At 59.0% G+C, this 115,343-nt stretch carries 104 protein-coding genes (2 of these 104 running past the window's edge); 44 read left to right on the forward strand and 60 right to left on the reverse strand.

All coding sequences use genetic code 11. From position 1 onward, the window contains the following. The 21 genes from MPZ60_RS12855 to MPZ60_RS12955 all read right to left on the reverse strand — a co-directional run. Positions 1–243 carry the 5' portion of a hypothetical protein gene (locus tag MPZ60_RS12855; protein WP_230629851.1) on the reverse strand. The gene continues 54 nt to the left of window position 1, outside the view, so only the first 243 of its 297 coding nucleotides appear in the window; it begins with the start codon at positions 241–243; the stop codon falls past the left edge of the window. A gap of 845 nt (positions 244–1,088) precedes the next feature. After that, positions 1,089–2,216 (reverse strand): DUF6094 domain-containing protein, encoded by a 1,128-nt coding sequence (locus MPZ60_RS12860; protein WP_019042159.1) that lies wholly within the window; start codon positions 2,214–2,216, stop codon positions 1,089–1,091. A gap of 77 nt (positions 2,217–2,293) precedes the next feature. Further along, positions 2,294–2,854: a hypothetical protein gene (locus tag MPZ60_RS12865; RefSeq protein WP_019042160.1), complete on the reverse strand. Its 561-nt coding sequence runs from the start codon at positions 2,852–2,854 to the stop codon at positions 2,294–2,296. Positions 2,855–2,955: 101 nt separating this feature from the next. Beyond that, on the reverse strand, positions 2,956–3,189 hold the full coding sequence (locus tag MPZ60_RS12870) for a hypothetical protein (RefSeq protein WP_034359692.1): 234 nt from the start codon (positions 3,187–3,189) through the stop codon (positions 2,956–2,958). A gap of 214 nt (positions 3,190–3,403) precedes the next feature. Next, positions 3,404–3,688 (reverse strand): hypothetical protein, encoded by a 285-nt coding sequence (locus tag MPZ60_RS12875; RefSeq protein ID WP_003054979.1) that lies wholly within the window; start codon positions 3,686–3,688, stop codon positions 3,404–3,406. Positions 3,689–4,141: 453 nt separating this feature from the next. Beyond that, positions 4,142–4,816 (reverse strand): DUF3275 family protein, encoded by a 675-nt coding sequence (locus tag MPZ60_RS12880; protein ID WP_034359694.1) that lies wholly within the window; start codon positions 4,814–4,816, stop codon positions 4,142–4,144. Between the two features lie 383 nt (positions 4,817–5,199). Then, on the reverse strand, positions 5,200–5,931 hold the full coding sequence (locus MPZ60_RS12885; protein WP_080731525.1) for a DUF3577 domain-containing protein: 732 nt from the start codon (positions 5,929–5,931) through the stop codon (positions 5,200–5,202). Between the two features lie 537 nt (positions 5,932–6,468). Further along, positions 6,469–7,533, reverse strand: coding sequence for an NAD(P)-binding domain-containing protein (locus MPZ60_RS12890; RefSeq protein WP_197565159.1), 1,065 nt, complete (start codon positions 7,531–7,533; stop codon positions 6,469–6,471). Positions 7,534–7,566: 33 nt separating this feature from the next. Continuing rightward, a complete protein-coding gene (locus MPZ60_RS12895; protein ID WP_034359702.1) occupies positions 7,567–7,917 on the reverse strand; it encodes a helix-turn-helix transcriptional regulator in 351 nt (116 codons plus the stop codon). Between the two features lie 86 nt (positions 7,918–8,003). Beyond that, positions 8,004–9,053, reverse strand: coding sequence for an ArsO family NAD(P)H-dependent flavin-containing monooxygenase (locus MPZ60_RS12900; RefSeq protein ID WP_019042281.1), 1,050 nt, complete (start codon positions 9,051–9,053; stop codon positions 8,004–8,006). Positions 9,054–9,072: 19 nt separating this feature from the next. Beyond that, the gene (locus MPZ60_RS12905; RefSeq protein WP_019042280.1) at positions 9,073–10,257 is read right to left on the reverse strand and encodes an MFS transporter; all 1,185 of its coding nucleotides are present in this window, start codon (positions 10,255–10,257) and stop codon (positions 9,073–9,075) included. A gap of 9 nt (positions 10,258–10,266) precedes the next feature. Continuing rightward, positions 10,267–10,983, reverse strand: coding sequence for an arsenical resistance protein ArsH (gene arsH, locus MPZ60_RS12910; RefSeq protein ID WP_019042279.1), 717 nt, complete (start codon positions 10,981–10,983; stop codon positions 10,267–10,269). Beyond that, positions 10,970–11,401, reverse strand: coding sequence for an arsenate reductase (glutaredoxin) (gene arsC / locus MPZ60_RS12915; protein ID WP_019042278.1), 432 nt, complete (start codon positions 11,399–11,401; stop codon positions 10,970–10,972). The genes arsH and arsC overlap by 14 nt, the downstream gene beginning before the upstream one ends. Positions 11,402–11,426: 25 nt before the next feature. After that, on the reverse strand, positions 11,427–12,716 hold the full coding sequence (locus MPZ60_RS12920; protein WP_019042277.1) for an arsenic transporter: 1,290 nt from the start codon (positions 12,714–12,716) through the stop codon (positions 11,427–11,429). Positions 12,717–12,837: 121 nt separating this feature from the next. Beyond that, positions 12,838–13,344: an arsenate reductase ArsC gene (locus tag MPZ60_RS12925; RefSeq protein ID WP_019042276.1), complete on the reverse strand. Its 507-nt coding sequence runs from the start codon at positions 13,342–13,344 to the stop codon at positions 12,838–12,840. A gap of 46 nt (positions 13,345–13,390) precedes the next feature. Next, positions 13,391–13,714: a helix-turn-helix transcriptional regulator gene (locus tag MPZ60_RS12930; RefSeq protein ID WP_029158336.1), complete on the reverse strand. Its 324-nt coding sequence runs from the start codon at positions 13,712–13,714 to the stop codon at positions 13,391–13,393. Between the two features lie 123 nt (positions 13,715–13,837). Further along, the gene (locus MPZ60_RS12935; RefSeq protein WP_019042274.1) at positions 13,838–16,303 is read right to left on the reverse strand and encodes a heavy metal translocating P-type ATPase; all 2,466 of its coding nucleotides are present in this window, start codon (positions 16,301–16,303) and stop codon (positions 13,838–13,840) included. Positions 16,304–16,654: 351 nt separating this feature from the next. Then, positions 16,655–17,581, reverse strand: coding sequence for a copper homeostasis membrane protein CopD (gene copD / locus MPZ60_RS12940; protein WP_019042273.1), 927 nt, complete (start codon positions 17,579–17,581; stop codon positions 16,655–16,657). Positions 17,582–17,585: 4 nt separating this feature from the next. Then, positions 17,586–17,972, reverse strand: coding sequence for a copper homeostasis periplasmic binding protein CopC (gene copC, locus MPZ60_RS12945; RefSeq protein ID WP_019042272.1), 387 nt, complete (start codon positions 17,970–17,972; stop codon positions 17,586–17,588). A 108-nt stretch (positions 17,973–18,080) separates the two neighbouring features. Beyond that, a complete protein-coding gene (locus tag MPZ60_RS12950) occupies positions 18,081–19,052 on the reverse strand; it encodes a copper resistance protein B (RefSeq protein WP_187771880.1) in 972 nt (323 codons plus the stop codon). 25 nt (positions 19,053–19,077) lie between these two features. Continuing rightward, the gene (locus MPZ60_RS12955; protein ID WP_003055077.1) at positions 19,078–20,985 is read right to left on the reverse strand and encodes a copper resistance system multicopper oxidase; all 1,908 of its coding nucleotides are present in this window, start codon (positions 20,983–20,985) and stop codon (positions 19,078–19,080) included. A gap of 365 nt (positions 20,986–21,350) precedes the next feature. Here MPZ60_RS12955 and MPZ60_RS12960 point away from each other — a divergent pair, with 365 nt between their 5' ends. Together MPZ60_RS12960 and MPZ60_RS12965 are read left to right on the forward strand one after the other, a co-directional pair. Beyond that, positions 21,351–22,034: a heavy metal response regulator transcription factor gene (locus MPZ60_RS12960; protein ID WP_003062229.1), complete on the forward strand. Its 684-nt coding sequence runs from the start codon at positions 21,351–21,353 to the stop codon at positions 22,032–22,034. Next, positions 22,035–23,438: a heavy metal sensor histidine kinase gene (locus MPZ60_RS12965; protein WP_003081341.1), complete on the forward strand. Its 1,404-nt coding sequence runs from the start codon at positions 22,035–22,037 to the stop codon at positions 23,436–23,438. 40 nt (positions 23,439–23,478) lie between these two features. On the opposite strand, the gene MPZ60_RS12970 is transcribed toward MPZ60_RS12965, so the two are convergent. Further along, on the reverse strand, positions 23,479–23,763 hold the full coding sequence (locus MPZ60_RS12970; protein WP_003055071.1) for a heavy-metal-associated domain-containing protein: 285 nt from the start codon (positions 23,761–23,763) through the stop codon (positions 23,479–23,481). Positions 23,764–24,060: 297 nt separating this feature from the next. Here MPZ60_RS12970 and MPZ60_RS12975 point away from each other — a divergent pair, with 297 nt between their 5' ends. The 5 genes from MPZ60_RS12975 to MPZ60_RS12995 all read left to right on the forward strand — a co-directional run bounded on the left by MPZ60_RS12975 (position 24,061) and on the right by MPZ60_RS12995 (position 31,604). Then, positions 24,061–24,405 carry a DUF4148 domain-containing protein gene (locus tag MPZ60_RS12975; protein ID WP_012838519.1) on the forward strand — a complete coding sequence of 115 codons (345 nt, stop codon included), beginning with the start codon at positions 24,061–24,063 and terminating at the stop codon, positions 24,403–24,405. Positions 24,406–25,325: 920 nt separating this feature from the next. Then, entirely contained in the window at positions 25,326–26,558 is a 1,233-nt protein-coding gene (locus tag MPZ60_RS12980; RefSeq protein ID WP_003080381.1) for a TolC family protein, read from the forward strand. Beyond that, on the forward strand, positions 26,555–28,075 hold the full coding sequence (locus MPZ60_RS12985; protein WP_003080380.1) for an efflux RND transporter periplasmic adaptor subunit: 1,521 nt from the start codon (positions 26,555–26,557) through the stop codon (positions 28,073–28,075). Before MPZ60_RS12980 ends, MPZ60_RS12985 begins: the two co-directional genes overlap by 4 nt. Continuing rightward, positions 28,072–31,254, forward strand: a complete 3,183-nt coding sequence (locus MPZ60_RS12990) for an efflux RND transporter permease subunit (protein ID WP_034359533.1) — start codon at positions 28,072–28,074, stop codon at positions 31,252–31,254. The genes MPZ60_RS12985 and MPZ60_RS12990 overlap by 4 nt, the downstream gene beginning before the upstream one ends. An 11-nt stretch (positions 31,255–31,265) precedes the next feature. Next, positions 31,266–31,604 (forward strand): copper-binding protein, encoded by a 339-nt coding sequence (locus MPZ60_RS12995; RefSeq protein WP_003075106.1) that lies wholly within the window; start codon positions 31,266–31,268, stop codon positions 31,602–31,604. Between the two features lie 231 nt (positions 31,605–31,835). On the opposite strand, the gene MPZ60_RS13000 is transcribed toward MPZ60_RS12995, so the two are convergent. Next, entirely contained in the window at positions 31,836–32,807 is a 972-nt protein-coding gene (locus MPZ60_RS13000) for a tyrosine-type recombinase/integrase (RefSeq protein ID WP_255777546.1), read from the reverse strand. Between MPZ60_RS13000 and MPZ60_RS13005 the strand changes: the two genes are divergently transcribed. Further along, positions 32,802–34,322 carry an IS3 family transposase gene (locus tag MPZ60_RS13005; protein WP_034402022.1) on the forward strand — a complete coding sequence of 507 codons (1,521 nt, stop codon included), beginning with the start codon at positions 32,802–32,804 and terminating at the stop codon, positions 34,320–34,322. The two genes, MPZ60_RS13000 and MPZ60_RS13005, sit on opposite strands and share 6 nt — an antisense overlap. Before the next feature lie 52 nt (positions 34,323–34,374). Next, a complete protein-coding gene (locus tag MPZ60_RS13010; RefSeq protein WP_370688512.1) occupies positions 34,375–34,611 on the forward strand; it encodes a LysR substrate-binding domain-containing protein in 237 nt (78 codons plus the stop codon). Positions 34,612–34,721: 110 nt separating this feature from the next. Here MPZ60_RS13010 and MPZ60_RS25235 read toward each other — a convergent pair whose 3' ends face one another. Together MPZ60_RS25235 and MPZ60_RS13020 are read right to left on the reverse strand one after the other, a co-directional pair. Next, complete coding sequence (locus MPZ60_RS25235; RefSeq protein ID WP_131392893.1) at positions 34,722–34,991, reverse strand: hypothetical protein; 270 nt, start codon at positions 34,989–34,991, stop codon at positions 34,722–34,724. Positions 34,992–35,081: 90 nt separating this feature from the next. After that, positions 35,082–36,065, reverse strand: coding sequence for a DNA-binding protein (locus MPZ60_RS13020; protein ID WP_034355402.1), 984 nt, complete (start codon positions 36,063–36,065; stop codon positions 35,082–35,084). A gap of 395 nt (positions 36,066–36,460) precedes the next feature. Here MPZ60_RS13020 and MPZ60_RS13025 point away from each other — a divergent pair, with 395 nt between their 5' ends. Next, positions 36,461–37,567, forward strand: coding sequence for a site-specific integrase (locus tag MPZ60_RS13025; protein ID WP_034355405.1), 1,107 nt, complete (start codon positions 36,461–36,463; stop codon positions 37,565–37,567). Here the strand turns inward: MPZ60_RS13025 and MPZ60_RS13030 are convergent. Next, positions 37,537–38,457, reverse strand: coding sequence for an alpha/beta hydrolase (locus MPZ60_RS13030; RefSeq protein WP_034355408.1), 921 nt, complete (start codon positions 38,455–38,457; stop codon positions 37,537–37,539). The genes MPZ60_RS13025 and MPZ60_RS13030 overlap by 31 nt on opposite strands. A gap of 187 nt (positions 38,458–38,644) precedes the next feature. Here MPZ60_RS13030 and MPZ60_RS13035 point away from each other — a divergent pair, with 187 nt between their 5' ends. Continuing rightward, the gene (locus MPZ60_RS13035) at positions 38,645–39,745 is read left to right on the forward strand and encodes an OmpP1/FadL family transporter (RefSeq protein ID WP_242881679.1); all 1,101 of its coding nucleotides are present in this window, start codon (positions 38,645–38,647) and stop codon (positions 39,743–39,745) included. A 53-nt stretch (positions 39,746–39,798) separates the two neighbouring features. Here the strand turns inward: MPZ60_RS13035 and MPZ60_RS13040 are convergent, their stop codons facing one another. The 6 genes from MPZ60_RS13040 to scpA all read right to left on the reverse strand — a co-directional run bounded on the left by MPZ60_RS13040 (position 39,799) and on the right by scpA (position 48,205). Beyond that, positions 39,799–40,263, reverse strand: a complete 465-nt coding sequence (locus MPZ60_RS13040) for a VOC family protein (protein WP_034355415.1) — start codon at positions 40,261–40,263, stop codon at positions 39,799–39,801. 69 nt (positions 40,264–40,332) lie between these two features. After that, complete coding sequence (locus tag MPZ60_RS13045; protein WP_034355418.1) at positions 40,333–41,145, reverse strand: YdcF family protein; 813 nt, start codon at positions 41,143–41,145, stop codon at positions 40,333–40,335. 151 nt (positions 41,146–41,296) lie between these two features. Next, positions 41,297–43,345 (reverse strand): acetyl/propionyl/methylcrotonyl-CoA carboxylase subunit alpha, encoded by a 2,049-nt coding sequence (locus MPZ60_RS13050; RefSeq protein ID WP_034355421.1) that lies wholly within the window; start codon positions 43,343–43,345, stop codon positions 41,297–41,299. A gap of 27 nt (positions 43,346–43,372) precedes the next feature. After that, a complete protein-coding gene (locus MPZ60_RS13055) occupies positions 43,373–44,908 on the reverse strand; it encodes an acyl-CoA carboxylase subunit beta (RefSeq protein ID WP_003065036.1) in 1,536 nt (511 codons plus the stop codon). Positions 44,909–44,988: 80 nt separating this feature from the next. Continuing rightward, positions 44,989–45,993: a methylmalonyl Co-A mutase-associated GTPase MeaB gene (gene meaB, locus MPZ60_RS13060; RefSeq protein ID WP_172415174.1), complete on the reverse strand. Its 1,005-nt coding sequence runs from the start codon at positions 45,991–45,993 to the stop codon at positions 44,989–44,991. A gap of 37 nt (positions 45,994–46,030) precedes the next feature. Then, entirely contained in the window at positions 46,031–48,205 is a 2,175-nt protein-coding gene (gene scpA, locus MPZ60_RS13065) for a methylmalonyl-CoA mutase (RefSeq protein ID WP_034355427.1), read from the reverse strand. A 122-nt stretch (positions 48,206–48,327) separates the two neighbouring features. Here scpA and MPZ60_RS13070 point away from each other — a divergent pair, with 122 nt between their 5' ends. The 3 genes from MPZ60_RS13070 to MPZ60_RS13080 all read left to right on the forward strand — a co-directional run bounded on the left by MPZ60_RS13070 (position 48,328) and on the right by MPZ60_RS13080 (position 52,651). Beyond that, entirely contained in the window at positions 48,328–48,963 is a 636-nt protein-coding gene (locus MPZ60_RS13070) for a GntR family transcriptional regulator (protein WP_003065031.1), read from the forward strand. Positions 48,964–49,083: 120 nt separating this feature from the next. After that, entirely contained in the window at positions 49,084–50,628 is a 1,545-nt protein-coding gene (locus MPZ60_RS13075; RefSeq protein WP_034355430.1) for an MHYT domain-containing protein, read from the forward strand. 76 nt (positions 50,629–50,704) lie between these two features. Then, entirely contained in the window at positions 50,705–52,651 is a 1,947-nt protein-coding gene (locus tag MPZ60_RS13080; RefSeq protein ID WP_242881677.1) for a long-chain fatty acid--CoA ligase, read from the forward strand. Positions 52,652–52,780: 129 nt separating this feature from the next. On the opposite strand, the gene MPZ60_RS13085 is transcribed toward MPZ60_RS13080, so the two are convergent. Further along, positions 52,781–53,455, reverse strand: a complete 675-nt coding sequence (locus MPZ60_RS13085) for an alpha/beta hydrolase (RefSeq protein ID WP_034355583.1) — start codon at positions 53,453–53,455, stop codon at positions 52,781–52,783. A 378-nt stretch (positions 53,456–53,833) separates the two neighbouring features. Next, positions 53,834–54,181 (reverse strand): hypothetical protein, encoded by a 348-nt coding sequence (locus MPZ60_RS13090; RefSeq protein ID WP_034385054.1) that lies wholly within the window; start codon positions 54,179–54,181, stop codon positions 53,834–53,836. A 113-nt stretch (positions 54,182–54,294) separates the two neighbouring features. Between MPZ60_RS13090 and dusA the strand changes: the two genes are divergently transcribed. The 3 genes from dusA to rsxB all read left to right on the forward strand — a co-directional run bounded on the left by dusA (position 54,295) and on the right by rsxB (position 57,626). Next, on the forward strand, positions 54,295–55,329 hold the full coding sequence (dusA, locus tag MPZ60_RS13095) for a tRNA dihydrouridine(20/20a) synthase DusA (protein ID WP_080746099.1): 1,035 nt from the start codon (positions 54,295–54,297) through the stop codon (positions 55,327–55,329). Positions 55,330–55,499: 170 nt separating this feature from the next. After that, positions 55,500–56,888 (forward strand): polyhydroxyalkanoate depolymerase, encoded by a 1,389-nt coding sequence (locus tag MPZ60_RS13100; protein ID WP_080746100.1) that lies wholly within the window; start codon positions 55,500–55,502, stop codon positions 56,886–56,888. Positions 56,889–56,963: 75 nt separating this feature from the next. Then, positions 56,964–57,626 (forward strand): electron transport complex subunit RsxB, encoded by a 663-nt coding sequence (gene rsxB, locus MPZ60_RS13105; RefSeq protein ID WP_172415267.1) that lies wholly within the window; start codon positions 56,964–56,966, stop codon positions 57,624–57,626. A gap of 88 nt (positions 57,627–57,714) precedes the next feature. Here the strand turns inward: rsxB and MPZ60_RS13110 are convergent, their stop codons facing one another. Continuing rightward, positions 57,715–59,208 carry a methyl-accepting chemotaxis protein gene (locus MPZ60_RS13110; RefSeq protein WP_034355441.1) on the reverse strand — a complete coding sequence of 498 codons (1,494 nt, stop codon included), beginning with the start codon at positions 59,206–59,208 and terminating at the stop codon, positions 57,715–57,717. Between the two features lie 189 nt (positions 59,209–59,397). On the opposite strand from MPZ60_RS13110, the gene dapC reads away from it, so the two are divergent. The 5 genes from dapC (at position 59,398) to prmB (ending at position 65,080) form a co-directional block, all read left to right on the forward strand. Next, positions 59,398–60,603, forward strand: a complete 1,206-nt coding sequence (gene dapC, locus MPZ60_RS13115; RefSeq protein ID WP_034355444.1) for a succinyldiaminopimelate transaminase — start codon at positions 59,398–59,400, stop codon at positions 60,601–60,603. Between the two features lie 81 nt (positions 60,604–60,684). Further along, positions 60,685–61,518: a 2,3,4,5-tetrahydropyridine-2,6-dicarboxylate N-succinyltransferase gene (gene dapD, locus MPZ60_RS13120; RefSeq protein ID WP_003065004.1), complete on the forward strand. Its 834-nt coding sequence runs from the start codon at positions 60,685–60,687 to the stop codon at positions 61,516–61,518. Positions 61,519–61,716: 198 nt separating this feature from the next. Next, positions 61,717–62,886 (forward strand): PilT/PilU family type 4a pilus ATPase, encoded by a 1,170-nt coding sequence (locus tag MPZ60_RS13125; protein WP_034355447.1) that lies wholly within the window; start codon positions 61,717–61,719, stop codon positions 62,884–62,886. Positions 62,887–62,936: 50 nt separating this feature from the next. After that, the gene (gene dapE / locus MPZ60_RS13130) at positions 62,937–64,136 is read left to right on the forward strand and encodes a succinyl-diaminopimelate desuccinylase (RefSeq protein ID WP_034355450.1); all 1,200 of its coding nucleotides are present in this window, start codon (positions 62,937–62,939) and stop codon (positions 64,134–64,136) included. Continuing rightward, on the forward strand, positions 64,133–65,080 hold the full coding sequence (prmB, locus tag MPZ60_RS13135; protein WP_034355453.1) for a 50S ribosomal protein L3 N(5)-glutamine methyltransferase: 948 nt from the start codon (positions 64,133–64,135) through the stop codon (positions 65,078–65,080). Before dapE ends, prmB begins: the two co-directional genes overlap by 4 nt. Positions 65,081–65,476: 396 nt before the next feature. On the opposite strand, the gene MPZ60_RS13140 is transcribed toward prmB, so the two are convergent. Then, positions 65,477–66,337, reverse strand: coding sequence for a ferritin-like domain-containing protein (locus tag MPZ60_RS13140; protein WP_034355459.1), 861 nt, complete (start codon positions 66,335–66,337; stop codon positions 65,477–65,479). Between the two features lie 407 nt (positions 66,338–66,744). On the opposite strand from MPZ60_RS13140, the gene MPZ60_RS13145 reads away from it, so the two are divergent. After that, complete coding sequence (locus MPZ60_RS13145; protein WP_034355461.1) at positions 66,745–68,793, forward strand: ABC-F family ATP-binding cassette domain-containing protein; 2,049 nt, start codon at positions 66,745–66,747, stop codon at positions 68,791–68,793. A 178-nt stretch (positions 68,794–68,971) separates the two neighbouring features. Next, complete coding sequence (locus MPZ60_RS25175) at positions 68,972–69,094, forward strand: hypothetical protein (RefSeq protein ID WP_003064982.1); 123 nt, start codon at positions 68,972–68,974, stop codon at positions 69,092–69,094. A gap of 435 nt (positions 69,095–69,529) precedes the next feature. Here MPZ60_RS25175 and phbB read toward each other — a convergent pair whose 3' ends face one another. The 3 genes from phbB to MPZ60_RS13160 form a co-directional block, all read right to left on the reverse strand. Continuing rightward, on the reverse strand, positions 69,530–70,267 hold the full coding sequence (gene phbB / locus MPZ60_RS13150; RefSeq protein ID WP_003064980.1) for an acetoacetyl-CoA reductase: 738 nt from the start codon (positions 70,265–70,267) through the stop codon (positions 69,530–69,532). 260 nt (positions 70,268–70,527) lie between these two features. Next, positions 70,528–71,709, reverse strand: coding sequence for an acetyl-CoA C-acetyltransferase (locus MPZ60_RS13155; protein WP_003064978.1), 1,182 nt, complete (start codon positions 71,707–71,709; stop codon positions 70,528–70,530). Positions 71,710–71,854: 145 nt separating this feature from the next. Next, positions 71,855–73,747 (reverse strand): alpha/beta hydrolase, encoded by a 1,893-nt coding sequence (locus tag MPZ60_RS13160; RefSeq protein WP_034355463.1) that lies wholly within the window; start codon positions 73,745–73,747, stop codon positions 71,855–71,857. A gap of 204 nt (positions 73,748–73,951) precedes the next feature. On the opposite strand from MPZ60_RS13160, the gene MPZ60_RS13165 reads away from it, so the two are divergent. Beyond that, positions 73,952–74,266, forward strand: a complete 315-nt coding sequence (locus MPZ60_RS13165; protein WP_034385059.1) for a hypothetical protein — start codon at positions 73,952–73,954, stop codon at positions 74,264–74,266. On the opposite strand, the gene MPZ60_RS13170 is transcribed toward MPZ60_RS13165, so the two are convergent. Further along, positions 74,183–75,100, reverse strand: a complete 918-nt coding sequence (locus tag MPZ60_RS13170) for a polyphenol oxidase family protein (protein WP_034355590.1) — start codon at positions 75,098–75,100, stop codon at positions 74,183–74,185. The genes MPZ60_RS13165 and MPZ60_RS13170 overlap by 84 nt on opposite strands. A gap of 10 nt (positions 75,101–75,110) precedes the next feature. Then, positions 75,111–75,776 carry a maleylacetoacetate isomerase gene (gene maiA / locus MPZ60_RS13175; RefSeq protein WP_034355595.1) on the reverse strand — a complete coding sequence of 222 codons (666 nt, stop codon included), beginning with the start codon at positions 75,774–75,776 and terminating at the stop codon, positions 75,111–75,113. 162 nt (positions 75,777–75,938) lie between these two features. Between maiA and MPZ60_RS13180 the strand changes: the two genes are divergently transcribed. From MPZ60_RS13180 to MPZ60_RS13190, 3 genes are all read left to right on the forward strand, one after another. After that, complete coding sequence (locus MPZ60_RS13180; RefSeq protein ID WP_034355597.1) at positions 75,939–76,634, forward strand: fumarylacetoacetate hydrolase family protein; 696 nt, start codon at positions 75,939–75,941, stop codon at positions 76,632–76,634. Positions 76,635–76,768: 134 nt separating this feature from the next. Further along, positions 76,769–77,329, forward strand: coding sequence for an NUDIX hydrolase (locus MPZ60_RS13185; RefSeq protein ID WP_003064965.1), 561 nt, complete (start codon positions 76,769–76,771; stop codon positions 77,327–77,329). A gap of 297 nt (positions 77,330–77,626) precedes the next feature. After that, the gene (locus tag MPZ60_RS13190; protein WP_034355468.1) at positions 77,627–80,101 is read left to right on the forward strand and encodes a bifunctional diguanylate cyclase/phosphodiesterase; all 2,475 of its coding nucleotides are present in this window, start codon (positions 77,627–77,629) and stop codon (positions 80,099–80,101) included. Between the two features lie 77 nt (positions 80,102–80,178). Here the strand turns inward: MPZ60_RS13190 and MPZ60_RS13195 are convergent, their stop codons facing one another. From MPZ60_RS13195 to MPZ60_RS13220, 6 genes are all read right to left on the reverse strand, one after another. Beyond that, positions 80,179–82,665 (reverse strand): YgiQ family radical SAM protein, encoded by a 2,487-nt coding sequence (locus MPZ60_RS13195; RefSeq protein ID WP_034355472.1) that lies wholly within the window; start codon positions 82,663–82,665, stop codon positions 80,179–80,181. 236 nt (positions 82,666–82,901) lie between these two features. After that, positions 82,902–83,441, reverse strand: a complete 540-nt coding sequence (locus tag MPZ60_RS13200; protein ID WP_034355475.1) for a PepSY domain-containing protein — start codon at positions 83,439–83,441, stop codon at positions 82,902–82,904. A gap of 215 nt (positions 83,442–83,656) precedes the next feature. Then, positions 83,657–83,845: a DUF2783 domain-containing protein gene (locus tag MPZ60_RS13205; RefSeq protein WP_034355478.1), complete on the reverse strand. Its 189-nt coding sequence runs from the start codon at positions 83,843–83,845 to the stop codon at positions 83,657–83,659. Between the two features lie 12 nt (positions 83,846–83,857). Next, complete coding sequence (locus MPZ60_RS13210; RefSeq protein WP_034355481.1) at positions 83,858–85,555, reverse strand: FAD-dependent monooxygenase; 1,698 nt, start codon at positions 85,553–85,555, stop codon at positions 83,858–83,860. Positions 85,556–85,742: 187 nt separating this feature from the next. Further along, positions 85,743–86,627, reverse strand: a complete 885-nt coding sequence (locus MPZ60_RS13215) for a helix-turn-helix transcriptional regulator (RefSeq protein WP_034355483.1) — start codon at positions 86,625–86,627, stop codon at positions 85,743–85,745. Between the two features lie 101 nt (positions 86,628–86,728). Next, entirely contained in the window at positions 86,729–86,896 is a 168-nt protein-coding gene (locus MPZ60_RS13220; protein ID WP_003064951.1) for a hypothetical protein, read from the reverse strand. Between the two features lie 187 nt (positions 86,897–87,083). Here MPZ60_RS13220 and MPZ60_RS13225 point away from each other — a divergent pair, with 187 nt between their 5' ends. Beyond that, on the forward strand, positions 87,084–87,680 hold the full coding sequence (locus MPZ60_RS13225) for a YigZ family protein (protein ID WP_003064949.1): 597 nt from the start codon (positions 87,084–87,086) through the stop codon (positions 87,678–87,680). Between the two features lie 46 nt (positions 87,681–87,726). Here the strand turns inward: MPZ60_RS13225 and MPZ60_RS13230 are convergent, their stop codons facing one another. Next, a complete protein-coding gene (locus tag MPZ60_RS13230) occupies positions 87,727–87,876 on the reverse strand; it encodes a hypothetical protein (RefSeq protein WP_003064948.1) in 150 nt (49 codons plus the stop codon). A gap of 81 nt (positions 87,877–87,957) precedes the next feature. Next, on the reverse strand, positions 87,958–88,449 hold the full coding sequence (locus MPZ60_RS13235) for a DUF6882 domain-containing protein (protein ID WP_034355485.1): 492 nt from the start codon (positions 88,447–88,449) through the stop codon (positions 87,958–87,960). Positions 88,450–88,611: 162 nt separating this feature from the next. Here MPZ60_RS13235 and MPZ60_RS13240 point away from each other — a divergent pair, with 162 nt between their 5' ends. Then, a complete protein-coding gene (locus MPZ60_RS13240) occupies positions 88,612–89,856 on the forward strand; it encodes an alpha/beta fold hydrolase (RefSeq protein WP_052087169.1) in 1,245 nt (414 codons plus the stop codon). A 24-nt stretch (positions 89,857–89,880) separates the two neighbouring features. Here the strand turns inward: MPZ60_RS13240 and MPZ60_RS13245 are convergent, their stop codons facing one another. Further along, positions 89,881–90,780 carry a LysR substrate-binding domain-containing protein gene (locus MPZ60_RS13245; RefSeq protein ID WP_034355488.1) on the reverse strand — a complete coding sequence of 300 codons (900 nt, stop codon included), beginning with the start codon at positions 90,778–90,780 and terminating at the stop codon, positions 89,881–89,883. 175 nt (positions 90,781–90,955) lie between these two features. On the opposite strand from MPZ60_RS13245, the gene MPZ60_RS13250 reads away from it, so the two are divergent. The 5 genes from MPZ60_RS13250 to MPZ60_RS13270 all read left to right on the forward strand — a co-directional run bounded on the left by MPZ60_RS13250 (position 90,956) and on the right by MPZ60_RS13270 (position 94,337). After that, positions 90,956–91,639 (forward strand): LysE family translocator, encoded by a 684-nt coding sequence (locus MPZ60_RS13250; protein ID WP_034355491.1) that lies wholly within the window; start codon positions 90,956–90,958, stop codon positions 91,637–91,639. Between the two features lie 133 nt (positions 91,640–91,772). Continuing rightward, complete coding sequence (locus tag MPZ60_RS13255; protein WP_034355494.1) at positions 91,773–92,354, forward strand: peroxidase-related enzyme; 582 nt, start codon at positions 91,773–91,775, stop codon at positions 92,352–92,354. 116 nt (positions 92,355–92,470) lie between these two features. Continuing rightward, positions 92,471–93,034, forward strand: a complete 564-nt coding sequence (locus MPZ60_RS13260) for a YceI family protein (protein ID WP_012838419.1) — start codon at positions 92,471–92,473, stop codon at positions 93,032–93,034. Further along, positions 93,031–93,753: a YceI family protein gene (locus MPZ60_RS13265; protein WP_034355497.1), complete on the forward strand. Its 723-nt coding sequence runs from the start codon at positions 93,031–93,033 to the stop codon at positions 93,751–93,753. The genes MPZ60_RS13260 and MPZ60_RS13265 overlap by 4 nt, the downstream gene beginning before the upstream one ends. Then, positions 93,750–94,337, forward strand: coding sequence for an SRPBCC family protein (locus MPZ60_RS13270; RefSeq protein WP_034355499.1), 588 nt, complete (start codon positions 93,750–93,752; stop codon positions 94,335–94,337). The genes MPZ60_RS13265 and MPZ60_RS13270 overlap by 4 nt, the downstream gene beginning before the upstream one ends. 104 nt (positions 94,338–94,441) lie before the next feature. Here the strand turns inward: MPZ60_RS13270 and MPZ60_RS13275 are convergent, their stop codons facing one another. Together MPZ60_RS13275 and MPZ60_RS13280 are read right to left on the reverse strand one after the other, a co-directional pair. After that, positions 94,442–94,978, reverse strand: a complete 537-nt coding sequence (locus tag MPZ60_RS13275) for a YcxB family protein (protein ID WP_034355502.1) — start codon at positions 94,976–94,978, stop codon at positions 94,442–94,444. A 381-nt stretch (positions 94,979–95,359) separates the two neighbouring features. Continuing rightward, entirely contained in the window at positions 95,360–96,838 is a 1,479-nt protein-coding gene (locus tag MPZ60_RS13280; RefSeq protein ID WP_034355505.1) for an RtcB family protein, read from the reverse strand. A gap of 75 nt (positions 96,839–96,913) precedes the next feature. Between MPZ60_RS13280 and MPZ60_RS13285 the strand changes: the two genes are divergently transcribed. Continuing rightward, positions 96,914–97,486: a hypothetical protein gene (locus MPZ60_RS13285; protein ID WP_034355507.1), complete on the forward strand. Its 573-nt coding sequence runs from the start codon at positions 96,914–96,916 to the stop codon at positions 97,484–97,486. Positions 97,487–97,550: 64 nt separating this feature from the next. On the opposite strand, the gene MPZ60_RS13290 is transcribed toward MPZ60_RS13285, so the two are convergent. From MPZ60_RS13290 to MPZ60_RS13320, 7 genes are all read right to left on the reverse strand, one after another. Next, a complete protein-coding gene (locus MPZ60_RS13290; protein WP_034355509.1) occupies positions 97,551–97,940 on the reverse strand; it encodes a thiol-disulfide oxidoreductase DCC family protein in 390 nt (129 codons plus the stop codon). Further along, entirely contained in the window at positions 97,937–98,482 is a 546-nt protein-coding gene (locus tag MPZ60_RS13295; protein WP_034355512.1) for a DUF4166 domain-containing protein, read from the reverse strand. The genes MPZ60_RS13290 and MPZ60_RS13295 overlap by 4 nt, the downstream gene beginning before the upstream one ends. Continuing rightward, the gene (locus MPZ60_RS13300; RefSeq protein ID WP_034355514.1) at positions 98,482–99,594 is read right to left on the reverse strand and encodes a saccharopine dehydrogenase family protein; all 1,113 of its coding nucleotides are present in this window, start codon (positions 99,592–99,594) and stop codon (positions 98,482–98,484) included. The genes MPZ60_RS13295 and MPZ60_RS13300 overlap by 1 nt, the downstream gene beginning before the upstream one ends. Before the next feature lie 93 nt (positions 99,595–99,687). Then, positions 99,688–101,010 (reverse strand): sigma-54 dependent transcriptional regulator, encoded by a 1,323-nt coding sequence (locus MPZ60_RS13305; RefSeq protein ID WP_034355517.1) that lies wholly within the window; start codon positions 101,008–101,010, stop codon positions 99,688–99,690. Positions 101,011–101,023: 13 nt separating this feature from the next. Beyond that, positions 101,024–102,886, reverse strand: a complete 1,863-nt coding sequence (locus MPZ60_RS13310; RefSeq protein WP_242607041.1) for an ATP-binding protein — start codon at positions 102,884–102,886, stop codon at positions 101,024–101,026. Positions 102,887–102,947: 61 nt separating this feature from the next. After that, positions 102,948–104,243, reverse strand: coding sequence for a dicarboxylate/amino acid:cation symporter (locus MPZ60_RS13315; RefSeq protein WP_012838430.1), 1,296 nt, complete (start codon positions 104,241–104,243; stop codon positions 102,948–102,950). Positions 104,244–104,552: 309 nt separating this feature from the next. Then, positions 104,553–104,975: a thioesterase family protein gene (locus tag MPZ60_RS13320; RefSeq protein ID WP_012838431.1), complete on the reverse strand. Its 423-nt coding sequence runs from the start codon at positions 104,973–104,975 to the stop codon at positions 104,553–104,555. A gap of 257 nt (positions 104,976–105,232) precedes the next feature. Between MPZ60_RS13320 and MPZ60_RS13325 the strand changes: the two genes are divergently transcribed. Beyond that, positions 105,233–106,936, forward strand: coding sequence for an electron transfer flavoprotein-ubiquinone oxidoreductase (locus MPZ60_RS13325; protein ID WP_034355525.1), 1,704 nt, complete (start codon positions 105,233–105,235; stop codon positions 106,934–106,936). Here MPZ60_RS13325 and MPZ60_RS13330 read toward each other — a convergent pair. Then, positions 106,925–107,083 carry a hypothetical protein gene (locus tag MPZ60_RS13330; RefSeq protein WP_156367901.1) on the reverse strand — a complete coding sequence of 53 codons (159 nt, stop codon included), beginning with the start codon at positions 107,081–107,083 and terminating at the stop codon, positions 106,925–106,927. The genes MPZ60_RS13325 and MPZ60_RS13330 overlap by 12 nt on opposite strands. A 395-nt stretch (positions 107,084–107,478) precedes the next feature. Here MPZ60_RS13330 and MPZ60_RS13335 point away from each other — a divergent pair, with 395 nt between their 5' ends. The 7 genes from MPZ60_RS13335 to MPZ60_RS13365 form a co-directional block, all read left to right on the forward strand. Next, a complete protein-coding gene (locus MPZ60_RS13335; RefSeq protein WP_034355528.1) occupies positions 107,479–108,447 on the forward strand; it encodes an ABC transporter substrate-binding protein in 969 nt (322 codons plus the stop codon). Positions 108,448–108,563: 116 nt separating this feature from the next. Continuing rightward, positions 108,564–109,448, forward strand: a complete 885-nt coding sequence (locus MPZ60_RS13340) for an ABC transporter permease (RefSeq protein WP_003054767.1) — start codon at positions 108,564–108,566, stop codon at positions 109,446–109,448. Positions 109,449–109,471: 23 nt separating this feature from the next. Then, a complete protein-coding gene (locus tag MPZ60_RS13345) occupies positions 109,472–110,266 on the forward strand; it encodes an ABC transporter ATP-binding protein (RefSeq protein ID WP_003064901.1) in 795 nt (264 codons plus the stop codon). Positions 110,267–110,802: 536 nt separating this feature from the next. Further along, a complete protein-coding gene (locus MPZ60_RS13350; protein ID WP_034355532.1) occupies positions 110,803–112,278 on the forward strand; it encodes an amino acid permease in 1,476 nt (491 codons plus the stop codon). A gap of 185 nt (positions 112,279–112,463) precedes the next feature. After that, complete coding sequence (locus tag MPZ60_RS13355) at positions 112,464–113,840, forward strand: DUF1329 domain-containing protein (protein ID WP_242881674.1); 1,377 nt, start codon at positions 112,464–112,466, stop codon at positions 113,838–113,840. Between the two features lie 58 nt (positions 113,841–113,898). Beyond that, positions 113,899–114,279, forward strand: coding sequence for a hypothetical protein (locus MPZ60_RS13360; RefSeq protein ID WP_131324662.1), 381 nt, complete (start codon positions 113,899–113,901; stop codon positions 114,277–114,279). Between the two features lie 38 nt (positions 114,280–114,317). Continuing rightward, positions 114,318–115,343, forward strand: partial view of a SulP family inorganic anion transporter gene (locus MPZ60_RS13365; RefSeq protein ID WP_034355603.1) — the 5' portion only. The gene runs 690 nt beyond the window's last position; 1,026 of the gene's 1,716 nt are visible here — the first part of the coding sequence; its start codon is at positions 114,318–114,320; its stop codon lies off the right edge, out of view.

Raw genomic sequence — 115,343 nt, forward strand, 5'->3', positions numbered from 1 at the left:
CAGTGACAGATCGAGGGCAACCAGGTTGCGAAACGTCCGGTCCGATTCCGTCATGCGCTCCCCGAGATGAAGCATGACGTTCTCAAGACTGGCTGATGCATCACATGCCTTGTTGAGCGCATCCAGGATGTGGGGGATCTTGGAGGGCAACTCTGCAAGCGCTTCGAGCATGAGCTCGTCCTGCGTCGTCAGCCCCTGCAGATGGAGGCTGAGGATGTGTTCAAGCAGCTGGAAGGTATTCATCGAGCTCGCCATCAATATTCCGAGGGCAGCAAAATGGTCGTGACCGCCCAATCTGCGTCGGTTATGACCCATACCTTCTTATCGCCTACCGAGTAGGAAGACATGAGACGGCTTCTGTCTAAAAGCGCCCGTCGATTCAATGACTTATCTGACTCGTCTAAGTCCCCCCAATCCCCGCGCACATGCCTAGAGAGCAAGTCGTACGGATTGAGGGCGAGACGACGAAGTAGATCGTCGGCTCCAACTGTGGCCACACAGCGGCCCAACTGAAAAAGTGGAGCTGCCGCCGTAGTAGGTGGTTGTTTTTGCATGATGGTCCTCGTTAAAAAAATCGGGGACCACCGGCCCTAGAGGCTAGTGCCCCCAAGGGTGGTTAGATTTACAGCGTGCTTCCAGTAAGGAACTACGCTGCGCGTGCTTCAGCGCTCCATTCGCATGAAAGCATCAGCTTTGTCACCGACCAGTCAGCACTTGTCACGACCCATACATACTCGCTGTTGACAAGAAATGCAGATAGTCGCTGGCCACGCGCCGCTTCCAAGTCACGCGCAAACATGACCAACTTCGTGTTGGCCAGCTCGCCTGGATCGCCACAGATGTGCCGCTGCAGGAGCTCGTGGGGATTGATGGTCCCCTGGCAAATTAGGTTGTCTAGGCCCAGCGTTGCTACGCATCGGCCCGGTCGAAACAGCGGTGTGTCATAGCGCTGCGATGGTTGTGCTGGCTTCACAGCATTTCTCAAGGTCATCTCCAATCAAGTGAATGAACGAGGACAACCTTCCCTGGGAAAGTGTCCCCAGGGGGTTGCGGTTCGCCGGCCGAGGCCAGCAGTGGTTAAAGAAAAGCTATGCGATGGCGACGATCCGACCCAGCCGGTGGTCGGGGGTGAACTCGATGGCATTGATGACGGGGACGAACCGGTCCAGCATCACCGTGGTCTGCGATGCTTGACCTTTCTCGTCAAAGTCAACGGACACCTTGCGCTCCTTGCGTTTGTAGGTATCCCCCTTTATCAGGAGAGTTCTGCCGCCGGCGCCGTGGATCATTCCGACCACCTGGCCAGCCGCAAGGGCAAGCGCAAGGTGCCATGGCGTCAGATCGCGCAACGGCGGTCGACAAGCGCCGCCGACCTGGCTGAACTGCGATGAAAGCCCGCTCCAAAGCAGACTCGATTCATACTTGTCCAGCTCGTCGCCGAGCTGCTCGGCATCGATCTGCACAGCGTGGAAGTCGAACTCCTGATCGACCTGCAGCGCAGGAATGACATATGGCTCCAACTCCCAGGAGTCTGGAATGACAGGGGCGCCCTCTTCCGAGGCTTGGGCCTCAGTCAGTGGCTGCAGGGCCGCCTTGGTGGCATGGGTTGCCCGGCAGCGCTTGCCAATCACTATGCATTGTCGAAACTGCTGCACTGGCGCCATGAAGATCCGCAGATCCTCAAAGTTGCGCACCAGGTAGCTGCGTATTTCGTCGTCGAGCGCGTAGTGCGGAATGATGTAGACAAGCACTCCGCCGTAGGCGAGATATGGCACAGTTTTGCGAAGAAAGGTTCGCTCCAGGCGCTCGGCCTTATCAGCCTCCGCTAACAGCGAGCGCTGGGCTGATTGATCGGCTACGCCGAAGCCATAAGGCGGATTTAGAAACAGCAGGCCCATGCTTCTCGGCTTGAGCACGACATCGTGCACGTCCGAATGAATCACACGGTCGAGGATTCCCTTTGCATGACGCGCTCTGTCACGGTCGAGCTCGATGCCGAAGGCCTCGGCACCGCCGATTCGCCCTCGATCGACGGTCAGTAGCTGCCGTAAATCGGCGAGCGCGCTGCCCTCGCCGCAGCAAGGGTCAAACATGCGTATGCCCCCCTTCTCGGGCATCTGCAGCAGGTTTGAGATCCGGCGTATGGATTCCTCGTCCGTGGGGTAGTAGCCGTTTTTGACATAGTTGTGCGCCAGGCGCGAGAACATTAAGGCCATGGGCGGCTCCAGAAATGGAAAAGCCAGTCTCCTTGTGGAGAGCTGGCTTGGTTAAAGAGGTGGTACTTCAGTACCGCTTAGAACGGGATCTCGTCTGGATCAAGGCCAACGCCGGTAAGCTCTTGAACCTTTCCGTAAATGTCGAGGCGCGGCAACGCGCGCTTCAAGGCTTCTCGGTAGAGAGGGTTAGAGCGTGCATGCACCGCGATGACGGACGCTGCAGACTGCTGAGCGGGTAAGTCTTGAATGCGGCGAAATGCCACGGTATCGGCAAGCGCCATCACTTCTTCTACGTCTGGCGACTGCAGCTCGTCAATCTCAGCACGCATCTCTAGGCGACGCATGATATGAAAGAGCGCCTCATGATCGAACAGCCTCTGCACGGTCGACAGCATGCTGCCGCCTTCATGCATCCATATGCCATTGACATACCGGATCTGCTCCACGGTGCGGTCCATGAGACGACACTGGAAGGCTGTCGAGCTCAACTCAGTTGCCTTCGCAATAGCGTCCTTCGCGATATAGAGCCGGTAGGTGACCTCCATACGCGTGTCGTAGATCTCATAGCGATGCGCGGGCTCATTCTGAGTCCACAGGAGAAGCTCTTTGAACGCAGCTTCATTTGCACTAATGGACATAGAGTCCTCCAAACTAGGCTCAGGGAACTCCAGCCCATAGGGGCCAAAGCCCCATAGGGAAAGAAAATGCCAGCCCTGATTTCTCAGGGACTGGCACGGGTTTAAAGGTGGTCCTTCTGGCACCAGTGACCCTTCGCCCAGGCCTTTTCAGCCTTGGCTTGGGTATTCCAAGTCTCCAGAGATTCACGAGTGAACGGGCCACGCTCGGTACAAGTACCGAGGTAGAAGCCGCCTCCACTACGCAGAACCTGCATCGGCAGAACCTCGCCACATTGAGCAGCGAGAACGCCGAAAGTCACACCAGTAGTTGCTTGCGATTGAACGATTTGCGTCATGTCTTTTCTCCTGTTGATGGGGGAAAAGGACGAGCGCGCCCGAATGGGACACGGCCCATCCGGGGTTGAGAGAGGTTGAAAACGTGAGACACTTTCCAGATGACTGAAAAGCGTCCCCAGTTGAGAGTAATAACAGGGACTCCTCGTCATGAGGAGCCTCTGGACCTAGTGCATCTTTTCGAGGAAATGGATGCGCGTGATGCGCTACCTATTCTTAGAAAGAGGATGCGTCAGCAGACGGCGGCGGCAAATTCCGCTCTTTCAATAGTTGAACCAAGCTCGACGGCATGCCGTCAAGCAGCTCCGGCTTTTGATAGCACGAACTGATCAGCGTCACGATCGAACAAACCTGCCCTGGTGCAACCTGCTCGCGCAGTCGCATCAGTGCTTCGTAGTCCTGCTCGGTACACATCGCCACGAACTTGCGATAGGCGTCATGCATTTGCATGCGCTGGTCCTCAGACCAGGCAATGAGCTTAAGGCTGGAAGGTGTGCCCATGGAGACTCCTCCCGATAAGGAGCGGGCACGCCGGCCCTTGCGGACAGTTGTGCCCGCGAGGGTTATAGAAAAATGATGCCCAGGGCATTGCTGCCAGCACTTTTCAAGGGCTCAAAGTGCGCGAAACCATATTGATGGTCAGATGGTTTCCCAGAAGATCCGCAATTGCTGCAGACACTCTGGGAACCCATCGGGCTCCCGGCATTGCCAGATTACAGTACCCAGGCCGCCTATAGGCTGGCCGGCTGTCACAACGGGCTCAGACAGCCAAGGAACGGCGCGGTCACGAGGCCGGCTTGGCTTTCACCGGACACGCACTATCGCAAAGCCGCTGCGCATCAGGTCGCAGCCACCCTATTTCCACCTTCCCGCTGCCTGGCTACCAGGCAGTAGGCTGATCCATATACGCGCGTTCACGCATATGGATCAGCCCGCTGATGCGGGCGATGGGCTTTACTTTGGATGCCAAGTTTGATCTTGGAACACAAATTTATAGGAGCCCAGTTGGCCGATGGCCTTGGTCTGCTCTCGCAACATCGAGCGATCGACAGTGGGATCGAGCTTCACTGGTTGAAGACCGCGGATCTGATCCAAGTATTCTCGGAGCACTTCAGGAAGATCGGGCGTATCGACCTGACCTACATCTTCGACTGAGGACGCTTGTGCAATTGCTTGGGTTGGTTGCCCAGGGTTACGCTTTATTCTCTCAATGCGCTCTCGCATCTGTTCGCCCAACCGCGTGGACCCCTCGGTCTTCGACTCGGTACTCGGCGCGGGCAGCGGAGCGGACCACACAGGCGTTTGAGACGTCAGGGATGGCGATTCAAGCAGTGGGTCGGGCTCGGCCAATTCGGTCTCGACAGGAGCGTCAGAGGCGCTATCGAGCTGCATGTCATGCAGCGTTGCTCTCATCTCAGTGACGGCTTTTCCAAACGCAATGTACTGATGCAGGAAGATTCGGCTGATCCACACAGTACCGTGATACTCGCCTTCTTCAAACTGATCCAGGAGTGAATCCTTGACCTTGAGTTCGCAGCACTCGTGGAATAGCTCCCCGACGCAGAAATCGCCGTAGCGGCCCCCTCGAATTTGTTTGACACGCAACGTCACGTTTTCGAGCTTTATCAAGCTTTTGCTCCATCAGATTGCGGAGCACCAGTCCAACGCGGGGCCAGGCCCGCGTGGGTGAAAGAAAAACACTCCACACGCATATGCCTGTGGAGTGCTGTTTGGAATTGCCAAAGGACTTCCGATCCTTTGGGAATGAGACAGAACACACCGGTTCGAGGTGTGCGTCAACGAGTGAAGTGTGTACGGTCTATAAGTGCCTCGGCCCGTAGGGCGCGCAAGTTTCAGAGGCTCACCTGCTTCGCTAGTTGCCTAGCATCCGGTTTGAGTGATACCGGCAAACACTTGGAAAGGCTGAGAGCATAGCGCAATTCCAGGGTATTCGGGCCACAAATCACGCCCTGAATTGCTTTCGCAATTCAGGGGTGGGTGGCTACTGCTGATTACGCGTAATCATGTTCGCGTCGATCAGCATATCCGCCTTGCCTTTGATGGCCAGGCGTAATGCCGTACCCGCCTGAGCGAGCTGGCTGGCGCGCAGGCGCCGAAGGTGTACGGCCCTGCGGAACAGGAGCACGATACTGAGGTTGCTGACGTGGAGCTTGAGCCGGTGCACGTTCCTGCGCTGCAGGTCCATGCGCTTGCTCATTTTGGCCACCCTGTTCAGAGTTGCCAGCACGTTCATCGTGAAACGCCTCATCGCCATGCGGTTGACTGCCCGACTGAGCAGCATCCGCATTCGACTCGGCACGTTGATACACGAGCTGACCGTCGACCTTAACGGAGTTAACCAGAATAAGACGGCCCTTGATGAGACCGGCCAGTTCCTTCTGCCCGGTGGGGCGTCCGCCTTGATCTCGCGCATCTCGCTCGTAAGAGTGAGCGTAGAGGTCAGCAATACGGAAAGAGATCAGCACCTTGCGGCGCTCATCAACTTCCTTTTGCAGACTATCGATCAGGTCAATGGCCTCGGCAGAGGACACGCGCAGATCGAAGTATGTGTAGTCGGGAGAATCCGTTGCCCCACGCAGCGCACTGATGGCGCAAGCGAGAAACGGTTCAGCCTTACGACCACGACCAGCGGGCGTTACCCAACGAACACGGTGCAAATACCCAATGCCGTTAGCGTGCAGGTTGAAAAACTCACGTTGAGCAGGTGCTTGTTGTTGCTGCATGATGACTCCAAATTTCCAATGTTTGGACGGAGCACAGCCACACCTGACCGCAAGGTCTGGATGGGGCGATGATCCCCATCCGGGTTGCGAGGTAATGCTTTGACCGATCCTTGGGGGATCGGTTGACGACTCTCAAAAGCTCAGTCGTCTATGTGTGCCCAAGGGCGTTCACGTGCAGGAGAATAAACGGTAGATTTCTGCCCGTCAAACAGTGTTGACAGTTGGCGCGGCGAGTTTGCGGGCGCTGGCCTTAATTGACCATCATTCCGAGACGTGATGACCGGCCTGCTTGTACTGACCACCGGCAGCAATCGACCCGCAGCGGTCGTTCATACGTATGAAAAGCGGACGCTCAACTGAGGATTCACATTTTTAGTCGATTGCACATTGCTCATAAGTTGGCGGCGAACCACCGGCCACAGCCATTCACATGTCGTTGGAGAACTTGGCACCTAGACGTACAAGTGATGATCGCTCTTTGAGCATTGCTGGGACGACTCTACATAGGGTCGGTGTTTGGTAGAGCCCGATGGTGCCTTAGATATTGAGATACTTGTGTAGGGAGTCCATGATTTGCTCAGAATCAGGACCAACACCGCGGAGCGTTGCTGAAGCGAAGTTTCGCTGCTTCGGCAAGCCCACGAAGAAGATGCCTGGGTTCGAAGTAGAAACCCCTTGATGTTGCTTGACGCCTTGCTGTGAATCCAGGATGTCCAGTGGCTCAAACGGTTTGAGATTTGGACGAAAACCTGTTGCGAAGATGATGCCGTCAATTTGATCTTCTGCTCCACCTGGCCAGACTACGCCGCTGGACGTTACTCGCTCAAACATAGATGTGTGAGCAAACAGACCAGACTTAAGTGCATTTCGGTAAGTGCCGTCATCGAGCACCGGTGTACTTTGATCATTGAGCCAGCGTGTTCTTTCTAGGCCCGTCCATTTGAGCCAAGAATGAAAGTCGACTCCCAAAATCCGTTGTGGAAAGAACCGAACGCTTTCGCGTGTGGCCAGTGTTACTTTGGCTACTTGCGCAAGTTCGTAGGCGATTTGTAGTGCAGAGTTTGCGGCTCCAACGACTACCACCCTCTGCCCTAGAAAAGGCTTCACATTTCGATAGGACGAACTGTGAATCTTCGTTCCCTCAAAGTTGTGGAGACCGGCAATGTTGGGAATGAAGGGGCGACTAAATGCCCCAGTCGCCACAACAATTGCTCTCGAAGAAAACTCCGTTCCATTTTCCGAGAGAAGTCGAAATCCACCGCTGTCCCGGTACACACGCACGATGCGAATGTTCGGCTGCACAGGCAGTTCGAAATGCTTGCTGTATTGCTCCAAGTACTTCACTACTTCGTCGCGTCGAGGGTACGCTGAGGGTGCCCCAGGAAAAGGCATTCCAGGAAGAGACGAGTACGAAGCAGGGGAAAACAGTGTGAGACTGTCGTAGTAGTGGCGCCAGTTCCCCCCAGGTTTATCCTGCTCGTCCAGTATTGTGAAGTCCAAGCCCCGCTGCTTCACGTGCCAGCCGCAGGCCAGTCCTGCTTGGCCTCCACCAACGACGATTACATCGTGCCTCTTACTCAAACTGTTCATTTGTGCGCACATATACACATTTCATTGAAAAAAAATGGACACGGTCTACAGTGAGGTGGCGGGACAGCAGTGTGCCGCTATGCCTTGAGTATGTTTAAGAATGCCTTCTAGGCGCGCAATGATGGCTGGACCATCCACCTCATAGAACATTTGGCGACCAACTTTGGTGGCTCGCACGATCCGTGCATCCAGCAAGACTTGCAGGTGGCGAGACACAACGGATCGCTCTTGAGGAAGGTCAGCTGCAATCGCGGTCACATCCGCTCTGCCCAATTGCATGACACGCTTGAGCACAGCGACTCGTGCAGGTTCACACAACGCACGAAAAAAGTTGCTGTCTAGCGAGGCAATTGCGGCCTCAATCGCCTGAGTACGAATTGAAACTACGGAGGACATAGTGGCAATCATATGTGTATAGGTTTGCACATGTAAAGGTTGCCCCCACCCGAGTATGTCCCCAGAGAGCATGGACAAACAACCCTCTACGAGAGGTACTGCTCAACTTCCTCGGCGGTGCTACGTGCTGTACGCATGACACCAATGAGCGTGGCCGACGCCGGCCCGGTCCACTCTCCGTAGCCCACCAGCCATAAACCTGAGACGCCACGCACCTGGGTGCCGTCTACCGCGACTCTGGATTCGTTGACAACGCCAAGAGTCTCCAGAGGCTGCAACGCAGGCCTGAAGCCGGTACACCAGATGATCGCGTCGAAGGGCTTGGTACTTCCGTCGCCCCATTGAGCCCCGTCCGCCGTGAGCTTCTCAAATGAGCCGACAGAATGCAGCACGCCGCGCTGGCGTGCTTCAAGGACAGGGGGAACCATCACGATATCGCCAAAGCCACCTGGCAGGTTCTCTGGATCTTTACCCTCCTGCAGGGCCTGCCAGCGCGCAGTGGCCCTCTCGAAGAGTACGCGCCCATCGACCTCGTCCGGTAAAAAGGCTGGAGGCTCCAGCGTGACCCAGGTCGTGGACTGCGCAACAAGCGAGACCTCCGCCAGGATCTGTGCGCCGGAGTTTCCTCCGCCGACCACCATCACCCTCTTGCCTGTGAACGGCTCAGGAGATGCGTACTGAGCTGAGTGCAACTGTTGCCCCTTGAAGGACATCAAACCCTCAACGTTGGGGACAAATGGATTTCGCCATGTTCCCGTGGCAAATACAACGGCACGCGAATGCCAGCTTCTCACTCCGGCATTGACCTGGAAGCCTTGCTCAGTAGGTTCAATGCCTGTGACGCATACCGGCCTCTCGATCTTGAGTTCGTAGCGTGCTTCGTACTTGCGAAGATAGTCAACCACATGGTCACGACTTGGATATTGCTCACCCGAAGCAGACATTGGCCATCCCGCGATGGAACTCCAGGAAGCGGGAGAAAAAAGCCTCAGCGAGTCCCATCCATGCTGCCAGGCCCCGCCTCCGGCTTCCTCGGCATCCAGCAGCAGCACCGACAGATTGGAGCGACGCAGGAAGTACGCCACCGATAGGCCTGCTTGACCAGCTCCGACGATGATCACATCGTGAAATGACATTGTTGACCTCCTTTTGCCTTTATTGCTGTGGACTCACACGCATGGACCACAGAGCCGCAAATGCACTGATCGCCAGCAGAGAAGACAGCCACAGAGCCTGGCTGCCCCAGTTTGCGACAGCCAGTCCGAAAAGAAACGGTGACCCGGCTTGCACGATGCGTGCAGGCACCATGAGCCAGCCTTGACGCTGGCCATATCCTTGAGAGCCAAACACCTTGAGTGGCAGCGTGCCTATGGCAATCGTCAAGATGCCGTTACCCAGACCATGCAGGATGGCAAAAATGCTGGCTGCAGGTGCACCGGCAAGGCCCAGACAGACAGCGGCCAGCGGATGGGCAAGGATGGCCAAGCGAGCAGAAAGCAGTGGGTGTGCCTTCTTGAGAAAGCTGTACTCCAACACCCTACCCGCCACCTGGGCAGGCCCGACCAATGCAGCAGCAGCAATCGAAGCAGCCAAAGTTGCACCGCTGGCCTGAAGAATCTGAGGCAGGTGGGAAGCCATGGCAGTGCTGATGAACCAGGATGCCGCGAAAACGTAGGCCATCAGATAGGCCGTGCGCTTAAGACTGATGCCCACGTTGTTTCCGCCCTGGGACACAGCTCCAAGCGGCTTTTGCTCTTCGATCACTTCCCTCGGGGTGGGCTTGGCACGCGACAACAAGGCATTGAGTGGAAGGCCCAGCAGCAGGTGCAAGGCGGCCCAGAACATGCATACGACGCGCCAGTCGTACAGGCCTTCCAGATAGCTGGAAAGCGGCCAGCCTACGGTGCTGGCAAAGCCAGCAAAAAGCGTGATTCCGGTAATGGCTGGGCGTGCATCCTGACCATACAGGTGCACCACACTGGCAAACGCGGCTTCGTAGAGGCCGCTACCCATTGCCACGCCCATGAACGCCCACGCCACGAAGATATGCAGTGTCTGCGTGGCCTGGCTCAACATCAGCAAGCCACAGGCAAAAACCAGATTGCTGGCGAGAAGCACCGACCTTCCGCCAAAGCGATCAATCAACCGGCCCGCGATGGGTCCTACCGCTGCAGCCACAAGCAAGGCTGCCGAGAACGCGCCGAACACCAGAGAGTACGAGGTGCTTGTCGACTGACTGATTGGCGTGGCCAGCACCGCAAGCAAGTAGTACGACGAGGCCCAGGACAGGGTCTGGGCAATCCCGAGCATGACTGTGACTTGCGTGCGGTTCAGTGCCATCTGTATTGTTTAAATGCTGCGTTGATTGACCCGTTTAGACAGTTCTTCAGCGCTTTCACGGCGCTCGCTGTAGCGATCCACCAGGTAGTCCGAACAGTCTCGCGTCAACAGCGTGAACTTGACCAGCTCTTCCATCACGTCCACCACCCGTTCGTAATACGAAGAGGGCTTCATCCGGCCAGCCTCATCGAACTCCGCGAATGCCTTGGCAACGGACGACTGATTCGGGATGGTGATCATGCGCATCCAGCGACCCAGCACACGCATCTGGTTGACCGCATTGAAGGACTGCGAGCCCCCCGAGACTTGCATCACCGCCAGTGTCTTGCCTTGCGTCGGTCGCACGGCACCAGCGGACAAAGGAATCCAGTCTATCTGCGCCTTGAGGATGCTGGTCATCGCACCATGACGCTCAGGAGACGTCCAGACCATACCCTCGGACCATACAGCCAGCTCACGCAGTTCCTTGACCTTCGGGTGATCGTCAGGGGCACCATCGGGCTGCGGCAGGCCACGCGGATCGAAGATCCTGGTCTCGGCACCCATCTTGCGCAGCAGGCGCGCCGCCTCTTCGGTCAACAGTCGGCTATAGGAGCGGTCACGAACCGAGCCATACAGAAGCAGAATGCGCGGCGCGTGCTCAGCACGCTGTGCGGGCAACAGGCCTTCCAGGCTGGGCTTTTCAAAAACTTGTTCGTCGAGGTTCGGTAGATCAGAGCTTGCCAATTCGATTTCCTTTCGAGTCAATGACGGCTTCCCCGTCTTCTTTGGAGAATGCGGCCTGTTGAGGCTGCGGCAGGATGTCCAGCACGGCCTCCGAGGGACGGCACAGGCGGGTTCCCAGAGGGGTGACCACTATCGGACGATTGATCAGGATGGGGTGCTGGAGCATGAAATCAATCAATTGCTCATCCGTCCATTTGGGCTCGCCCAGGCCCAGCTCGTCATACGGCGTACCTTTTTGGCGCAACACATCGCGCACGGGCATGCCCATGGCTTGGATCAGGCCCACCAGGGTGGCGCGATCAGGGGGTGTCTTGAGGTACTCAATGACCTTGGGCTCTTCCCCGCTGTTGCGGATCAGGGCCAGAACATTGCGGGAGGTACCGCAAGCAGGGTTGTGGTAGATCGTGATGTCGCTCATAGCGCTAGATTCCCGTTGCAAAGGTTCATGACGCCACGCTGAGCCGCAAAGCCAGCGCTGCGAGGGTAATGAGCAGCACGGGCATGGTCAGCACCGCACCGACTTTGAAGTAGTAGCCCCAGCCAATCGTTGTGCCTTTCTTGGCGAGCACATGCAGCCAAAGGAGCGTGGCCAGGCTGCCAATCGGCGTGATCTTGGGACCCAGATCGCAGCCAATCACATTGGCGTACACCATGGCTTCCTTGACTGCCCCTGTGGCCGTGGATGCATCGATGGACAAGGCTCCGATCAGGACCGTGGGCATGTTGTTCATGATGGAAGACAGCACCGCAGACAGCACGCCTGTGCCCAGTGAAGCGGTCCACACGCCACCGGCTGCAAACTGGTTCAGCAACATGGCGATGTAATCCGTAAGGCCCGCGTTGCGCAGCCCATAGACCACCAGATACATCCCCAGCGAGAACACCACGATCTGCCACGGAGCACCATGAAGTACTTTCCTGGTGCTGATGACATGACCACGCGCAGCCACCGCCAGCAAGATCGCAGCCCCCACGGCGGCCACGGCGCTGACAGGGACGCCCAGGGGCTCCAGCGCGAAGAAGCCGACCAGCAGCAAGACCAACACGACCCAGCCAGCCTGGAAGGTGGCCAGATCCTTGATTGCAGCCGATGGCGACTTGAGCTGGGCCACGTCGTAAGTGGCAGGAATATCGCGTCGGAAAAACAGCAGCAATACACCCAAGCTCGCCAGGACCGAGGCAATATTGACGGGAACCATCACCGATGCGTAGTCATTGAAGCCGATCTTGAAAAAATCGGCGGAGACAATATTCACCAGATTGGAGACGATCAGCGGCAAGCTCGCAGTGTCGGCAATAAACCCGGCGGCCATTACGAACGCTAGCGTTGCCGCCGTAGAGAAGCCCAGTGCCACCAGCATGGCCATCACGATGGGCGTGAGAATCAAGGCGGCTCCGTCATTGGCGAACAGGGCCGAAACGGCAGCACCCAGCAGCACGATGAAGGCAAACAGTTTGACTCCGCTGCCGCCACCCCAGCGGGCAAAGTGCAATGCAGCCCACTCGAAGAAACCGGCCTCATCGAGCAGAAGGCTGATGATGATGACGGCGACAAAGGTAGCCGTGGCATTCCAGACGATATGCCAGACCACTGGAATATCAGCTAAGTGCACGACTCCCAGCAACAGTGCGATACCTGCCCCAATAGAGGCGCTCCAGCCAATGCCAAGGCCGCGCGGCTGCCAGATGACCAGCGTCAAGGTGAAAATGAAAATCAGGATGGCCGTCAACATGACGTATAGGTCCTAGAAAAAGCTATAAGTCGGCATCAGTCGCCCACCGCGTGCGGGCGTCAGTGAAGCCTGGTGCTGCAATCCAGACTCTGGATCTGGATCGCAATTGCAGTAACGGGATTTAGTGCGAAGAGAGTTCACGCGCCGTGGACTGGAGTACTGCCTGCTCCAGCTTTTGCGCTGGCAGGTTCACCAATAGCTCCAGGCGACGACGAATCATGTGCATCGTCTGCCGGAAGGCTTCCAGCTTTGCTTCGTCAGAGGCCTCGCCTTCCGAGGGGTCCGGGTAGCCCCAATGCGCTGTGGCGGGATGACCAGGCCAAAACGGACACACTTCACCAGCCGCGTTGTCGCATACGGTGATGATCAGATCCATATGCGGCGCACCAGGCACAGCAAATTCGTCCCAGCTCTTGCTGCGCAAGCCCTCGACCGAGACACCGGCCTTTTGCAGCACCTGCAGCCCAAGCGGATTGGGTTGCTGATTCTCGCGGGGGCTGCTGCCCGCCGAATAGGCTTTAAAACGGCCTTGGCCCATATCGTTGAGCAAGGCCTCAGCCAAGATGCTGCGTGCCGAATTGTGGGTGCACAGGAACAGGACGTTCAGGGGAGCTTTGTTGTCAGACATGGTTTTAGCAGCGGGACTTAGGGATGGGAAAAGGTTGCAGCGACGCTTAGCACTCGCACGACGCAACGGCGTCATCGGTACAAACCGCGCCCTGGCAGCAGTTCTCGGTGAGATATGCCAACAGATCGTTCATCACGGGAAAGGCCGCGCGATAGAGCACGTTTCGGCCCTGCCGCTCCTGGGTGACCAGGTCGGCATGAAACAGCTCTTTCAAATGAAAGGACAGCGCGTTCGGCGCGATGCCGAGCCGCTCAGCTAAGGCACTAGGTGTCAGGCCTTCAGGTCCAGCCACAACAAGGGCGCGAAATACGCGCAATCGGGCCTCATGGGCCAGAGCGGAGAGTGAGCGAATGACTTTTGCTTCTTGCATGAGTTGATAATACATCAATTATTGAATTGATGTATAGAGCTATGAGCAAAGTCGACCCCTCCATAAATGCAGCTTATGGCGAAAGGGGCCGAATCAGTGATTTCGTAGACACTGGCCGCTAATTCAGTTGAGGCGATTCGACTTACTCAACCGCAGCGCGTTGAAGATCACAGATGCTGAACTTAAGCTCATTGCTAACGCTGCGATCATTGGCGAAAGAAGCCACCCAGTGAACGGGTACAGAACTCCCGCAGCAATCGGCACACCAATTCCGTTGTATATAAAGGCAAATAGTAAGTTCTGCCGCATGTTGCGCACTGTGTCAGTTGAGATTTCACGCGACTGGGCAATGCCACGCAAATCACCCTTGACCAGCGTGATCTGACCGCTGTTCATTGCTACGTCGGTCCCTGTTCCCATGGCTACACCTACATCAGCTTTTGCCAAGGCCGGCGCATCGTTGATACCGTCACCAGCCATGGCAATCACATGGCCTTCACTTTGCAATCGCTCCACGAGAGCAAGCTTGTCAGCGGGCTTCACTTCGCCATGTACTTCATCAATACCAAGCTTGGCACCGACAGCCCTAGCTGTAGTCAAGCCATCTCCGGTCGCCATGACAATTCGCAAGCCGCTTGCATGAAGCGTTTGGATGGCATCCAGAGTGCTAGCTTTGATAGGGTCTGTTACCGCCAGAATGCCCGCGAACTTCCCATCAGCCGCTAAATGCATGATGCTTGCGCCCTCTCCTCGCAGGCGTTCTCCGTCCGCTTGCAAGGAAGATACAGAAACGCCTTCTTGAGCCATCAATGTGGTGTTGCCTAATGCCAAGCGCCGCCCCTCAACGGTTCCACGTACACCAATACCGCTGGCGGAATCGAAGTCCACTGGTTTAGCGAGTTGCAAGCCTTGTTCACGTGCAGCTCGGACGATGGCATCCGCAAGCGGATGCTCGCTACCCTGATCCAAGCTAGCGGCAAGCCTCAAAACTTCGTCAGCGGTGAAATCTGCAGTAGGAATCGCTTTATCGAACGCAGGCCGACCTTCTGTAAGGGTGCCCGTTTTATCTACGATGAGCGTATCCACTTCACGCATTTTTTCTATGGCGCCCGCGTCACGGAACAAAACGCCTTGCTCTGCAGCGCGCCCTGTGGCCACCATTACTGACATGGGTGTGGCCAAACCTAGCGCACATGGGCAGGCGATGATGAGTACCGCGACGGCATTGATCAACCCAAACACCCAACTGGGCTCTGGGCCAAAAATTCCCCAGACGAAGAAGGTCACTACAGCAACTAGCACGACAACCAGAACGAACTTTCCAGCCACTACGTCGGCCATTCGCTGCATCGGTGCCTTAGACCGTTGGGCCGATGCAACCATCTGAACTATCTGGGAGAGCATGGTGGCAGTGCCCACCTTTTCTGACCTCATGACCAGAGCTCCACTCGTATTGAGTGTGGCGCCGATCAGTTTGTCGTCAACGCGCTTTGTCACAGGTATTGGCTCGCCCGTGAGCATCGATTCATCAACGGCGCTTTGACCTTCCGTGACAATGCCATCCACGGGTACTTTCTCGCCTGGACGTACGCGCAGCAGGTCTCCGACATGCACGTGGCTGAGGGGAACATCTTCCTCACTGCCATCTGCATTGATACGCCTTGCCGTCTTAGGAGCTAGGCTAAGCAATGATTTGATAGCGGCCGAGGTCTGAGAGCGAGCCTTCAGCTCAATGATCTGCCCCAACATGGTCAAAGAAATGATGACCACCGCTGCCTCGAAATAAACAGCTACACGGCCCATGGATACGAACGAGTCGGGAAACACACCAGGTGCCAGCGTCGCTACGAGGCTGTAGACAAAGGCGGCTCCCGATCCCAAGCTGATCAACGTCCACATGTTCGGACTGCGGTGGATGATTGACTGCCAGCCTCGAACAAAAAAGGGCCAGCCCGTCCATAGCACCACGGGCAGGGAAAGAGTCAACTCGACCCATGTTTGGGTCTGCATAGTGAACCAGCCGAACTTGTGTCCGAACATGGCCAGAGTGGTAACAATCAGGGTGAGTGGTAGCGTCCACCAGAATCGCCGTTGAAAGTCTTGCAACTCGCTGTTGTCCTCTTCTCCAACCGGGATCAGTGGCTCCAGAGTCATTCCGCATTTAGGGCAGTTTCCGGGATGATCTTGCCGGACCTCCGGATGCATCGGGCAGGTATAGATCGCTCCGGCGGGAACCACGCCCGAGTCATCAAACGATTTCTGATCTGAATGACTTGCAGCCACATGAGCATGTTCGTGCGAGCTGAGCAACTGGGCCTCAGGCACTAAATGCATTTGGCATTTAGGACAACGCCCCGGATGATCTTGATGGACTTCAGGATGCATTGGGCATACATAGACTGAGCCCTCTACTGCGTGATCCGCCTGCCCGCTACTCGATATGAATTGCGCAGGGGCATGAGCAAATTTTTGCTGGCAATCGGCACTACAGAAGCGATAGGTCCGTCCCTCGTGAACTATCTGATGAGGCGACTGTAGAGAGACAGTCATGCCGCAAACAGGATCCTTCAAAGGCTCAGCCTCAGTCATGGTGTTTTCCAACTCAACTGACTCTGAAGAAGATCGATGCTGATGATGATGCATGCCGATGGCCCTTCACGATGTTGGATCGATTCTTGGCCCTTACACCATGTGAATGTCAAGCCAGAATCTGCTCGAAAAACAACTCTATCCACCTATTCTGAGATAGCGCAATCAGAGTTCGCTGCTTGTGGCCATCTCAATTTAAGAAATAGTTCTTTGTTGAGATGGCCTTTGTCTGACTACATGACGCGGACGCCATCCAAGCATGAATCGACGGAAGCGTTTTACCCTTCCTATCAGTGTCTACGTCTGCTTAGAGCAGCTCCGCTTCTGCTGTCGGTGGTTGATCTCGGAGGATCAAATTCCTTTTGGGGAAAGAATCCCTAGCCAAGCCACACTCGCCAAAACCAGAACTGCAAGTGTTGTCTCCATGAACAGGCTCTGGCGTAGCTTAGCGACTGCTTGCGCGCGATTCCCTGAGCCCAATGATGCCTCCAGACTTGGACTAAGCCGGAACCGATTTGCAGCTGCCAAAGCAAGCATTCCGAGAACCAGCACTAGCTTGCCTAGCAGCAACTGACCATAGAGTGTCGAAACAAGCGGATCAAGCGAAGGCCCTGCGATCAATACATAGTTGACTACACCACTGGCCGCAAGAACGAAAACGATCAGCGTTCCGACATGGGCAAAGCCGTTTGATGTGCGGCTCAATATGGCGACAGTGTCCTGTGTCGCATTTGCCCTACTTGTGGCTAAGATCAAAAAAGCAAGCAACGCGCCGACCCATGCACCTGCTGCCCAGAGGTGGGAGATGTCTGAAGCAAGGTGGATGTATCCACGCATTCCGTCGTCCATCGCTCCATGACCAGCCCAGGCCAGTGTCGCCAGCGCTACACCGCTAGATACGGACATGGCAACGAAGCGAAACGTTGGATTGAACTTCACTAGGGCAATCAAGATGCAAAGCGCTAGCGCAAGAATACGAATGCACCAAGCAAGGCCCATGTGAGTGCCGGTGATGAGCATCTCGAAGATATGCGTTGACAACTCGGAGTAAGTTTGCGCACCGGACATGGCCTTGGCAAGGACTGTCATGCCAATCACTGACAGTCCAATCCCGATTACTGCACATACACCAACGCAAACGCGATAGCGACGCGCAATTGCCAAGGATCGCTCGTCATGGCCAAGGGCATAGACGCCGAACACGGCGACGCCAAAAGCTGCAGCCATGTCCAGATAAAGCGCGAGGCGCAAAACGATGGTGAACCAATCCTCGGCCATTTGGTTACTTCACCTGAAATGTGACATTGCCATTGATCGGGTGTGTGTCCGAAGACACGGCACGCCAATCCACGCGATAGGCACCGGGTTGAAGTGCTTGCGCAGGAGTAATGACCATGGTTTTGCCATCGCTAGCGCCAGAGACGCTTGCGCTGACCTTCATTGCACCGTGGTTCGGCATCCCGGGCATGCCCGTCATGATCAAGTTCGCAGCCGAGAACTGAGGAACCAGCGTTTCCGAGAACTTCAGCTCAATCGTTGCAGGTGCAGCAACCTGCGACTTATCCGCAGGAGAGGAGGAAACTAACGAAGGATGTGCAAATGCTGCGGAAGCGAACAGTGTTGCGGCAATTGGCGCGATGAACTTAGCGACCAGGGTTGAGCGGTTCATGAGGACTCCTATCTAAGTGTGATGGTGGTTTGAAAGGGATGTCGAATCTAGGTCGGAGGAGTTGGCACCCCCAAGGACGTGCCAACTAGGAAGGAGACATTGGTCAGGCTAGAACCAGAAACGGACACCGGCCACCCAGCGTGTTTGCCGAGCACGGCCACCTTCTGCGCGAACGAGATCTGCGGTACGCCCGAAACTTCCCGCACGTTCCACTCCGATATATGGAGCGAACTGACGGCTGAACTCGTAGCGCAGTCGCAGGCCAGCAGATGCTTCGGCTAGGCCCTTGCCGATATGGCGCTCTGGATCATCCTTGCCGTAAAACTGCATTTCAGCCCTAGGCTCAAGGATCAGGCGCTGAGTCAGCAATAGTTCGTAGCTTGCATTTATGCGAAGCGCAGTTCTGCCGCCACTGCCAACATAGGCTGTAGCCTCCAGCTCGAACCAGTAAGGGGCTAGGCCCTGTACACCAAATGCCAGCCATTGACGGCTAGGTCCCACGCCGTTGTCTAAGCGCAGACCAAGCTGTGTATCCCAATAGGTTGTGGCAGCACGGCTCCATAGCAGTTCGGTGCGAGACTCTTCGAGCTTTCCTTTGGCGACGTCACCTTCTGCCTTCAAGACAGCTTTGTTGTATGAGGTCCCATACCATGCTTGCAAGTCATAGGCCGTTGAATCATCACCTCTGCGTGAAAAACGGCGTTCCAGGGTCTCACCACGCAGCGAGGCAAAGGTATGCTCGTCCGCAAGCATCAAGCGCGGGACGCCAGGCACCGCGTAATCGCCCGATCCCAAGGTCAACCCATTGGAATACCCATGTGGGTCGCGAGCATCTGGAGGTGCGGATCCCCCTTGCATCTGCATGCTGCCGTGATCCATCGCAGGGCCGCTTGCAGCGCTGCCAGTCATAGCACCATGACCTGCATGTGGATCAGCTGCAGTTGTGGCAGGGCTTGCCGGTGCTTCCATTTGCATATTCGCTTGGCCATGCGATGAATGGTCGCTTTGCGCCTGGGCCGCAATACTCACCAGAGCGAGGAGCGCAGTGGACAATGCACGAATAGGGAGTGCTTTGGACATTTTTGATCTTCCTTGTGAGGTTTGTTCAAGACACTACGACTTCGCGGAACATGCCTGCATCCATGTGGAACATCAGGTGGCAATGCCATGCCCAGCGCCCCAGAGCATCTGCCGTCACCAAGAAGCTGATGCGTTGTGCAGGCTGTACTGGCAAGGTGTGTCGACGGGCGAGGAATCGACCATCAGGGCTCTCCAGTTCACTCCACATCCCATGCAAGTGCATAGGGTGAGTCATCATCGTGTCGTTGTGCAGGATGACTCGCAAACGCTCGCCGTGACGGAAGTGAACAGGCGTTGATTGCCCGAACTCCAATCCATCAAGAGACCAGGAATATCGCTCCATATTCCCCGTCAGGTGCAACTCCACCTCTCGTCCAGGACCGCGCGAGTCCATCGGACCTGAAGGTGTATGCAGATCTGCCAAGGTCAGCACCCGTCTGCCGTTATTGCGCAGACCGATACCGGGATCGTCAAGATTGGTGCGGGCCATATCGACTCGCATATCTGTTCTTGCGCCATATTCAGTGCGAGCATGGCGTGCGGTGGTGCTGGGCACTGCCAAGCTCCCAGCAGGCTTGACATGCTGACTATGGTCCATCGCCATACCACCGTGATTCATGCCGGCCATCGCACCATGATCCATGCCGGCCATTGCCCCCGACATACCAGCCATCCCGGCCATACCCGTCATCCCAGACATGCCGGTCATCCCAGACATGCCGGTCATCCCAGACATGCCGGTCATGTCCATGTCGGCTCCAGAACTGCCATGGCTCATGGCGCCCATCATGTCGCTCATACCCAGCCATTCGACGGGATCGAGTGCGGGGACTGGAGCCTGCAGGCCTTCGCGCACTGCTAACGTAGCGCGTGCGTAGCCTGTTCGGTCCATCGACTGGGCAAAAATCGTATAGGCGTCATCACGTGGCTCGACAATCACGTCTATGGTTTCGCCAGGGCCGAATCGGAATTCATCGACAGTCACAGGCTCTACGTCGACACCGTCAACATGAACCACCGTGAGCTTCAGGCCCGGTATACGTACGTCATAGAAGGTATTGCCCGCGCCGTTGACCATGCGCAGCCGGACACGCTCGCCCGGACGGAAAAGAGCAGTCCAATTGCCTGCAGGTGTGACGCCATTTGCGAGGTAGGTCAGGGTCGCAGAAGAGAGGTCGGCTAAATCCGTTGGATTCATGCGCATCTCGTTCCACATCTTGCGCTTGTCTAATGCCGCTGACACGCCATCACGCGATGCATCACGGAAGAAATCAAAGACCGTGGGCTGGTTGTAATTGTAGTAGTCGCCCTGAACCTTGAGCTTTGCGAAAACGCGCATGGGGTCTTCGTCAGTCCAGTCAGAGAAGAGCACGACATGATCACGATCTGCACGGATAGTCTCAGGTCCTGCGGGATCAATGATGATCGCTCCATACATGCCGGTGAGTTCCTGCATGCCTGAATGTGAGTGATACCAGTAGGAACCGCTTTGCTGAACCTTGAAACGGTAGGTAAACGTCTCTCCAGGAGGAATGCCCGCAAAGCTGATGCCTGGAACTCCGTCCATCTGGTAGGGCAAGATAATGCCGTGCCAATGAATAGAAGTGGCCTCGCGCAGCTTGTTCGTGACGCGAATCGTCACCGTCTCCCCCTCTCGCCAGCGCAGGGTTGGTGCAGGAAGCGATCCATTGATCGTTGTCGCCATCCCTGGCTTGCCCGTAAAGTTCACGGCGGACTCGGCGATCACCAAATCGAACTCGTTACCCTTCAGCACCGGAGCGGCCCCGCGGACTGTGGAGCTCTGCTGTGCGAATGCCATGAGCGACTGCGTTGACAGGCCCGCCAGAACGCCTCCTGCGGCCAGCCCCTGAACGAAGCGCCGACGAGAGAACCCTTGAGTGGGAGTGACAAAAAATGGCGAATGACGCGGCATAAGGTGAAATCCTCCAGAGCTTCCAAGAAATTCGTTTTCGGCGACGCTTGCCTGATGCAATGAGCGCTCGATATGTTCAGTATGCTAGGGCGTGCTGAATTTCGGAGGAGTGACTCATTCATTACATTCATGTAATGCTCGCGTCATGTTTGGTGCGACGGAGGGCTTCTATCCAGAAATGCCTTCGATGCAGTCAAAAGGTTCACTCTGCTAGCCACGCTTGATGACTTCCCAGGAAGGAACAACGAGGCAGTGTTGGCCTTTCTATCGCCAGGATTTCAGGAACATTACATTTTTCTTATCTTCATGTCAGAGGGCTTCAAACTCGGCACACTCTTGATCGTCCACTGCAGCGGAGCGAGTACATGAGGATTTTGATTGTTGAAGATGAGCCTAAAACAGGTGAGTACCTGCGCCAGGGATTGACCGAGGCTGGCTACATTGCTGACCTCGTCCCAAATGGCTCAGACGGCTTACATCTGGCTTTGCAAGGGGAGTACTCCTTGGTGATCTTGGATGTTATGCTGCCGGGCCTCAATGGTTGGCAGGTGCTCCAGTCTTTGCGTGATCGAGGACTACATATGCCGGTCCTGTTTCTTACTGCACGGGACCATGTCGAGGACCGTGTCAAAGGACTAGAGCTCGGCGCTGATGATTACCTGGTAAAGCCGTTTTCTTTCGCAGAACTACTCGCCAGAGTTCGCATCATTCTTAGACGTGGACATCCGGCCAACGAAGGTACTACTCTGACTGTTGCAGATCTCGAGCTAGACCTGCTGCGTCGTCGCGTATCTCGCAATGGCAAACGTGTTGACCTCACAGCCAAAGAGTTCGGACTCTTAGAGTTGCTGATGCGCCGACATGGTGAAGTGCTGCCACGTTCATTGATCGCATCGCAGGTATGGGACATGAATTTCGACAGCGACACCAACGTCATTGAGGTGGCCATGCGCCGTCTGCGAGCCAAAATTGACGAAGGCCACTCGATCAAACTGATCCAGACCGTACGGGGAATGGGCTATGTGCTTGATGTCCCCGAGGAGGAATAGGTGCAGCGTCTCACTCGCAAGGTAAAGCTTTCTTTAACGAGTCGCTTGGCCCTCTGTTTCACGGTTGTTGCGGCAGCCGTAGTGCTAGGTTTAGGCGGCCTATTCCTAGTCGTTACAGAAGAGCATTTCGTGGAATTGGACCGAATGACGCTTCAGGACAAGCGCCATTTGATCGAGAAAATTCTCCAGAACACGAAGTCGGTCGATGATGCTCGTTGGCGTTTAAATGAGGCACTGAACTATCACGAGGATCTTCAAGTCCAGGTGAAAGATGCCCAAGGAGAAACCGTATTTCAATCGCCCGCATCCGGCTTTGCAGTGCCGGATCGCAACTCGGCTTCTATCGACAAGGAAGGATCGTTTGGGGTGTGGCGGCATGCAGACGCAGAATTCCACATCTTGAGCTTTGAGACGCTACCGGCCTACGCACCGTCACCATTAAAGGTACTGATCGCAGCAGACACCAAGCATCACATTCAATTCCTCAACGGAATTCGCACAAGCTTTGCCATTTATGTGATCGCAGCAATTTTGCTGTGCTCACTTCTGTCTTGGCTCGCCGCTCGACAAGGGCTGGCACCGCTGCGAGAGATGAAATCACGTGCGGCCGTTGTGACGGGACAGAAGATGAGTGAACGCATGCCGGTCCAGGCTGTACCCGTAGAAATGGCCGATTTGGCGCATGAGCTCAATCGCATGCTGGATCGGTTGCAGGACGATTTTCAGCGACTGACAGATTTCGCGTCTGATCTGGCCCATGAACTACGCACGCCCATCAGCAACCTGTTGACGCAGACTCAGGTTGTGCTGGCATCCAAGCGTGACGCCGCGACATACCGAGACATTCTTGCCTCTAATGCCGAAGAGTTTCAGCGTTTGGCTCGTATGGTGTCAGACATGCTTTTTCTGGCCAAAACTGAACGGGGCGTAAGCCTGCCGCGCAAGGAGCAATTTTCGGCACAGCAAGAATCGTATGCATTGCTGGAGTTCTACGAGGCTGTCGCTGAAGAAAAGCAAATTCATTTGAAGTTAAAAGGCGATGGACTCGTTGATGGTGATCGACTGATGTTCCATCGTGCTGTGAGTAATTTGCTATCTAATGCTTTGCGCTACACGCCGCATGCAGGCATGGTCACCATCGACATTGAGACCGCAGCTTCCTGGACACTTGTCACTGTGGAAAATACAGGGCAGGACATTGATCCCAAAGTCCTGCCCAGGTTATTTGACCGCTTCTACCGAGCTGACCCTTCCAGGGCTCATCCGGACTCAGACGGTAGCGGATTGGGTTTGGCCATCACCCGAGCAATTGCCGAAGCTCATGGAGGCTCCATTACCGCCACTTCAGCCGATGGACGAACTCGCTTCACCTTGAAATTCCCCACTCCGCAGCCGACTTCCTAAGCAGATCAGAAAACAGGCTTTTCTTGAAAGCAAGAAGACACTATCCGCAGCAAGATGTCTTTGCTGAAGTTGAGCCGCAGCATTTCGTCTGCGGCTTCTCAGCATTTGCCTGCTCGGCTTCGGCTAACGCCAATAATTCTGGAGTGTATCCAGCGGTCTGGATGGCCAACATGTAGTCGGCGTCGCTCAGATCGCCAGAGACTTGCACCGTTTTATCTCGCGCATTCACTCCGATCTTTGCTTCATCATCGATCGCCAAAATGGAGCGCTGAATCCGCGCGGCACAGGCACCACATTTCATGTCATTGATGCGAAAAATAGCCATTACGTACTCCTTTAAAGCTTGTGGCTAAAGTTTCATCCTTCACATGATGTGAATGTCAAGTATCTGTCTGCACATGCACTGGAGCACGCTGTGTACGTCAACTACGTTGGTCTTCGCTTTTCGCTTTGGGTTTATTGGTATGCAGATTTGGGGTAAGAGCTGCCGCGAAAAAGCTGACAACAATGTCACCGGACAGACCTGATTTTGTTGGGCTCCGACTCCTAAGATCAACCCATCTTCTCCTCACCTTGATCAAGGTCCAGGAGATGTGTTCATCAACTGTCTTAGGAGCCAACCATGTCTCAAAACCGCATCTCCATTTCCTCCGTACTCGCAAGCGTTGCTGCCGTTGTCACCCTGGCTCTTCCTGGAATGGCCTCTGCAGCCTACGAGCATCCAGCCAACAATGAACAAGGCGTGATCGTGCATCCGCAGCACTTTGAAAGCCAGAAAACCCGAGCTCAAGTCAAGGCAGAGACTGAAGCCGCCATGAAGCAGGGCCGCCTTTCTTACGGTGAAAGCAATTTCCCACGTGGAACTCCCGAGACAGGATCGAGCAAAACCCGCGAGCAAGTGATCAACGAAACGCGTAATGAATCGCCAGCTGCGCGAGATGCTCGCCTCCAATCATTTGCAGGCTGATCTCCATCAAAGACGCATGCATCGCGGATGCAGCTCTTTCCTGCATTTTTGTTCCGATCTACCGCAGAGGCCTCAAGCAACAGAGGCCTCTGCATGTAGAACATCAGCTTGAGCGAACTACAAATTTCCCGGAAGAATTTCGGCCCAGATGATCGCAATCATCACTTAGGCGGGCGACACTGGGTTCAACGATGCGCGGACTCACCGAGGCGGATATCGCTACCGAGCATCACATTGCATGTTTCCTCATCCATTAACTTGAGGATGGGACAGGACACCGCCTTCTTCAGAACTGAGTTGTGCATACGGTGTCGCGCTTCCTTCAGACACAGCTGTAGCGTTTGCTCCTAGGATGCGAGTTAACCACTGGCTTGCCGAAGATCTGTAGCATTTAAAGATCGGTAGCAACGTATGGCCTTCACCGCGTACCCCTGGTAGATTGACTACACTAACTGCTGCCATGCTACGAAGTCGCATTCACCGCCTATCCACCGCAGTCCTTGTGGTGCTTTCGCTGCTGTTCGCACAGCTGGCGTTGGCGGGTTACGTCTGCCCACAGGAGGAAGGCGTTGATGCAATGACGGCCAGGATGGAGGCCGGCATACCATGCGAAGGTATGGACCAACAGCAACCGGTTCTGTGTCATCAGTACACCAATGCCCCGGATGTGACCTTCGAAGCAGTCAAACTGCCCGTGGCGTCATTACCTGCCATCGTGCAGGTGTTGGAGCTGCCGCTAGTGCTCGAATTTGATGCTGCACTTGCAGTGTCCTGGCCCATCACCTTGGAGGTTCGACCGCCTCCGGACCCTCTTTTTCTCTCTACTCTCAGACTCAGAGTCTGATCACTCCGTCGACTGACTGGTGCTGGCGTGGCTTGTCCATACGCCGGCAATGCCCTCGTTCGTCCACGGAGTTTCCATGTCCCCTATTTTTTTGCGAGCAGCCTCCTTGGCTGCCGTATTTCTGCCGGCCGTTGCTGCTGCAGAATCGATTTCATTCGACCAGGCAATAAGCTTGGCCGTCCAACGCTCCGAAGCAGCCCGCGCAGCCCAGGCGGCGATGCAAGGCTCTGTCCATTCCATCCAGGCTGCGGGTCAGTTGCCAGATCCCATGCTGCGGGCCGGCATCGACAATTTGCCGGTTACCGGCTCAGACCGCTTCAGCGGTACCCGTGAGTCCATGACGATGAAGCGCATCGGTATCAGCCAAGAGTGGCTCTCCGCCGATAAACGAGCCGCACGCGAAGGTGCGGCTCGTGCACGGGCCGACCGCGATGCCGTACAAAAAGACATTGCCGAAGCCGAGGCTCGCCTGCAGGTCAGCATGGCGTATGTCGATGCTTGGTTCGCCACTGAAGCACTCAAGCTAACCACACAAACCGAGCATCACTTGCACGAGGAGCTGAATGCGGCAAAAAGCCGCATAGCAGCTGCCACAGGCAACAGCGCAGAAGCGTTGCAGCTCCTATCCGCCAAAGGGATTGCAGAGGATGAAAGCGAAGAGGTTCGCCAACAACAGTCTGCAGCCATGGTCAGTCTGCAACGCTGGATCGGCATTCTTCCCGATGCCCTCAACAAGCCACCTGCCTTCCCTGCTCCCGAGGAATGGGACTACGTGGCGAGATATCCAGCCGTCGCAGGCTTAAAAAGCGACGTCGAAATTGCTCGCCAGAGTGCAAACGTCGCAGCCAAGGAGCGCTCTCCCAACTGGACCTGGGAAGTGTCCTACGGCCAGCGCACTGGCTATTCCGATTTGGTTTCAGTCGGCGTCAGCATCCCGCTCCAAATCGCACCAAGCCAGCGCCAAGACCGCGAAACCTCGGCCAAGCTGGCCATGGTCGACAAAGCAGAGGCTGACCTGACGGAGGGAATGCGCGCAGCCATGGCCGATTACCGCACCTTGACTAGCGACGCCGCGCGCCTGCAGCAGCGTATCGAGAGATACCAAGGCTCCGTAGTGACTCCGGCCAGACAGCGCACTTCCGCCGCCCTGGCCGCCTACCGCTCAAATCAATTGGCCCTGACCGCCGTGTTTGAGGCACGACATGCCGAGGTCGAAGCTCAGAGAAAACTCCTCGCACTGCAGCGTGATTTGGTACGTACGCAGGCCCAACTAAACCTCAAACCCATCGCTCAGGGAGGTGCCCAATGAAGCGCACAGCACTGGTCACTTCATTGGTTACGGCAGGCGTACTGCTGGCAGCCGGTGGCTTCTTTATTGGCCGCTTGACCTCCGAAGGCGCTGCCCCCCAGGCCGTAGCCGCCTCGGAATCCAAGGCTCCCACAGGCGAGCGCAAGGTCCTCTACTGGCATGACCCCATGGTGCCGGGACCACGCTTTGACAAACCGGGCAAGTCGCCATTCATGGACATGCAATTGGTGCCCGTCTATGCGGACGATGCCAATGACACAGGTGTCAAAGTCAGTCCAACGGTGCAGCAGAACCTCGGCATTCGGACCGCGACGGTCAAGCGAGCCGACATCGGCGCGTCGTTCGACGCCGTTGGAACGGTGCAGTTCGATGAGCGTCTGAGTGTCGCCGTTCAGACCCGTGTTGCCGGTTATGTCGAGCATTTGGCTGTGCGCGCTCCCATGGAGCAGGTTCGCAAAGGTCAGGCTTTGGCCACCATTTTTGCGCCCGAGTGGCTGGGGCCACAAAACGAACTGCTCGCACTCAAGCGTTCAGGTGTACCTCAGGAGCTTATTACGGCAACCCGTGAGCGCATGCGCGCCATGTCCATCCCCGCAGAACTGGTACGCAAGAGTGAGGAAACCGGGGTCGCCCAAGCTCGCTATACCTTGCAGGCTCCGGTAAATGGCGTGGTGACGGAACTTGGTGTGCGAGATGGAGCCCAGGTGTCACCTGGCCTTACGTTGTTCCGTATCTCCGGCCTAGAGAAGGTCTGGGCCGTGGCTGAAGTGCCGGAAGCACAAGCCGTACGTCTGACGCGTGGCCAGAAGGTCAAGGCCGTTCTGCAAGCCGATGCATCCCAAACCTTCGAAGGCGAGTTGAAGGAAATCCTGCCACAGGTCAACGCCAGCACACGCACCCTGCAAGCGCGATTCGAGGTCGTTAACCGCAGCGGCAAACTGATACCCGGGTTGCTGCTGCGCCTGCAGGTCGGCGACGCTCCAGCCTCGCGCCTAGTCCTGCCTTCCGAAGCCGTCATCCGTACCGGCACCCGTGCATTGGTCATCGTCCGCAAGGAGTCTGGCAACTTCGAGCCTCGGGAAATCAAACTTGGCGAGGACTTGGGTGATCAATTGGAGGTGCTGCAAGGCTTGCGCGAAGGCGAAGAGGTGATTGCCAGCGGCCAATTCCTAGTGGACTCGGAAGCGCGGCTCAAGTCAGCTCTGGGAGCCATGGAGGCCGGGCAATCCCAGCCTGTGCCCGCTACGGCCACCGAAGCCCCCGACATCTTCCGCGCCGAGGGCAAGGTGGAAAGCATGGATGACGACGGGATCACGATCTCGCATGGCCCTGTGCCGGCTCTCAAGTGGCCCGCCATGACAATGAGCTTTGGCAAGGCCGACTCGATGACGCTCACGGGCTTGAAGCCAGGAGATCTGGTGCGCTTCGAGTTCCGAAAAGGCGGGCCCATGGATTGGGAAGTCATCTCCGTGCAGAAAAGCGGCAGCGCCGCTGGAACCACCGGAGGCGCCAAGTGATTGCTGCTCTGATCCGTTGGTCCATCACCAACCGCTTTCTAGTGCTGATTGCCACCGCGTTCCTCGTGGCGGTAGGCATCTGGTCGGCATCTCGCACCCCGGTCGATGCATTGCCGGACCTCAGCGACGTACAGGTGATCGTTCGCACCACCTACCCAGGCAAGCCGCCCCAGGTGGTGGAGGACCTCGTGACCTACCCGCTGACCACAACCATGCTGAGCGTACCTGGGGCTAAAACCGTCCGAGGCTATTCGTTCTTTGGCGACTCCTTCGTCTATATCCTGTTTGACGACAAGACCGATCCATACTGGGCACGGTCACGGGTGGTGGAGTATCTGAACCAGGTGCAAAGCCGCTTACCAGTAGGTGCGACAGCCGCGCTAGGCCCGGATGCCACTGGTGTGGGCTGGGTCTACGAGTACGCGCTGGTCGACCGCAGCGGCCATAACGATATTGGACAGCTGAGAGCCCTCAACGACTGGTTTCTGAAATTCGAGCTGAAAACCGTTCCGGATGTGGCGGAAGTCGCCAGCATCGGCGGCATGGTCCGCCAATACCAGGTGGTGCTCGACCCGGACCGCATGCGAACGCTCGCCATCACACAGTCCATGGTCGTGCAGGCCCTGCAGAAGGCCAATCAGTCGTCTGGCGGCTCGGTAGTGGAAATGGCCGAGACCGAGTACATGGTGCGCTCGCGCGGATTCCTTCAATCACTGGAGGACTTCCGTACCATCCCGATCACCCTCAGCGGAGCGACACCCGTGCTGCTGAGAGATGTGGCCATAGTCCAGATAGGCCCGGAAATGCGACGGGGCATCGCCGAACTAGATGGTGAGGGTGAAGTCACGGGAGGGGTAGTAGTCATGCGCTCCGGCAAGAATGCCCGAGCCACTATCGAAGCCGTCAAAGCCAGGCTGGAGACGCTCAAACCCAGTCTGCCCAAAGGCGTTGAGGTGGTGGAAACCTATGACCGCTCCAAACTCATTGATCGTGCAGTCGACAACCTGCGTGTCAAGCTTCTGGAGGAGTTCGCCGTCGTCGCCGTCGTCTGTGCCATCTTCCTATTCCACCTGCGCTCCGCGCTGGTGGCAGTTGTAACACTGCCTATTGGGGTGCTAGCGGCTTTTGGCGTGATGCACTGGCAAGGCGTGAGCGCGAACATTCTCTCGTTGGGCGGTGTGGCCATTGCTCTAGGGGCTATGGTCGATGCCTCGGTGGTCCTGGTCGAAGCTGCGCACAAGCATCTGGAGCACTTTGAAGAACGACATGGACGCCCATCGTCCGTGGCCGAGCGCTGGGAACTGATCGCGCAATCAGCCGTGGAGGTCGGTCCTGCGCTGTTCTTCTCGCTGCTGGTCATCACGCTGTCGTTCCTGCCCGTGTTCACCCTGGAGGCCCAGGAAGGACGGCTGTTCTCGCCACTGGCCTTCACCAAGACCTATGCGATGGCGGCTGCTGCTGGCTTGTCGGTGACTCTGGTTCCAGTGCTGATGGGATACCTCATTCGAGGACGCATTCCAAAGGAAACTGCGAACCCTATCAACAGAAGCCTTATCGCCATTTACCGGCCTGCTTTGGAGTTGGTTTTGCGTTTTCCTAAGTTCACGCTGCTGGCAGCGACATTGGCCCTGGCCATCACCGCAATTCCGGTCATGCGGCTGGGCGGTGAGTTCATGCCGCCGCTGGACGAAGGCGATCTGTTGTACATGCCCTCGGCGTTACCTGGTATTTCGGTCTCAAAGGCCGCAGAGTTGTTGCAACAGACAGACCGGCTTATCAAAACAGTGCCCGAGGTTCAGCGTGTGTTCGGCAAGGCGGGACGGGCAGATACTGCGACCGATCCTGCGCCGCTGGAGATGTTCGAGACCACGATCCAGTTCAAGCCACGTGAGCAATGGCGTCCTGGCATGACCCCGGAGAAGCTGGTTGAAGAACTGGACCGGGTGGTCAAGGTTCCGGGTCTATCAAACGTGTGGGTGCCCCCGATCCGCAACCGCATCGACATGCTGGCCACCGGCATCAAGAGCCCCGTCGGCATCAAGGTCGCCGGACCAGACCTCGCCACCATCGACAAGCTCGCGGCACAGATTGAATCCGCCGTGCGCGGAGTGCCTGGTGTTTCTTCCGCGTTAGCCGAACGCTTGACAGGGGGCCGGTACATTGACGTGGATGTGGACCGACAAGCCGCTGCGCGGTTCGGACTTTCTGTGGCAGACGTGCAGGCGGTCATATCCACAGCCATCGGTGGTGAGAATGTCGGAGAAGTCATTCAGGGTCGAGAGCGTTTTCCAGTGAACGTCCGCTACCCGCGCGAAATCCGCGATTCGCTGGAACGCCTGCGCAAGCTGCCTTTCGTGACAGACAAGGGTGCCACTGTGCTCCTGCAGGACGTTGCCAAGATCGTCATCGCAGAAGGCCCACCCATGATCCGCAGCGAAAACGCAAGGCTCTCGGGCTGGGTCTATGTCGATGTACGTGGCCGGGACTTGCGCTCCGTCGTCCATGACATGCAAGCCATTGTTGCCAAGCAGGTGGCCATGCCTGCCGGCTATGCCTTGTCGTGGTCTGGCCAGTTCGAGTACTTGGAGCGGGCTACGGAACGCCTGAAAGTCGTCGTACCACTCACTCTGGCTGTCATCTTCATGCTGCTCTACGTCCTGTTTCGCAGTGCAGGCGATGCCGCATTGGTCATGGCAGCAGTTCCATTCTCGCTTGTCGGTGGATTCTGGTTCATCTGGGCGCTCGGTCACGCGGTGTCGGTGGCCTCTGCCGTGGGGTTCATTGCCCTGGCCGGCGTTGCCGCCGAGTTTGGCGTCGTGATGCTGGTCTACCTGCAGAACGCCTGGAGACAGCATCTAGCCTCAGGCGAGCCGGACAATGAAGAAACGTTGCTGGCTGCCATTCGCGAGGGAGCCGTCATGCGCGTGCGGCCAAAGGCCATGACCGTGGCTGTAGTCATGGCGGGTCTGCTTCCTATTCTGGTCGGACATGGCACGGGCTCGGAAGTCATGACCCGCATCGCCGCACCGATGGTCGGCGGTATGGTCACGGCCCCCCTCCTAAGCATGCTGGTCATCCCAGCTGCCTGGTACTTGATCCATCGCAGGCGTCCATCAACTGGGCGCCACGCTCCAAACCAGACCCCTCCCGCAATCGAAGCTTCCAAACCGCATTTTTGAAAGACAGACTCATGAAGGCAAACCACATTCTTGCCACAGTTCTCGCTCTGGTCGCGTTCGCGGTAGTCCACGCCCAGGACTTGAAAATGCAGATGGCGCCTGGAACTGGAGCCTCTGCAGCCACCATGCCCCTCGTTGATGGCGAAGTCCGCAAGATCGACGTCCAAAAGAACCTTATCGTCTTGCGTCATGGAGATATCCCGAACCTGGCTATGCCCGCCATGACCATGGGGTTTGAGGTGGCCGACAAAAAGATGCTCGACGGCCTGCAGGTCGGTGACAAGGTGAAGTTCCAGGCCAAGGTCATCAAGGGTAAGGCCATAGTTACGGAATTGAAACCGAGCCGCTAATAAAAAATAGACTGCCCTACCCATGACAGTCTATTTTCTGAAAAGCCTCGTTTATACCGCAAGACACAGCAGATACGCTGCATTGCCACAAATTGGAAGAATGGCGCTACACATGCTGATTTGCTGACAGTGCAGCGGGTAGTGCTTTGAGACAATGGCTCTGCGATATTCAAAAGCTCAGGCGCGTAGAAAACGCGGAAATGCTACCGATTCAGCCTCAACGGGACAAGACTACCAACGCACATAGCGCTCGAAATTCGCGCCACGTGGATGGTGCTGATCCGCCATGGCACGAATATCCTCATGCAAGATAGAGACATAGTGTGCAGTCGTCTCTTGACGCTCATGACCCAGCAGTAACTGGATAGTGTGAAGAGACGCTTTTCCCTGGTGCAGATGCGACGCAAAGGCGTGTCGCAATGCATGGGGTGTCAAGCGAAGGCCGCATTCGCGGCCGTAACGGCTGACCATTCTGCGCAACTGGTAGTAACGGTAGTCTGGATAGCGTCCGCTACTAACAAACAGTTTGGATGTGGATCTTTTGCCATGGCCTCCGGCTGCAAGGATCGCTTGTCGCGCCGCTTTGTATTGAGCAAGCCAATACCTAGCATGTTCTCCAACGACAACCAAACGCTCTTTGCTCCCCTTTCCCCATATCTGCATGGGCTTGCCGCTGGCGGGGACCTGATCGAGCGTGATGTTCAGCAGCTCTCCTGCACGTAGTCCAGATCCATAAAGCAGCTCCAAAGCTGCGCGATCTCGCATGCCGTTGGCAGTTTTCGTGTCCGGTAGCTCCATCAGCTTAGCGATCGCGTTACTCGATGGTGGGCGACGTGGGCGGCGCAAGCCTCCGCGCAGTGGTAGCAGCGCGCGGTGAACGCCAAGGTCCACGATGCCGGACTCTTTCGCCCAACGGTACAGCCGCTGCAGCATCCATTGTTTGAGTCGTAGCGCCGACACTGATCTGGTGTCTTTCCAGCTAAGTAGGAATACCTGCAAGTCGTCGACCGTAGCATGTTCCCAAGAGCGGCCGGTCGCTTCAAACAGCCATGCGTTGAAAGCTCGCAACTGGATCTGGAGCACCTGAAGAGTGCTATCTGCCAGGCCCTCTTGAAAAAATAGATCGGTTGTTAATTTCCACGCAAAACTGACCCGCGGGGGATGCGGATGAAATCTTGGACTACTGAGAGGTAGTTCATGTATTCATACGAAGATCGAATCCGCGCGGTGACGCTCTACATCCAGCTAGGCAAACGAGTCGCGGCAACCATTCAGCAGTTGGGCTATCCCACCAAGAATTCGCTCAAGAGCTGGCACCGCGAGTACGAGCAGGGTCGAGCCTTGAAGACAGCGGTTGTTCGCCCACCGAAGTTCACCGCTGAGCAAAAGGCTCGGGCCGTCGAACACTATCTGACGCACGGGCGCTGCGTGGCTTTCACAATCAAGGCTCTTGGCTATCCCGGGAGGGCCTCACTTCACGCTTGGGTTCAAGAGCTCAATCCCCGGGCTCGGCCACGCCTGCTTGGAGCATCGTCGAACGAGCAGAAGCACGCTGCGGTGCTTGCACTGTGCACACGTCAAGGACGCGTCCAAGCCATTGCTGACGACGTTGGCGTGTGTCGAGAGACGCTGTACAACTGGCGCAATCAACTATTGGGGCCAGAGGCTCTCGCATCGATGAAGCGCTTCAATGATTCTTCAACGGGTTCGGAGCTGTCCCAGTTGGAGCAGCAACTCCAGACGCTACGTCGTCAAGTGAGGCGGTTGCAGTTGGAACAGGAGTTATTGAAGAAGGCGAACGAGCTCCTAAAAAAGGACCAAGGCATCGACCTTCATCTCCTGAGCAATCGTGAGAAGACACTTCTGGTTGATGCCCTGCGCCATGAATACTCACTTGCCGAGTTGCTCGCCTCGCTAGTTCTGGCTCGCAGCTCGTACTTCTACCATCGAGCTCGGCTCAACGCTGACGAAAAGTATGTCGCGGTGCGCCGAACGATCACGGACATCTTCGAGCGCAACCATGGCTGCTATGGCTACCGTCGCATCCAGGCCTCACTGGTCAGGCAATGCGTGTGGATCTCGGAGAAGGTGGTCCGGCGCCTGATGAAGCAGGAAGGGCTGGTGGCCGCTGCGCCCAAACGACGCCGCTACGGCTCCTACTTGGGAGAGATTAGCCCTGCACCTGAGAACTTGCTGAATCGCGACTTCAATGCCACTGCGCCTAACCAGAAGTGGCTGACCGACATCTCGGAGTTCCAACTACCCGCCGGCAAAGTCTACCTGTCGCCCATGATCGATTGCTTCGATGGAATGGTGGTGAGCTGGTCTATCGGAACACGCCCCGACGCTGAACTGGTCAACACGATGCTGGATGCCGCGATCGCCAAGCTCAATGACAGCGAAGTGCAACCTGTGGTTCACTCAGACCGTGGTGCCCACTATCGCTGGCCAGGATGGTTGTCACGAATCGCTGATGCCAAGTTAGTGCGCTCGATGTCACGTAAGGGGTACTCACCGGACAATGCGGCCTGTGAAGGCTTCTTCGGGCGGCTCAAAAACGAATTGTTTTATGCCCGCGACTGGCAAACCACGAGCATTGAGCAGTTCACGCAAGCTCTGGACGCGTACATCCGTTGGTACAACGAGCAACGGATCAAGATCTCGTTAGGGGCACGGAGCCCTGTTGAGTACCGCAGGGCCCTCGGGATTGCTGCATAACCGTCCAAGATTTATGCCGCATCCCCACCGGGGGCTAGTGGGTCACTTCTGGGTGGAAATCAACAAATTGGCCACCGTGATGGGACTGGTGCAAGCCGGACTAGGCATCACCGTAGCTCCCGCGCTGAGCCTATTTCACTTTGATAAGCCTGGGCTGGTGGCGCGGCACCTGCTGCTGCCGGGTATGGACCGGCAGATCTATATGGTCCGGAAGCGAGAGCGCAGCCTTTCATTGGTGGCTGAAGCACTTTATCGATTGATGCAGGACATGGCTCCTTCAAACGCTTGACTTGGAGACCGCCGTGAACAGTCACTCAGCAGCTTTGTGCTTGTATACGCTGGCCCCTTAGCAAGCCACTCTCGTTTGCGCGCCGCAGACATGCATTATCAGCCAATAGATCAGATCGCCCTCACCCCAATCAAGGTGTAGTAATCGACCGCATTTTCATCTCTTTGCGGAGGTGTTCCCAACTCACGATACAGCGTTGTTTCACGACGTCGTATCAGTTGCTTGAGCGTGTGCTTGTACTCGTCTGCTTCATCCATCAGCGCAAACAACTCCACGGACTCGCCCGGCATGGAATCGCCGGCCATTTCGCGGATGATGTTGCCGATTATTCTTTTCAAAATACTCAGGGCTCTACAGTTAGGCTTGGCATTGACCGCCAATATTGACAAGCCGCCAGCAGAAGCCGGCGGTCAAGTCTGTGGCGCCGAGACTGAGCTGAGCTCAGCTGCAGCCTAAGTTGCCGGATCCGGTTAGCGCAAGGTTCGCCGGTTAATGGAGCGCCGGGTTGCCGCCAGATTGCTTCGACGCGCCAGGGGTTGGGCCACATTTGGATCCGCTACATTGGCTGTAGCCGCCAGTCTTTGCTGCGCCTCCAGCAAGCTCTTGAGATCGGCAGCACGCTCCTGTGCCAATGCTGCCGTGTTCTGTGCGGTCTGCAACTGGGCATGCAGATTCAGGATCTCCTGCTCAGACTGTTCAACGCGAGTTTGCAGCTCTTGATAGCGAGAGTCCGCCTTGCGCTCCTGGTCCTGCAGGCTTTTTCTCGCTGCCGTGAGTTCCTGCCGCGCACGATCAACCTCGTTGAGCATATGGCGCTCGTTGCCCGCGTACTGTTCGGCCATGCGCTGGCGCTCGGCGGCGGCCGACTGAATTTCCTCGCTGTGCTTTTGCTGCTGCAACTCGCGCTGGCGTATGGCATTGCTCAGCTCATCACGTAGTTCTTCCAGGCGCTGATCGCGTTCCTGTAGCGTTTGCTGCATTTCGTCAAGACGCCGGGCCAAGTCTTGGGCGTGATTTTGAGCTGCCTGCAGGGCTTGATTCAGCGCATCTTTTTGCGCTTCCATGGTGGCCTGGCGCTGCGCGAGTTGCTCCTGTTGCGCCACAAATGCCTGCTCTGCAGCTTTCAAAGCCTGTTCACGAAGATCCAAAGCCTTGCTGGCTGCGGCTTTCGCCTCTTCCTGTGCCGTATTCCAGAGCTCTTCCGCTAGACGCTGCACAGGGTCCGGCACCGATTGCAACACGGAGGGGTCCTGCTCTCCCGCCACGCCCAGACGACGGCCCAGCGTTGCAAACCAGGTCTCCAGCATGGGACTGACCGTATTGGGAGAGCCTCGCCCTATCTGCTGACGCACCCGCTCTATGGTCGGACGCAGCCCCTGGGCAATCAAAGCATCCGCTGCAGCCCAGACATCGGACTCCTGAACACCTCTTGACGTAGTTTTGCTTGTATTCATATCTATTTTTCAAATAACTAACGATAAGTGATTGTTATCGCGACCTATACTTTTCATACGTAATACACAATACATTTTATGTATTAAATATTACGTATGAAATTTTCATACAGATGACAACATACATTACCGCGTTTTCAGCATCTGAATTTGTAGATAGAGGGAGTTTTCCATTGAGCGAGAGAGATTTCTTTGATTCGTCTACATACTCGCCGCCGTATCGCTGGCGCAGTTGCTTGCGAGGCTCCTGCGTTTCACCTTCGGCATGCCGTGCCAGGTCTTGCTAATCGCTTCTGGAAATTGCCGCTCAAAGCCGCCCAGCTTCTACAGACTTCTTGACAGGCTGGCGCCAATCAACAGCGTCTGGCAGAGGAAGTCCGGGCGAAAATAGCGCCATGGATTCAAGCAAGCCCTCGCCCTTCCCTGCTCCTGTGACTTTTGATGCCAACCGCCTGCAGATACAGGATGTGCTGGAGTCCGCTCTTCCCCCCAAAGCGCATGAAGCCATCAAGGAACTGATGCATGAAGGCGAATCCAGCAATACGCGCAGCAGCTATCAAAGCGCCATGCGTTATTGGGCAGCCTGGCACCTGCTGCGCCTTGGCCAGCCCATGCAACTGCCGCTGCAGGTTTCCACGGTGCTGCAATTCATCATCGACCATGCCCAGAGGCAGAGCGGTGCCGGCCTGCTTCATGAGATGCCGCCCGAAATCGATGAAGCCCTGGTTGCAGCCGGCTACAAGGGCAAAAAAGGGGCGCCTTCACACAGCACGATGGTGCATCGCATGGCCGTGATGTCCAAGGCGCATCAGGTGCATGCCATGCCCAATCCCTGTCAGGACGGGGCAGTCAAGGAGCTGATGTCGCGCACGCGCAAGGCCTATGCAAGGCGTGGCGAGTTGCCGCAGAAGAAAGAGGCGCTGACGCGCGATGTGCTGGAGGAGTTGCTGGCAAGCTGCGATGACAGCTTGCGCGGCCTGCGCGATCGGGCGCTACTGCTGTTTGCCTGGGCAAGTGGCGGGCGTCGCCGTTCCGAAGTGGCTGGCGCCGATATGCGTTTCCTGCGCACTGTGGCTAATGGGGAGTTCATCTACACCCTGAGTCATAGCAAGACCAACCAGAGCGGCACCGATGCCCCCGAGAATCACAAGCCCGTTACCGGCCGTGCCGCCATTGCCTTGAAAGCATGGCTTGATGGCGCACGGATTACCGAAGGACCTATCTTCAGGCGCATCCGCAAAGGAGGCCATGTGGCAGAGCCACTGACTCCCGCTGCTGTACGAAACATCGTCAAAGAACGCTGTGCGCTGGCTGGTGTGGAAGGAGACTTTTCGGCACACTCGCTGCGCTCAGGATTTGTGACCGAGGCCGGCAGACGCAATCTGCCGCTGGCTGACACCATGGCATTGACCGGGCACCATAGTGTGAACACCGTACTCGGTTACTTCCGCGCAGACTCGGCACTCAACAATCAGGCCGCGCGCATGCTGGATGAGGACTGATCAAGCCCCATCAACTGCAGTGCAGTTTGATGAACGGCGGATTGCGGATTGGCCAGTTGCAGCGGCAAATCAAAGTGGTTGGTCGCCGGCGCCTCCACCCATTGCCCCGGCAGACAACGCGCCTGCCATGCAGCCAGATATTCGCGCGACTGGCGCTTGAATTCATGGCTTTCAAACTCGCCACAGCTCACGCGCAGCTGACACTGAGCATGCGTACTAGCATCAGGCAGCAGAAAGCGCGGGCTGTTGCGTATCGCGGCAGCATCGTCGAGCTGCATCCAACCGTTGATATGGGTTGTCAGCAGCGGCTGCAGGTCGAACAGACCGCTCAAGGTCAATACCGATCGAGGCACGGCCTGCACCGGCAAGTCATAGTCTTGCTGCCACCCCCTGGCCAGCAACATGGCTGCCAGATGTCCACCGGCCGAGCTGCCGCAGACACAGATATTGCTGGCATCGCCGCCGTAGATGGCAATATTTCGCACCACCCAGGCATAGGCCTGGCGCATCTGATCGACGATATGGTCCAGCGTGACAGCCGGAGCCAGATCGTAGTCAGGCACCACGACGATAGCACCCTCCCGCGTCAACGCGGGTGCCATGAATGCCGAATCATCCTTGCTCAAGGCCTTCCAGTAGCCGCCGTGAATGAAGATGAGAACAGGCGCAGCTTGTGCTTTCGCTGCCTGAGTTGTGGGCAGATAGATATCCAGAACATCCATAGCCCTGGGGCTGTAGCGCTGGTTGCGAACTGTGCCAGGCAATGCAAACGCGGCCTGGCTTTCCTGCGTGTAGCGCACCAGATACGCAAGCGGATCCTGCACGCTGGCGCGGGCGTTGAATTGGCGGTCGTAGTAAGCAGTCGTGAGGACGGTCGAGATGGAGGTCATTTTTCTGCGCGGCTTTGGGCGTCGGGCGGCGATCACTCGCAGCGCACAGCATAAGCCACGCTGGTAGCTCTCTGGAGCCTCGAAAGCGTCAACCGAACGAGCCTGCATCCTCCAATTAGACCTATGCGCCTGTCACTTAGACACATTAAATTACATTCATGCAACTGGAATCAGAGCGTTGGAGCAGGTGTTGAGAAAAGCAAAAGCGGGGGCTGGCTGTGCAGCCATGATGTGGGGGCTCTGCGCCCAGGCCGGCGGCCTTGATAGAACAGGCCAGGATCTCGGACCTCTATTTGAGAACGGCAGCTATCTTTCCGTAGAGACCTATACGGTTCGGCCCCGGATCCAGGGCACGGATGCTTTGGGCAAGTCCACTGGGCAAGTCGCCGACGATTACACCCAATGGGGCTTTGCATACAAGCAGGATGTGAATCCACGCACCTCGGTGCTGCTCATGCTGAGCAAGCCTTTTGGCCTCGACATCGCTTACAGCCCTCTGCAATCGCCTCTTTTTGGCGGCACGCAGGCCCGTGTGAGCAGCCACGAGCTCATGGGAGCCCTGCGCTACCGCTGGGATGAGCACTGGGCTGTACATGGCGGGCTGCGTCTGCAGCGCACCGAAGGGCATGTCGCTCTGGGGGGGATGGTGTTTGGAGCACTCAATGGATACCGGGTGGACTTCAGACCCAGTACTGAGCCTGGCTACTTACTAGGCATGAGCTATGAGCGCCCGGATATGGCTTTGCGCGTCGCTGCAACCTATTACTCTGCCATCAAGCACAAGATCGCTACCCGTGAAAACCTATGGCCGGGCGAAACAAGGACGGCATCGACTGCCCCGCAAAGCTTGAACCTGGATATCCAGACAGGCATCACGCCAGGCACTATGCTCTTTGGACAGATCCGCTGGACCAACTGGTCACAATTCAGGCTGTATCCGCAGACCTTGGCGGCGGTACTGCCAGGCCACAGCCTGGCAGACATGGAGGACACCACCACCTACACGCTGGGTCTTGGGCAGAGGCTGGCTGCGAACTGGTCCGGCTTTGTCGCCGTAGCTTATGACAAGCGCAGCGACAAGGCCGCGCTGTCGCCATTGCGCCCCACCGACGGCCGCCTTGGCTACACCGTAGGGGTGAGCTATCAGCAAGGCCAGTTCAAGCTCACGCCCTGGCTGAGCTACCAACGTCTGGGCTCGATAGATATTTCCAGCGGCGGCACGACCCTGGCGACCTTCGATGCCGAGTCCGCCACGGCGTTCGGGATCAAGCTCGGCTATCAGTTCTGAGAGCAGTCGCAGCGTTCACGCTGCTGCAATCTGACAGCCGATGCCCGAAGCGCTCAACCCAGCGCCGCAATCACGTCGGCCGGAGCCTGCACCAGCTCGATCAGCACGCCCTCGCCGGCAATCGGAAACTCGTCATTGCTCTTGGGGTGCAGGAAAGTGATGTCATAGCCTGCCGCTCCCTTGCGGATACCGCCAGGAGCAAATCGCACGCCATTGGCCGTCAGCCATTCCACGGCCTTGGGCAGGTCGTCGATCCACAGGCCGATGTGGTTCAGCGGCGTGGCGTGCACAGCGGGCTTTTTCTCGATGTCCATGGGCTGCATGATGTCCACTTCCACCTTCATCGCGCCCCGTCCCATGGACAGTATGTCCTCGTCCACGTTTTCGCGCTCGCTCTGAAAGGTGCCGGTCTGCTCCAGACCCAGCATGTCCACCCACAGCTTTTTCATGCGCTGTTTATCGGTACCACCGATGGCGACTTGCTGAATGCCCAGAACCTTGAAAGGACGATTGCTCATGAATGACTCCTTGATTGATAGCTTAAATCGCAATACTGGTATGCGCTAGAGCCGTTATTTAATAAAATATCAGACCTCGCCCAGCAACCAGCTGCTGGCCATGGCAAAGTATTCGCGCAGCCAGGCATTGAAACGTGTGGCCAAGGGCGTGGGCGCCGCCACAGGATAGACCTCGGGCAGATCCTGGCGCTTTGCAATGTCCATGGCGCGCATCAGATGAAAGTCGCTGCTGACCATGGCCATGGGCGCATCCGCAGCCACGCCGCGCTCGGCCAGCAAGGGCCGGCTGAGCTTCAGATTCAGCTCGGTACTGGTGCTGAGCTTTTCCAGCACCAGCCGCTGTGCAGCAATACCGTGACGCTGCTGTAGATAGCGAGCCATGATCTCGGCCTCCGACTCTTTTTCACCCCAGTCCACACCGCCGCAAACGGCGATCAAGGCCTGGGGCTGCAGCTTGGCCAGTTCCGCGGCCGTATCCAGCCGCGCGGCCAGCACCGGCCTGGGATAACCATCGAGCGTACCGCTGCCCAGCACTACGATGGATTGAACGGGCGGCACTTGCTGCGGCGAAAGGCCCAGGCCGGACAGGCGGCTCCAGAACCAGAACAGGCTGATCAACCACAGCGCCAGAACAACCCAGCCCAGCGACCACAGCCTTTGACTCAAGGGTCTGGACGCACGCCAATGCTGCACTGAGCGCCATTTCCAGCTCAGCCAAAAGGCCCCGGCACCCAGCATGGCGGGCAGCACCACGCCCACATTGAAATGCCCCATGCCCATCAGTACCAGTGCATCGGCCAATAGCAGCGCTCCCAGCAAAGCCAGCAGTGCGCGCGCGCATCTGGCTGGGCGGGAGATCGAGGTATCTGCTTTCAATGTCATAGCTGCTGGCTCATATTGGATAAGGGGTAGAGCCGATATTATTGAAAACTGCAAAGCCCGCAGAGCCCAAGCCCTGCGGGCTTTTGCTTCGGGGCCTGATCTGCAGCCCGGCCGCATGCCAGTGCCGGACCCAGGCCCCGAAAAGCGCTCATCACTCAAATTCCAGAATGATGTCGTCCACCGCCAGCGAATCTCCCTTGGCGGCGCTGATCTTGCTGACCACACCGTCCTGGGCTGCGAACAGAATGTTCTCCATCTTCATGGCTTCGATGACGGCCAGCTTCTCGCCGGCCTGCACCTTCTGGCCGGGCTGCACGGCCACATCGACCAGCAGGCCTGGCATGGGCGAGAGCAGAAACTTGGACAGATCGGGCGGTGCCTTGTAAGGCATGAGCTTGTGCATCTCGGCACCCTTGGGCGAGAGCACCAGCACATCGGCTTGCGTGCCGTTGTGGATGACGCGCAGAGCCAGCGGGTTCTTGCCGTTGCCGCGCTCGATCTGGCAGGTGAACGCCTTGCCGTTGCAGACGCCGCGCACCACCAGATCGCGAATATCGGCATTGCTGCGGAATTCGTAGGCCTTGTCGTCGATCACCACCTTGCAGACGCGGGCCTGGGCATCAAAGTCGGTCACCTCGCCAGTCACATACTGGTTCTTGCCTTCAGCCCCCAGAACCACGGCGGTGTACTTCTCGCCCACCTGCACCTGGTGGCCTTGCATCTGGCCGGTGATGGTCGATGCACGCGCACGGTAGCGGCGATTGCGGAACAGGGCCAGAGCCACCAGGAAGTCGGGATCATCGTGGGGCACGTCCTCGGCATGGAAGCCGTCGGCATAGTGCTGGGCGATGAAACCGGTGTTGAACTTGCCCGAGACAAAGTCCGGGTGCGCCAGCAGGGCCGCCTGGAACGGGATGTTTGAGCTGATGCCGCGGATGGCAAAACCGTTGAGTGCTTCGCGGGCCTTGGCGATGGCATCGTTGCGATCCTTGCCATGCACGATGAGCTTGGCAATCATCGAATCGTAGTACATGGGGATCTCGCCACCGTCATAGACGCCGGTATCCACACGCACGCCGTTCAGGTGCTCGGTGTCGGACTGCCACATGGTCTGCTCGGGCGGCGCAAATCGCACCAGGCGGCCGGTCGAAGGCAGGAAATTGCGGAACGGGTCTTCGGCGTTGATACGGCACTCGATGGCCCAGCCGTCGCGCTTCACATCGGCCTGGGTGAAAGACAGCTTTTCGCCGGCGGCCACGCGGATCATCTGCTCGACCAGATCGAGGCCGGTGATACATTCGGTCACCGGGTGCTCCACCTGCAGACGGGTGTTCATCTCCAGGAAGTAGAAGTCCTGGTCCTTGCCGACCACGAACTCCACGGTGCCGGCGCTCTGGTATTTGACGGCCTTGGCCAGGGCCACGGCCTGCTCGCCCATGGCCTTGCGGGTTTCGTCACTGATGAAGGGCGAAGGCGCTTCCTCGATCACCTTTTGGTGACGGCGCTGGATCGAGCATTCGCGCTCGTTCAGGTAAACCACATTGCCGTGGCTATCGCCCAGAATCTGGATTTCGATATGGCGGGGCTCCTGAACAAATTTCTCGATGAAGATACGGTCATCGCCAAAGCTGTTGCGAGCCTCGTTCTGGCAGGAGGCAAAACCTTCAAAGGCTTCCTTATCGTTGAAGGCCACGCGCAGACCCTTGCCGCCGCCACCGGCCGAAGCCTTGATCATCACGGGGTAGCCTATGCCCTTGGCGATTTCCACTGCCTGCTCGGGGCCTGCGATGGCGTCGTTGTAGCCAGGGATGGTGTTGACTTGGGCTTCGCCGGCCAGCTTCTTGGAGGCAATCTTGTCGCCCATGGCAGCAATGGAATGCGACTTGGGCCCGATGAAGGCAATGCCCTCTTCTTCGCAGCGCTTGGCAAAGCCCTCATTTTCCGAGAGAAAACCGTAGCCGGGGTGCACTGCCTGTGCGCCGGTCTGCTTGCAGGCTTCAATGATTTTCTCGCCCAGCAGATAGGACTCGCGACTGGGTGCAGAGCCCAGGCGCACGGCCTCGTCGGCCAGCTTGACATGGCGCGCGTCCTTGTCGGCGTCGGAATAGACCGCCACGGTCTGGATGCCCATCTTGCGCGCGGTGGCGATGACTCGGCAGGCGATCTCGCCACGGTTGGCGATCAGAATCTTGGTAAACATGGATATATCTCCTGGTTCTTCTTGTTCTTACAGAGGAATGTTCCCGTGCTTGCGCCAGGGGTTGTCCAGCTGCTTGTTCTTGAGCATCTCCAGCGAGCGGCAGATGCGCTTGCGCGTTTCATGCGGCTGGATCACATCGTCGATAAAGCCACGGGCACCGGCCACAAAGGGGTTGGCAAAGCGTTCCTTGTATTCCGCTTCGCGCGCGGCCAGCTTCACCGGATCGTTCTTGTCTTCGCGGAAGATGATCTCCACCGCGCCCTTGGCACCCATCACGGCGATTTCCGCATGGGGCCAGGCCAGGTTCACGTCGCCACGCAAATGCTTGGAAGCCATCACGTCGTACGCGCCGCCATAGGCCTTGCGGGTGATGACGGTGATCTTCGGCACCGTGGCTTCGGCATACGCGTACAGCAACTTGGCGCCGTGCTTGATGATGCCGCCGTATTCCTGAGAGGTACCGGGCATGAAACCGGGCACGTCGACAAAGGTGACCACGGGGATGTTGAAGGCATCGCAAAAGCGCACAAAGCGCGCCGCCTTGATGGAGGATTTGATGTCCAGGCAGCCAGCCAGCACCAGGGGCTGATTGGCTACGACGCCCACGGTCTGGCCGGCCATGCGGGCAAAACCGATGATGATGTTCTTGGCGTACTCGGGCTGCAGCTCGAAGAAATCGCCATCGTCCACGGTCTTGAGAATCAGCTCCTTCATGTCGTAGGGCTTGTTGGCGTTTTCAGGCACCAGCGTATCCAGCGACATGTCGGCGCGGCCCACGGGGTCTGTGGTTTCGCGCACGGGAGCCTTTTCCTTGTTGTTCAAGGGCAGATAGTTATAGAGGCGACGCAGCATCATCAGTGCTTCCACGTCATTGTCGAAAGCCATGTCGGCCACGCCGCTCTTGGTGGTGTGGGTGATGGCTCCGCCCAGCTCTTCGGCCGTGACTTCCTCGTGAGTCACCGTCTTTACGACTTCGGGCCCGGTCACGAACATATAGGAGCTGTCCTTGACCATGAAGATGAAGTCGGTCATGGCCGGCGAGTACACGGCGCCGCCGGCACTAGGGCCCATGATCATGGAGATCTGGGGCACCACACCCGAGGCCAGCACATTCTTCTGGAATACATCGGCATAACCGCCCAGAGAGGCAACGCCTTCCTGGATACGCGCGCCGCCCGAATCGTTGAGGCCGATGACGGGAGCGCCGACCTTCATGGCCTGGTCCATCACCTTGCAGATCTTCTCTGCATGGGTTTCGGACAGCGCGCCGCCGAACACCGTGAAGTCCTGGCTGAACACAAAGACCAGACGGCCGTTGATCATGCCGTAGCCGGTGACCACGCCGTCGCCCGGGATCTTGGTGTTTTCCATGCCGAAGTCCGTGCAGCGGTGCTCCACGAACATGTCCCACTCTTCAAAAGTGCCGTCGTCCAGCAGCAGCTCGATACGCTCACGCGCCGTCAGCTTGCCTTTCTTATGCTGCGCATCGATGCGCTTTTGTCCCCCACCCAACCGAGCGAGTTCTCGCTTGGCTTCCAGCTGCTTCAGGATATCGTCTTGCATGCTTGTCCTCTAACGTGATTTGGGTTGCTTGTCTCGCAATGGTGATGCTGCGATGCTATGGTAATAAGAGCTGCTAGCGCCTACTGCATTTGGGCTAGAAGCAGATTTCTTGCTGCGGTACTGGCAGCGATACGACCTGCTGCCACATCGTCCTGAAGGACGGGGAGCATGGCCTTGACCTGCGGATGCTGGCGAAACGCCTGCTTGAGGCCGAAGTCGATGCGCTCCCACATCCAGGACAGGGCTTGCTTCTCGCGGCGCAGGGCCAGGCGACCGTTGACGGTCTGCAGCTCTCTGAAGCTGCTGACTGCAGCCCAGAAGCCCTCCACCCCTTGCCCCAGCAAGGCACTGATCTGCAGCACACGCGGCTGCCACAGCGCGCCGGTGTTGGCGTGGTCGGGGTTGCCGTGCATGCCCAGCAGGCGCAGGCTCGATGTGATCTGGGCCTGGGCACGCGTGGCGGCATGGGGGTCGATGTCGGCCTTGTTGATGACCACCAGATCGGCCAGCTCCATCACGCCCTTCTTGATGGCCTGCAGGTCGTCACCCGCATTGGGCAGCTGCAGCACGCAGAACATGTCCGTCATGCCGTGCACGGCGATCTCGCTCTGACCCACGCCCACGGTCTCGACGATGACCACGTCGTAACCGGCGGCTTCGCAGACCAGCATGGCCTCGCGCGTCTTTTCGGCCACACCGCCCAGCGTGCCGCTGCTGGGGCTGGGGCGGATATAGGCCTCCAGCCGCATGGACAGTTGCTCCATGCGGGTCTTGTCGCCGAGGATGGAGCCGCCTGAGACTGTGCTGGACGGATCGATCGCAAGCACGGCCACACGCAGACCCTTCTCTATCAGGTACAGGCCCAGGGCTTCGATGAAGGTGGATTTGCCGACGCCCGGCACGCCGCTAATGCCAAGGCGAAACGCCTTGCCCGTATGCGGCAGCAGAGCGGTGAGCAGGCCGTCTGCCTGTTCACGGTGGTCGGCCCGGGAGGATTCAAGCAAGGTAATGGCCTTGGCCATGGCCCGGCGCTGCACGGCAGGGTTGCCGCGCAGGATACCGTCTTGCATTTGCTCAGGGGTCACGTCGCGATCGCCTTTGCTATCGATGCTTGCCGGCCGATCAGAGACCGTTGGCCTTCTTGATCTGCTCCAGCACATCCTTGGCGCTGGCAGGAATGGGAGTGCCGGGTCCGTATACGCCCTTGACGCCCGCGTTGTAGAGGAAATCATAGTCCTGAGCAGGAATCACACCGCCCACGAAGACGATGATGTCGTCCGCACCCTGCTTCTTGAGCTCGGCAATGATGGCCGGCACCAAAGTCTTGTGCCCGGCGGCCAGAGTGGAGACACCCACAGCGTGCACATCGTTCTCGATGGCCTGGCGAGCGCATTCTTCGGGGGTCTGGAACAAAGGCCCCATGTCCACGTCGAAACCCAGGTCGGCAAAGGCGGTGGCGACCACCTTGGCTCCACGGTCATGGCCATCCTGACCCAGCTTGGCGATCATCACTCGGGGGCGCCGGCCCATGGCCTGCGAAGCGGTGTTGATTTCTTCCTTGAGCTTGTCCCAGCCTTCGGCGGAGTCATAAGCGGCAGCGTACACACCGGTCACCTTCTGGGTATCGGCGCGGTGGCGGCCAAACGCCTTTTCCATCGCGTCGGAAACTTCACCTACCGTGGCACGCAGACGCACGGCCTTGATGGACAGGTCCAGCAGATTGCCCTCGCCGGACTCTGCCGCTGTCGTGATGGCAGCAAGCGCAGCTTCGACCAGGGCTGCATCGCGCTTAGCCTTGATATTCTTGAGCCGCGCAATTTGGCTGTCACGCACCTTGACATTGTCCACTTCCAGAATGTCGACCGGGTCTTCCTTGGCCAGCTTGTACTTGTTGACGCCGACGATGACTTCCTTGCCCGAGTCGATACGCGCCTGCTTCTCGGCGGCGGCAGCCTCGATCTTGAGCTTGGCCCAGCCGCTATCCACCGCGGCAGTCATGCCGCCCATGGCATCGACCTCTTCAATGATGGCCCAGGCCTTGTCGGCCATTTCCTGGGTCAGTTTTTCCATCATGTAGGAGCCGGCCCAGGGGTCGATCACATTGGTGATATGGGTCTCTTCCTGAATGATCAGCTGTGTGTTGCGGGCAATACGGGCAGAGAACTCCGTGGGCAGGGCGATGGCCTCGTCCAGCGCATTGGTGTGCAGGGACTGGGTGCCGCCGAACACGGCCGCCATGGCTTCGATAGTGGTGCGCACCACGTTGTTGTAGGGGTCCTGTTCGGTCAGCGACCAACCCGAAGTCTGGCTATGGGTGCGCAGCATCAGGCTCTTGGGGTTCTTGGCGTCAAAGCCTTTCATGATGCGGCACCACAGCAGGCGCGCAGCACGCATCTTGGCCACTTCCAGGTAGAAATTCATGCCCACGGCCCAGAAGAAGGACAGACGGCCCGCAAAAGCGTCCACGTCCATGCCCTTGGCAATGGCTGTCTTCACATATTCCTTGCCGTCGGCCAACGTGAAAGCCATTTCCAGCGCCTGGTTGGCACCGGCTTCCTGCATGTGGTAGCCCGAGATCGAGATCGAGTTGAACTTTGGCATGTTCTGGCTCGTGTACTCGATGATGTCGCCAATGATCTTCATCGACGGCTTGGGCGGATAGATATAGGTGTTGCGCACCATGAACTCTTTCAGAATATCGTTCTGAATCGTTCCCGCGAGCTGGTCCTGCGAGACGCCCTGCTCTTCGGCGGCTACCACATAGCCGGCCAGCACGGGCAGCACGGCGCCGTTCATGGTCATGGAAACGGACACCTTGTCCAGAGGGATCTCGTTGAAGAGGATCTTCATGTCCTCGACGGAGTCAATCGCCACACCGGCCTTGCCCACATCCCCCGTCACGCGTGGATGGTCAGAGTCGTAGCCACGGTGCGTAGCCAGGTCAAAAGCGACGGAAACGCCTTGACCGCCGGCAGCCAGGGCCTTGCGATAGAAGGCGTTGGATTCTTCGGCGGTGGAGAATCCCGCGTACTGGCGAATGGTCCAGGGCCGGCCTGCATACATGGTGGCCTGGGGGCCGCGGATATAAGGGGCGAATCCCGGCAGCGTGTTGGTAAAGGGCAGATCGGCAGTGTCTTCAGCCGTATACAGCGGCTTGACGGTGATGCCGTCCGGCGTGACCCAGTTCAGGTTGTTGATGTCGCCACCGGGGGCTGCCTTGTTGGCGGCCTTGTTCCAGGCTTGCAGATCAGCGGGTGCAAATTCTTGTGGGTCCTGTGCCGGATTCTCTTGGCTCATGTTGTCTCTCGTATGCGGTGCGCGCAGTGAAGTTTGGAATTGCGGTGAACTACCTAGGTGCGCCTAGTGTACATGATTCATAATTATGAATTCAAAATACTTGCAGCATATAATCTCGCGTAATGACAAGCAAAACACTTACTCCTCTTGCGCTATATGAGCAGGTCGCCGAGCAGTTGCGTCAACGCATCTTCCGGCGAGAGCTTGAGCCCGGAGCCTGGATCGACGAACTCAAGATTGCCGAGGAATACGGCATCAGCCGCACCCCCCTGCGCGAGGCACTGAAAGTACTGGCCGCTGAAGGCCTGGTGACCATGAAACTGCGCCGAGGCGCTTACGTGACCGAGGTATCGCGCAAGGACATCTCCGACGTCTATCGATTGCTGAGTCTGCTGGAGGCAGATGCTGCGGCCGAGGTTGCCGGCAAGGCCACGGACGAGCAATTGCAGCGTCTGCAGCAGACCCACGAGGAGTTGAAGCGGAACACAGCCGACGCCGAGCGGTTCTTCGCGCTCAACGAAAGCTTTCACATGCAGATTCTCGATATTGCCGATAACCGCTGGCGTAACCAACTGGTGGCCGATTTGCGCAAGGTCATGAAGCTGAACCGTCACAAATCACTGTTCAAACAAGGCCGTATTGAAGATTCCTTGGCAGAGCACGAAGCCATCATGCAAGCACTGCTGAAGCGCGATCCGAAAATTGCCATGAGCGCAGTGCAGCAGCATTTCTCAAATGGACTCGACGCTGCGATCTAAAAGATCCATGTTCGATCCGCTCTAGTATTTATCCTATAAATTTGAAATATTGGATTACCCACTTCATGCGATGCTTGTCAGGTAACTGAATGTGCGTTCAGTGTTACAGGACCATGATTCATGCTGGCGCAATTTTTCTGGAGCCCGTCTGCCGACGCTCACGTGCTAAAGGGTGAATATGACCCCTTCCTTGTGACCTTATCGCTGGCAGTTTGTTGGATTGCCTCTGGTCAAGCTTTGCGCCATGCTGCTTTTGCCAGACTGGCCACATCAAGGCAGTTGCGCAACTGGTCCATTGTGAGCGGGTCGCTGGCACTGGGCATAGGCATCTGGGCCATGCATTTCATCGGCATGCTCGCTTATTCGATGCATGCTGCAGTTCAGTATGATTTGCCGGTCACCGTCTTCTCGATCATTCCAGGTATCGCGGCATCAGCAGTGGCCCTTGCCTTGCTGGCTCACAATGAACTCAATCTCAGGCAATTGGCATTAGGCGGCTTGACGGTTGGTATCGGCATTGCTGCAATGCATTACAGCGGCATGGCAGCAATGCGCATGCCTGCCACGCACCAGTACTCACCACTCTGGTTTGCCATTTCTCTCATTGTTGGCGTAGCGCTGGCCACCTTGGCGCTCTGGATTCGTTTCGGGCTGGCACGCTTCAACCTCAAACAAGACCACTGGCGCAAAACGCTGGCAGCCATCATCATGGGCGCCGCGATCTCAGGCATGCATTACACAGCCATGCTGGCGCTGCGAGTCACGGCCGAGCATGAAACGCATGACGCGGCATCATCGAACGATCGTTTGATTCTGGCGCTGACCATTGCCGTTATTACTCTGCTATTTGGCGGACTGATCGCACAGGCCAATGCCTTGATTCAGTACCGCAGTCGCTGGCAGAAAGTGGATATGAATGAAGCTCGACTGCAAGCTTTGGTGAATATGGCAGCAGATGGAATTATCTGCATCGATAATCGGGGATGCGTAACGGATTACAACCCTGCAGCTGAGGTCATATTCGGCTGGAGCCCAGATGAAGTATTGGGCCAGAACGTGAAAATGCTCATGCCCGCAGCGCTGTTCAACCAGCATGATCATTATCTGGAACAGCATGAAGCCGGCCAGCGAAACAACGCGCCACCTCTGAAGAACAAGATTTCAGAGGTGCTCGGCCAGCACAAGGACGGTACGCTGATTCCCATGCGCCTGGCCTTGAGCCAGGCCGAGGCTCGGGGTCAGCGCATGTATGTAGGCCTTCTGACCGATCTCTCAGACCGCAAGCGAACCGAACGGCAACTACATATAGCTGCCACGGTATTCAATCATTCCTTCGAAGGCATGGTGGTCCTTGATGCGAACCGGAAAATTGTAGATATCAATCCGGCCTTTGCGCGTATCAGCGGCTTGAACCGCCAGGGAGCGAAGAACAAGGAGTTCTCCAGTCTTTTCATCCACGACGATGACAACACGGCAGTCCAGTGGTCGCAGATCTGGACCGAAATCGGTAAAAAAGGGCACTGGCAAGGCCTGCGTGTCATGCACCATGACAGGAACCGACATCAGATTTCCCTGACGGCAGTGCGCGACGAGCAGCATCGCCTGCACCATTACATCGCCGTCTGCTATCAAAGCATCGATATCCCGCTTGGAGCCACGATCTGAGCCCTATACCAGCCTGGATGTCTCTGGCGCTATCATTCGCGTAGCGGGAAATTGCCCGCTTCCTGAAGGCAAGCGCATGAACCAAGCAAGTGAAACTGATGTACTGGGTCTCCAAGCAGAGAAACAGCATTTGACTATCGAGCAAGTGCAAACCTTGCCAGAGCTTCTGGCCATGCGGGTTCGCTGCACGCCATCAGGCGAGGCTTACCGAGAGTTCGATGAAAGCACAAATGCCTGGAAAAGCCTGAGCTGGGCCGAAACAGCCGAACGTGTCGCTCTGTGGAGCCACGCCTTATGTGCCTCGAATCTTCCTCCAGGCGCAAGGGTTGCAATCTTGCTGCCCAATGGTTTTGATGCAATGACCATCGACCAGGCCTGTCTGCGCTGTGGTTACGTGCCAGTTCCTCTGCATGCCATCGACAATGCTGGCAGCATTGCCTACATCCTGGCCGACTCGGGTGCTTCCTTGCTGGTCGTGGCCGACGCCAAGGCCTGGCAGAGAATTTGTGCTACAGGTCAGGACCTGCCGGGACTCCAGGCCGTTATTCACGCACAGCAAGGCCGTCCAATCGATTCATCGAATGCCTACGCCGTACCTGTCGAGCAAGCAGAGCAGGACTCAGTCAAGGCCTTGCAGCGTAAGCCGGTCATTGTTTTGTCTGCCTGGCTTCAGGCTGGTCAGCAGCATACCTCTGCCCTCCCCCTGCCACCAAAGAAAACGGAGCTGGCGGGCATTGTCTACACCTCCGGTACGACGGGAAAGCCCAAGGGCGTCATGCTCACTCACGACAACGTGGTCAGTGATTTACACGCGGTGATGCAGCGTGTGAAGGCCTTCCCTGAGGACGCCTTTCTCTCGTTCCTGCCGCTCTCTCACACTTTCGAGCGAACTACAGGCTACTACCTGGCTGTTGCTACCGGTTCCTGCGTCGCCTACGCACGCTCTGTTGCACAACTCGCACAGGATATGAAACAGGTCAAGCCGACCGTACTGATCTCGGTGCCTCGCATCTATGAACGTGTTTATGCCAAGATTCAGGAGTCGCTTGCTTCCAGCCCTTTCAAGCACAAGCTGTTCGACGCTGCAGTCAACAAAGGCTGGAAGAGCTTCTGCGCTCATCAAGGCATGCCCTTGGGCGAGCAACTGGAAGCCAAGGCGAGCTGGGCTTCTGCCTTGCCCGGCTGGCTTTTGCGCAAACTTGTCGCCCAGCCCCTACTTGCGCAGTTTGGAGGCCGGCTTCGCGTGGCTGTGAGTGGCGGAGCTCCACTATCTCCGACAATTGCGCGCACTTTTCTAGGTCTGGGCCTGCCCATGGTGCAAGGCTATGGCATGACCGAAACCTCTCCTGTCGTCAGCGCCAACGGGCTCGACGATAACTGGCCCGATACCGTTGGCCGCGTACTGCCGGGAATTGAGGTTCGAATTGGCGAGGATCAGGAGTTGCAGGTGTCTGGCCCGGTAGTGATGCGCGGTTATTGGAACCGTCCGGAAGACACTGCCAAAGCCTTTACTGCCGACGGATGGCTGAGAACCGGCGACCAAGCTTCAATCGAAAATGGCCGTATCCGAATTAAAGGTCGCATCAAGGAAATCATTGTTACATCGACGGGTGAGAAAGTGCCTCCCAATGATGTGGAACAGGCCATCCTCGTCGATCCCCTGTTTGAGCAAGTGTTTGTCGTTGGCGAGGATCGTCCGTTCATCGCCTGTATTGCGGTTGTGAGTCAAGTGGAGTGGGAAATCCTTTCCAGGAGTATTGGCCTAAACCCGAATGATGGATCCAGTCTGCAGCATGCAGCGGCAGAGAGAGAAGCGCTTACCCGAATCGAAAAGCAGACACGCAGCTTTGCCCGTTATGCAGTGCCCAGAGCCATCTACCTGGTCAGGGATAGTTGGAACATTGACAACGGCCTGATGACCCCTACCCTCAAGCTCAAGCGAAAGAACCTGATGGCTCACTACAAAGACGCTATCGAGCAGATATACGTCAAACCCATTGACAGCTGGAAGACAAAGGCTTAGCAATTGATCGAGATAGGGTTTAAGGAGCTCTTGAGAAATTCATGTAAGTTACATTAAATACCTCTATCAATCTCACGCACGGCCAAGATGGCTTGCAATCAATTTCTGATTCTGTTACTAACTTCATATTCACCGACCTTCTCTCTTCTTCAGCCATTCGATGACGATGTCTGACACCGGCTTCTCATAGCCACGGTAATCATGCTTTGCTCCGGAAACCTCCACTTGCGTAAAGTTCTCGGAAACGAGGGACTTGCGAAAAGACGCTGCTCTCGCATCCATTTCGTTGTCACCGTACACATCGACAACTGGAAGCTTCACTTTTCGCAGATTTAGATTGGTGTTAACAGGTTCCTTGCCTCCCGCAGTCAATCCGACCCCGATGAAACCTACAATCGGCGCAGTGGGATTGTTTGCCAGGAAGCCAGTTGCCATACGCCCACCCATGCTGTGCCCCATCAAGTAGATGCGCTCCACTCCTTTCTGCATTTTCAGATATTCAATTGCAGATTGAATTCGCTGATAGGCCTCCGGAAACGAGGCGGCAAGCTCGGGCGAATCAGGCGAGTCTGCGCCAGGATCCGGCATCCGCAAAGAGAAGGTGTGAAAGCCTAAGTCTTTGTGAATAGCACGCCTCAATGGCCCGACTACGTTACCGTCTGGAGAGTTCCCTCTGCCGTGAGCCAGGACAACTCCCACCTTGGAGTCCTTTCCGTCAAGATACTCACCTTGAGGCATCTGCGCCGTAACCGGCATCGCCAAGACGCAGCTGAAAACCCATATGAGTGATTTGAGCACTGACATCACAGGTACTCCCTTGGTAAGAGTTAGCTCTGGCGTGACGGACTTGCGCTTCAATAGCGCTAACTTGAGAGAATTGAACCCGCTACACATACTCTTGGAAGTCATCAATAGAGGCTCACTACTGTCCTCCAAAAGCCAGCTTACATGACCGCCAGGAGTCTTCTACAGCTCTTGAACTGAGCAGCTCTCGATAAATCAATCGATATTCATAGACCGCTTGATCTGCACCTGCAGGCTAAGCTGCTCTAATTCGTCGTCTCACCTTGCAAGATCACCTCTCAAACGGCAAATGATCTACAGCCTCTGCAGCTCCTGCACCAGCTTGTGCCTGCCATAGCGTGCCACGCGCCCAGGCAGGCCCGGTGCAACCAGACAATGTCATTGAGTACCTTGGCCAAGCCTGTCCCCTCTTCGGTGCGCTAACCAGGCCTTCTGTAAGCACGTGATGTCGGCCGTCTTGGACCGCCCCCATGCCACGATGCCTTTTGCATCGCTGACATAATCCTGCAGTATCTGCTTGAGGGTGACGAGACCTTGAACAGGCAGGCCTGTCGCTTGGGCCTCCTCGATTTCTGCTTCACGTCTCCGCAACCATTCCTGGGCAAGAGCGCGCCGGGTGAACGTCTTGGACTCGGAAAGAGTCAGTTCTCCGCCTTCCTTCAGACGGATCTGAGCCCGGAACGATACGACACCCTTGGCACTCTTTCGTTGGGTGATGGTTCCCATCAGTGCTCCATGAAATTCGTGGTGCACCAATGTAGCATTCAGCGTCAAAAAACCCGGCAAAACGGGGTAAAACAGGGTCAATTTTCAGTGCACCACAAGGCACTTTTCATAGTATGAGCACCGAACAAATCGTTAAAAAACAACTAGATAGCAGCATGTGGCGTATGTCGGTGGCCCCTATGATGGACTGGACAGACAAGCATTGCCGCTATTTCCACCGCCTGCTCAGCCAGCACACCCTGCTCTACACCGAAATGGTGACAACCGGAGCTCTGGTGCATGGCGATGTGGCTCGTCATCTGCGGTTTGAGGCCGAAGAGCACCCCGTGGCATTGCAATTGGGTGGCTCGGAGCCAGCAGATCTGGCGCACAGTGCACGCCTGGGCGAGCAATGGGGCTATGACGAGATCAATCTCAACTGCGGCTGCCCTAGTGAACGCGTGCAGCGCGGCGCTTTCGGTGCCTGTCTGATGAACGAGGCCGCACTGGTAGCCGATTGCGTAAAGGCCATGGCCGATGTGGTGTCCGTTCCCGTCACTGTCAAGCACCGAATCGGCATCGACAAGATCGAAAGCTACGATTTTGTGCGCGACTTCGTCGGCACCGTTGCCGATGCAGGCTGCCAGGTGTTTGTGGTTCATGCTCGCAACGCCTGGCTCAAAGGCCTCTCCCCCAAGGAAAACCGTGAAATACCGCCGCTGCGCTACGAAGTCGTGGCACAACTCAAGCGTGACTTTCCGGGCCTGACCATCGCGGTCAACGGCGGCATCAAGACCGACGACATAGTGCAGCAGCAGTTGCAGCAGGTCGATGGCGTCATGGTGGGCCGCGAGGCCTACCACAATCCCTGGTGGATGGCGTCCTGGGATGCTCTTTACTATCAGGATGAGAGCAGAGAGCGTACGCGCGAACAGATCGAAGAGCAGATGGTGTTGTATATGGAACGCGAAGCACGCGAGCATGGCACGCACTGGTATTCGATTGCCCGGCATATGCTGGGGCTGCGCAACGGCCTCGCCGGTGCGCGCCGCTGGCGCCAGGTCTGGAGCGATCACCGCCTCAAGACCCTGCCTGCGCACGAGGTCATGAAGCTGGCCCGCACCAAGCCGAACGAGATCCAGCCGGAACCCACAGAGCAGATGCTTTGACGCTGCATGAAAAAGCTGGCTTCGGTCAGCTTTTTTACTTTCAAGCGCGGTCAAGTCCGGCATGCGTTGCGCAATCCCCGCAGTTGCGCGGTTTGAAGGGAATTCACTACTTCGCATGTCAAACTCTGCTGTTATATTGCACTGCAACATAACCCGCAGAAGTGCGTCCCATGCTCTATCAGATCTACGAAATGCAGCGCGCAATGGTTGAGCCCTTTGCAGACTTTGCCCAGGCCGCCTCCAAGTTCTACAACAACCCCCACTCGGTCTTCAGCCAGGTACCACTGGCCCAGCGCATGGCAGCGGGCTTCAACCTCATGTACCGCTTGGGCAAGGACTACGAAAAGCCCGAATTCGATCTGCATAACGTCGAAGTCAACGGCGTGGATGTCACTATCCGCGAGCGGGTGGAGGTCGACAAGCCGTTTTGTGAGCTGCGCCGCTTCAAGCGCTTTTCCGACGATCCAGAAACACTGGAGCTCATGCTCAGCCAGCCTGTGGTGCTGATCGTTGCACCGCTCTCGGGCCACTATGCCACCTTGCTGCGCGACACCGTGCAAAGCATGCTCGGAGGCCACAAGGTCTATATCACCGACTGGAAGAATGCCCGCACCGTGCCGCTGTCCGAGGGCGAGTTCCATCTGGACGACTATGTGAACTATGTGCAGGAATTCATTCGCTATCTGCAAGGGCGCTATGGTCAGTGTCATGTAGTCAGCGTCTGCCAGCCCACGGTGCCCGTGCTGGCGGCCGTCTCGCTGATGGCCAGCCGTGGCGAGGTGACGCCGCTGTCCATGACCATGATGGGCGGCCCCATCGATGCACGCCGCTCGCCGACAGCCGTCAACAACCTGGCCGAAACCCGCAGCTATGAATGGTTCGAGAACAACGTCATCTACGAAGTGCCGAACAATTACCCTGGTGCCGGCCGCCGCGTCTACCCCGGCTTTTTGCAGTACTCTGGCTTTGTGGCCATGAATCCCGACCGCCACGCCAACAGCCATTACGACTATTTCAAGGACCTGATCAAGGGTGATGAGGCCAGCGCCGAGCACCACCGCAAGTTCTATGACGAATACAACGCTGTGCTGGACATGGATGCCGACTACTATCTTGAGACCATCGCCACAGTGTTTCAGGAGTACAAGCTGGTCAAGGGCACCTGGGAAATCAAAAACGAGCAGGGCCAGCCCGAGCTGGTGCGTCCTCAGGACATCCGACACACAGCCTTGCTGACCGTGGAAGGCGAGCTCGACGATATCTCTGGCGCAGGCCAGACCCGCGCCGCCCATGATCTGTGTGCCGGCATCGCTGCCGAGGCGCGCCAGCATATCGAAGTCCAAGGTGCAGGCCATTACGGCATCTTCAGCGGTAGCCGCTGGCGCAAGACCGTCTACCCGCAGGTGCGCGACTTCATCCTGTCCCACCAGCCCGCGAGCGCGACAGCCGCCAGCGTCGCAGGCCATCTGAGCAGCGTCAGTGACGACGGAGTAGAGCTGGAAAGCAACGAGGCCCATGCAGACAAGTCTGCCAAGGCTGTAAAAAACAGGTCAAAATAGCGCCCCAGCCCTGAAAGGACGCGACTCCCACCGCGCCAGGGCGTAAAGGCTCGCCAGACCAGAATGAACTCATCCATGTCCGTAGCCTCTTCGCTTCAAGCACTGGCTGCGAACATCGATGCAGCCCTGCCCCAGACACAGTGCACGCGCTGCGGCTATCCCGACTGCGCGTCCTATGCCGAGGCCATTGCCAGCGGAGAAGCCGCCATCAATCAATGCCCGCCCGGCGGCCAGGAAGGTGTGCGCCGTCTGGCGACCATCACTGGCAGGCCGGAGTTGCCGCTCAACGCCGAAAACGGCCTGGAAGCACCGCGCACCCTGGCTGTGATAGACGAAGCCTGGTGCATAGGCTGCACTTTGTGCATCAAGGCCTGCCCTACCGATGCCATTCTGGGTGCCAACAAGCGAATGCATACCGTGATTGCCGAGCATTGCACGGGCTGCGAGCTGTGCATTCCCGTCTGTCCGGTCGATTGCATAGAGCTGATCAATGCCAGCGGCGAGGCCACGGGCTGGTCAGCCTGGAGCGCAGCCCAGGCCGAACATGCCCGTAACCGCTATGGTGTGCATCGGCAGCGCACGGGCCGCAAGGCCAATGCGCCGGTGCGCACCACGGCACAAACCGCAGCTGAACAAGCTGGCGCTCAAGCCGACACACCGTCAGCGCCCGCCACAGACAAAAAAGCCACGCTTGCCGCCATTCTGGCCAAGGCCAAAGCCCAGCGCGCAGGAGCCTGATACCCAATCAGCCTCTGGCGCTTGAAAAAAAGCCTGTGCTCTCAATGCCGCAACAAATCAGTGGCGACAAGTGCCCATCAGGCTTTCATTAGGCACTGACCAGGCTCTTGTAGACGCCGCAGCCCCAGTACAGGCCTGCATGCTTGCAGACATAGGACATCTTGGTCTGCACCTGCTGGTTGCTGGGATTGATGTAGTCGTATTCAACCCAGCCCGGACGAAGCTCGGCCTGGGCCATGATGTCGGCCATCAGACTATCTCCGTCGATGCCGGGCACATCCTGAACGCGCAGCCCCACTTTGGCCGGATTGCCGCCAAAGGCCCGGTACTCCCCCTCAGAAGACAAGGCAAACACATACATGTCGCGGTCGTGGAATGGCTGCGCAGGATCGGTCACGGTCTGCAGCAGGCTGGCAACACTGGACGAGCTTTTGGCTTGCCGCATGGTCGCATTCACCAGGGCCACCGCCTCCTCGGCTGTCCCCTGCTGCAGCCTGAAGCGCGACACCGCATCCGACAGATGCCGGGCGCGCAGCTGTAACTCCTGCGCCTGCTGCAGCGCCTGACCTACCATCTGGGCGTTGTGCTGGGTGATTTCGTCGATCTGACGCACGGCATTGCTGATTTCCTGAAGACCCGAGCTCTGGCTGCTGGCCGTGTCCGCAAGCGTCCCCATATGGGCAACCACATCGTGAATGGCCCGCGTCACGCCCTGGATCTCCTCGCCTGCACTGCGTAGCTGCTGCGTGCTCTGGGTGACCTGCTGCACGGTCTCGCCGATCAACTGCCGAATCTCCTTGGCCGCTTCGGCACTGCGCTGGGCCAGCGTCCGCACCTCACTGGCCACCACGGCAAAGCCACGCCCCTGTTCACCGGCTCTGGCAGCCTCCACCGCAGCGTTCAAGGCAAGAATATTGGTCTGGAAGGCAATGCCGTCAATCACGCCAATGATTTCCCGCATGCGCCCGGCATTGCGCTCTATCAGCTCCACCGACTGCACCGCATGCTGCATGGCTTGGGCGCCCTGATCGGCAGCGGCGCACACGCCGTCAGCGCGGGAATGTGCTGCCTTGCTCACTTCCGCATTGTGCTCAACCGCAGAGGTGAGCTGCTCGACACTGACCACCGTCTGCGCGAGATTGCTCGCCTGCATCTCGGTTCGTTCAGACAAGGCCTGATGGTCCTTGACCATGCCCTGTCCAGCCTGGGCAACCAGGGCCGCGTTGCTGCGAACATCGGCCACCATTGCCGACAGCGCATGTACCATGGACTTGGTAAGGCTTGATGCGGAAAGTCCTTGTTGCGGCTCTCCGGCAACGCCAAGACTCAGGTCTCCATGAGCGACTCTTTCCAGCGCCAGCTGCATGTCCTGCCACTGCTGCTGCCAGCTCTTGTGAAGAGCACCGACCCACAACAGCACTCCCATGATCCACAGCAGCAACCAGCCCAGCTGCCATGTTCCGCTCAGGCCCAGCAAGGGCAAAACAGGCCCAGCCAGCAGCCATGGCAGCCCCGACCACAGCAGTCCGGAATTCCTCATTCGTACGCGGTTTTTTTTGTCGGGCAAGATGCGCTTTTGCATTGCCTGTCTCCATTCGTTTTTTGTGGTCGACTTCGTTTGCTGAGCTTGCAGCCTGCTCACGGTAGCCCTTTGCTCTGTCATCCAGCTTACGTAACAAATTGCAATTTACGGTGCCTGCAAACCCGCAAAATCGAAACCATGAGCACTGTTTTCTCATGCGAAAATGGCATCAGCCCATAATGTGTCACTATGAATCCCCTGCTCTCGCGCTTACAGCCTTATCCGTTTGAACGCCTTCGCCAACTGTTTGCCTCTGCCCAGCCGCCCGAGGGCCTGCGCCCCATCAGCCTGGGCATCGGAGAGCCGCGCCATGCCACGCCGGCGTTCATTGAAAAAGCACTGAGCAGCGAACTCCAGGGCCTGTCCGTTTACCCCGCCACAGCCGGTCTGCCGGCGCTGCGCCAGGCCTGCGCGCAATGGGCCAACCGGCGCTACGGCATAGAGCTTGATGCAGCGACCCAGGTTCTGCCCGTCAATGGCTCGCGTGAAGCCCTGTTTGCCTTTACCCAGGTGGTGGTGGACAGCACCCGAGCTGGTGCGCGCGTCATCTGCCCCAATCCCTTCTATCAAATCTACGAAGGTGCGACGCTGCTGGCCGGGGCCACCCCCTATTACGCCGCCAGCGATGCCGCGCGCAACTTCGCCGTGAACTGGGATGCCGTGCCCGAGGAGGTATGGCAGAACACGCAGATGATTTTTGTCTGCTCTCCCGGCAACCCCACGGGCGCCGTGATGCCGCTGGGCGAATGGGAGAAGCTGTTCGCCCTGTCCGACAAGCATGGCTTTGTGATTGCCAGCGACGAGTGCTACAGCGAGATCTACTTCCAGGAGGAAGCTCCGCTGGGCGGCCTGGAAGCGGCACAAAAGCTCGGTCGCCATGATTTCAAGAATCTGGTGATGTTCACCAGCCTGTCCAAACGCAGCAATGTGCCCGGACTGCGCAGCGGCTTTGTGGCAGGCGATGCGGCCCTGCTCAAGTCCTTCCTGCTCTACCGCACCTATCACGGCGGCGCCATGAGCCCCGTGGTGCAGACGGCATCGATTGCCGCCTGGGGCGACGAGGCCCATGTGCAGGAAAATCGCCGTCTCTACCGCGAGAAGTTTGCCCAGGTCACACCCGTGCTGTCCAGGGTCATGGATGTGAAGCTGCCCGATGCCAGCTTCTACCTCTGGGCTGGCATTCCGCCGCAATTGGGCATGGATGATGCACAATTCGCCAAGGAACTGTATATTCATACAGGTGTGACAGTTTTGCCGGGAAGCTATCTGGCACGTGAGGCCCATGGCTTCAACCCCGGAGCCAACCGCATTCGCATGGCTCTGGTGGCCGAGACGGCAGAATGCCTGGAAGCAGCTCAGCGCATTGCCCGGTTCATCGAGTCGCGCATACGCTGATTTCCACCCCAGCGCCTGCCCGGTGCAGGCCTTTATGACTTAACGATTCACCTCAACTTTCGATCCTTGACCGAAAACATCATGACGCAACAACTGCAATCCATCATCGACAACGCCTGGGACAACCGTGCCACTATTTCGCCTTCCGCCGCCCCCAAGGAAGTGGTGGATGCCGTGGAGCACGTGATTGCCGAACTCAATGACGGCAAGCTGCGCGTGGCCAGCCGCGAAGGCGTGGGCCAGTGGACCGTGCACCAGTGGATCAAGAAGGCCGTGCTGCTGTCCTTCCGTCTCAAGGACAATGCCCTGATCAACGGCGGCGCCCTGAACTTCTTCGACAAGGTGCCCACCAAGTTCGAAGGCATGAGCGAAGCCGAGATCGCCGCCACCGGCGTGCGCGTGGTACCTCCTGCCGTGGCCCGTCGCGGCTCCTTCATCGCCAAGGGCGCGATCCTGATGCCTTCCTATGTGAACATCGGCGCCTATGTGGACGAAGGCACCATGGTCGACACCTGGGCCACCGTGGGCTCCTGCGCTCAAGTAGGCAAGAACGTGCACCTGTCGGGCGGCGTGGGCCTGGGCGGCGTGCTCGAGCCCCTGCAAGCCAACCCCACCATCATTGAAGACAACTGCTTCATCGGCGCCCGCTCCGAAGTCGTAGAAGGCGTGATCGTGGAAGAGAATTCCGTTCTGGGCATGGGCGTATACATCGGCCAGTCCACCCCTCTGTTCAACCGCGAAACCGGCGAAATCACCTACGGTCGCGTGCCCAGCGGCTCGGTGGTGGTCAGCGGCAACATCCCCAAGCAGACCAAGGATGGCAAGGACTACTCCATGTATGCCGCCATCATCGTCAAGCGCGTGGATGCACAGACCCGCTCCAAGACCAGCATCAACGACCTGCTGCGCGACTGATGGGCGCCTGGCCACGCTTGCTCTGCCTTGATGCAGACACCGCCATGGCCGCCCCCGCTCACAAGCCTGCCCGCTCCCGAGCGTGCAGGCTTTTTTCATGCGGGAAATCAGCTTTGCGCATCAAGCGCGACCTGCACCGAGTTGACACACGCTAACATGCGTGCACAGAGAGGCTGAGCGAAAAAGGATGAAGAAAAAATGAGCACCATGGAAAAAATTCTGCGTCTGATGTCCGAAAAAAAGGCTTCGGACGTCTATCTCTCCGCCCGTGCGCCGGCGCTGATCAAGATCAACGGTATCTGCATCCCCATCAACAATCAGGAGTTGCCCGTCGAAGCTCCGCTGGCCTTGCTCTCCGAAGTCGTCAAGCCGGAAGCCATAGAGGAGCTCAAACAGACGGGCGAGCTGAACATGGCCATTCCCATGAGCGGCATAGGACGTTTTCGTATCAGCGCCATGCGCCAGCGTGGCTCCTACGCAGTTGTCGTGCGCTTCATCTCGCAGCAGGTGCCCTCGCGCGACAGCCTGAACCTGCCGTCCATTGTCAGCGAACTGGTCATGGAAAAGCGCGGCCTGGTGCTTGTCGTTGGCGCCACGGGCTCGGGCAAGAGCACGACACTGGCGACCATGATCGACGAGCGCAACGACACGCTCACTGGCCATATCCTCACGGTGGAAGATCCCATCGAATACCAGTTTCGCAACAAGAAATCCATCGTCAACCAGCGTGAGGTCGGCACCGATACCAGTACTCTCGCAACCGCACTCAAGAATGCGCTGCGTCAGGCACCCGATGTGATTCTGATCGGCGAAATCCGCGACCGCGAGACCATGTCGGCCGCACTGGCCTATGCCCAGTCCGGCCATCTGTGCCTGGCAACCCTGCATGCCAACAACAGCTATCACACGCTCAATCGCATCCTGTCCTTCTTCCCCGAGGAGGTACGCCCCAGCATGCTGGGCGAGCTGGCCGCCTCGCTCAAGGCCGTGATCTCTCAGCGCCTGGTCCGTACCGTTACCGGCACCCGCGTGCCGGCCGTGGAAGTCATGCTCAATACCAAGCTCATCAGCGACATGATCGTCAAGGGCGACTTCGGTGGCGTGAAGGAGGCCATGGAAAAATCCATGGCCGAAGGCTCGCAGACCTTCGAGGACGCACTGGCAGCCCTGGTGCGCAGTGGCACAATTGAGCGCAGTGAAGCGCTGGCCTATGCCGACTCGCCCACCAATCTGATGTGGCGCATGGATAATGACGTCAGCCACGCGGCCACTGCTGCCAACGCCCCGGCCGTCACCGATGTGACTCTGCCCGGCGATGACGATATGCCGTCCTTCACGGAAATCACCCTGGATGTCAGAACCGCCTGAAGCCGCCAGCCAAGGCGGCATAGGCATTGTTTTAGTTTGAAGCCCCCTCCATGTCCCGGACACTGCAACTGACCGAGCAGCTCATCAGCCTGCCCTCCGTCACCCCCGAAGATGCTGGCTGCCTTGAGCTGCTCGCCGATGCCCTGACACCCATGGGATTTACCTGCGAGCGGCTGGACAGCGGCCCCGCAGACTTCCGCGTACAAAACCTGTGGGCAAAGCGCGCTCCTGCGATTTCTCAGTCTACGCAAGGTGCTATCAATTCAGATAGGCCTGTGCTGGTCTTTGCCGGCCATACCGATGTGGTGCCACCCGGCCCGCTCAAGGAATGGACCAGCCCGCCTTTCGTGCCCATGCACCGCGACGGCAAGCTCTACGGCCGTGGTGCCAGCGACATGAAGACCTCCATCGCCGCCTTTGTCGTGGCGCTGGAGGAGTTTCTGCAGGCCACGCCCGAGCCCGCCTTCGACATCGCCCTGCTGCTGACCAGCGACGAGGAAGGCCCCTCGATCGACGGCACCAAGGTCGTGGTCGAAGAGCTGCGCCAGCGTGGCGAGCGCCTGGACTGGTGCATCGTGGGCGAGCCCACCTCGGTCAAACAGACCGGCGACATGATCAAGAACGGCCGCCGCGGCACCATGAGCGGCAAGCTCACCGTCAACGGCGTGCAAGGTCATATCGCCTACCCGCAACTGGCACGCAACCCCATTCACGAGGCCTTGCCCGCACTCGCGGAACTCGCGGCCACGGTCTGGGACCGCGGCAATGCGTTCTTCCCGCCCACCAGCTGGCAGATCAGCAATATCCATGGCGGCACGGGCGCCAGCAACGTCATTCCCGGTCACGTGGTGATCGACTTCAATTTCCGCTTCTGCACCGAGTCCAGTTCCGACTCCCTGCAAAAGCGCGTACATGAAATCCTGGACCGCCATGGCGTCGAGTACTCGCTGGTCTGGACCGTGGGCGGACAGCCTTTTCTGACCACACCGGGCACCCTGGTGCAGGCCGTGCAGGCCGCCATCAAGGATGAAACCGGACTGGATACCGAGCTATCCACCACGGGCGGCACCAGTGATGGCCGCTTCATCGCCCAGATCTGCCCTCAGGTCATCGAGATGGGCCCGCCCAATGCCAGCATCCACAAGATCGACGAACACATCGCCGTGGCCGATATCGAGCCCCTGAAAAACATCTACCGCAAGACTCTGGAACAACTCCAGCGCCAGCAGACCGCACCCCAGACCGCATGAGCACTACCAGCACAACCCTGATCTCCGGCAACACCGTTGCCGAACTGATTGCCAGCGGCACCCAGGCGCTCACCGCTGCCGGCGTGGCTTTTGGCCACGGCACGGCCACGGCCGAAGACGAAGCGGCCTGGCTGGTGCTCTGGAAGCTGGGCCTGCCCCTGGACAGCGAACTCACGCCCGGCGCTCCGGAATCTGTTGCAAATCAGCCTGTATCTCTTGATGCACAAGCGCAGACAGCTACTCTTTTTGAAGAACGTATCCGCAGCCGCAAGCCCGCGGCCTATCTGACGAACGAGGCCTGGCTGGTGGGCGTGCCCTTCTACATCGACGAACGCTCCATCGTGCCGCGCAGCTTTATCGCCGAGCTGCTGGCCGACGGCAGCATCGACGGCTGGCTGTCCGACAAGACCGTGCAGGTGCTCGACCTGTGCACCGGCAACGGCTCCCTGGCCTGCCTTGCCGCCATGGCCTATCCTGAAGTCCGGGTGACCGGTGCCGATATCTCGACCGATGCCCTCGCCGTCGCCCGCATCAATGTGGACAAGCACGGGCTGCAGGATCGCGTGACGCTGCTGGAAAGCAACGGCATGAGCCAAGTGCCCGGCCCCTGGGATCTCGTACTTTGCAACCCGCCCTACGTGAACTCCGACAGCATGGGCAAGCTGCCTGCCGAGTACCAGGCCGAGCCCGAGCTGGCCCTGGCCGGCGGTACCGACGGCATGGACTTCATCCGCCGACTGCTCGAGGACTTGCCAGCGCGCCTGAACAAGGACGCAGTGGTGGTGCTGGAGATCGGCAATGAAAAGCCGTACTTCGAGGCCGCCTTCCCCGATCTGCCCGTGTTCTGGCTCGACACCAGCTCGGGTGACGAGCAGGTGCTGCTGATTACCGAAGAGGCGCTGCGCCACTGGTCCGAGGGCAATACCGCCGCCTTGCAGCTGTAAGTTCTTCGTTCCGCATCCAAGGCACAGGCTGCTCAAAGCCTTGTGCCTTTTTCTCTATGCAGGTCTTTGAACAAGCGCTCAAGCACGCTTGACCGCACTCGGATAGCGAAAACCGCCGCCCGCAATCTGCAGACCATCGCGCCTGCCTGCAAAGAAGCGGGCATTGAGCAGATCCTCTTCATCTCGAAGCCCGCCGCGCCCAGCAGCTCTGCCATGCCCTGCGGCGTGCCGAATGCATGCTACGGTTCAGCAGACCAATGCTGTCGTAGTGATACAAGGTGCGCACGCTCTCGGCTGCACGCTGCGCCACTCCTCCGGTCGTGAGATCGGTGCCTGTCATGGAAATCGAATGCCCGAACGACTGGAGCCAGTCGGGCTCGTTTGCTGCTGCAAGACTCAGTACGACATCATGCGTGTCGCCAGCTTGGAGATGGGTGTACGCACCATACCCTCCACGCGAGCTGGCAGCAGCATGGGCTTGAGCAGCATGCGCACGGCAAGATCGGCAGGCAGGCGACGGCTGACCAGCTCGTAAATGCGCTGGGCCATGTCTTCGAAGCGAGTGCTGCTATCGGAGAAATAAGGACCCTTGTGCGCCCAGACATGACGCAGCGCGATATCCGAATCGCTCTCTCTCAACTCCTTGAGACGACCATACAGTGCCTTGGCAATGCGCGTGCGGCCCACAGGCGCCTGCTGCTGCAGCTCCTTGAAGTACTTGAGGAAATGCTTGAAGTGGTTGACCTCGTCGTTGCGGATATTGCCCAGCAACTCGCTCAGAACCGGCTCATCGCTGAGTTCGCGCAAGGTGTGATAGTAGGCCGTGGTGCCTGTCTCCACCACGCAGCGCGCCACCATTTCCAGGCGCGGGTCGGGGTAGAGCTCCTCCATGGTGCACAGCTGCGAATATTCGGCAAAAAAGCTGTCGTAGGCTTGCTGCCAGGGAAACTCCGGCCACACGGCTTCCACATAGGCCCGTAGCGCGCGTCCGTGCTGCAGTTCTTCGGACTCCCATTGATCCTTGAGCCAGACCGCGATCTCGGGCCAGGCAGCGTAATGCTCGGCCAGGTTGGCCGCGTAGGTATCCGAGCCGGTTTCGATGAACGAGGCACTCATCAGCAAGAAGAACAGGTCCTGGTTGTGCTCTATGGCAGTGCGATCGATGGCAGAGAAGTCAATGTCTTCAATGCGCCAGTGGGCAGAGCCTTTTCTGCTCGGGGTGGTTGAATGTGAAGAGAGGGACACGTTTTGCTGCATCAGTTGTAGGACCGACATACTTAATCTGTCGGACTTCAGACTTAGAGATATGCCATCTTGTCGACATTTGGCCCTTACGCCATGTCAGATTACACCGACATTACAGGAGACTAACAATTCTTCAAATAGCCTTCTACAGGCTTTCATACCGACCTTCAAGCTGATTTTTTGAGTTGCGATCATGGATCTTCGCGGACTCCGCTATTTCATCACCGTGCGGGAGTCTGCACCCAGGCCCCAAGCGCGTGAACATGAGCTGAAATTCACCGAAACGATGATGGAGCGTATAGGTCTTCAAGCCATATGAAAGCTCGGACAGACCTGCCACAACCGGGGCACCGCTACCGCCCTGCTCATTCCCTCAAGCTCCTGAGCCTGAGGGCATTCGCGGATAATCGACCCCAGTCATGATCAGTCTCAAGAACATCACGCTGCGCCGCGGCACCAAAGTCCTGCTCGACCAAGTCAGCACCACCATCAACCCCGGAGAGTCTGTCGGCCTTGTCGGCCGTAACGGTGCAGGCAAGTCCAGCCTGTTCGCCCTGCTCAATGGCAGCATCAGCGAAGACGGCGGTGATTTCTTCATCCCTCCTCAGTGGCGCATGGCACAGGTAGCCCAGCACATGCCGGAAACCGACGAATCAGCCACCCGGTTTGTTCTGGATGGCGACACGCGCCTGGCCGAACTGAACGCCCAGTTGGCTGCCGCCGAAGCCTCAGGCGATGGTATGGAAATCGCCCAGGCCTATGTGGATCTGGCCGATGCAGGTGCGCATGATGCTGAATCACGCGCGCAAGCCCTGATTCTGGGTCTGGGCTTCAAGGTGTCCGAGCTGGATCATCCCGTCAACAGTTTCTCGGGCGGCTGGCGCATGCGTCTGCAGTTGGCCCGTGCACTGATGGCTCCCAGCGATCTGCTGCTTCTGGACGAACCCACCAACCACTTGGACCTGGATGCCCTGGTCTGGCTGGAGGCCTGGCTCAAGCGCTATAGCGGCACGATGATCGTCATCAGCCACGACCGCGAATTCCTGGACGCCATCACCAACGTCACACTGCAGATCCAGGGCGGGCAGATCAACCGCTACGGCGGCAATTACTCGCGCTTTGAAGAACTGCGTGCCCAGCAGCTGGAGCTGCAGGCGGCCAGCTTCGCCAAGCAGCAGGAAAAAATGGCCCATCTGCAGAAGTTCATCGACCGCTTCAAGGCCAAGGCCAGCAAGGCCAAGCAGGCACAAAGCCGGGTCAAGCAGCTCGAGCGCATGGAAAAGGTCGGGCCGGTACTGGCCGAAGCCGAGTTCACCTTCGAATTCAAGGAACCCGCCAATCTGCCCAACCCCATGCTGGCGATTACCGATGCCAGCTTCGGCTATGAGGACGAAGACGGCAGGCAGACCACCATCTTGCGGGGCGTCAACCGCTCCGTGCTGGCAGGCCAGCGCATCGGCATCCTCGGGGCCAACGGCCAGGGCAAGTCGACCCTGGTCAAGACCATCGCCCGCGAGATGAAGGCGCTGGCCGGCACCGTCACCGAAGGCAAGGGCCTCAATATCGGCTACTTTGCCCAACAGGAACTGGACGTTCTGCGCCCCGGTGAGAACCCGCTGGAGCACATGACACGTCTGGCCAGGGAGCTCGGCGCTGCCGCACCCGCCGCCAGCCGCGAACAGGACTTGCGCAACTGGCTGGGCACTTTCAACTTCAGCGGCGACATGGTCAAGCAGTCTGTGGGCAGCATGAGCGGTGGCGAAAAAGCCCGTCTGGTACTGGCCATGATCGTCTGGCAACGCCCCAATCTGCTGCTGCTGGACGAGCCTACCAACCACCTGGACCTGGCCACGCGCGAAGCGCTGGCCATGGCGCTCAACGACTTCGACGGCACCGTGATGCTGGTCTCCCACGACCGTCACCTTCTTCGCGCCGTATGTGAAGACTTCTGGATGGTGGGCCGCGGCGTTGTCGGCCCGTTCGACGGCGACCTGGACGACTACCAGCGTTATCTGCTGGAGGAGTCCAAGCGCTTGCGTGAAGAAGCACGCAATGCCGAACAGCAGGCCAACAGCACGCCAGCGGTGCAAACTCCGGTAGAACTCAAGCCAGTTACGCCTGAAGCCCCTTCTACAAAAGCGCTGGACGCTCTGAAAACAGAATCATTCCCTGACACCGTGGCTGACCCCAAGGAAGCCCGTCGCCTCGCCGCTGCAGCTCGCCAGCAACTGGCCGAAAAGACCAAGCCCTTCAAGAAAGAGCTGGAACAGATCGACAAGACGCTGCCCAAGCTCAATGCCCAGCGCGGCGCGCTGGAAGAAAAGCTGGCCACGCCCGGACTATCCGGTGGCGATATCGTGGAAGCGGGCAAGCAGCTGAGTGCCGTCAGCGCTGAAATCGATCAACTGGAAGAGCGCTGGCTGGAGCTTTCGGAGCAGATCGAAGCCCTGACCACCGAAACCTGCTAAGCCCAGGAAAAGCCCTGCCATTGACCAGCTTTGGCAGGGCGCTCTTCATTTTGAACATGCATGCCGGCTGCTGAAAACATCAGCAAACGCGAGTTGCATTTTCTTGCGCTGTTGATTCAGCTTCTTGTCAACCTGCAGTTCAGGCCAGGCGTTGAACCACTCAAAGGAGTGAACTGCAATGACCACCACTGTTACCGACACCGCCAAAGCCCAGCCCGCACAGGCCGCAGCAGCTATGTCTCTGATGGCTTGGCCCTGGGACGAACGTGATCGCAAGCGTGCCCCCGCCTTTGCAGCCTGATTATCACTGGATAAAAGAACAGGTAAAAAATTTCCAAAAAGCTGTCAACGAGCTGAATCCGTCAGACGTTAAACAGACATACAGGAGAGATTCCAATGCAAACCACGAACATCATGTCCATCTGGCCCGAAGACGAGCGCGATCGCAAGCGCTAAGCGCTCGCCGCGCAACACTGTGCAGACCAAAGCGCAGTGTGTTGCAGCCAGGTGCCCGGGCAGTCGGCACTGATAGGCCAAAGAAGCATCAGCCTTGCTGCCCTGCGCTCAACCAGTCGCTTTGCAAAGCGGCACAGAAACCCAAGACCCGCATGAATGATCTCTGCGGGTTTTGTCATTTGGGCATCGTCCCGCTCTTTGCCCGCAGGCTTGCAGGGAAAAACAGCAGCGACATGAAAAAAGGAGCCTGAGCTCCTTTTTGCCGAATGCCTGAAAAGGCTTAGTGCATATGCAGGCCGCCGTTGACCGCAAAGTCCGCACCTGTGGAATAGCTGCCCTCTTCCGAAGCCAGCCAGGAGATGATGGAGGCGATCTCCGCAGGCTCGCCCAGACGCTTGACGGGTACGCCCGCCACGATCTTTTCGAGCACATCGGGACGAATTGCCTTGACCATATCGGTGCCGATGTAACCAGGGCTGACTGTATTCACGGTCACACCCTTGGCAGCCAACTCTTGAGCCAGCGCCATGGTGAAGCCATGCATACCGGCCTTGGCAGCCGAGTAGTTGGTCTGTCCGGCCTGTCCCTTGGCGCCGTTGACCGAGCTGATGTTGATGATTCGGCCCCAGCCCTTTTCCACCATGTCTGCCACCACCTGCTTGGTGACGTTGAACATGGAGTTGAGGTTGGTTTCGATGACCGACTTCCAGTCGTCCGGCGTCATCTTGACGAACATGCGGTCGCGGGTGATACCCGCGTTGTTCACCAGCACATCGATGTTGCCGTGCTCTGCCTTGGTCTGGTTGAAGGCTTCGACGGTGGATTCCCAATCCCCCACATTACCAACCGAGGCATAAAACGTGTAACCCAATTGCGCCTGCTCGTCCAGCCACTTGCGGTAGTCGCGCGATGGTCCGCAACCCGCGATCACCTTGAAGCCATCCTTATGCAAACGCTGGCAGATTGCGGTACCGATACCGCCCATGCCCCCCGTGACGTACGCTACTTTCTGGCCCATTCATCTCTCCTGTCAATCAATGGTTATTTCACGATCACACTATCAACGATAAGAATTCTGAGGAATTGCTTATCGTTTTGAACGCCACACACCCTGCACGCTGGCCATGCCAGTATGCAATCGAGTAGGTCCGAATGAACCCGCTTTCGCCGTGGTTTACCTCGTGATCTTCCCTAGGGTCGATGGGAGGCTGGCATCAGCGGGCTTCCCAGACTGCGCCGGCCTTCAGGAGCACCGGAGCAGTCTGCAATCCTGAAGCCTCAGCAGGCTTCCACAGCCATAGCAACACCCATGCCACCGCCGATGCACAGGCCGGCCAGGCCCTTCTTGGCACCGCTGCGCTGCATTTCATGCAGCAGCGTCACCAGAATGCGGCAGCCCGATGCACCAATGGGGTGACCGATGGCGATGGCACCGCCGTTGACGTTGACCTTGGCGGTGTCAATGCCCAGATCCTGATTCACCGCGCAGGCCTGTGCGGCAAAGGCTTCGTTGAGTTCGAACAGGTCCACATCGGCAGCCTTCCAGCCGGCGCGATCCAGCGCCTTGCGCGTGGCATAGACAGGACCGAGGCCCATGACCTCTGGAGCCAGGCCGCTGGTGGCATAAGACACGATCTTGGCCAGGGGCTTGAGGCCCAGTGCCTTGGCCTTGGCCGCCGTCATCACCACCACGGCGGCAGCGCCGTCGTTCAGACCCGAGGCATTGCCGGCCGTCACCGAACCTGCCTTGTCGAAAGCGGGCTTGAGGGTGGCCAGTACATCGGCATTGGTCTTGCGGTTGACGTATTCGTCACTGTCGAACACGATGGGGTCACCCTTGCGCTGGGGAATGCTCACGGGAACGATTTCGTCCTTGAACTTGCCAGCATCCTGCGCGGCCGCAGCCTTTTGCTGGCTGGCCAGCGCCAGCGCATCCTGCTGCGCGCGGCTGACGTTCTTTTCCTTGGCCACGTTCTCGGCAGTGATGCCCATGTGGTATTGGTTGTAGACATCCCACAGACCGTCCACGATCATGGTGTCCACCATCTTCCAGTCACCCATACGCTGGCCGTCACGCGAATTGGGCACGGCATGGGGCGACAGGCTCATGTTTTCCTGGCCTCCGGCAACCACGATTTCGCTGTCTCCCGTTGCCACGGCCTGAGCTGCCAGCATCACGGCCTTAAGGCCGGAGCCGCAGACGGCATTGATCGTCAGCGCAGGTGTCTCCTTGGCAATGCCGGCCGCCATCATGGCCTGACGCGCAGGATTCTGCCCGGCCGCCGCCGTCAACACCTGACCCATGATGACTTCACCGACCTGGTCCTTGCCCACCTTGGCACGAGCCAGAGCCTCGGAAATCACGGTCGCACCCAGCTGGGTTGCAGGAATCTTGGCCAGAGAGCCGCCGAACTTGCCGACCGCCGTACGCACGGCGGAAACGATAACGATGTCTTCCATTGCTGACGAACCTTTCTAGGTTTCTTACAAGTGATGCATGCGTGCGGGTTGCATCCTGTTCATCGTGCCACCCGCCGCTTCCTATCACGGTGCGAGCCTTGTTTGCTGCACCGCAATATGGAACTGATTGTGCCTCAGGCCTCGCTCAGGCTTTTGACAGAACATAGCGACCCGGAGCATCTTCGATGGCTTCATAGGCACGTGCACGGCCATAGCTCTTGGGAGCCGCGAGCTGCTTGCCTGCATGGCTGCCCAGCCAGGCACTCCAGTCCGTCCACCAGCTGCCCGGATACTCCGTGGCCTCGGCCAGCCAATCGTTGAACGCCTCAGGAAACTCGCCATCCTCACGCAGCCAGTGGCTGCGCTTGTTCTTGGCCGGCGGGTTGATGACGCCGGCGATATGGCCGGAGGCACCCATCACGAAACGACGCTCACCGCCCAGTACCTGCGACGAGGCATAGGCCGCAGCGACAGGAACGATGTGGTCCTCGCGCGAGCCGTAGATATAGACCGGCATCTTGAGCTGGCTCATGTCGATCTTCTCGCCGCACACGGTCAGCACGCCGGGCTTGATCAGGTTGTTCTCCAGGTAGAGATTGCGCAGATACCAGGCGTAGAACGGGCCGGGAAGATTGGTGGAGTCGCTGTTCCAGTAAAGCAGATCGAATGGCGGCGGTGTCTCGCCCTTGAGGTAGTTGCCCACCACATAGTTCCAGACCAGATCATTCGGGCGCAGAAAGCTGAAGGTGGATGCCATGTCCTGGCCCTTCATCAGCCCGCCTTTACCCATTTGCATCTCACGCAGGCGCACCATGTTTTCATCAATGAAGATATCCAGAATGCCTGTGTCGCGGAAGTCGATCAGCGTGGTCAGCAGCGTCATGCTGGCTACGGGAAAAGCATGGGCCTCCACCTTGGCCGCAGCAGTTTTGCTGCCTGTCTTTGCAGCCGCAGCACGGCTGCGGGGCTTGGCAGCTTGCGGCTGTCCATGCTCGCGGGCATGGCGTGCAGCCAGCACTGCCATGGCAGTGGAGAGCATGGTGCCGCCCACACAGAAACCCAGCACATTGATCTGCGGCGCCTCGCAGATATCCTGAACCGTGCTCACAGCCTTGAGCACGCCATCTTCGATGTAGTCATCCCAGCTCTTGTGCGCCTGGCTTTCGTCGGGATTGCGCCAACTGACCACAAAGGTGCGATGCCCCTGGCTGACGGCATAGCGAATCACGGAGTTGTCCGGCTGCAAGTCCAGAATGTAGAACTTGTTGATGCAGGGCGGCACCATCAGAAAAGGCTTCTCGAATACCTTGGCAGTCAGTGGCTTGTATTCGATGAGCTGGAACAGCTCGTTCTCGAAAACCACCGCGCCTTCGGTGGTCGCCACGTTCTTTCCCACGGTGAACAGGCTTTCGTCGGTCATGGAGACATGGCCCTGGCGCATGTCGGCCAGCAGATTGGCAATACCCTGAGCCAGGCTCTCGCCCTTGGTTTCAACAACCTTGTTGAGCGCATCGGCGTTCAGTGCCAGAAAATTGCTGGGCGCCATGGCTGCCACCCATTGCTCGACCGCAAAACGCACGCGATTGCGTGTTTTTTCATCGCCCTGCACCGCTTCGGCCATACCGGTCAGCATGCGACTGCCCAGCAGGTAGTTGGCTGCGGCCATCGATGCAACGGGATTGGCGCTCCACTCTGGCTTGGCAAAGCGCTTGTCCTTGGACAGCAGGGCCTGAATCTGTTTTCCATCTGCCAACGACTGCACCGACTGCAGGTATTCCTGCTGCAGCCCCTGCAGTTTGGCCGCATCGAACTGCACCGCTTGAGCCGACCCCGTTGCCATCTGGGGCATGGCCGATTGCATGGCATCCATGATTCCAGCCCAAGGGTTGGGTGCGGACCCCAGACCTGGCATGGCGCTGAGCCCCATGGGAGCACCGGACTGCATCTGCTGAAGCGTCTGGAGGCTCTTGCTCCAATGCTCCTGCCAGAATTGTTGAATGGATTGGCCAGCTTGGCCCCAGCTCGGGTCAAAATTCATGCTTACATCCTAGTCAAGGCAAGCGACCGGCGATCTCAGGGTCTGGGGACGCTTGCGGAATCTGCAATACGGCTCACACGGCGGCATTGTCACCTATGTGCCAGGCAGTTCCGACAAGAAGCGGCCTCATTTTGCCGTTATGAAGCTGTTTTGACACAAAACAACCCGAAGCCAGCATGCTTTCTGGCTCACTACAGAAACACCATGTACCTCATTGCCATCGCCTGGATGTACGTTGTCGTGATGATGACGATCGCCGAGGCAGCCAGCCCCGGCGGCACCCTGCTGGGTGCATTTTTCACCTTCGTGCTCTACGGTCTGCTGCCGCTTTCCATCGTGCTCTACATACTGGGCACGCCGGCCAGAAAGCGCCGCCTCAAAGCCCGGCAGGAACAGGAAGCGCTAGCTGCAGAACACGTGCCTCCCAGCCCCGGCTCAGGCATCGCGCCAGATGCTGGCAGCCAGCCGCCCGCTGCCGCCCAGACGAGCGGCGTCGCGCCGGTGCGAGAAGAAACGTGATGCATTGCTGACCGTGCACCAGGGCCGGCTGCCATCGTTGCCAAAGATTGCAGCAATGCCCAATGCAGCAAGCCTCTGGCGTGCCAGTTGCGCCAGATCGGCCAGATATTTGATGCTGCTGCCAGGTACAGGCACAAAGTGTCGTACCGCATCGGCGTCATGCGCCACGAAGATATCGCGCACTTCGGCCCCCACTTCAAAGGACTCGGAACCTATGCATGGGCCCAGCCAGGCCTGAGTGCGGGCGGCAATCCGGGACGGCTTCGTGTCGGCTGCCGAAAGCGATTGCTGCGCCTGCACTTTCCGGGAAAAAGACTCGAAAAGCATCTCCAGCACACCGCCGTGCAACGGCCCCTCAGACTGCTGTCTGCCGGGCGGCATGCCGGCCAGACCACGCCAGCCCGCATGGGCCGCGCCCACGACCAGCCCCGAATCATGGGCCAGCAACACGGGCAGACAGTCCGCCACCATGACGGTGCAGACCACGCCTGCATCATCGGTCACGCAGGCATCGAAGGCCGCACCATTGGACTCGGCCACATTGCCTGCGTCCAGCGTCAGCACGTCCACGCCATGCACCTGCTGCAAGTACGCCGTGCAGGCACCAGGGGTGCGGGCCTGCAGCGCCGCATTGAACAGTTCACGGTTGCGGCGCACGTGAGCGGGGTTGTCGCTCACGTGGTCGCCCAGGTTCATGCTGCCCCAGGGTGCCTGGCTGACGCCGCCCTCGCGCGAGGTGCAGATGGCATGCACGCCGGGCAGAGCCGGCCAGTCCGGGACCAGCCAGGAGTCAGGCCAGAGGTCCGGTGGACCCGGCCTATAGGTCTCGCTCATGACGCCCTCTTCACTCAGCATCCGGACAGGCTGAAGGATGGGCCTGCTGGAAAGCCGGCAAGGCGTTGCACCGCTCGACCACGTCCATCAGGCGCGGCAGAGCCTCGAGATTCACATTGAAGCGCTGGGCGTTGTAGATCTGCGGGACCAGGCAGCATTCGGCCAGCGTGGGTGCGTCACCCCAGCAAAACGTCGACGGCGCCAGGCCCATGGCCTTACGTTCGGCATCCAGCAGCGCCAGCTGACGCTCGAAGGCTTCCAGACCGGAGCGCACCCAGTGCGCATACCAGCCATTCTTGGCCTCGTCGCTGGCCCCCATTTGGTGCACCAGGTACTTGAGCACGCGCAGGTTGTTGAGCGGATGGATCTCGCAAGCCACCATCTGCGCCAATGCGCGCACATGGGCACGGCCCAGTGCATCCCTGGGCAGCAATGGTGTTTCAGCATGGGTCTCATCGAGATATTCGATGATGGCCATGGACTGCGTGAGCCAGTGCCCCTCGTCCGTCACCAGTGCGGGCACCAGCGCGTCACCCACATGGGAGGCATAGGCCGCAGCCTTTTGTTCGCCGCGCACCAGATGCACGGGCACGGAGTCATAGGACAGCCCCTTGAGTTGCAGTGCAATGCGCACACGATAAGAGGCGGAAGAACGGAAATAGGTATGCAGCTTCATGATGTGAGCAGCATAGCGCGAGCCGCACGGACTGGCATTTTCCCTAGGGCTGGAATACGTAAAAGCCGTCATCTGCCACGCCGTCTCCGGGCCTGCATCGTGGCACACTGCTTGCCACATCAACCATTGCTGATTTCAGCGCGTGTTCTTGCCGAGGACTTCATGAGTTACGTGTTCAATCCCCCTGCCGTTGCCAGCCTGCCTGTTGTGGGCCGCGGCGAGCGCTTTCCCATTCACCGCATCTATTGCGTGGGCCGCAACTATGAGGATCACGCCAAGGAAATGGGCTTTACCGGCCGCGAGCCACCGTTCTTCTTCATGAAGCCTGCGGACGCGACCGTGGCAGTGGAAGCCGGCAGCACCACCACCGTGGCCTATCCCACGCTGACCCAGAATCTGCACCATGAAATCGAGCTGGTCGTTGCCATCGGCAAGGCCGGCAAGAACATCAAGGCAGCCGATGCACTGCAGTACATCTACGGCTATGCCGTGGGTCTGGACATGACACGTCGCGACCTGCAAAACGACATGAAGAAGCAAGGCCGCCCCTGGTGTATCGGCAAGGCTTTCGAGCAATCCGCCCCCATAGGCCCCATCACGCCAGCCGATCGGGCGGGAGACATCGTCAACGCCGAGATTTCGCTGCAGGTCAATGGTGACTATCGCCAGCGCAGCCACATCCACAAGCTGATCTGGAATATCGCCGAAACCATTGAGCATCTCTCCAGCGCCTGGGAGCTGCAGCCCGGCGACCTGATCATGACCGGCACCCCCGAGGGCGTGGCCGCCGTGGTCAAGGGCGATGTGCTGGAAGGCGCAGTCACCGGACTTGAATCCATCAAGATCCAGATCGCCTAAGAATCCCTGGCGCACAGGCAGTTAGCGCCGGCCAGGTACTCCGGGAGTCGCACCGCATGGTGTGACTCCCTTTTTCATAGCTGTTTGCGCATGTTGTACCTGCGCTAGCGGCCTGATTTGCTTATAGTTGCGGAATGATTTTTCGCAGCCCCATCAAGTTCTGCCGCAATTGCGGCACCGCAGTCACCTACCGCGTTCCTGACGATGGGGATACGCGCGAGCGTGCCGTTTGCCCGGCCTGCCACACCATCCACTATGAAAACCCGCTCAATGTGGTCGGCACCCTGCCCGTGATGGACGACGGGCGCGTGCTGCTGTGCAAGCGCAACATCGAGCCGCGCCGCGGCAAATGGACGCTGCCTGCAGGCTTCATGGAGCTGGCCGAAACCACCAGCCGCGGAGCCCAGCGCGAAACCGACGAGGAAGCCGGAGCCGACATCGAGCTGGGCAGGCTGTTCAGTCTCATCAACGTGCCCCAGGTAGGACAGGTCCATCTCTTCTATCTGGCCCGCCTCAGAAGTACGCAGTTCTACCCCGGGCCCGAGACCATGGAGGCCCAGTTGTTCGCCGAGGCAGACATCCCCTGGGAAGAAATCGCGTTTCGCACCGTCAAGCTCACCCTGGAACGCTTCTTTGCCGACCGCAGGGCCGGCGTGCTGGAGCAGCCGCAGGTGCACTGCATAGACCTGCTCTGAATCGGCCAGATTGGTTACCCACTTTCTCACAGAAAACACCGCTCTGTCTTGGGGGTACAGAGGAAGTTGTCCGACGCCAGGCTCACTTCTACAGGCCAAAAATTACCAATGAATACAAATTGCGTGTGATCTGACATACCTCCTACGCAATACCGTGAAAGGTCAAGCCATGAGAGCGGGCATCGTGACGGCGTTCTGATCGTCAGCAGGCACATTGCCTTCTGGCTGTTTCATACCAGTCTGCCTTGTCGATGCCCTGACTCATGCATTTACAGTCAATTTACTGGATGAGGCGTCATGAAGGCATCTTTGAGCCCCACACTGAAGTCTCAACAATTGCTGCAGCGCGTCTGGGCTTTTGCGCTCCTGGCACTGATCCTGATGCTCAGCGCCAGCTGCAGCCTTTACCTGCTCTCCGCCGTGCGAGCGTTTGTCAACGGAGAAAGTCTCTGGTCCAAGGCCCAGAAAGATGCGATTTACTCGCTTTCCCGCTACGCGGATGAAGGCAACCCGATCGACTTCGCCCATTATCAGCGGGCCTTGCAGGTGCCGCGTGGCGATGCCGAGGCACGTATTGCCCTCTACGACAAGCCTCTGCGCCTGGACCTGGCGCGCAAAGGCATAGAGCAAGGCCAGAACCACCCCGATGATGTCAGCTCCCTCATCTGGCTGCTGCGCACATTCCGCTATTTCAGCTGGGTGCAGGAGCCCGTCGCGTACTGGAAGATGGGTGACGAGTACCTGAATCAGCTCGATACACTGGCCCAGGAAATCCGGCATGGATACGAAGTCGGCAACATCAGCCGCGAAAACATTGCCACCTGGAAGCGCGAGATCGACCTGATCAACCAGGGCGTGACAGCCCTGACCAGGGCCTTCAGCGACTCTCTGGGCCAAAGCTCGCGCAATATCGTCTGGCTGCTGCTCGCCCTCAACGGTGCCCTGGCCATTGGCCTGGTGAGCCTGTGGGTCTGGAATACCTGGCGCCTGATCCTGCTGCGAGAGCAGGTTCAAGACGGCCTCAACAGCGAAAAAGAGCGCGCGGAGACCACGCTGGCAGCGCTCAGCGATGCGGTCATCACCACCAATGCCAAGGGCATGGTCAACTATGTCAACCCCGCTGCCATAGGTCTGCTGGGTCTGCAAAAGCAAAGCTATCTGGACAGGCCCATCAAGCAGGTGTTGCAGTTCTACACCATGGACGCCTCCATCACCAGCGAAGGCCTGCTCGCACAGCTTGTCAATGACACCAAGGAGACCACCGTCGTGCGCGACGAGCAAACGCACTGGGTTCGCCGCACCGACCACAGCATCGTGCCGGTCAAGGTGCTGGGCTCCGCCATGCAGCGCGATGCTCAGGCATCGGGGGCAGTCTTCGTGCTGCGCGATGTGTCACGCGAGCAGCAGTACATGGACCAGATTTCCTGGAATGCACGCCATGACACGCTGACGGGGCTGGAAAATCGCGGGGAATTCGAGCGGCGGCTGCAAAAAATGCTGACCCAGGGTCTGCACCAGGTCAAGCCCTACGCTCTTCTCTACATCGACCTGGACCAGTTCAAGCTCATCAACGAAACCAGCGGCCATGCCGCCGGTGATGAGGTGCTGTGTGAAGTCTCTCGCATGTTGCAGGCCAATCTGCGCGAAACCGATTGCCTGGCGCGCATGGGCGGCGACGAGTTTGCCGTGCTGCTGGAGAACTGCCCTCCTTCCAACGTCGCGAGCATTGCCGAGAAGCTGCGCCTGGCAGCCCAGCAATTGCAAACCACCTGGGGAGAGAAGATATTGCGCACCGGCTTTTCGATCGGTGCCGTGCATGTTCCCGGTGATGCGGTCAATGCCTCCGATCTGCTGCGCATGGTCGATATGGCCTGCTATCAGGCCAAGGAGCGCGGGCGCAACAAGGTCTTTTTCTACAAGGCCGAGGACGGAATCTACAGCCGCTATGTCAGCGAGATGGAATGGGCCACACGCATTCGTACCGCACTGGACGAAGACCGCTTCTGCCTCTATGCCCAGAGCATTGCACCGCTGCAGGCCCGCAAGCATCGCCGCCACAGCGGCATGCACTTCGAAGTCCTGCTGCGCCTGCGCGATGAAAACGGCCAGATCCTGGCCCCCGGACATTTCATACCCGCCGCCGAGCGCTACGGCCTGATGCCATCGCTTGACCGCTGGGTGATCACCAGGGCCCTGCAGACACTGGCGCAGCAGCCCGGACACGCCAAGCTGGTGGAAACCTGCGCCATCAACCTCTCCGGTCCCAGCCTGGATGACGACGGCCTGCTGGAATTTGTGAAGGAGCAGTTGCAGCAGCACGGAATTGCACCGCAAAAGCTATGTTTCGAAATCACCGAAACCAGCGCCATTGGCAACCTCAGCAATGCCACACGGCTGATTCAGTCGCTGCGCGCCCTGGGTTGCCGTTTTGCCCTGGACGACTTCGGCGTCGGCATGTCGTCGCTGACCTATCTGAAGCAGTTGCCCGTCGACTATCTCAAGATCGACGGCGGCTTTGTGCGTGACATGCTCAAGGACAAGGGAGACCACGCCATGGTGGAGATGATCAATCGCATCGGCCAGACACTGGGCAAAAAGACCATTGCCGAGTTCGTCGAGAGCCGCGAGATCGCCGAGGAACTCATGACCATGGGCGTGGATTATGTGCAGGGCTACGCCATCGCCCGCCCCAAACCCATGACCAGCGAATACTTTGCCCCCACGCAGGAAAACCAGCTGCCCCAGTGGTGCGGGGCTCTGGCCATGGGCTGACAGCAGCGCATGCCAATACGAAAAAAAACGACGCATCAAGCGTCGTTTTTTTGTCGGCGGCAGTCAGGCTGCAGCAATCAGCGCGGCTTGCGCGAACCCTGGCCCGCCGGCTTGGCGGGCCTTGCCGCAGTTTTGAAACCGGGCTTGGCCTTGCCAGTCACACCCGCGCGCGGCGGCAGGCCAGTATGCTGGGTCAGCAGCTTGCCCGGTTGAGGCTGGCTGCTGCGGAAGCGCACATCGCCCTTGGGCTCCAGGCTCGTCTCTTCGCTGCGGCGTCGCACGGCCACGGCCTTGCCGTCCTTGTTGGTGGTGTAACCAATTCCGCCACCCGCCTTGGACGAGGTGCTGTTCTTCTTTCGTGCACTCTGATAGCTGCCGTCGACCAGGGGCTGGAAGGTCGGGATCAGGTGCTGCTTGCCGTTGCCGATCAGATCGGCGCGCCCCATGGTCTTGAGCGCCTCGCGCAGCAGCGGCCAGTTGTTCGGGTCGTGATAGCGCAGGAAAGCCTTGTGCAGACGGCGGCGCTTTTCACCGCGCACGATGTCCACGCGCTCTTCGGCCTCGTCGCGCATCTGGCGGCGCACCTTGGTCAGCGTGTTGCGACCGCTGTGGTACATGGCGGTGGCCGTGGCCATGGGGCTCGGGTAGAAGGTCTGCACCTGATCGGCACGGAAGCCGTTCTTCTTGAGCCAGATGGCCAGATTCATCATGTCCTCATCGCTGGTGCCCGGGTGGGCGGCGATGAAATAGGGAATCAGAAACTGCTTCTTGCCGGCCTCTTCGCTGAACTTCTCGAACAGCTGCTTGAACTTGTCATAGCTGCCGATGCCCGGCTTCATCATCTTGGTCAGCGGACCTTGCTCGGTGTGCTCGGGGGCGATCTTGAGATAGCCGCCCACATGGTGCTGAACCAGCTCCTTGACGTACTCGGGCGACTTCACCGCCAGGTCGTAGCGCAGGCCGGAGCCGATCAGAATCTTCTTGATGCCGGGCAGCTTGCGCGCGCGGCGATAGATCTTGATCAGCGGGCCGTGGTCGGTGTGCAGGTTCTGGCAGATGCCGGGGAAGACACAGCTGGGCTTGCGGCAGGCCGCTTCGATCTGCGGGCTCTTGCAGCCCAGGCGGTACATATTGGCCGTGGGCCCGCCCAAGTCGGAGATGGTGCCGGTAAAGCCCTTGACCTTGTCGCGGATCTCTTCGAGCTCCTGGATGATGGAGTCTTCGGAACGGCTCTGGATGATGCGGCCCTCGTGCTCGGTGATGGAGCAGAAGGTGCAGCCGCCGAAACAGCCGCGCATGATGTTCACCGAGGTGCGAATCATCTCCCAGGCCGGAATCTTGGTGGCGCCCTCATGGCTGCCACTTTCGTCGGCATAGGCGGGATGCGGGCTGCGCGCGTACGGCAGGCCGAAGACCCAGTCCATTTCGGCCGTTGTGAGAGGAATGGGCGGCGGATTCATCCACACATCGCGGGCCGTGGTCCCCTCGCCGTGAGCCTGTACCAGCGCACGGGCGTTACCGGGGTTGGTTTCCAGGTGCAGCACGCGATTGGCGTGGGCATAGAGAATCTGATCGCTCTTGACCTCTTCGTAGCTGGGCAGGCGCAGCACCGTGCGCTCGCGCGGAGGCAACTTGGACTTGCTGCGCAGCGAGAGATTGGGCACGAACTGGATGGGCTGGACCTTGGCTACCGATGCGCCGCCATTGGGGCCGTCCGCTTCCGATTTCGCGGCATCTTCCTTGGAGCAGCTCTGGCCCTGGGCCTCGGCCTGCTCGCTGGTCGTCATATAGGGGTTGATATGGGGCTCGACCTCGCCGGGCTCGTCCACCGTGGTGGAATCGACCTCGAACCAGCCCTCCTCCGAAGCGCGGCGGAAGAACGAAGTGCCGCGCACATCGGTGATCTGCTCCACCGGCTCGCGCGCCGCGATGCGGTGTGCCACTTCGACCAGGGCGCGCTCTGCATTGCCGTAGAGCAGGATGTCGCACTTGCTGTCCACCACGATGGAGCGGCGCACCTTGTCGCTCCAGTAGTCGTAGTGGGCAATGCGACGCAGCGAGCCCTCGATGCCGCCCAACACGATGGGCACGTCCTTGTAGGCCTCGCGGCAGCGCTGGCAGTAGACGATGGCCGCGCGATCGGGGCGCTTGCCGGCCACATCGCCGGGGGTATAGGCATCGTCGCTGCGAATCTTGCGATCAGCCGTGTAACGGTTGATCATCGAGTCCATGTTGCCGGCCGTCACGCCCCAGAACAGATTGGGCTTGCCCAGGGCCTTGAAGGCCTCGGCGCTGGTCCAGTCGGGCTGGGCGATGATGCCCACGCGAAAGCCTTGCGCCTCCAGCACGCGGCCGATGACGGCCATGCCGAAGCTGGGGTGATCCACATAGGCATCGCCCGTGACCAGAATGATGTCGCAGCTGTCCCAGCCGAGCTGATCCATCTCCGCACGGCTCATGGGCAGGAACGGCGCCGGGCCGAAGCGCTTGGCCCAGTACGGCTTGTAGCTGGTCAGCGGCTTGGCATCGCGGTGGAAAAAGGAAACATCAACCGGGGCGTTCATGTGGATGGGCTTTATATGGCCTCATGGCCTATTCGGAGAAACAACCCGTCAGTGTACTTTTCCGCCCTCAGCCTTGCACGAGCAAGGTCTTGCAGAAACAGGGTTGAACTCTGAACTTCATAGCATCCAGCGCTTGCCTTCATTGAAATTCGATGCATAACACACCTTAAATCATTGAAATGAAAGCGCCAGACACTCACTTCTTCATAGCACCAGAATCCAGATAACGCGCCGACTCAGTCCTTTTCCTGCCTCGTCACAGCGCCGGTGGCAGGATCAAGCCTGAGCTTCATGACCGTCTGATCGGCGCGCAGCATCTTGACCTTGTAGCTGGTCTTGCCCCAGTCCGAATCCAGCTGGGCCTCCAGCGGCTTGCCGGGCAAGGCGGCAACAGCTGCATCGACGGCCTGTACCAGCGTGATCCGGGCATCGGCCAGGCGCTTGGCATGCTTGCCCTCGGCCCGGCCCTTGTTTTCCTCCACTGCGGCATCGCCCGTGCTGGCATTCACGCGCAGCTTGATTTCCTCATTCACGGGCGAGATCAGGGTGACCGAGTAATAAGGCGCAGCGCCTTTCTTACCCTCTTCCAGCTCGACATCGATCGCTTTTCCGGGAGCAACGGCCTGGGCTTTTTCGACGGCCTGACTCAAGCCGATCTGCACGGCACCTGTCAAGGCAAGCCATTCGGCAGCAGACTTGGCCAGGGCCGGAGTCGCACTCAATCCACTCAGGCTCAGGGCTGCAGATAGCAGCAAGGTACTGGGACGCAATCTCATGGACCAATCCTCCTACAGTGGCAATGGCTCCAGTCTGCCTCGATTCCATGGCACGGCCTTGTCGGAGATCAAGCCATATCGACTTGTAGAAAATTCATCTCAAACTATTGATAGGCAAAGATTATCCGCTATGAAATCCGAGGGTCAGCACGCTGAAAACCCGCCAGGAACGAGCCTGGGCGGGTCGGGCTGACCGCCACGGACAAGCCTTTTGCTTACAGATCTTGCTGGGCCGCCGCAATCATTTCGCCAAACTGGCGGGCATCACCGAGCTGATTGGCGGCCAGCAGCGCCAGCTTGACCAGCAGCAGCTCTGACTTTTCCGCGCCCACGGCATCAATGGCGACAGCCAACTGGTCGTACACGGTCTCCAGACCGGCGATATCAAGAGTGGTTTGGGTCATTTGAATCTCTCCTCAGGCGGGCAGGGCCGCCTTGAATGCGGCTTGCAGACGATTGGCGTCCAGCGCCATCCAGCGCGCACAGACATGCTGATCGGGGCGCAGCAGATAGGCGGCGCCGTCGGCCATCACGCCGTAGCGGGCGCGGCAGCGGCCTTCGGTGTCATCAAGTACCAGATCGGAACCTTCGACAGTGCCTGAAGCGTGGCTGCTCACGGCGATCAGGCGCACGGCAACACCGCGGGCTCTGACCCCGGCCGCGACCGCCTGCAGTTCTGCGGGAATCGCCTTGCCGCTCGTGAAATACAGCAGATCGAAGCCGCCGCCCAGACGGTCGAGCAAATAGCTGTCCGGCGCAAAGCGCACGTTGAGAGGCGGCGCGCCATGGCCGGGGCCTGCCTTGAACAGCAGGTTGTCGTCCCCCATGCTGTTGAGCGGCGAGCTGCCGTACTCATGCGGGCGCGAGGTGCGCCAGTGATAGAGCGGGCCGACAAAGGGCTGGCTCAGCGACAGAGACAGCACGGCGTCGCGCAGCAGCCTGAAACCTCTGCTTGGCGGCGCCATGAAGCGTGTGCTCTTGCCGGCCTCTTCCACAATCTCCCGGGCCGCGCCCACTCGCTCGCTGCTATAGCTTTGCAGCAGCGCTGCGCTGGCCGCGCCCTTGGCGACGAGTGCCAGACGCCAGCCCAGGCCCTGAGCATCCTGAAAGCCGGTGTTGGCGCCGCGCACGCCGAAGATGGGCAGCATATGGGCTGCATCGCCCGCAAAGATCACACGGCCATGCACGTAGTTGGGCAGGGTCAGCGCGCGGGCCGAGTACACGGAGCTCCAGTCCATCTCCCAGGGCGTGCCGCCAAAGCCGATCATCTCCAACTGCGCATCGATGCGCGCCTTCAGCGACTCGGGCCTGAGCGCATCCTCGGGATCTTCTCCGGCAGGCAGCTGGTAGTCCACACGCCAGATGCCGTGCGGCTCGCGGTGCATGAGGATGGTGTTGCCAGGGTTCCATGTGGGATCGAAGAATGCGAGACGTTCGGTGGGCAAAGGCAGGTCGATGCGGATATCGGCAATCACGAAGCGGCCCTCGTAGGAAGCGCCCTCCATCAATAGATTCATGGCCGTGCGAATCCCCGAACGCGCGCCGTCGCAGGCCACCAGCCAGTCGGCCCGCAGCTCGTAGCTTCCTTCCGGGGTATCCACCTCCACCAAAGCCTGCTCGCCCTTTTGCTCGACCTTGTTCACGCGGTTGCCCCAGCGCAGCTCGATCAGCGGGTTGGCCTGCACAGCATCGACCAGATATTCCTCCAGGTACTGCTGCTGCAGATTGATCATGGGAAAGAAGCGGTCGTCGTCGGCCCGCGCGTTTTCCATGCGAAACACGCGCTGGCCGCGGTAGATGCTGTTGCCGTAGCACCAGGGCAGTCCGGTCTCCGTCACGCGCTGGGCCACGCCCACCTGCTGCAGGATTTCCATGGAACGCCGCGTGAACACAATGGCACGGCTGCCTTCGGACACCTGCAATTCGGCTTCGAGCACCACGCAACGCTGGCCGTGACGGGCAATCTCCAGCGCCGTGGTCAGGCCCACGGGGCCGGTGCCGACGATGACGATGGGGTGGCTTTGCTCGCCCGGATTCCGGGAGGCAAGCCAGGGCTGATGAACCTGGTACTGGTAGTAGATGGAGCGGCGTGGCTCGGCAAATGGCTGGTGCATGTTCTTGTCTCCTGGGGGCGCTGTCGTGGTCAAACCGGTGCGCTTTCATCCCCTTTCGGTCTGGCTTGAGATGCAGTGTAGAAAAGCAGCTCAAGGCCGATGTCACCAGATGGAGACAATGCCGACCAGCAACCGATATTCAAGTCGAATCAGCCTCCAGCCTTTACAGATCAACCCCAAGCAGCTATCAAAGTTGACCATCGACAGCTTCAGCGGGCTCCATCAGCAGCGCAAACAGCTCGCGCTGCCCCTGCACGCCCAGCTTGGCGCAGACGCGTTTGACATAGGTGCGCGCGCTGCTGACGGTAATGCCCAGGCGCTGCGCCAGCGCATCTGCATCCAGGCCCTGGGCCAGTGCCCGCACCACGTCGAGGTCGCGCGGCGTCAGTTGCTCGAAGCGCCGCGCCAGACGCGCCAGCACCAGCCCGACCAGGTCGTCCTGCAGCGTCTGCCCCGCGTAATGCAGACGCATGGCCTGCATGACCAGAGGCGCAAAGGCCTCGATCCGGGCAATGGCTGCGGCGTCGAAGCAGCCATGCTCCTCGCCCCGATACAGGTTCACAGAAAGCCAGCGCGCGTTTTCCTGCAGCATCAGCAGCGACAGCCGCTCGGCAATGCGCGGCAGCTCATAACAGACATGGCGGTACTCGGGGTGCTGAACATCGTGCGGCCCCTGGCGATGCAGCCAGACGCGCGGCCTGGCATGCGGGTCCCTGGCAAGGCGCGCCAGCTCGGCCTGCATCACGCGCTGCGAACCATCGAGCGGATAGAAGCGCTCGCTGTAATCCTGGGAGATCATGGGCAGCGCCCCCGTGCGCGCCCTGTCGCCCATGCCCACCACGCGCGGCCTGGCCATGCCCTGGAAGGAGAATATCGTGCACTGCGCCAGCGGCACATGGCGCCCCAGCAGCTGCAGGATCTGCTCGGCCACGGCATCGCTGCTGCTGCGCCCCACTCTTTCCATCATGGCCGTCACATCGGCCAGGGCCACGGGCAGTTGCGCTGCCTGCGCGGCAGCCGGCAGCAGCATCCAGTGCGAAGAATCGGGAAACGGCGCAGGGCTAGCAGTCATGGCTGCGATTCTCGCCGCTGTATCGTGGCCGCGGACAGGAAAAACCGGCTCTCCCTTTCAGGAGAGGCCGGTCTGGCTTGAGACAGAAAATGCGCCCGGGCCTACCATTCGCCCACATTGCGTATGCGCTGCAGCAACTCCCATTCATCTTCGGGTGCCGCAGCCTGCAGAGCCTGGGGCTCTGCCAGCTCCTGCGCCAGCGGAGGCGGCGTGAAATGCTCGCGACCAAAAGTATGTTCGCTCAGGGACTGAGGATGCGGATTGTTCATGACGGCCTCCTTTGCTCAAAGCTTAAGGCTCGAGGCTTGCCGAAATTGTAGGAATTGACTTAAGGACACTGTCGAGCAACCCCCACAAGCCGCGTCGTCATGTCATGGATAGGTCACAACTGCCGCTACCCGGCCCATGTACCGCAACGCTGCTCGGCCCCGACTTTGCGGTTATGCTGCCGCCGCTATGCCTCAGACTCTTCGTGCTCCCGTCTCCAGTGAACTGATCATCAAGAAAAGCCGCTTCATCGGCTGCGTTCAGCCGATGACGGACCGCTCCAGCGCGCAGGCCGTGGTGGATGCACTCTGGCGCGAGCACCCGGGCGCCGCCCATGTCTGCTGGGCCTTGCTGGCGGGCGGACAATCGGCGGCGGTGGATGATGGCGAGCCCAGCGGCACGGCCGGTCGCCCCATGCTGGATGTGCTGCGCCACCAGGATCTGGAAGGTGTGCTGGCCACCGTGGTGCGCTATTTTGGAGGCGTCAAGCTCGGTGCCGGCGGACTGGTGCGCGCCTATACCGATGCCGTGGCCCAAGCCTTGCTGCAGGCCGAAAAAGTCGCCATTCAGCGCATGCAGATCCTGCAATGCACGGCCCCCTATCCGCTGGAGGGCCTGGTGCGGCGCATGGCCGATGCAGCGGGTGCCGAACTGCTGGAGGTCGATCACGGCAGTCTGGTGAGCTTCAAGCTGCAGATGCCTGAACCCGACGCCGCCGAATTTGTCAGCGCACTCAATGAAAACGGTCAGGGCCGCATTGGCTGGCTCAAGCCGGACGAGCTGTAGATCGCAAAGAAAAACCCGCCTTTGGCGGGTTTTTGAGCGGGCAATTTCAGCAATTGCCTTTCTTGGCCTGGCCCGGTGGGCAGCCGTGGGGGTGAGGCTTTTTGTAGCCATCGTCGTAGTATCCGCCACGGCTGTCATAGACAGCACAGCCGCTCAGCACAAACATGGCTGCGGCCAAAGCAAACATCGTTTTCATGGGGTGACCTTTTCAGATTTTTGAGGGTGTCAGTCTATAGGCGACCCCGCCCGCATTCTGTCAACAATCCTGTAGCGGCTTTCAATTGGCAGGCTGCTGCTGCTCGACCGCCACCTGCAGATGCAGCAAGGTGAAATACAGGGTTACATCGCCCTGCTGGTCGATAAAGGTACCTACGGCGCGCTGCAGGCGAGCGGCAATGCACATGCACTCCATGGCCTCGGGACGGCCGCCGGGAATCCGGGCCGTGGTCAGCAATGCCAGCTGGTTCTGTCGGCCGAACTCATGCACGACTTCCAGCGCTTCGCCATGCTGCTTGGGAATGGCTTCGTTGGCCCAGCTCCAAACAAAGCTGCCGTCCTGCTCGCTGCTGGTGCCCACAAGGCAGACCGTAGCGATCACGTCATGTAGCGGAGCTTCCAGCGCCAGCAGGGCGCGATCCAGATCCCAGCGGTAGCTGGGGCTGCCCTGCAAGCCAAATTCCAGCGGCCATTCTGCATTGCGGGCCTGCATCATTTCAACGGCCTCACGGCTCCAGGCGGCCCAGTCGGTGGTTTGTGCGTCGTTGCTCATCGCGTATCCATTGCTTTTCAACAGACCGCATTGTCAGCCAATAAGCAGGCTGCCACTGTGTTTACACCCACTCCATTCGGACGATTCAGCCGGCGAGAGTCCCGCTGCAAACTGGTCTCAGGCACTCCATCGGAGGTCGCCGCACAACAAATGGAGACTACCATGCCCCTCGTACCCACAGGACTGCGACGCGCAGCAGCCATGGCCACCCTGAGCACGCTGACTCTGTCCAGCTGGCCGACTGGCTTCGCGCAGACCCAGCCTTCTTCCAACATGACGACAGGCTCTGCGGGACAAATGCTGGCCATCGAGCCGCTAGCCCCGGCCTTCAGTCTGGCGGATGCCGACAAGGCCTATGCCATCTGGTACTCATCAACCGACGGAACGGCGGCAGGCAACGACCAGGCGGCTCAGCTCACCACCTCGGGAGTCATCTTTCTGCCCAGGGGGCTGCCGCCTGCCGGTGGCTGGCCGGTAATAGCCTGGGCGCACGGCACCGTAGGCATCGGCGACAGCTGCGCCCCCTCCCGCAACCCACGCTCGGAGCGCGATGCGCAATATCTCAACAACTGGCTCAAGGAGGGCTATGCCATTGTCGCAACCGACTACCAGGGCCTGGGAACGCCCGGCCCTCATGCCTATCTGCACAGCCGCGCTGCGGCCTATGCCACGCTGGACTCGGTGCGCGCGACGCTCAACACCAAAGAGCTTCCACTCGGCAACAAGATAGTCATCGTGGGCCAGTCCCAGGGGGCGGCTGCCGCATTTGCGACTGCTGGCTTTGCCCCAGATTACGCCCCTGAGCTGAAGATTCTGGGCACGATCGCCACCGGCACACCCCACTCCGGCAGACCCAGCAAGGACGGCAAGATCGCCTACCGCTCAAGCCCCGCCGAGCAGGAGAGAACGGACCCGTCCATTGCCTACATTCTTTACATCGCGGCGGTAGCCAACCAGTCCAAGCCGCGCTTGCCAGCCGAACAGGTGCTGAGCGAAAAAGGCCTTGGTGCCATGAAAGCCGCTGAAACCACCTGTGTGCAGCAGATGTTCGAGGTGGTGAAAAAAGAGCAGTTAAGCTGGAGCAACACCTTCAAGTCGGACTTCATGAGCTATTACGCCCAACCTTTCAGCAAAGGCCAGTTTCCTACGCTGAAGATCGCCACGCCCGTGTTCTTTGGCATAGGCGGTGCGGACAGGGATGCACCGACCAAATTTCAGCAGGACCTGGCCGAGCAAAGCTGCGAAGCCGGCACGGTGGTTGAAGCCCACACCTACCCGGGCATGGACCATTCGCAGACCGTCAACAGCTCCTTCCCCAACTCGCGTCTGTTTGCACGCAAGCTGTTCAATGGGGAGAAGATTGCTGGCAACTGTGTTGCAAAACAAGAGACGCTCAGCCTGCGCTGAACCGCGTGGGGTATCCGTCTGCGTTCAGCCTTGCATCTGCTGCTGAATCCAGTCGACCAGAAGCTGCTGCACCGAGCCCGCCCCCCAACTCTGTACGGCCAGCAGACAGTATTGCGAGCCATCGGGTACAAAGCCCAGCGGCGCCACCAGCCGGCCGGCCGCGATATCGTCCTGCACCAGCAGTTGCGGGCCCATGGCTACACCCAGGCCCGCTGCTGCCGCCTGCAAGCTCAGGTAGAAATGCTCAAGCACCAGATCATCGCCTGCTTGCGCCTGCCGGATCCGGGTGGGAGGCTGATCTGACCGGGTTTTCCACCAATCCGCCCAGGCCTTGGGACGTGTCTTGCTGTGCAAGCGCGTTGCATCGCCACGAAGCGCAAGGCCGCCATCGGACTGCAACGCAAAGAATTGCGCCAGACTGTCCGGATGGCAGACCGGCCCCATGCGCTCTGCGCACAAGGGCTGCATTTGGACATTGGGCCCCCAGTCAAAGTCGTTGCGCCGAATGGCCAGGTCAATGCCGCGCCCCCATTCCACGGTACCACCGCCCGCAACCAGATGCACGGTGTGCTGCGGGTGGCGCGCCTGGAAGTCGCCCCAGCGCGGAATCAGCCAGCGCATCAGCAACGTGGGCTCGCAGGACAGCAGCAGCGGCCTGCCTGCCACCTGCTGCCGCACCGCCTCGGCCGCACGTGCCATCTGGCCCAGACCGGCATGCACCCCGTCGAACAACAGCCTCCCCGCAGCATTGAGAAAGACACGGCGATTGCGGCGCTCAAACAGCTGCGCCCCCAACTCTTCCTCCACCGAGCGCACCGCGCGGCTGATGGCGCCATGGGTCAGGTGCAGCTCATCGGCAGCGCGGCTGAAGCTCTCCAGCCGCGCTGCCGCTTCAAAACAGCGCAAAGCGACCAGCGAGGGCATTCGCTGTGAGCCGCCAGCAGAAATATGTGAGTTTGAATCACTTTTTTCTTGAGAAATCATCGTTATTCAAAAAACTTTGACCGCCCTAGAGTTCACAGCTACAGGGCACTGCCTGCCATTCTCGTGCAGCAGAACCATCTCACAAACAGATATTTGAACTCAAGCAATACACAGCATGAACGCCTGGCCCACCGTGATTCTCGTTACCTCTCTCGCCGTCATCAGCCCCGGCGCCGACTTCGCCATGGTCACCCGCACCAGCCTGATGGAATCGCGCCGTGCGGGTCTCTGGGTGGCGCTGGGCATTGGCTGTGGCGTTCTGATCCATGTGGTCTACACCCTGCTGGGACTGGGCATGGTCCTGCAACGCCTGCCCTGGCTTTTCAATCTGCTCAAATATGCAGGCGCGGCCTATCTGGTATGGCTCGGAATTTGTCTCTGGCGCGGCGCCAGCCGTGCAAATGACGATCGGCCAGATTCCCGATCCAGCGCCGAACCAGGCCAGCGCACTGCACGCAAAGGCCATGCGCCAGGCCGCTCGCTTTTTGTCCTGGGATTTCTGACCAATGCACTCAATCCCAAGACAGCGCTCTTCATCCTCAGCCTGTTCATGCAAGTCGTCGGCCCTGCCGTGCCCATGCCCGCCCAGTTGGCCTATGGACTTTTCGTCGCCATGGCCCACGTGCTGTGGTTTGCGCTGGTCGCCTGTTTCTTCTCGGCTCCGGTGCTCCAGCCCAAGGTTCAAGCCATACGTCCCTGGGTAGATCGCAGTCTGGGCTGCGTGCTGCTTGTCCTGGGCCTGCTGCTGATCGCCACCGGCACACCGGCCACGTCGAATCTGATGGATGCCAGCATCTGATGTGAAAAGCCTGACAGGCCCAATGGCCGCAATAGCAGCATCTGCAACGCAAACGACAGCTTTGGAGCGCCCACCCGTGCCATGCTTGTCATGGTTGGCACATATCAGCAAAACACCAAAGGAGACAGGCACCATGAAAAGCCGCTACCCCTTTCCCGATTTGAACAGCCTGCCTGAAGACATCAGGCAGCGCATCGCCGAGGTACAGCAAAAGTCGGGCTTTATTCCCAATGTTTTTCTGGCCTTTGCTCGCCGGCCGGCCGAGTGGCGCGCCTTCTTTGCCTACCACGATGCGCTGATGCTCAAGGAGGACGGCAGTCTCAGCAAGGGCGAGCGCGAAATGATCGTCACCGCCACCAGCGCTGCCAATCAGTGCCTGTATTGCGTGGTGGCTCATGGCGCCATCTTGCGCATCTATGAGAAAAAGCCGCTGATTGCCGACCAGGTGGCGGTCAATTACCGCAAGGCCGACATCAGCCCGCGCGAGCGTGCCATGCTGGACTTTGCCATGAAGGTCTGTCTGCACAGCGCCGAAATTGACGATGCCGACTACGAAGCCTTGTACCCTCACGGTTTTGACGACGAGGATATCTGGGACATTGCGGCCATTACCGCCTTCTTCGGACTGTCCAACCGAATGGCCAGCTTCGCGGGCATGCAGCCCAATCACGAGTTCTATCTGATGGGTCGGGTGCCGCGCGAGAAAAAAGCCTGAAGCAACAAGCAGTAACTCGCTGCCTGCAATCGATGCAGCTTGCACGGGAATGACGCATCATCACTCTCAGAGCAGCGGCCAACCCGGCAAAACGCTGTTTGCCGGAGGTCATCCAGATGCGCAATACCGTTTGCTGCCTCGCCGCCCTGCTCGCCACGCTGTGCTCCACTGCAGCTCATGCCACCTCGTGGGAGCTCAAGCCCGGTAGCGACAACCGACTGGAATTCACCGCCACTTTCGAGCAAACGCCGGTCACCGGCGTGTTCAAAGACTTCCGGGTTCGTTTTGACTTCGACCCTCAAAAGCCAGACAGCAACAGGCTGAATGTCAGCATTCGCATCAGCAGCGCCGACATGGCCAACCCGGACATCAACCAGGCCATTGCCGGCAAGGACTGGTTTGACTTTGTGCGTTATCCCGAGGCAGTCTTTGATGCCAGGGAGATTCTCGATGCCCCCGGCGCAGCCGGCTACCGGGCACGCGGCACCCTGCAGCTAAAAGGCCACAGGCAACCGCTTGTGCTGCCATTCAGCTGGAAGCCCGAGGAGCGCCGCATGGAAGGCGAATTCGTCACCCATCGCTCAATATTTGATATCGGCACGGGAGAGTGGAAGAGCAGCAATGCCGTGGGAGACGCCGTGACTGTGAAATTTCGCATCCAGCTGCGCGAATTGCCATGACATTGCGCAGACAGCTGATTGCAGTCCTGCTGACTCTGATCACGGGCTGCTCGCAACCAGGCATCGAGCCAGCCCAGCCTCCCGGCCCGACGGCAAGGCCTGCGGACTTTCCTGCGGCCTTCTATGCCGATGCGGCTGCACGGGGCCAGTCGGTGCTTCAGATCGATTCCTCGCATTCCCTGGTCTCGATCACCGTTCGACGCGCTGGCGCTCTGGCCAGACTGGGGCACGATCATGTGATTGCCAGCCATGAACTGCAAGGCTATGTGGCCCCCCGGCTTGGCCGCGCCGATCTCTATGTGGCGCTGGACAGGCTATCGGTCGACGAACCCGCTCTGCGCGCCAAGGCGGCTCTGGACACCCAGCCCAGCGCAGCCGATATTGAAGCGACCCGTACCAATATGCTGAACAAGCTGCTGCAAACCTCGCTCCATCCGTTTGCACTGATCCAGGCACATGCTTCCCCCGAAGCGGACGGCGATGTATTGCTGGCCCTGGAACTCACTCTTCACGGCGTTACACGCAGCCTGAGCGTACCGGCCCGAATCAGGAGGACGCCGAGCGAATTCCACATCAGCGGCTCGCTGAGCATCGATCAATCGAGTTTTGGCATCACGCCTTTGTCCATCCTGGGCGGTGCAATCCAGGTCCGCGACAGGCTCGAGTTGAACTTTGAAGTCCGTGCTGCTCCACCTTTGAAGCAGGAATCCCGGTCATGAGAACGGGGCTTGTCGGTGCCTGCGGCGCAGCTCTGACCCTGTTCTGCGGCGGTTTGCAGGTTTCGGCACAGGAGCTTCGCATAGAGACTGCCGAGCACAATGAGGCCATTACCGTGAACGCCTCGGCCGTCATGCAAGTCAGGCGGGCTACGGCCTGGAGCGTGATTTCCGACTACGACCATCTGGCCGACTTTGTGCCGGATATGCAAAGTTCGCGCGTGCTGCAACGCGATGGCAATCAGGTGCTGCTGGAGCAAAAAGGCAGTCTGGGGTTTCTGTTTTTTCGCCAGGCAATCGAGGTCAGACTGGCCGTGACCGAATGGCCGCAGCAGCGCATCGCCGCGCATGCGATAGGCGGCAATCTCAAGCAGATGGACGGCAGCTATACCCTGGAAACTCAAGCCGACGGCCGGGTACGCTTGGCTTACAGTGCTCGCCTGGTCCCGGCTTTCGCCATCCCGCCGCTGGTCGGGAAGCCAGTGCTGCGCCAGTTGCTGAAACGCCAGTTCAAGGCACTGGTGGATGAAATTCAGCGACGCGAGGCCTTGACGCTTCAAGAGCAGAAGCAGACACCAGGAAATTAGCAGCAGGCCGTTACAAGGGCCAGATGGTATTGGACGCGAGCAAGCCTGGCCCCTGTGCCTCGGGTTGCCGTCATGACTGCGCAAGCATCTGCAAGAACAAAGACTTAAATCGCAGAGGCCCTGAGATGGCGCGTGAACTGCTCGAACTCTGCAGCCATGGGGGCAATGGCTGCCCTAGGCAGTACCAGGGCCTGCATAGCGTCGATGAACAGATAGTAGTTCACGTCATCTTCGGCAAGCGCCAGCACTCCTGACCACGGTAGTATCGTGTCTCCTCGAACCGAGGCTACCCTGATGGCGTCCGACGAGAGCGTGACCGTTTGTGGCGACAGAAACGCTCCATCCGGCAGGAGCATGAGCTTGCGCATGGATGCCTGTGACAGGTATGGCATCGTCACGACAGCGATCAAAGCGACGACCAGAAGGCAGGCAACCACTCCCAGCGGGCGGGAGATCTCAGGAAACTCACGCATCAGTCGCGCGTAGGCTGCACCAGCGAGGCCAATGCAGAGCCACACCACAACCCGCAAGAGGAACGGCCAGGAAAGCATCCCTGCCTTCTGATGCCAGCGCCGCGAAACCATTTTCTGCAGGCGAACGAAGTCGGCGGGAACGAGAGTAAAGCTGGCGGTCATGTTCATGGTTGGCTCATGTGGCCACAGGTATGAGCGACCTGCAGCAGCGAGTATTGATCGAAAGGTGACTGCGACATCTCACACGGTCGCAGGCTCTGGTTCGTGAACGATTTCGTTACCGGCACTGTTGCCTGCAACATAAGCCGGCGCACCGGGCATTACAGAGTACGAACAGAGCTGTGCATGCGATACAAGCACAAGCCATGCAGCTGCAAGATGTGAAATTGCTGCAAATCAAGACAGCCATCTCCATGGCGTGACGGGCTTGAAGCATTGATCTGATTGTCTGCCACGTATCGATTGCGCTCCATCTTCCTCGAACGCCCGAATCGTCGAACAGCCTTGCTGCCAGCACTTGGCCATCAGGCGCTGGCAGCAGCTTCAACTTCAGGCCTTGAAAGTCAACCAGGGCTTCAACCGCACACTCGCACGAATCAGCCCCGCCTCTTCCTGCGCCTGCAACACCGGCCCTACGGGTTTGTAGGCGCTGGGCGCTTCTTCGATCAGTCGCTCTTCACGCAAGGTGATGCACTGCCAGACGGATTCGACCAGCGGCTGTTTCATGCGCCGCGTGTCCTGTCTGCGCACCTGGCGGCCCGCTCCGTGGCTGCAGGACCACAGCCAGTCTTCATGGCCCAGACCTTTGACGAGAAAGGAGTAGTCGCCCATCGATCCCGGAATCAGCGCCCACTGGCCGTCATGCGCGGGAGTGGAGCCCTTGCGGTGCACATTGAACTCGCCCTCGGTCATCACCACGTTGTGGGGCACATCCACAATCAGGCGCGATGCATCGGACGCGGCAATGCCTGCCAGCTCTTTGCGCACCAGCTCCGCCAGCGCCATGCGGTTGAACCACCCATAGCGCGCAGCCACGCCCATCGCTTGCAGATAATCCTGCGCCAGCGCGCCGCTCAGGCCATATAGACCATGCTGAGGGTGTTTGATACCTTGCGGCCATTGCTGCCTGGCCAGGTCCATCCAGCGGCGACCGACATAAAAGCCGACATCGCGCGAGCCGGTGTGGATCATCACCGTGACATCGCCCTTCTTGAGCCCCGCAGCATAGGCGGCATGACGATCGTAGACTTCATCGACCACGCAGAACTCCAGAAAGTGGTTACCGCTTCCCAGGTCGGCAGCAGATGGCGGGCGCAGCAGCTCGCGCGCCTGCAACAGGGCTTCAGGCGCGTAGCGACTCCGGCCCGCAAAGCCTTGCAGGCCCACGCACTCGGCCAGTTCGGCCTGCAGCCGGTCGCGGTTTACGCCTTGCCATAGACCCACGTCAGGCAACTGTTCAATAAAGGCCTGGGGGCCCTCATCAAACAACGCCTTGAAGCCTGCGCTGCGCACGGGCACATCGCGCCCGTTCTGCAAGATGACGCGGGTCAGCCGCTGCACGATGGTGCTTTTGTGCAGCTCGGCCTGCGCCTGCGTCAGGCCCGTGCTCAGCAAGCGTATGCCGCAGTTGATGTCCGTGCCGATGGCCGCAGGAATCACGAAGTCTGGCGACGTGGCCACCACCGCCCCCACGGGCGCAATGCTGCCGGGGTGAAAGTCCGGCGTGGCACAGGCTTTGCAGACCGCGCCATGACCTTGCGGGTCGGCAACCGAGGCGAAGTCCAACAATTGACTAACGGCTTTGTGCTCCAGCGGCAGGCTGTCGGGCAGCAAAATGGTCGCTGCTGCCTGCTCGTTATGGATTTGATAGATATTGTCTCGGTAGGAGACCTGGATGCCCTGACGTGACAGAGCTTTTTGCAGTCGGGAAAGCTTCCCGGAAGAGTGCGGCATGATGCTGAGAAAAACAGGTACGCAACAGCGCATCTCCGAATCTGGGAGATGCAACGCACCTTCGAGCAGCAGCATCAAGAAGGACTGATAAGCGACGTATTCTAATGAGTAAGCGCCGGGCCGCCTAACCGGCGTTGCTAATATGCTGCAATGCGCAATGCAATTCGGTCCTTTCAGATTCCCGCATCACTGCAGACTTTGTACGACGCGGCTGCAGCCATAGGCCCGCAGTTCGGCCTGTCGCCCGAAGCCGTTTTTGGGGACTGCGGCCTGCGCCTGGAGATCCCCCCCGTACCCAGTTACATTGATTGGTGCACGCCGCGCAATGTGATGACGTTTGCAACCACGGGCTGCGACAGCGTTCATTACAGCTATCTGGTCGATGAGCGCCTGCCCGGTAGCGTCAGCCCCATCGTCATGACACTGCCCTGCGTGAACGAATTGAGCTGGGTGATTGCCGAGAACTTTCAGGAGTTCTTTGACTACGGCTACTACGTGGGCTGGCGCGAGCTGGAGCAGTTGTACTACGAAGATGAAAAAGGCGAAGCCTGCTTTCACGCGGGCTACCAGTCATTGAACCATCTCGGCATGCAGCAACTGCCGCTGCTGCACAAGGCGTTGAATATGCAAGCTGTTCTGCCGACGCTGCAACGCTTTGGCGATCTGCAGAAGAAGTGCCAAGCCCTATTGAATATTCCGCCCATGCCGGCAGAGCATGCCTGATTGCGTATCCATCAATCGTATTGATCCCCATATTCGCTGAGCGATACCGCGTGTCATCCGAAACTCAATCCAGAAATCGGGCAGCCACAGCGGGATCCGGCATCATGCACTGCTCGCTTTTGCCAAACCAGTGATAGCGGTTTCTGGCAATCATGCGGTAGAGCGCATCGCGCAATGCAGCGGGTATCAGCCTGATCACCGCTGTCAGTCGCCAGGGCCAGCCCAATGCGTGCAGCACGCGCAAGATGGCATCCGTGTGCTGCCAGGAGCGCTGTCCGTCCACCAGCAGCAAGGTCTGCAGACCTTCCAGGCGCAAGCCTGCATCGGCCAACAACTTGCCGCCGACCTCGCCCTGTATGGCGGCGAACTGAAAAACGCCCTGCTTGTCGTGCTTGAGCAAGAACTGCACCCAGCCATTGCACAACAGACATTGCGCATCAAAAACCACAATCATGCTTTTTCCTCGGGCAGCAATAGATAGCCACGATAACTGGCCACCACACCAATCAGGGGGACGGCCGCTTCGACATGAAATTGCATTTGCTCCCCGGCTCCGGTTTCTTCGGCCACGATGCGCGGTGCCAGCCAGCCAGGACAGGGGAAGCCCAGAAAGTACAGACGCTGCAGTCGCATGAGAAGCCGTCCATCCACCGCCTGCAAGGCAAAGCACAGTCGCGCCAGGCCAAGGCGCTCGATCAGGTGGCCATTGTGCAACTGCATGGTTGAGTGCATGCGCTGCGAGGGGAAGATGCGAATCCAGGTTTCCGCATCGGGACTGGCCTGCAGTTCGAAATGAATCGTCCCCTCGCTGGCGGCGCGTGGCGTGCCCAGAGCCAGCGCCAGCAGCTTGGCCGCCAGAGTCCGGGGGGCGCCGGTCTGCACCCTGCCCTGAAGCTCATGCTCACCCTGCAGGCCGTGAAAGCGCTGCAGGGCGGCATCGAGCTTGCAGAACTCATCGCCCATGGCCTGCTGAAACAAAGAGGCGCTCTGCATCATCAGGCAAGCTCCCGCATCTGAATATCTAGTCCCTGCGCTTCGGCTGCAAAGTCCTGCAGCGTCAGCAGCCCCATGCAAGGCCTGGCGCCCGGCTCCAGCGGTACACCCGCAGCCAGCTTGCGTACCAGCGCACTGGCGGCCAACGTGGGAACATAAGGCCCGTCGCCCGAGCCCGCCATAAGCACCCAGCAGCGCTGGCAGGCTTGCCCCTTTGCATCCAGGCCACTGACCGTGACATGCATGGCCCCTGCATCGCTGCCCCAGTTCCTGAACCAGTCCGCCATGCGCTTGAGCCTGCGCGCATGTGCAGACCAGTCCTGCACCAGCCCTCTGTGAGCCAGCCAGGCCATGGCATTCATCCCGCGCTGCAAGAACGACAGCTCAAGCCCGGCACCGAATCTGATGGAAGGACTGCCTTCATAGCGAAGCGGTAGCAGTGCGAGATCCGGTACATCGCAGGCCGACAGCAGCCGCCGCCCAACAGGGGCCGGATAGTCATGCCCATAGCTGCGCAGCCAGCCAATCAAGGCTTGCTGGCCCAAGCCAGGCAGCGGCTTGCCACAATAGCTGAGGATGGCAGCGACGGTGGACAGGCCTCTATCCGTACGATTGCCCGGGCTGATGCCTATGTCGATATCGCTGACGCGAGCCATGCCCGAAGCCAGCGCATCCACGACCGCCGAGGACAGAGCTGGCACCGAACTGGCACCGCTGAGCAGCAGCACGCCCGCAGTTTTGGCCTGCGGATCGAGCACATCGATGCCGCAGACAAAGTCACGCCCATCGGCCAGATCCACATAGTGGACGCCGGCATGGGCACAGGCTCGGGCCACGCGGTAGTCCTGCCCCTGAAACGGGCCCGAAGTGTGAATGAGTGCGTCCACCTCCAGCGTCTTGAGTCTGTCCTCCAGACCGGACGCCATCACGTCCACCACTACGTGGCTCAGGCTTGAGCAAGCGTCCGGGGCCAGACCTTCAACCAGCGCCTGCGCCGCAGAGGCCGAGCGCCCTGCCACCACGATGTGCAAACCGCTTTGCCTGGCCAGCCTGGCAACCAGCCGGCTGCCGAAGAAGCCGTAAGCACCGACGACCATGACCTTGAATTCACGCATGCCTCAGTGTAGCGGGACGCGGTTTCGCTCCGAAGCGCAAGCCCCGCAGCGGCGAGCCTGCTCAGCCGCGCTCATGGCTCGGTCACAGCCCGATCAAAGTCCGTACTTGCGAATCTTGTCGTGCAGCGTGGTCTTGGGGGTGTGCAGCGCCTGCGCCGTGCGCGTCAGGCTGCCTTCGTTGTTGCGCAAGGCTTCGGAAATCAGGGAACGCTCTATGGACTCCATGGTTGCCGCCAACGAAGCCGCAGCCTCGGGCGCCGTACCGGACGGGGACAGGCCGGCATCCAGCCCCAGCGTGATGCGCTCGGCCGTGTTGCGCAGCTCGCGCACATTGCCTGGCCAGTCGTGGGCAAGCAGCGCCTGCAGATGCTGCGGCGTCAGCTCTGCCACAGGGCGCTGGTGGCGGGCGGCGGCCTGCAACGCGAAATGCTCGAACAGCAGCGCAACATCCTCGCGGCGCTCGCGCAGCGGGGGCAGGTTCACCGTCACCACATTGAGACGGTAGTAGAGATCGGAGCGAAACAGGCCCTGACGGCTGAGTTCCAGCAAATCGACCTTGGTTGCAGCAATCACACGGCAGTCGACGGGAATGAGCGTGTTCGAGCCCAGGCGCTCCAGCACTCTTTCCTGCAGCACGCGCAGCAGCTTGGCCTGCATGGGCAGGGGCATGCTTTCGATCTCGTCGAGAAACAAGGTACCGCCGCTGGCATGTTCGATCTTGCCGATGCGCTTTTTGCCCGCGCCGGTAAAGGCCCCGGCCTCGCTGCCGAACATTTCGCTGTCAAACAGCGTCTCCGGCAGGCCGCCGCAGTTGACGGCGACAAAATTGCCGCTCTTGCGCCGGCTGGATTCATGTAGGCTGCGCGCGACTCTTTCCTTGCCGGTGCCCGTTTCCCCCCAGATCAGCACATCGGCCTCGCTGGCCGCGAGGCTCTGCAATGTGCTGCGCAGCTGCTGCATGGGAAGCGAGCGCCCCAGCAACTGGTGCTGCAATACATCCCGACTTTGTAGCTGCTGGCGCAGGCTGCGCACCTCCAGCACCAGGCGACGGCGCTCCAGCGCACGGCGCACGGCTTCCACAAGGCGCTCAGGCGCAAACGGCTTTTCCAGAAAATCGGCGGCGCCATCCTTCATGGCTTGCACGGCCATGGAGATATCGCCGTGCCCAGTGATGAGAATCACGGGCAGTTCGGCGTCCAGCACGCGGGCGGCGGCCAGCAGCCCAAGGCCGCTCATCTGCGGCAAGCGGATGTCGCTGACCACGATGCCGGCAAAATCCGGGGACAGGTGCTTTTGCGCCTGCTCGGCACTGCTCACGCAGATGCAGTCCAGACCTTCGAGGCGCATGGTCTGCTCACAGGCCATGGCGACATCGGCATCGTCTTCAACGATCAGGACTTTGAGGGAAGGGTTCATGGGCTGCAGGCAATCAGGACAGCGGCCGAGTATCCACGAAGGGCAGGCTCAGCGTGAAGATGGCCCCGCCTTCCGGATGGTTGCCGCCGGTCAGGCTGCCGCCTGCGGCCTGGGCAATCTCGGCCGACAAAGGCAGGCCCAGACCCAGGCCCAGTCCCTCGGGCTTGGTCGTGAAAAAAGGCTCGAACAGTCGCGCTTGCGCCTGATCGCTGAGTCCGGGGCCATGATCGCGCACCGTGATCTGCGCCCAGGCACCGCAACGGTTGCAGGCAATTTCCACGCACCGCGTATTGCCGCCCTGCACGGCGTCCAGCGCATTGCTCAGCAGATTGATCAACACCTGCTGTACGCGATTGGCATCGCACCAGGCGCTCAGCTCAAGATCCGAGGGCTGTCGCACGATCATGACGCCGCTTTGGGCAATGCGCGGCTCCATGAGGGACAGGGCGCCATCGACCACCTTGGCCAGTTCAACCTGCTCGGGCTGGCCGGCGGACTTGCGGGCAAAGTTGCGCAACTGCCCGGTAATACGCCCCATGCGCTCGGTCAGCTCAGCCATGCGTTGCAGATTGCTTTGCACCATCTCGCTCTGACCGCGTTCCAGAAAGCGCTGACTGTTGCCGGCCAGCGCCCGCAAGGCCGCCAGGGGCTGATTCAGCTCATGGGCCACTTCCGTGGAGAGCTGACCGATGACGGCCAGTTTGCCTGCCTGTACCAACTCGTCCTGCGCCGCGCGCAGCGTGGTCTCGGCCTGCATGCGCTCCATCACCTCCTGCTGCAGCGCCACATTGGCACTCTGCAGATCGGCTGTGCGCTGCTGCACCTTGTTTTCCAGCACCTCGTTGGCCTGTTTCAGAGCTTGCTGGGCCGCCAGTTGCTCACGCACATGTCTGCGCCGCTGGTACAGCAAAGCTCCCAGCAAAAGCATCAACGCAATCAACGCCCCCGTCACCCAGGCTCGGCTGGCCGCCAGCTGCAAGGCAACGCTCAGGGGGGAGAGCACGGTAATCTGCCAGGGCGTGCCGGCCATAGGTCTGGACTGGGCCAGAAAGCGGCCTGCGCTCTGGTCTGCCGCAGCGTCCTTGACATCGGGAATGCTCACCTGCCTGACGCCAGTGACATTGCTCATGCCACGCCAGCCCAGAGGCCGCAGGTTCAGACGGTTGTATTTCTGCGAAGCTTCCAGCTCGGCCCGCCTTGCCTCATCCAGCGGCAGCAAGGTCGCAAAGCGCCAAGCCGGCATATTGCTGAGAATGACCACGGTATTTTCGTCGCTGACCAGTACCGGAGACTCTGCGCTGGCCCAGGATTGCTCGAGCTGCGCCAGCCCGACCTTGACCACCACCACGCCATGCATCTCGCCCTGCCCCAAGGTAGTGGTCAGGTAATAGCCGGGCTCGCCGCGCGTGGTGCCTACGCCGAAGTAGCGCCCGCGCCCTTCTCGCAATGCCTGCTGGACATAGGGCCTGAAGCCTAGGTTCTCGCCCACAAAACTGTCGGCGCGGCGCCAATTGCTGGCAGCCAGCACATGACCGTCGTGATCGAGCATGTAGACGCTGAGGGTGCCCGCACGACGGCTCAGCTCCTCCAGATAGAGATTGGCGCGAGACTGCAGTCTTTCGTCGCCCGGCGATTGCAGCAGCGACAGGATCTCGGGCTGCAGGGCCACTACATCGGGCAGAAAGGCAAATTTGTCGATCTCGCGCCGCAGGCTGGCAGCATAGAGATCGAGGCGGTTGTTGCCGGCAGCCACCACGGTCTCGAGACCGATCTTGACGAAGCCCTGATAGCCCAGCCAGCCGCCCAGGCTGCTTGCAGCCAGCCAGAGCAGGATCAGCAAAACAGCACGCAGGCGCGGGGGCAGGAAAGCTAACATGGTGCGAACCATGGTAGCAGCGCCCGGCACTGCAGGGGACAGGAATCCGGGCAACGGACGATCAGGCTCGGACGCGAATGGGCTCGGGCATCAGCTGTGGCTCGACAGCCAGATCTGCGCAGGACTCCTGCTCCTCGTCGCCTTCCCATTTGGCAACCACGGCCGTGGCAATGGCATTGCCCAGCACATTGGTCAATGTACGGCCCATGTCCAGGAAGTGGTCGATGCCCAGAATCAGCAGGATGCCCGCTTCCGGCAAACCGAACATGGGCAGCACGGCGGCAACCACCACGAGCGAGGCACGAGGCACGCCGGCAATGCCCTTGCTGGAGATCATCAGCACCAGCAGCATGGTCAGCTGCGCGGTCAGCGACATCTCGATGCCATAGGCCTGAGAGATGAAGATGGCCAGGAAGGTGGTGTAGATCATGGAGCCATCGAGGTTGAACGAGTAACCCAGAGGCAGCACAAAGCCTGTGATACGCGGCTTGATGCCGAATTTTTCCAGCTGCTCCATGAGCTTGGGCAGCGTGGATTCGCTGCTGGCCGTGAAAAAGCCCACCAGCACCGGGCCGCGAATCAGCGACAGCAGACGGAAGACATCCTTGCCCAGCACCAGATAGCCGGCACCGATGAGCAGCACCCACAGCGCGGCCAGCGCAATATAGAAGCCCAGCAGGAATTTGCCGAACACCAGCAGCATGCCCAGTCCGTGGGTGGCAATGGTGCCGGCGACAGAGCCGAACACGCCCACGGGCGCAAATCGCATCACGTACTCGGTCACGCGCAGCATGACATGCGAGGTCTCTTCCATCAGATCGACCAGCATGTGCTTTTTCTGGTGGTTCAGGTAGCCCAGAGCGATACCAAAGAACAGCGCAAACACAAGGATCTGCAACACCTCATTGGTGGCCATGGCCTCGAAGATGTTCTTGGGGAAGACATGGGTGATGAAATCCTTGAAATTCAGCGCACCGGTCTTCAGACCCAGGCTCTCGGCATTCGTGGGAAGCTCCACCGTCAGGCCGTGGCCGGGCTGCAACACATTGGCAAAAACCAGACCCAGAAACAGCGAGCAGAACGATGCCGCGATAAACCAACCCAGCGCACGACCACCCACGCGGCCCACAGAGCCGGCATCGCCCATATTGGCCAGCCCCGCCACCAGCGTGGCAAACACCAGGGGCGCGATGATCATCTTGATCATGCGCAGAAATACGTCGGTGAGAATGCCGAAATAGCCGGCAATGTCTTTGGCTGTCTCCGGTGTCGCGGCGTTGGCGTGGACGAGATAGCCCACAACCACACCCAGAACCATGGCCAGCAGAACCATGATGGTCAGGCGATTGGATTTCATTTCTTGGAATCTTGGTATGCGTTGTTTGAGCCGCTGCCTGAATCCAGGCCTTGAAGGCACCGGGTTCTGGCAGCGACAACAAACCGAGACGGACCGCCGACGGAACCGAGGTTTCGTCAGCAAGGCCCAGCCCCAGTCTCACTTGGTCAGCCGCAGTGAAGCGGCGTGCCGTCCTTTAAGCACATACCGTGCCAGCCAAAAAATCACGTCCAAGTCTTTGATTTGCTTATATTCAAAATACTTTTTTGCATAACCACAATCGGTTTTCCGGACAACATTTTGATTGATGTACGGAATTCCGAACAGGACTCAGGCCGTTACCGCCGAACGTATCCAGTCCGGCAGCGCAGCGGCTTTCTGCCGGGGAAAATCCACCCAGATCACCGTGCCTCCGCCAGCGGCGCAGATGACTCCCGGCTGCGCCACGCGCTCCATGGTGGCCCAGGTCTCAAAGGTGGTGCGCGCGGGATCGCTGACAAACATCTTGAGCAGCACCTCGTCGGGATACGCAAGCTGCTGATAGAAATTGCAAAAGGCGTTGACGATGACCGGCCCCTGCCCCGCGGGGTCCGGATTCAGGCCCATGCCGCGCATCCAGTCGATGCGCGCAGTTTCCAGATAGCGAAAGTACTGGGCGTTGTTGACATGCCCCATGGCGTCCATATCGCCCCAGCGTACGGGAAAGCGCGTTTCATAGACCTGCTTCTTCAGCTCGGGCAGCTCGATTTTCATGCCGGTATGTCTCCTGATTGAACGAGATTTGCAACTGCATCACCACCTTGTTCTAGTTTCTTTGAGGGATGGCACGCCCTGGGGCGATCACTAGCCTATGGACTTTGCCGCAACACCGATTGATGCGCTGTCGCCAAATCTGCACGGTCGTGCCGGGCTGTCAGCATAGAATCGCCCGCATCGCGGTTTTTGCAGACGCACCTGCCAAGGCCGCGCACGCCAGTTTTCCCAATCCAATATCAAGCGAGACTTTCCCGATGACAAACGAAGAGATCCTGGCCCAGTACGGCCCGCGAGAGGCCATGGAATATGACGTGGTGGTGGTGGGCGGTGGCCCCGGTGGCCTGGCCACTGCCATTCGCCTCAAGCAACTGGCGGCCGAAAAAGGTCAGGATGTTTCCGTAGTCGTGCTGGAAAAAGGCTCCGAGCCTGGCGCACACACGCTGTCTGGCGCCATCATGGATCCTCGCGCGCTGACCGAGCTGATCCCCGACTGGAAGGAAAAGGGTGCTCCCCTGAACCAGCCGGTGACCGAAGACGCCATGGTCTTCCTCGGCGAGAAGAGCTCCTTGCGCACGCCCAACTGGCTGCTGCCCAAGTGCTTCCATAACGAAGGCAACTACATCGTTCGCCTGGGCTTTGTCACCAAGTGGCTGGCAGAGCAGGCCGAAGCCCTGGGCGTGGAAATCTTCCCCGGCTTCACCGCTGCCGAAGTGCTCTACAACGAAGACGGCTCCGTCAAGGGCGTGGCCACCGGCAATATGGGCATCAGCAAGGAAGGCGAGCCCACGGGCGACTTCCAGCTGGGCATGGAACTGCACGGCAAGTACACCATCTTTGCCGAAGGTGCGCGCGGCCACCTCGGCAAGCAGATCATCGCCAAGTACTCCCTGGATGCCAACCGCGACCCGCAGACTTACGGTCTGGGCATCAAGGAACTCTGGGAAATCGACCCCAAGCGTCACAAGCCCGGCATGGTGCTGCACACCGCAGGCTGGCCCATGAAGAGCGACACCTACGGCGGTGCCTTCCTCTATCACCTGGAAGACAATCTGGTCACGCTGGGCTTCATCACCGGCCTGGATTACTCCAACCCCTATCTGTCTCCATTCGAGGAGATGCAGCGCTGGAAGACCCATCCCAATATCCGCTACTACCTGGAAGGCGACGAAGCCAATGGCATCAAGCCCGGCAAGCGTATCTCCTACGGTGCCCGTGCCATCACGGCCGGCGGCATCTCCAGCCTGCCCCGCTTTGTCTTCCCCGGCGGCGCGCTGGTGGGCTGCGAAGCCGGCTTCCTCAACGTCAGCCGCATCAAGGGCAGCCACGCCGCGATCAAGACCGGCATGCTGGCCGCCGAAGCTGCCTACGCCGCCATCGTCGCAGGTCGCCAGAGTGACGAACTGACTGCCTACACCTATGCGTTCGAGAACAGCTGGCTGTATGAGGAACTGTGGAAGGCACGCAACTTCAAGGCCTGGTTCAAGAAGGGCCTGACCACCGCCTCGATCATGAACGGCCTGGAGCAGTTCGTGCTGCGCGGCAACATCCCCTGGACGCTGCATCGCAACAAACCCGACCATGCCTATCTGAAGCCTGCGGCCGATTGCACGCCCATCGAATATCCCAAGCCCGATGGCAAGCTGACCTTTGACCGCCTCTCCAGCGTGTTCATCAGCAGCACCAATCATGCAGAGAACCAGCCTGCTCACCTGACGCTCAAGGACGCCAGCGTTCCCGTCGACGTGAACCTGACCAAGTTCGCCGGTCCCGAGCAGCGCTACTGCCCCGCAGGCGTCTACGAATTCGTCGAGGACGAAGCTAATGCCGGCAAGCAGCGCCTGCAGATCAATGCACAGAACTGCGTGCACTGCAAGACCTGCGACATCAAGGACCCGACACAGAACATCGTCTGGGTGACACCCGAAGGCGGCGGCGGCCCCAACTACTCAGGTATGTAATCCGTCCACGATTGCATTCGGCGGCTGAAGCTGCTCCGGATGCTGCTCCATAAAGCCTGCGCCAGCCATTGCTGCGCAGGCTTTTTTCATGGGCTGAATGTTTTTAGCAACGCAGGCCGCCAAATGCCCACAAATTTGCAGCATCACAGAAAAAACGCATGCCACCGCAATCGCCGCGAATCACTCAATGAAGATCGCTTGCCGGTGCAGAAAGAGCAATGTTCAAAAAACAGGCAATTGCATCAATATGCCTGCCCATATCGCGCAAGGCGCAGGAAAAATGCAGTAGAAAACCAAAATCCGGCCCCGCTCAACGCAATATTGCGCGCCATTGCCCTGCTTCCACACACACTAACTCCTGCCAATTAGCGCTTTGCGCAGCTTTCATGCCATTTTTTCGCGATCATCGTATAGGGATAAACAAGGTTATCTCAATCGCGAAGACAGCCAGATCGGTGCAGTAGACTTTGCCGCGAGGCGACGCGCATCACGCACTGCCGTCTTAATTCACCTGCAACACACAACAAACGCTGGAGATACACATGAAGCAGCTGTCCTTGGCCCGCATGGGCGCACTGGCCCTGGCAATTTCCGCCATGTCGGGTGCCTATGCCGCCGATACCAAGTCCGTGGCCGTGACCGCCATTGTTGAACACCCCGCCCTGGATGCGGTGCGCGACGGCGTCAAGGATGCCCTGAAGGCAGCCGGCTACGAAGAAGGCAAGTCCCTGAAGTGGCAATACCAGAGTGCACAGGGCAATACCGGTACGGCTGCCCAGATCGCGCGCAAGTTCGTGGGTGACAAGCCCGATGCCATCGTCGCCATCGCCACGCCTTCCGCGCAGGCCGTGATCGCGTCGACCAAGACCGTGCCCGTCGTGTTCTCTGCCGTGACCGACCCCGTTGCCGCCAAGCTGGTCGCCAGCTGGGAACCCTCCAAGAACAATGTGACCGGCGTTTCCGACCTGCTGGCCCTGGACAAGCAGATGGATCTGGTCAAGCAGGTCGTGCCCAATGCCAAGCGCATCGGCATGGTCTACAACCCGGGTGAAGCCAACTCCGCCGTGGTTGTGAAGGAACTGCAGGCCCTGCTGCCCAAGATGGGCTGGACTCTGGTGACGGCTGCAGCTCCCCGCTCGGTGGACGTCTCCAGCGCCGCACGCTCGCTGGTAGGCAAGGTGGACGTGATCTACACCAACACCGACAACAACGTGGTGTCGGCCTACGAATCGCTGGTCAAGGTTGGCCAGGACGCCAAGATTCCTCTGGTGGCGTCTGACACCGACTCCGTCAAGCGTGGCGCCGTGGCCGCTTACGGCATCAACTACCGCGATCTGGGCGAACAGACAGGCCGCATGGTGGCGCGTATTCTCAAGGGCGAGAAGCCCGGCGACATCAAGCCCGAAGTCTCTACCAAGATGGAACTGTTCGTGAACCCCGGCGCCGCTGAAAAGCAAGGCGTGAAGCTGTCCGACGCGCTGATCAAGTCCGCCGCTACCGTGGTCAAGTAATCCACTCCCTGTCGCCAGCACTGCCGCTCTCAGGCGGTGCCAGCACAGCGGCAGGTGCCGTGGCAACATGGCCCTGCCGATTTTTTTAGACGTTTGCCGCGCCTGTCGCTCTCTCTATGTCTCTATTTTCCATCCTCGGTGCCATTGAAATTGGCCTGATCTTCAGCCTGGTGGCGCTGGGCGTCTTCATCTCCTTTCGCTTGCTGCGTTTCCCCGATCTGACGGTCGACGGCAGCTTTCCCCTTGGCGGTGCAGTGTGCGCCATTCTGATTTCCACGGGCACCAACCCCTGGCTGGCCACGCTGGCCGGCACGGCAGCCGGTGCCGTCGCGGGCTTCATCACAGGCTGGCTCAACGTCAAGCTCAAGATCATGGACCTGCTGGCCTCCATCCTGATGATGATCGGCCTGTACTCGGTCAACCTGCGCATCATGGGCGGCCCCAATGTGCCGCTGATCAACGAACCCACTCTGTTCACCATGCTGCAGCCGGCGAACATTGACGACTATGTGATGCGCCCCCTCATCATGCTGGGCTTCGTCATCGTGGCCAAGCTGGCTCTGGACTGGTTCTTTGCCACCGAACGCGGTCTGGCCATCCGCTCCACGGGCTCCAACGCCCGCATGGCCCGCGCCCAGGGCGTCAACACCGGCGCCATGATTCTGCTGGGCATGGCAATTTCCAATGGCCTGGTCGGTCTGGCCGGAGCGCTGTTCGTGCAGACGCAGGGCGGCTCCGACATCTCCATGGGCATCGGCACCATCGTCATCGGTCTGGCGGCCGTGATCGTGGGCGAAACCATCCTGCCCTCGCGCAAGATCATCTGGGCCACGCTGGCCGTGGTGCTCGGCGCCGTGGTCTACCGCTTCTTCATCGCAGCGGCCCTCAATATCGATGCCATCGGCCTCAAGGCACAGGACTTGAATCTGGTGACGGCAGTGCTGGTGACCATCGCACTGGTGATTCCGCAAATCAAGAAAAAGCTGAGCAAGCGCAAGTAAGAAGAAGGACGGCGGAGAACACCATGCTGAACGCACAAAACCTCGAACTCACCTTCAATCCCGGCACGCCGATCGAAACCCGCGCCCTGCGCGGCCTGTCGCTGTCCATCCCCGACGGTCAGTTCGTGACCGTCATCGGCTCCAACGGCGCAGGCAAGTCCACATTTCTGAACTGCGTCTCGGGCGACCAGAGCGTGGACAAGGGCAAGATCGAAATTGCCGGCATCGACATGACGCGCATGCCGGTATGGTCCCGCTCCAAGCAGGTGGCCCGCGTGTTTCAGGACCCCATGGCCGGCACCTGTGAAGACCTTTCCATCGAAGAGAACATGGCGCTGGCACACGAGCGCGGCAATCTCCGCGGCCTGTCCAAGGCAGTGAAGGCCAGCAATCGCGAGCTGTACCGCGACCGTCTGGCCACGCTGGGCCTGGGTCTGGAAAATCGCCTGACCGACCGCATCGGCCTGCTCTCGGGTGGACAGCGCCAGGCCGTGAGCCTGTTGATGGCGGCGCTGCAGCCTTCGCGCATTCTGCTGCTGGACGAACACACTGCCGCCCTGGACCCGCGCACCGCAGACTTTGTGCTGCAGCTGACGGCACGCATCGTGCAGGAAGCCAATCTGACCACCATGATGGTGACGCACAGCATGCGCCAGGCGCTGGATGTGGGCACGCGTACCGTCATGCTGCACCAGGGCAATGTGGTGCTGGACGTCAGCGGCGAAGAGCGCTCCAAAATGGACGTGCCCGACCTGCTGCATATGTTCGAGAAGGTGCGTGGCGAGAAGCTCGCGGATGACGCCTTGCTGCTCAGCTGATGGAGGCCGGACGACCTGACCGCACACAGGTCACTATCAAAAAAGAAGCTGCCAGTCCTTGATAACCATTGGCTGGCGGCTTTTTTCATCTCAAGATAGAAACTATCGACAACCAACATTGACATTTCGGCATTTATTTTTGACGAAATGGACAATAAAACAATCAAATAGACAGATCTCTACCGAAAGCAGGCCGAGTATGAAGCCAGTCTCGCCGACGATTTGACGAAGATATAAGGATATTTTTTTGAATTTCCGATCCAGTCATTAATTCTGAAATATCAAACACTTAGATATCGATTCAAGCCATAGCGGCCCTGATCCACAGCTCATGCTGTACGGCTCATGCGCAAATCGCTCACAATCTGCACCCTATCGGAAGCCACTGAGCACGATGCATGTCATCGCCGTTCACGCTGACCGCGTTGATATCCGGGGACTCCTGATATCAGGGCGCAACAAACGGGCATGAGGCCCAGGCTTTTACCAGCCAGGACCGCCAAGGCTTCATGATCCGCAAAAAACCAATATCTCTCATGAGCGATAGCCAAGCAAAAACTGACAACGGTGGCTTGCACCGTTCCCTCAAGGCCCGACATATGTCGATGATCGCCATCGGCGGCTCCATCGGCACCGGTCTTTTTGTCGCCTCTGGCGCAACCATCTCGCAAGCAGGCCCCGGCGGCGCATTGCTGGCCTACATGATCGTGGGCCTGATGGTTTATTTCCTGATGACCAGTCTGGGCGAGATGGCCGCGCACATGCCAGTCTCCGGCTCTTTTGCCACCTATGGCGCCAAGTACGTGGATGAAGGCTTTGGCTTCGCCCTGGGCTGGAACTACTGGTACAACTGGGCCGTGACCATTGCCGTGGACCTGGTTGCGGCGCAGCTGGTGATGGCCTACTGGTTCCCCGACACCAACGGCGTGCTGTGGAGTGCGCTGTTTCTGGCACTGATGTTCGGCCTGAACGCACTGTCCGCCAAGGGCTTCGGCGAATCCGAGTTCTGGTTTGCTGCCATCAAGGTCACAACGGTGCTGGTCTTCATCGCCATCGGCGTGCTGATGATCTTTGGTATTTTGCAAGGTGGTGCGCCTGACGGTATCTGGGGCAATATCGCCAACCTGAGCACAGGCGACGCGCCGTTTGCGGGCGGTTTTGCAGCCTTGATCGGCGTGGCCATGGTGGTGGGCTTTTCCTTCCAGGGCACGGAGCTGATCGGCATCGCCGCCGGCGAATCCGAAGATCCCGCCAAGAATGTGCCCAAGGCCGTGCGCAAGGTGTTCTGGCGCATTTTGCTGTTCTACGTCTTTGCCATCCTCATCATCGGTCTGCTGATTCCCTATACCGATCCCAAGTTGCTGCGCAACGATCTGGGCGATATCGCCGTCAGCCCCTTCACACTGGTGTTCGAACGTGCCGGCCTGCTGGGTGCCGCTGCCGTGATGAATGCCGTGGTGCTGACCTCCGTGCTGTCGGCCGGCAACTCCGGCATGTATGCCTCCACCCGTATGCTGTATGCGCTGGCCAAGCAGGGCATGGCGCCCAAGCTGTTTGCCCAGGTCAACACGCGCGGCGTGCCCGTGCTGGCATTGATCGCCACCACCGTGATTGCCGCCCTGTGCTTTCTGACCAATATCTTCAGCCCCGAAGTGGTCTACATCTGGCTGCTGAATCTGTCCGGCATGTGTGGCTTCGTCGCCTGGCTGGGCATTGCCATCAGCCACTACCGTTTCCGCAAGGGCTGCGAAGTGCAGAACTACGATATGAACCAGCTGCCTTACAAGGCAGCGGCCTTCCCCTTCGGCCCCATCTTCGCCTTTGTGCTGTGCCTGATCATCACCTTGGGCCAGAACTATGAGAACCTGATCAAGGACCAGATCGACTGGGTCGGTGCCATCGCCACCTATATCGGCCTGCCTCTCTTCCTGGTCATCTGGTTTGGCTACAAATGGGTCAAGGGCACCAAGATCGTCAAATACTCGGAAATGGATCTGAACGGCTCGCGTTAATACCTAGTCATTTTTGATCCCGCCCAAGGCAGCGCCGGCAACGGCGCTGCCTTTTTTGCGTCCTGGGCCTGCCTCGAATGCCGTCGATTAGTCTCAACAGACGATTCATGTCATGACAAATATCTGAAAAATAAATGCTCACAGGCAACGGCCTGCAAGGTTTTTTCACTAGGAAAACAAGAGCAATGCAACAAAAGACGATGAGCGCAGCACTGATGCTGTGCATAGGTTTGCTGAGCGCAGGAGCCGCCTGTGCCAAGGTTCCCGCCACGGAAGCCGACAAGCTGGGCAAGGAGCTGACCTGCACCGGCGCCATCAAAGCCGGCAATACCGACGGCAGCATCCCGCCATTCACGGGCAAGATCCTGGGCGTTCCTCCCGGCGTGAAGTTCACCAAGTCCGTGGGACAGTTCCAGCCCGATATCTACGCCAACGAAAAGCCGCTGTTCGAAATCACGGCCGCCAATATGGCGCAATATGGCGACAAGCTCAGCGCCGGTCAGAAGGCGCTACTCGCCAAGTTCCCTACCACCATGCGCATTCCCGTCTATCCGGGCCACCGCGACTTCCGTTATGACGACGACATCTGCGCCGTCATCAAGCGCAATGCACTGGAAGCCGAGGTAGTCAACGACGGCAATGGAGTCAAGGGCTTCATGGGCGCTCTGCCCTTCCCCATTCCCAAGACCGGGCTGGAACTGCTATGGAACAACCTCATGCCCAGCCGCGCCAGCACCGAAGAGGTGGAACGTGACATGGCACTGGTGGGCGCAAGCGGCGATATCGCCTGGGGCCGCACCAGCTATATCCAGCTCAGTCGTTATGACTCCAAGGAAAATCTGGGCAAGCCCAACGAGGGCAAATACGCTTATGTGACCAATTTTTCCATCCTGCCCGAGCGAGAAAAAGGCGGAGTGATTCTGTCCATCGAGCCCATGAACTTTGGCACGGACAAGCGCCTGGCCTGGAATTACGATCCCGGCACTCGCCGCGTGCGCCAGCTGCCCGAGTTCGGCTATGACCAGCCCTCCCCCGGCACCAGCGGCAAGGCGACCATCGACTCCGAGCGCCTGTTCAACGGCGGCTCCGAGCGCTACGAGTGGACCATGCACGGCAAGCGCGAGATGTTCATTCCTGCGAACACCTTCCGCATCAACCAGCAGATGAAATACGCCGATCTGCTCAAGCCAGGTCATCCCAACCCTGCCTACACCCGCTATGAACTGCGCCGCGTCTGGGTGCTGGAGGGCAAGCTCAAGCCCGGCTTCCGACACCTGTACTCCAAGCGTGTGATGTTCATCGACGAAGACACCGGCCACGCCGTCTCGGGTGACTTCTACGACGCACGCGGCCAGTTGTGGCAGCACGGTGAAATCAATTACTACTATGCCTACGACATCAAGAAATGGCACGCGGGCACATCGTTCTACTATGACCTGAATGCCGGCTCCTATGTGAGCATGAATCTGGTCCAGGAGCGCCCCAAGGCACCGATTCTGGGCAAGGACGACCTCAAGCCCAGCCAGTACACGCCCGAGGCGATTCGCAACCTGGGCAACTGATAGACAACAGGTGGCTCAGCCACTGCGCGCACCGCACCGCAAGGTGCAAAGAGAGGCCATGAGCCTCTCTTTTTTATGGCCGCTCCTGCCCCGAAACTGGAGCGCACCCCAGCATATGCGCAGGCTGCGTGCTAGGATGAAACACGGTGCCAGCATTGAAAACCATAGCAGCTGGCGTCGTTTTTTTTGTCTTCGAGTCGATTTCAACGTGAACATCATTCACAAGCAGCCAGCGACCCACCCGGTCGCATGGCAGGGCGCGAATCTGGCGGGCGACCCCTCCCGGACTCATCGGCCATCCGCCAACACCCTTGCCGCCATCGCTGCCATGCGGGCCCGGTTCGGACAACGCCTCGAGTCACTTTGGAACAAGGCGTCCCGCTCGGCCAAGGTCGCAGCCTCGTCCTGTTTTAATCCCTGCACAACAAAGCCCGACTAAGCTTGCAGACGATTTAGTTCGCCGCAATCATGACTTCCATGCAATCACTGGCCCGATGGCTGCCCTTTCTTAATTGGCCCAAACCGACTTTTGGCCTGCTGCGCGGCGAGTTCTGGGCCGGCTTGACCGTGGGCCTGATGTTGCTGCCCCAGGGCGTGGCTTACGCCGCGCTGGCGGGCATGCCGCTGATTACCGGCATCTACGCCTCCATCATTCCTGCTGCGGTGGCCATCCTCTTCAGTCCGTCGCCCCGCCTGGGTGTGGGGCCGACGGCGCTGAGCGCCTTGCTGATCGGCGCCTCTCTGACCGGCATGGCCGAACCGGGCTCGGCCCAGTGGGTGGTGCTCGCTGCATGGATGGCCATTCTGTCGGGCCTGGTTCAATGGAGTCTGGGCGTGGTACGCGCGGGTTGGCTGCTCAATCTGGTCACCTCGCCGGTACTGGCAGGTTTTACCCAGGCTGCTGCGCTGCTGATTCTGGCTTCGCAGCTGCCCACCCTGCTGGGCATGCGCGCTGACTGGTCCACCGTCTGGCATTCGCCGTCCATCTATCTGTTCAGCATCCAGTCCATCGCCTACGGCCTGGTCAGCATGGGCTTGCTGATGCTGGCCAAGAAATGGCGTCCTGCTTTTCCCTCGGCCATTTTCATCATCGGTCTGAGCGGGTTCATCAGCTGGCTCACGGGCTTCGCCGATGCGGGCGGAGCCGTGATCGGCCACCTGCCTGCGGGACTGCCCAGCTTCCAATGGCCCGGCATGCTGGACTGGGAGCAGTTCGGCGCCCTCGTCATGCCTGTGCTGGTCATCTCCCTGGTCAGCTTTCTGGAAACCGCGTCCAGCGCCCAGGTCGAACATCAGCAGGCCGGCACGCGCTGGAACGAGAACCAGGATTTGATCGCCCAGGGCCTGTCCAAGATCAGCGCCGGCCTGTTCGGCAGCTTTGCCACCAGCGCATCTTTCTCACGCTCTGCCGTCAATCTGCTCGCAGGCGCCAGGACCGGCTATGCCAACGTCTTTTCCATTTTGCTGGTGGTTGTGGTCGTGCTCTGGTTCATTCCCTGGCTC

Source organism: Comamonas sp. 7D-2 (assembly GCF_022749555.1).
Classification (GTDB): Bacteria; Pseudomonadota; Gammaproteobacteria; order Burkholderiales; family Burkholderiaceae_C; genus Comamonas; species Comamonas thiooxydans.

Bases quoted from the DNA above. Each gene is read 5' to 3' on its own strand.
- MPZ60_RS12860 (WP_019042159.1), bottom strand. From the start codon at position 2,216: ATGGCCTTAATGTTCTCGCGCCTGGCGCACAACTATGTCAAAAACGGC.
- MPZ60_RS12865 (WP_019042160.1), bottom strand. From the start codon at position 2,854: ATGTCCATTAGTGCAAATGAAGCTGCGTTCAAAGAGCTTCTCCTGTGG.
- MPZ60_RS12870 (WP_034359692.1), bottom strand. From the start codon at position 3,189: ATGACGCAAATCGTTCAATCGCAAGCAACTACTGGTGTGACTTTCGGC.
- MPZ60_RS12875 (WP_003054979.1), bottom strand. From the start codon at position 3,688: ATGGGCACACCTTCCAGCCTTAAGCTCATTGCCTGGTCTGAGGACCAG.
- MPZ60_RS12885 (WP_080731525.1), bottom strand. From the start codon at position 5,931: ATGCAGCAACAACAAGCACCTGCTCAACGTGAGTTTTTCAACCTGCAC.
- MPZ60_RS12890 (WP_197565159.1), bottom strand. From the start codon at position 7,533: ATGTGCGCACAAATGAACAGTTTGAGTAAGAGGCACGATGTAATCGTC.
- MPZ60_RS12895 (WP_034359702.1), bottom strand. From the start codon at position 7,917: ATGTCCTCCGTAGTTTCAATTCGTACTCAGGCGATTGAGGCCGCAATT.
- MPZ60_RS12900 (WP_019042281.1), bottom strand. From the start codon at position 9,053: ATGTCATTTCACGATGTGATCATCGTCGGAGCTGGTCAAGCAGGCCTA.
- MPZ60_RS12905 (WP_019042280.1), bottom strand. From the start codon at position 10,257: ATGGCACTGAACCGCACGCAAGTCACAGTCATGCTCGGGATTGCCCAG.
- arsC (WP_019042278.1), bottom strand. From the start codon at position 11,401: ATGAGCGACATCACGATCTACCACAACCCTGCTTGCGGTACCTCCCGC.
- MPZ60_RS12920 (WP_019042277.1), bottom strand. From the start codon at position 12,716: ATGTTGACGGCCATCCTGATTTTCATTTTCACCTTGACGCTGGTCATC.
- MPZ60_RS12925 (WP_019042276.1), bottom strand. From the start codon at position 13,344: ATGTCTGACAACAAAGCTCCCCTGAACGTCCTGTTCCTGTGCACCCAC.
- MPZ60_RS12930 (WP_029158336.1), bottom strand. From the start codon at position 13,714: ATGCAAGAAGCAAAAGTCATTCGCTCACTCTCCGCTCTGGCCCATGAG.
- MPZ60_RS12935 (WP_019042274.1), bottom strand. From the start codon at position 16,303: ATGACTGAGGCTGAGCCTTTGAAGGATCCTGTTTGCGGCATGACTGTC.
- copD (WP_019042273.1), bottom strand. From the start codon at position 17,581: ATGGCCGAGGATTGGTTCACCATCGTTTTGCGCCTCGCGCTTTATCTG.
- copC (WP_019042272.1), bottom strand. From the start codon at position 17,972: ATGAACCGCTCAACCCTGGTCGCTAAGTTCATCGCGCCAATTGCCGCA.
- MPZ60_RS12950 (WP_187771880.1), bottom strand. From the start codon at position 19,052: ATGTCCAAAGCACTCCCTATTCGTGCATTGTCCACTGCGCTCCTCGCT.
- MPZ60_RS12955 (WP_003055077.1), bottom strand. From the start codon at position 20,985: ATGCCGCGTCATTCGCCATTTTTTGTCACTCCCACTCAAGGGTTCTCT.
- MPZ60_RS12960 (WP_003062229.1), top strand. From the start codon at position 21,351: ATGAGGATTTTGATTGTTGAAGATGAGCCTAAAACAGGTGAGTACCTG.
- MPZ60_RS12970 (WP_003055071.1), bottom strand. From the start codon at position 23,763: ATGGCTATTTTTCGCATCAATGACATGAAATGTGGTGCCTGTGCCGCG.
- MPZ60_RS12975 (WP_012838519.1), top strand. From the start codon at position 24,061: ATGTCTCAAAACCGCATCTCCATTTCCTCCGTACTCGCAAGCGTTGCT.
- MPZ60_RS12980 (WP_003080381.1), top strand. From the start codon at position 25,326: ATGTCCCCTATTTTTTTGCGAGCAGCCTCCTTGGCTGCCGTATTTCTG.
- MPZ60_RS12985 (WP_003080380.1), top strand. From the start codon at position 26,555: ATGAAGCGCACAGCACTGGTCACTTCATTGGTTACGGCAGGCGTACTG.
- MPZ60_RS12995 (WP_003075106.1), top strand. From the start codon at position 31,266: ATGAAGGCAAACCACATTCTTGCCACAGTTCTCGCTCTGGTCGCGTTC.
- MPZ60_RS13005 (WP_034402022.1), top strand. From the start codon at position 32,802: ATGTATTCATACGAAGATCGAATCCGCGCGGTGACGCTCTACATCCAG.
- MPZ60_RS13020 (WP_034355402.1), bottom strand. From the start codon at position 36,065: ATGAATACAAGCAAAACTACGTCAAGAGGTGTTCAGGAGTCCGATGTC.
- MPZ60_RS13025 (WP_034355405.1), top strand. From the start codon at position 36,461: ATGGATTCAAGCAAGCCCTCGCCCTTCCCTGCTCCTGTGACTTTTGAT.
- MPZ60_RS13030 (WP_034355408.1), bottom strand. From the start codon at position 38,457: ATGACCTCCATCTCGACCGTCCTCACGACTGCTTACTACGACCGCCAA.
- MPZ60_RS13040 (WP_034355415.1), bottom strand. From the start codon at position 40,263: ATGAGCAATCGTCCTTTCAAGGTTCTGGGCATTCAGCAAGTCGCCATC.
- MPZ60_RS13045 (WP_034355418.1), bottom strand. From the start codon at position 41,145: ATGACATTGAAAGCAGATACCTCGATCTCCCGCCCAGCCAGATGCGCG.
- MPZ60_RS13050 (WP_034355421.1), bottom strand. From the start codon at position 43,345: ATGTTTACCAAGATTCTGATCGCCAACCGTGGCGAGATCGCCTGCCGA.
- MPZ60_RS13055 (WP_003065036.1), bottom strand. From the start codon at position 44,908: ATGCAAGACGATATCCTGAAGCAGCTGGAAGCCAAGCGAGAACTCGCT.
- scpA (WP_034355427.1), bottom strand. From the start codon at position 48,205: ATGAGCCAAGAGAATCCGGCACAGGACCCACAAGAATTTGCACCCGCT.
- MPZ60_RS13070 (WP_003065031.1), top strand. From the start codon at position 48,328: ATGACAAGCAAAACACTTACTCCTCTTGCGCTATATGAGCAGGTCGCC.
- MPZ60_RS13075 (WP_034355430.1), top strand. From the start codon at position 49,084: ATGCTGGCGCAATTTTTCTGGAGCCCGTCTGCCGACGCTCACGTGCTA.
- MPZ60_RS13080 (WP_242881677.1), top strand. From the start codon at position 50,705: ATGAACCAAGCAAGTGAAACTGATGTACTGGGTCTCCAAGCAGAGAAA.
- MPZ60_RS13085 (WP_034355583.1), bottom strand. From the start codon at position 53,455: ATGTCAGTGCTCAAATCACTCATATGGGTTTTCAGCTGCGTCTTGGCG.
- MPZ60_RS13090 (WP_034385054.1), bottom strand. From the start codon at position 54,181: ATGGGAACCATCACCCAACGAAAGAGTGCCAAGGGTGTCGTATCGTTC.
- dusA (WP_080746099.1), top strand. From the start codon at position 54,295: ATGAGCACCGAACAAATCGTTAAAAAACAACTAGATAGCAGCATGTGG.
- MPZ60_RS13100 (WP_080746100.1), top strand. From the start codon at position 55,500: ATGCTCTATCAGATCTACGAAATGCAGCGCGCAATGGTTGAGCCCTTT.
- rsxB (WP_172415267.1), top strand. From the start codon at position 56,964: ATGTCCGTAGCCTCTTCGCTTCAAGCACTGGCTGCGAACATCGATGCA.
- MPZ60_RS13110 (WP_034355441.1), bottom strand. From the start codon at position 59,208: ATGCAAAAGCGCATCTTGCCCGACAAAAAAAACCGCGTACGAATGAGG.
- dapC (WP_034355444.1), top strand. From the start codon at position 59,398: ATGAATCCCCTGCTCTCGCGCTTACAGCCTTATCCGTTTGAACGCCTT.
- dapD (WP_003065004.1), top strand. From the start codon at position 60,685: ATGACGCAACAACTGCAATCCATCATCGACAACGCCTGGGACAACCGT.
- MPZ60_RS13125 (WP_034355447.1), top strand. From the start codon at position 61,717: ATGAGCACCATGGAAAAAATTCTGCGTCTGATGTCCGAAAAAAAGGCT.
- dapE (WP_034355450.1), top strand. From the start codon at position 62,937: ATGTCCCGGACACTGCAACTGACCGAGCAGCTCATCAGCCTGCCCTCC.
- prmB (WP_034355453.1), top strand. From the start codon at position 64,133: ATGAGCACTACCAGCACAACCCTGATCTCCGGCAACACCGTTGCCGAA.
- MPZ60_RS13140 (WP_034355459.1), bottom strand. From the start codon at position 66,337: ATGCAGCAAAACGTGTCCCTCTCTTCACATTCAACCACCCCGAGCAGA.
- MPZ60_RS13145 (WP_034355461.1), top strand. From the start codon at position 66,745: ATGATCAGTCTCAAGAACATCACGCTGCGCCGCGGCACCAAAGTCCTG.
- MPZ60_RS25175 (WP_003064982.1), top strand. From the start codon at position 68,972: ATGACCACCACTGTTACCGACACCGCCAAAGCCCAGCCCGCACAGGCC.
- phbB (WP_003064980.1), bottom strand. From the start codon at position 70,267: ATGGGCCAGAAAGTAGCGTACGTCACGGGGGGCATGGGCGGTATCGGT.
- MPZ60_RS13155 (WP_003064978.1), bottom strand. From the start codon at position 71,709: ATGGAAGACATCGTTATCGTTTCCGCCGTGCGTACGGCGGTCGGCAAG.
- MPZ60_RS13160 (WP_034355463.1), bottom strand. From the start codon at position 73,747: ATGAATTTTGACCCGAGCTGGGGCCAAGCTGGCCAATCCATTCAACAA.
- MPZ60_RS13165 (WP_034385059.1), top strand. From the start codon at position 73,952: ATGTACCTCATTGCCATCGCCTGGATGTACGTTGTCGTGATGATGACG.
- MPZ60_RS13170 (WP_034355590.1), bottom strand. From the start codon at position 75,100: ATGAGCGAGACCTATAGGCCGGGTCCACCGGACCTCTGGCCTGACTCC.
- maiA (WP_034355595.1), bottom strand. From the start codon at position 75,776: ATGAAGCTGCATACCTATTTCCGTTCTTCCGCCTCTTATCGTGTGCGC.
- MPZ60_RS13180 (WP_034355597.1), top strand. From the start codon at position 75,939: ATGAGTTACGTGTTCAATCCCCCTGCCGTTGCCAGCCTGCCTGTTGTG.
- MPZ60_RS13185 (WP_003064965.1), top strand. From the start codon at position 76,769: ATGATTTTTCGCAGCCCCATCAAGTTCTGCCGCAATTGCGGCACCGCA.
- MPZ60_RS13190 (WP_034355468.1), top strand. From the start codon at position 77,627: ATGAAGGCATCTTTGAGCCCCACACTGAAGTCTCAACAATTGCTGCAG.
- MPZ60_RS13195 (WP_034355472.1), bottom strand. From the start codon at position 82,665: ATGAACGCCCCGGTTGATGTTTCCTTTTTCCACCGCGATGCCAAGCCG.
- MPZ60_RS13200 (WP_034355475.1), bottom strand. From the start codon at position 83,441: ATGAGATTGCGTCCCAGTACCTTGCTGCTATCTGCAGCCCTGAGCCTG.
- MPZ60_RS13205 (WP_034355478.1), bottom strand. From the start codon at position 83,845: ATGACCCAAACCACTCTTGATATCGCCGGTCTGGAGACCGTGTACGAC.
- MPZ60_RS13210 (WP_034355481.1), bottom strand. From the start codon at position 85,555: ATGCACCAGCCATTTGCCGAGCCACGCCGCTCCATCTACTACCAGTAC.
- MPZ60_RS13215 (WP_034355483.1), bottom strand. From the start codon at position 86,627: ATGACTGCTAGCCCTGCGCCGTTTCCCGATTCTTCGCACTGGATGCTG.
- MPZ60_RS13220 (WP_003064951.1), bottom strand. From the start codon at position 86,896: ATGAACAATCCGCATCCTCAGTCCCTGAGCGAACATACTTTTGGTCGC.
- MPZ60_RS13225 (WP_003064949.1), top strand. From the start codon at position 87,084: ATGCCTCAGACTCTTCGTGCTCCCGTCTCCAGTGAACTGATCATCAAG.
- MPZ60_RS13230 (WP_003064948.1), bottom strand. From the start codon at position 87,876: ATGAAAACGATGTTTGCTTTGGCCGCAGCCATGTTTGTGCTGAGCGGC.
- MPZ60_RS13235 (WP_034355485.1), bottom strand. From the start codon at position 88,449: ATGAGCAACGACGCACAAACCACCGACTGGGCCGCCTGGAGCCGTGAG.
- MPZ60_RS13240 (WP_052087169.1), top strand. From the start codon at position 88,612: ATGCCCCTCGTACCCACAGGACTGCGACGCGCAGCAGCCATGGCCACC.
- MPZ60_RS13245 (WP_034355488.1), bottom strand. From the start codon at position 90,780: ATGCCCTCGCTGGTCGCTTTGCGCTGTTTTGAAGCGGCAGCGCGGCTG.
- MPZ60_RS13250 (WP_034355491.1), top strand. From the start codon at position 90,956: ATGAACGCCTGGCCCACCGTGATTCTCGTTACCTCTCTCGCCGTCATC.
- MPZ60_RS13255 (WP_034355494.1), top strand. From the start codon at position 91,773: ATGAAAAGCCGCTACCCCTTTCCCGATTTGAACAGCCTGCCTGAAGAC.
- MPZ60_RS13260 (WP_012838419.1), top strand. From the start codon at position 92,471: ATGCGCAATACCGTTTGCTGCCTCGCCGCCCTGCTCGCCACGCTGTGC.
- MPZ60_RS13265 (WP_034355497.1), top strand. From the start codon at position 93,031: ATGACATTGCGCAGACAGCTGATTGCAGTCCTGCTGACTCTGATCACG.
- MPZ60_RS13270 (WP_034355499.1), top strand. From the start codon at position 93,750: ATGAGAACGGGGCTTGTCGGTGCCTGCGGCGCAGCTCTGACCCTGTTC.
- MPZ60_RS13275 (WP_034355502.1), bottom strand. From the start codon at position 94,978: ATGAACATGACCGCCAGCTTTACTCTCGTTCCCGCCGACTTCGTTCGC.
- MPZ60_RS13280 (WP_034355505.1), bottom strand. From the start codon at position 96,838: ATGCTGCTGCTCGAAGGTGCGTTGCATCTCCCAGATTCGGAGATGCGC.
- MPZ60_RS13285 (WP_034355507.1), top strand. From the start codon at position 96,914: ATGCGCAATGCAATTCGGTCCTTTCAGATTCCCGCATCACTGCAGACT.
- MPZ60_RS13290 (WP_034355509.1), bottom strand. From the start codon at position 97,940: ATGATTGTGGTTTTTGATGCGCAATGTCTGTTGTGCAATGGCTGGGTG.
- MPZ60_RS13295 (WP_034355512.1), bottom strand. From the start codon at position 98,482: ATGATGCAGAGCGCCTCTTTGTTTCAGCAGGCCATGGGCGATGAGTTC.
- MPZ60_RS13300 (WP_034355514.1), bottom strand. From the start codon at position 99,594: ATGCGTGAATTCAAGGTCATGGTCGTCGGTGCTTACGGCTTCTTCGGC.
- MPZ60_RS13305 (WP_034355517.1), bottom strand. From the start codon at position 101,010: ATGAACCCTTCCCTCAAAGTCCTGATCGTTGAAGACGATGCCGATGTC.
- MPZ60_RS13310 (WP_242607041.1), bottom strand. From the start codon at position 102,886: ATGTTAGCTTTCCTGCCCCCGCGCCTGCGTGCTGTTTTGCTGATCCTG.
- MPZ60_RS13315 (WP_012838430.1), bottom strand. From the start codon at position 104,243: ATGAAATCCAATCGCCTGACCATCATGGTTCTGCTGGCCATGGTTCTG.
- MPZ60_RS13320 (WP_012838431.1), bottom strand. From the start codon at position 104,975: ATGAAAATCGAGCTGCCCGAGCTGAAGAAGCAGGTCTATGAAACGCGC.
- MPZ60_RS13325 (WP_034355525.1), top strand. From the start codon at position 105,233: ATGACAAACGAAGAGATCCTGGCCCAGTACGGCCCGCGAGAGGCCATG.
- MPZ60_RS13335 (WP_034355528.1), top strand. From the start codon at position 107,479: ATGAAGCAGCTGTCCTTGGCCCGCATGGGCGCACTGGCCCTGGCAATT.
- MPZ60_RS13340 (WP_003054767.1), top strand. From the start codon at position 108,564: ATGTCTCTATTTTCCATCCTCGGTGCCATTGAAATTGGCCTGATCTTC.
- MPZ60_RS13345 (WP_003064901.1), top strand. From the start codon at position 109,472: ATGCTGAACGCACAAAACCTCGAACTCACCTTCAATCCCGGCACGCCG.
- MPZ60_RS13350 (WP_034355532.1), top strand. From the start codon at position 110,803: ATGAGCGATAGCCAAGCAAAAACTGACAACGGTGGCTTGCACCGTTCC.
- MPZ60_RS13355 (WP_242881674.1), top strand. From the start codon at position 112,464: ATGCAACAAAAGACGATGAGCGCAGCACTGATGCTGTGCATAGGTTTG.
- MPZ60_RS13360 (WP_131324662.1), top strand. From the start codon at position 113,899: ATGAGCCTCTCTTTTTTATGGCCGCTCCTGCCCCGAAACTGGAGCGCA.